Below are 111054 nucleotides of genomic sequence, written 5' to 3'. Positions count from 1 at the left end.
GAGGCGTGGCGGGCCACGGCGATCTGGCCTGCCATCTGGGCCAACTGCTGCTGAATGGCCTGATTCTTGCCGATCGGCCGGCCGAACTGCACGCGGTCAAGCGCGTATTGCACCGAGGTTTCGAGTGCGAACTCCGCAGCTCCGACGATCATGGCGGAGCGAGCCAGTGCGCCAAGGTAGCGGGCCGGCTGCGACACGAAAGGGAACGGGGCGTCGAACACGAACTCCGCTCGCGCCGCCTTGAGCACCACGGTGTCGCTGGGGAGCTTCGTCACATCGACGCGCTCCGCGACCTCACAGCCCGGCGCCTTGAGGTTCCAGACGCCCATGCGGCCGTCGGGCAAGCCGACCAGGATCAGGTCGCAGGCGCGGGCCCAAGGCACGCGGGCCAAAGTCCCATCGGCCACAACGTCGGCTTCCGAGCCGGAAAGCTGCAGGCCCGCGGCCGTCACCTCGTCTGCCAGTGCAATCGGAAGGCTTGTCTCGACTTCGTGCCCGCCCGCATTGATCAGGTAGTTCGCGATCACCGTCTCGGCCAGAGGAAGGGGCACGCGGTAATAGCCCAGTCCCCGGAACAGCGGGAGGGCATCGGTCCAGCTGACGCCGACGCCGCCCTGCGATTCTGGGGAAAGCAGATTCGCGAACCCGCTTTCGACGGCCAGATTCCACTGTTCGGGAAGACGGCCGGTTTTCTCGGCGTTGACGCAGTCCGCGATGTCCAGCGCCTTGGAAAAGAATCGGACAATGCTGTCCTCAATGATGGAGTCGCTCATCTCAGTCCCAAGCCTCGTGCAATGATTCCGCGCAGGATTTCCCGGGTCCCGCCGCGAAGGGAGAACGACGGTGCTGCGACCGTCAGATAGTCGATGGCCTCGACGAACTCGGGGTCGTCACGTCCTGCCTCGGTGAAGTAGTCGGACGCCAGCTGCGGGATGGATTGCTCCATCACCGCACCCTGATCCTTGACCAGCGATGCTTGCACGGCCGGGTCCTCGCCCCTGGCCATCATCAGAGCGATGCCCTGCGACATGCTGCGCAGAGCCAGGTACTTCGAGAACACGCGCCCGACGATCTCCGTCTGCGAATCCTGCTGCAGGTCGGCGACCTTGATCATCTGTTGATAGAGCTGGGTGCTGCTCAGAAAGCGCTCCGGCCCCGATCGCTCGTGCTTGAGTTCATTGAGCACCTGCGACCAGCCCTGGCCCTCGACGCCGATCAGGCATTCATCCGGCACGAACACACCATCGAGCACGACCTCGTTGAAGGTGTGCGTGCCCAACTGCGACTGGATGGGGCGCACCTCGATGCCTGGCAGTGTGATGTCCACCAGGAACTGCGACAGCCCCGCGTGGCGATCTTCGTTTTTTTCGCCGGTGCGGACCAGTGCGATCATGTACTCGCAGTCATGGGCGCGCGAGGTCCAGACCTTTCGTCCGGTGATTTCCCAGCCGCCCGCTACCTTCTTGGCTTTGGTGCGAATGGAGGCCAGGTCGGAGCCGGAGTCGGGCTCGCTCAGCCCTGCGCAGAAGCCCAGTTCGCCTTTGGCGATGAGCGGCACCAGCTTGGGCGCGAGCGTGTCAGGGGCGTAGCGGATAAGCAGTGGCCCGCTCTGGCGCTCCGAGATCCAGTGGTAGCCCACGGGCGCGCCCGCAGCAAGCAGCTCCTCGATGACGACGTAGCGCTCAAGCGGGCTGCGGCCTTGGCCGCCGAACTGCTTAGGCCAAGTCATCCCGAGCCAGCCGCGCGCGCCGAGCTTGCGGCTGAACTCGCGGTTGTTGTTCTGCCAGCTCTTGGCACGTTCGGCGATCGGAAATCCCGCCAGGGCACCGCGCAGGAACGCGCGCACCTCCTGGCGCAGAACCTCGCATTCGGGCGGCATCTCGCCCAGTCGAATTTGCATGGGGGTCATATTGTTGACACTCGTGAAGGGCCGGCCTCAGGCCAGCCAGTTGGTAATCTGCGAGGCGGTGGCCTCGCCGTCGGCCGCCCTCGGCGTCCGCGGGGGCACGCACGGTGTTCTGCTAAACCGAATCGCGGGAGACGGCTGGCATACGCCCGCTACATCACTGAAGGTTCTGCGCGCGACCAGTTGCGGGTCGTTGACCGCCTCGTCAAAGGAGAGCACCGGCTCGGCGCAGCATTCGCAGGTAGCGAACAGGGCGGCCCACGTGTCGCGTGACTGTTGGAGGAACCTAGAAGCCATCTCTTCGCGCAAGCGCGGCCAGTGCCGCCGGTCGAAGTGATCGTTTTCCGCCGTAAAGTCGATATCCAGCAGCCCCAGCAGGTTGTCGAAGAATCGACGCTCGACCGCGCCGACGGCGACGTACCGCCCGTCCGCACATCGGTACACGTCGTAGAACGGCGCGCCAGAGTCGAGGTAGTTGGTTCCGCGCTCGGCTTGCCAGTCGCCCGAGGCCCGCCGGCCGTGGATGGACATGGCGAGGTTGGAGACCGCATCGACCACCGAGACATCGACAACCTGGCCGCGCTTGGAGCGCCCGGCCTCAAGCAGCGCCGCCAAAATGCCAGCGACCGCGAACATGCCTCCACCGCCCATGTCCCCGACCAGGGTGACGGGAACGGCAGGTGGTTGCCCGCGCTGCCCTATCGCATCTAGCGCGCCGGTGCGCGCCAGGAAGTTGATGTCGTGTCCAACTCTGCCGGAAAGCGGTCCATCCTGGCCCCACCCCGTCACTCGGGCATAGACAAGCGCCGGATTGAGGCTGAAGCACTCTTGTGGGCCGAGGCCGATCTTCTCCATGACCCCGGGTCGGAACCCTTCGATCAATGCGTCCGCAGAGGCAAGCAATTCCTTGACACGTGCCATGTCCGTTGGGGCCTTGAGATCCAAGGCTGCTTCGTAGCGATTGCGCCGCAGGAAATTGAACTGCACGGCTCCCTTCGGAGCACCCAGTTGATGCTGCGTGGGACGGTCGATCCGAAGCACCTTGGCGCCCATGTCGGCGAGCAAGGTTGCAGCGAGCGCGCCAGGGCCCACGCCAGCGAACTCGACAACACGTATTCCATCCAGAGCCGGCATGTGCGGTTACTCGAACTTCAGGCCTGTTTCCGAGACGAGCTTTCGCCACCGCTTTATCTCGGCAACCTGGAACTTGCGCATCTCGTCCGGCCCGGAGAAGAACGAGGTATGCCCTTGGGCCGCGATGCGCTCCTTGACGACGTCCATGGTGCTGGCCTGTCGAAAGATCTCGACGATCCGGTCGCGAATCGGCCTGGGCGTGCCCGCGCGCACCGCAGCGGCGTTGTAGATGAGCGCCTCGTAGCCCTTCGGGCCGACCTCTTTCACCGTAGGAACCTCCGGCAGCTTAGGATGGCGCTTGTCACCGGTGAACATGAGGATGCGAACCCGCCCGCCATCGGCCAGCGGCAGCAGCGGATTGACGGCAGTGACGGCGTAGTCCACCTCGCCAGCGGCCACTGCCTTCGCGGCCTCGCCCGAGTCCTTGTAAGGAATGTTGGTGACCTTGATGCCGAGCAGTTGCGCGAGCCACTCGTTCCAGAGCGTGTACGTTGGCGTTCCGCCGCCGTGATTCAACGTGCCGGGGTTCTTCGCCGCGAACTGAACCAGCTCTTCGAACGTCTTGAACCTGGACGATGCGGGGACCGCGAGGGCCGCATAGCTGATTTCGAGCACCGAGATCGGCTCGAAGTCCTTCAGTGGATCGTAGGGAAGGTTCTTGCGAATTGCGGCGTTGGTGCTGAGCACCGTATTGCTGGCGAACAGGATCGAGTAGCCATCAGCCGGCTCGCCGAGAACCGCCCGCGCGCCAATAATGCCCTCGCCGCCACCGCGGTTCTCGACCACGACAGACTGACCGGCGATATCGCCAAATACCTTGGCGTAAGTGCGTGCGGTGATGTCACTCGAACTTCCGGCCCCGAAAGGGACATAGAACTTAACGGGTCTCGTGGGGTAGTTGCCCTGCGAGAACGCGACGTCGGGGAGCATCGTCGCGAGGCCTGCAGCGCCACACAGAAGTGCAGATCGGCGGGACATCAAAGAGCGGGTGGTGTACTTCATGGCATGGTCGCCGCATCTATGCGGCATGTCTCCTTCAGTTAGTCATTCTTTGGCAAGTAGGTATCGTTGTGCTCTCCCAGCGAGGGAGCCGGACTTCGCAGCGTCGCAGGCGTCTTGCTGTAGAGGACGGGATGGCGAACCTGGACAATGGGTCCGACGACCGGGTGATCGGAGGTCTCGAACAACCCCACGGCGGCAAGGTGCTCGTCGTCGAGAATCTCGTGCAGCGGATTGATCTTTCCGCTGGCAATATCGAGTTCGTCGCAGACTGCCTGCCATTGTTGGTTCGACATCGTTGGCCCCAAGCGCTCCAACAGGTCATTCAATGCACCGATATTGCGGCTGACGTCAGCCCGGGAGCGGATCGTTAATTTCTCGAACTCGCTCTGTTGCCCCAGCCGGCAAAGGATCGTCTCCCACTGCTTGGGGCCATAGGGCATGATGCAGAGTGCACCATCCTGCGTATGGATGACACGCCGGCCGCCCTCCAGCAGACGCTTGTACCCGGGAGGTTCGGCCCGATCCGGGTAAGTCAGACCGCCCATGTGCTCGACTAGGTTGAACGCGGTCATCGTCTCCAACATCGGGACCTCGATCTCCTGCGCGATGCCATGCTCCGAACGGCAGTGCAGTGCGGCCAACACGGCGTTGGCGGCCATCAAACCTGCGACCTTGTCGGCGATGACGGTCTTAACGTATGCCGGACCGCCGCTGCCGGAGTTGATGTCGACCAAGCCGCTCGCGGCTTGGATCACATCGTCAAAAGCAGGTCGTCCACCGTGCGGGCCGTTCGATCCATAGCCGGTAATCGAGCAGTAGATGATGCGCGGATTGACCTCAACGACAGTGGAGTACGAGAGACCCAGGCGCTCGATGGCTGCCATGCGCATGTTGTGGATGAAGACGTCGGCATCCTTCAACAAAAGCTTGAGCTTGCTTTTGCCCTCTTCCTGTTTCAAGTCAAGCTGAACTGATTTCTTATTTCGATTCGAAGCCAAGAAAATGTGGCCGAATCCAGGCGTGCGCAGAACGCCGTTCGAGCGCATCGCATCGCCCGTCGGACCTTCAATCTTCAGTACCTCGGCACCCAGATCCGCGAGGATCTGCGTCGTGTACGGGCCACTCAAAACAGTCGTCAGGTCGATCACCTTGAGACCATGCAAGGGGCCGTCGATCGGCGCATGAGTCATTGTTGTGTTCATGCGAAAAGTCTACTGACGTGCCCCGACCTGGAGAAGATGGATGTTTCAGAATACGAAACATCATCAGTAAGCGCTACTCGTATTCGCGGACTCGGGGAGCAATACTTTCTGCGCGAGAGAAACGTCGACGCAGCGCCCTTTGGTCGTGTGCGGAGCGAGCTAGAGCCGTTGGGAGCGCACCTATCAATGGGCTTTGAAACAGCAACGAGGCACCGATCTTCTCGGTGGCCAACAATGGCCTGGAAGCTGACCTGTTCGCCGCCGTGCCGAAACTCGTGCAGGCTTTGTGAAGCCGCCCGCAGGCGAGAAGGCATCGCGTGCCGACTGCCTTCTCTCATTCGCCTCGTTCCAGGCCACGCCCAGCGAACTGCTGTTCGACGTGTTCGAGGTACGGGACTCGTCCCCGCGTCCCAACATCGTTTGCTGCGGCGACCACGCACAGAGCAAAGAGCGCGCTGCCGCGCTTCTTGGGCAAATCGGGTCGACCCCGTGGATGTCGGCCCCCGGCGGATCGCCCGCCTTGCCAAGCCGTTCGGAATGCTCGCCACGGCGCTCGCCTATGGGCATGTGGAAGGGCCGAAGTGGGCCGATCACTTCAGCCGCTTGAAGTGACGCCGGGTGCGGCGCGCGGGGACAGCATGGCTGCACGGCACGCCAGCCCAGGTTCTTGAACTGTCTCATCGCATCGCTCCATGATTCCACAATGTTGAATTATTTGATTGATATATATGACTTTGTTTGTCATTGTGGGATTTGTCGGTAGAATAGACCCCAGCAGTTCAGCAGCCGGCGCTATGTCAGTGCTCGCAGCGGCTGGCTCCTACCACCCATCTACTTCGACAAAGGAACAGATATGGCACGCATCATCCTCATCACCGGCGCCAATCGTGGGATCGGCCGCGAACTCGCCAAGCAGCTCGCAGCAGACGGCGACACCGTGCTGCTCGGCGCCCGCAACTTCGAGGGCTCCACCCAGGCCGCCGCAGAAATCGGCAGCAACGCGCACGCGGTTCAGCTCGACGTGTCGAACCAAGCGAGCGTGGACGCGGCTGCGAAGAAGATCGAAGCCGACTTTGGTCGTCTCGACGTACTGGTGAACAACGTGGGCGGCGTCTTCGACTACGCGCAACAGGCATCCACGGCCGACCTCGCGGTCGTCCAACAGGCCCTGGAAACCAACCTCTTTAGCGCCGTGCGCGTCACGCAAGCGATGCTGCCGCTGCTGCGTAAGGCGCAGGGCGCGCGCGTCGTCAACGTCTCCAGCGAGAAGGGTTCGATCGCCAGCATGACCGCAGGCGTCCCCGCCTACGGAACGTCGAAAGCGGCGCTGAACGCCTATACCCGCAACCTCGCTTCGGAACTGGCCGATCAGGGCATCACCGTCAACGCCGCCTGCCCCGGCTGGACGGCCACCGACCTCGGCGGCGAAGGCGGACGTCCTGTTTCCGAGGGCGCGGCCAGCATCAAGTACGTCGTCAATCTGCCCGCCGATGCCGGCACCAGCGGCTTCTATCAGGACGGCAAGAGCCTGGCTTGGTAATGACACCTTGAACCGCCCCGCGATGGCGGGGCGGTTCGGCCGTGCCGAGGCGCACGCACCGATCGACCCATCACTACAGGTTTATCCATGAGTTCACTTGCCGGAAAAGTCGCCCTTGTCACCGGGGCATCCAAAGGCATCGGGGCCACCATCGCCAAGGATCTCGCTGTCGCAGGCGCGAGCGTTGCCGTCAACTACGCCTCCAGCAAAGCAGCCGCGGATCAGGTCGTGGCCGTCATCGTGGCCGCTGGCGGCAAGGCCGTCGCCGTGCAGGGCGACGTTTCCATGCCAGAAGCGATTGATCGAGTGATTGGGGAAACGGTCGCAGCTTTCGGGCGGCTCGACATTCTGGTCAACAACGCCGGGGTGTTCGAGTTCAAGCCCCTGGAGGCCATCACGCCCGAGCATTTCCACCACCAGTTCGACATCAACGTACTGGGCTTGCTGCTGACCACGCAAAAGGCCGTGCCCCATCTGGAGGCCGCAGGCGGCGGCAGCGTGGTCAACATCAGTTCTTCGATCAGCCATGCCCCCGAGCCATACGGCTCGGTTTACAGCGCCAGCAAGGCGGCGGTCGATGCCATCACCCGCTCGCTGGCGAAAGAGCTTGGCCCGCGTGGGATTCGCGTGAACTCCATCAATCCCGGCATGGTGGAAACCGAAGGCTCGCGCAGCCTGGCCTTGGGCAATTCCGAGGTGCAGGCATTCCAGGCCCAGGTTGCCGCTTCCACGCCGCTCGGGCGCATCGCCCAGCCACAGGACATTGGGCCGGTGGTGGTCTTTCTCGCGTCCAAGGATTCGGGCTGGATCACCGGCAAATCGCTGCTCGTTGACGGCGGGCACTTCTGAATTCGCGCCGCAACTCGGGCCGCGCACCAACTTCTATCAACACAATCAAGGACAAAACCATGAAAGCTGTAGGCTTCAAGCAAAACGGGCCGATCGACCGCGAAGACGCCCTCATCGACATTACGCTCCCGAAACCCATCCCCACGGACCACGATCTGCTCGTCGAAATCGCGGCCACCGCCGTCAACCCGATCGACTACGAAATCCGCCGCAATGCCATGCCAGCCGACGGCGAAGTTCGCGTGCTGGGCTGGGACGCCGTTGGCACGGTCGTCGAGAAGGGTTCGCTCGTCCAGAGCTTCGAGATCGGTGACAGGGTTTACTACTGCGGCGCCATCCGTCGGCAGGGGTCGAACGCCGAATACAACCTGGTCGATGCACGCATCGCGGCCCAGGCGCCCGCATCCCTGTCCAATTCCGAGGCGGCTGCGCTGCCGCTGACCTCGCTCACCGCATGGGAAATGCTGTTCGAGCGCCTGGACGTGATGCGCCCCGTCCCCGGAGCGGCCCAGGCCGTGGTCATCATCGGCGGTGCCGGTGGCGTCGGCTCGATGGCGATCCAACTGCTGCGCGCCCGTACCGACCTGACGGTGATTGCCACCGCATCGCGCCCGGAAACCAAGGAGTGGTGCGAAAGCCTTGGTGCACACCATGTGGTGGATCACAGCCAACCGCTGGCCCCGCAGATCGAAGCCTTGGGGCTGGGTGCGCCTGGCTTCGTCTTCGCCACGGCCGGCTCCATCGAGTACCGCGACGACATTGTGAAATTCATGTCGCCCCAAGGACGCTACGGCTACATCGACAACCCCAAGGTGTTCGACGCCAACCCCTTCAAGTGGAAGTGCATTTCGATCCACCTTGAAGCGGTTTTCATGCGCTCGCTGATGCAGACCGTGGACATGAGCGTGCAAGGCGACATCCTGCGCGAAATCGCCAAGCTGATCGAGGCCGGGAAGATTCGCACCACGCTGACCGACACCTTCGGAACGATCAACGCGGCCAACCTCAAGCGCGCGCACCAACTGCTGGAAAGCGGCAAGGCACGCGGAAAGATCGTCCTTGAGGGCTTCTGATCGTGGTGTGCTCGGCCCTTCGACGAACTGGCGCCCCACGGGACGCAATTGAAGTACACGATTGCTGCTCACGTGCTTCCAATCAGGCAATAAATCGAGCGAATTGATCTATCGCTTCGCTTGTCAGTGTTCGGATCATATCCGGAGCGGAATAGATCCTTTATACGGTCGCGTTTACCTCATCGACGGAGATACTGGCATGAATATTCACACTGCCAAGGCGATTCACGCAGGCATATTTACCCGCCGGCGCGCAACTCTGACTCTGGCTCTTGCAGCGTTCGCGGCTTTCGGCGCGGTTGCCACCTTCGCGCCCGTCGCCGTTGCGCAGGACGTGGCCGCTGCGAAGGCTGGCGTTTTCGCGGTCATTTACGAACGCGGTTCCGCCTATCAAGGTAGCAAGAGCATTGCTGAGCAATCCAACATCAAGGAACACATCGCGTACGGCCAAACCCTCGGGCACAAGTTTCTGGCCGGTGGATTGCTCGGCACACTCACCGAGGACAAGGTGCTGGGCATGGTTGTGTTCGAAGCTGAGAATATCGAAGCGGCGAAACAATGGGTGAACCAGGATCCAGGCGTGAAAAGTGGCGTGCTAAGCGCAAGCGTACGCCACTGGCAAGTCACCAGTATCAAAGCCTACCAAGGAAAATAGCTGCTTGGCTTGTCTGCCTATAGCTGTACGCGCCTAGGTCGTCACAGGCGTAGGTTACTGTTCTCCAAGATGCGCGTTTCGCTGGAACACCATGCCGCCTGGTCTGCGGCATGACATCTATCAGAGCATCAGAAGCTGCCTGGCGATCGCTTTGTCGCGCTGATCGAATGCGACCTGCGGCCAAAGTTTATATCTGCCAATTGCCCTTGCAATCAGGCAAGAAAATCAAGCGATTTGATCTGTCACTTCGCTCGTAGATTTCTGGAACATATGCAGCCTGAGGTCCGCATGGCTGTGACATAAGAGCGCCGCGGTGAACGCGTCGCTGCGCCGAAATCAATGTTTGAAAAGAGACACCACTACGATGATTTCTCGTGAAGACCGCCGCGAAGCTGAAAATCAGATTGCGCGTCTGATCCATACCTATTGCTACCGGCTCGATGCAGGTGACTTGGAAGCAGTGGCCGCGTTCTTCGACGATGCGGCCTGGCATATTTCCCCGACCGTGGCTTGCCACGGGGCTGCGGAAAAACTCGCGTGGCTACGCCAGAACGCTCCAGCGCACGAGGCCTATCTCGGTCCGCAGCACTTGATTGGCAACATCCTCATTGACGTGGCCGACAGCGGGCAGACGGCGGGCGGCATGTCGTATTTCATCGTGTCGCATCTGGCGGAAGGCTCGGCGGTTCAGTTGGCTGCGCGAGGACGCTACGAGGATCGCTTTGCTGTCCGCAACGGGCAATGGCATTTCGTGGAGCGGCACGTCCACATAGACGGCCGGTGAAGCCAATAAATCTTGAGCTCTATAGGAAATAAGTACACACATGGCTGAGGCATCTATCTCTCCGTCCGCGTCAGGCTCATCTACAACGGCGCACCTGCCGCTGGCCGTCTATGTTCTGACAGTAGGCACGTTTCTCATGGGAACGTCCGAGTTCATCGTCGCCGGCTTGTTGCCCGAGATCGCTGCCGACTACAACGTGTCGGTCGCTCAGGTAGGCATGGCGATTACGCTGTTTGCCATCGGAATGATCTTCGGCGCCCCAGCGGTGGCGTTGTTCACCTTGCGGATGCCGAAGCGGATCACACTGATGCTCTCCCTCGTCGTATTCGCGATAGGGCATTTGATTGCAGCGTTCACGACAGACTTCACGGTACTGCTTGTCAGTCGCGTGGTCAGCGCTGTTGCTACGAGTTCGTTCTGGACCGTCGCCGCTGTTGTTTCATCCAAGGCTGCGGGCTCCACTGCTAGTGGAAGGGCGTTAGGCATCGTGATCGGTGGCGGCATGCTTGCTAACGTCTTGGGCGTACCTCTCGGCTCGATCGCCGGGCAGATCGCTGGGTGGCGGGGTCCGTTTTGGGCACTCGCGATCATTGCCGTCGTCCTTGCCATCGCTATCATCAAACTCGTTCCCGCAGAGGTGCCGGGGCGGACGATCCCGCGAATCCGCGACGAATTCGAAGGACTGCGCTCGATTCGGCTATGGCTCTCGCTGCTGGGGTGTGTCACCGTCAACGCTGGCGCGCTCTCTGTCTACAGCTTTATCGCTCCTTTGCTGACCGAGCACACGGGTCTGGCAAGCCAGTTCATCCCCATCGCACTGGCCCTGTTCGGTGTGGCCTCGTTGATCGGGTCGATCTTCGGCGGCCGGATTGGCGACCGCCATCCGCACACGATGCCGATGTTCACTGCCGGCATCTCGGCGCTTGCCTCGGCAGGCCTGCTCGCATTTTCATCGATCCCCGCCGCAGCACTGATCATGTTCACGTTGCTAGGCTTGGTTGGTCTGGCAGCAAACCCGGTGCTTACCAGCCTGGCCGTCGGCTACGGCGGCAATTCCCCTACTCTGGCATCGTCGATGGTGGTGTCCTTCTTCAATGTGGGCACCGCCTTGGGCACTTGGATTACCGGCATGCTTATCGAAACGCAGCTTGGCGTGCTCGCCCCTCCGCTGGTGGGTGTCATTTTCGGCGTGCTCACATTCGTGCCGGTGGTGATAGTTGCCGTGCTGGAACGCCGCCGTCCGATTCTGCGCAACACGTTCATGGCTCCCGACGAAGTCATCTAAAGAGCATTCCTGTCTTTGGTGTCAGCGGCTGCCAGGCACCCACGTCGCGTCCCATATTGCTGTTGCTTCTGGTGATGTACGTTAGCATAATTCAGCATTATGGAATCAACGACATCGTCCGGCCGCATAATTCAGTCAGTACAGCGGGCCTTCGACCTGCTGGAGTGCATTGCCAGGCAACCGGAGGGCGTGCGATTGAGCGAACTCGCGGATGGCATCGGTCTTAACCGCAGCACTGCTCATAATCTGCTCGCATCCCTTGAAGAACTCGGATACATCACGCAGGACAAGAAGGGCGCGGCTTATCGCCTGACCGGAAAACTCATTGGACTCCTGCGGCCGGATGCAGAGGTCGAGTACGCGTTGCGCGCCCGCATTCGGCCCGTCCTGCAGGCCGTAAGCGCTGCATCCGGCGAGTCGGCGTTTTTAGGCTTGGTCAGCGGCAGCGACTACGTGTGCGTGGATGCCGTGCAGTCGGACAAGCCGCTGCACCTGGCCGTCAAACCCGGAGAGCGAACCGCGCTGCTCGGGCAGGCGCTCGGCCATGCGCTGCTGGCGGCCGACACCGACCTTGCTCATTCCATCCGTGGCCACGATCCTGCCGGATGGAAACACCATGCCAAGGAGATCGACGGAGCGCAGCGCAGAGGATTCGCACTCGACTTGGACAGCGAGAACGCGGGAATCTCTTGCGTCGCGGTCGCGGTCACTCCACGCGCCGCCATCGCCATAGCAGGGCCGACGAACCGCTTGCCGGAATTGCGTCTGATCGAGATCGCCCGGCAAATCCGTGAGGAACTGGACAAGGTGCGCCCGATGGGACAAGGCTGGTTCTAAGTCCGGCATACCCCACGGCCTGCCACAACCAAAGGCTAAGAGGCTCTGCCGTTGCGCTTGGTTGGGCTAGGCGGGTCCATTGCACGTAACGCCGCAATATCGCGTTTTGGCGGCGCTCCAAACAAGCGGCTGTACTCGCGGCTGAACTGCGAAGGGCTTTCGTAGCCCACCTTAAACGCGGCACTTGCACCATCCATGTGCTCATTCAGCATCAATCGTTTCGCCTCGTTCAATCGCAGCCACTTCTGGTATTGCAATGGACTCATCGCGGTCAGATGGCGAAAGTGATGATGAAAGGTCGGCGTGCTCATCTGCACGCGGGCAGCGAGCTCTTCAACGCTGAACGGTTCGGCATAGTGCAGTTTCAGCCAGTCGATGGCTTTTGCGATGCGATGACCTTGGCCGTCGATAGACACCACCTGACGCAAGAGAGAAGCCTGATCACTTGTCAGTAGCCGGTAGTGGATTTCGCGTTGGATGAGCGGCGCAAGCGCGGGGATCGCCTCGGGCTCTTCCAACAACGCTAAAAGGCGAGCAAGCGGTGCCAAGAGGCTCGGCGTAGCTTCGCCGATACCGAACCCTGTGCCATTGGGCCGATCGCGACGGGTCGGCAGATGACCTTGAGCGATCAACTCGGCCACGGTTCGCAAGTCGATTTTCAAAGTCAATCCAAGACACGGTCTATCCGGACTGGCGTCCATGACCTCGGAATGCGCGGGGACATCCAATGAAGTGAGCAGGAAACGAGAGGTGTTGTAGTGATAAGCCTCGCCGCCCACCCACATTCGTTTCTCTCCCTGGGCCACCAAGACGATGCTGGGCTCGACCATGCAAATGGACGGCGATGACGGCAAGTCGCGACGAAAGAAAGTAAGGCCACTGATCGGCGTTGCCACATCGCCCGTTGCAACGGTGGCGTAAGCGCCAATGGCCGTCGCCAGCGTTGCAACGATGGATTGGTGTTGAGCTGTCATTTGCGATTCGTTGCCATAGCTGTTGTGGGCCAGTCTACCGAATGGATGCCCTTCCTGCCACTTAAAACCATTGATATCCATACTAATAGGCAAGAAAACCAGCGAATTGCTCTATCGGTTGCATGGGGTGTAAGGCGAAGATGCCCTCTATCGCAAGAAAGAAGGAATCCCCATGCTGATTCAAGCCTATGGCGCCCATGCAGGTGACAAACCCTTGGAGCCGCTGCAAATAGACCGCCGCTCGCCTGGCGCGCACGACGTGCAGATCGACATTGCCTTTTGCGGTGTCTGCCATTCAGATCTGCACCAGGTGCGCGCTGAATGGGCAGGCACCCAGTTCCCCTGCGTGCCGGGCCACGAGATCGTCGGACGCGTGACGGCTGTCGGCGCGCATGTATCCGATTTCAGCATCGGCGATCTCGTTGGTGTCGGCTGCATCGTCGATAGCTGCAGGCATTGCAATGACTGTGACGCCGGTCTGGAAAATTACTGCGACGGACTGATCGGCACCTACAACTTCCCGACCCCGGACGCACCCGGTCATACCCTAGGGGGTTATTCGCAGCAAATCGTCGTCCATGAGCACTACGTGCTGCGTATCCGTCATTCCGAAGAACAACTGGCAGCAGTGGCCCCGCTGTTGTGCGCAGGTATCACCACGTATTCGCCGCTGCGTCACTGGAAGGCGGGGCCTGGCAAGAAGGTCGGCGTCGTGGGCATCGGTGGTCTGGGACACATGGGCATCAAGCTGGCTCATGCGATGGGCGCTCACGTCGTGGCAGTGACCACGTCCGAATCCAAACGCGAAGAAGCCAAAGCACTGGGTGCCAACGAGGTCGTGGTTTCCCGCAACGCAGATGAGATGGCCTCGCATGCCAAAAGTTTCGATCTGATCCTGAATACGGTGGCGGCGCCGCACGATCTCGATGCACTGCTGGTGCTACTCAAACGCGACGGCACGATGGTCCTGGTGGGCGCTCCGGCGACGCCGCATCCGTCGCCCAATGTGTTCAACCTGATCATGAAGCGTCGCTCCATCAGCGGCTCAATGATTGGCGGCATTCCGGAAACGCAGGAGATGCTGGATTTCTGTGCAAAGCACGGCATCGTCGCCGACATCGAAATGATCCGCGCCGATGAAATCAACAATGCCTACGAACGGATGTTGAAAGGAGACGTCAAGTACCGCTTCGTAATCGACAACGCCACACTTTCCGCCTGAATCTTCGGGCTAATTTCTGAGGACATATGTATGAGGAAGATCATTCTTATGCTGGCCATACTGGCCAGCTCATTCACCGCTATGGGGCAAGACATGTCCTATGGTGCGGACAACTTTTACAAGAGTGACAAGGTGACCGTCGAGAAAGTCACATTCAAAAATCAATACCAGATGGATATCGTGGCCAATCTGTTTGTGCCGAATGGTCTCGATCGCAGCAAGAAATATCCAGCCATTATCGTGGGCCATCCCAACGGCGCAGTGAAGGAACAAAGCGCGAATCTGTATGCGCAGAAGCTTGCCGAGCAAGGATTCGTGACATTGGCACCTGATCTGTCGTTCTGGGGCGAAAGTTCGGGTACGCGCAATGCGGTTTCGTCGGACATCTACACCGAAGTTTTCATGGCCTCGACGGATTTTATGGGCACGCGGTCATTCATCGACAGGAACCGGATCGGTATTCTGGGCATCTGCGGCAGCGGCGGCTATGCCATCAGTGCGGCCAAGATCGACCCTCGCTTGAAGGCGATCGCCACGGTCAGCATGTACGACATGGGTAGCGTAACCCGCAACGGCCTCAATTACTCTCAATCGCTTGAGCAGCGCAAGCAATTCATAGCCGCAGCCGCGGAACAGCGCTACGTGGAGTTCCTGGGCGGCAAGAAGAAGTATTCCGACGGCATGCTCGAAACGCTGCGCCCGGACGCTGGCGCGATCGAGCGCGAGTTCTTCGACTTCTATCGCACCAAGCGCGGCGCATACGTCCCGAAGGGTTCTTCGCTGTATCTCACGACCAATCGCCCGATCACCGCGGAAGTGAAGCAAATGAACTTCTACCCGTTCAACGACATCGAGACGATCTCACCCCGTCCGATGCTGTTTATCACGGGGTCCGAAGCGCACTCCCGAGAGTTCAGCGAAGACGCTTACAAGCTGGCTGGCCAACCCAAGGAGCTGGTCGTCATTCCGAACGCCGGGCATGTTGATCTCTACGATCGCACTGACCTTATTCCGTTCGCCAAGCTGACGGACTTTTTCCAGAAGAATCTGAAGTAAGCAGAGTCGCAACGGTCCGTAACGTCATCAGCCTTCGCGAGGCACCGTTTGCTGTGCCTCGCATTGCTCGCACCGATTGGAACGTTTTCGAGCGTGGCGGGCCTCTTTAAATGTTGCTCGCCGCGATGTTCACTCCTTATCGAGTCATTACTACATGAACAAATTTATCCTTGGCGCCGCTCTTTCATTGGTTTCCTTGGCCTCGCAGGCGCAGGAGTTCAAGCTCACAAGCAGCGATATCAAACATGGCGAGCAGGTGAAGAATGCCCATGTACAGAATGGTTCCGGCTGCTTTGGGGCGGACATCTCGCCAGCGCTTTCCTGGTCTGGAGAGCCGGAGTCAACCAAAAGCTTTGCTGTCACCATGTACGACCCCGATGCCCCGACAGGCAGTGGCTGGTGGCATTGGACGATCGTGAATATCCCCAAGGACGTTCACAGTCTGCCAGCGGACACGGGCAACAGGAATGGATCGAAGCTGCCTTCGGGAGCCGTACAGGGAAGAACGGATTTTGGCAACCCAGGTTATGGTGGTCCGTGCCCGCCGGTCGGGGACAAAACCCATCACTATCACTTCAAAGTTTGGGCTCTCAAGGTCGAACGATTGCCGATTGATGGTGAGTCGAGCGGCGCTGTGGTTGGCTACATGCTCAAAATGAACAGCGCTGCGACTGCGGAACTGGTTCCTACTTCAACACGATAGATCCGGCTTCTAAGTTTATGATTTTTCATCGGGACATAGCAGCAGCCTCGTCTAAAAATCATCGGCTCCTGTAACGCTGGTGGTACCCGTTCAACGATATCAAGACGACTTTAATTAGATCTACTCTGAGCATTAGGCAGCACAAAAAAAATGGAGGTGGTCGATGGAACTGCGCCATCTACGCTACTTCTTGGCGGTAGCCGAGGAACTCCACTTCGCCCGCGCCGCCGAGAAACTGCACATCGAGCAATCGCCGCTGTCGCGGGCCATCAAGGAGCTGGAAGAGGAGCTGGGCGTGGTGCTGCTGGCTCGCACTACGCGCAGCACGCGACTGACCCGCGCCGGCAAACTATTTTTGGAGCATGCACACCGCGTTCTTGCCGCCTTGGATCAAGCGCGGGACAGTGTGAAATCAGCAGCCAACGGATTTCATGGACAGTTGCGTATAGCTTTATCAGACGGCTTCACGCCATCGCGCTTGCCAGCTTTATTGGCGCTATGCCGCCAAGAGGAACCCGAGGTTGAGCTTCGCTTCTTTGAGGTGCCCCTGTCGCAGCAGCTCAAGGGGTTGCATGACGACCTGTACGACGTTGGGTTTGCGCAATCTGACGAGGTAGGCGACGGCATCGTTGCGCTGCCTGTCTGGAGCGATGTGCTCATGGTGGCGGTGCCGGCACGGCATCCATTGCTGACCCACAGGCGGATTCCGCTGGATGAACTGCTGCGCTATCCGCTGGTCTTGTGCGATCCGCAAGCCTGCGAAGGCCATGCCAAGTACGTTGATCGAGTGCTGCGCCGCTCCGACATGGAGCCTCTCATTGCCGAACGCAGCGCCTCTTGCGACCTCATGATGGCGCTTGTATCGGCTGGCTTCGCGCTTGGGCTGGCGGGTGCAGCGCACATCGCCGCCAGTCGTGAACAAGGCATAGTGGCACGGCCACTCGCATCGACTGTGCCGCCACTGACGACGTTCCTGCTGCGCCCCGAAGGTGAGCCATCCGATGTATTGGAGCGATTCATCGAGCGGGTGCAGTCGATGGACTCACCAGAATCCCCCAAGCCCATCGCGGGCCTCGATCCTGATCCTGATCCTGATCCTACGGAGGAACCTGCACCATGAAGAAGATCATTCCCTTCTTGCTGGTGGCCGCGTTGACTGCCTGCGGCCAGTCGGAAACGCCTCAGAAGGCCAGCACCTCCGAAGCGAATATTCCAACAGTAGAAGAACTGGCGTCCAACCCCGAACGGCTTAAAGAACTGCGCCAGCAATGCAAGACGGATCGCGCCAAGCTGGGCGATGTACTGTGCAACCGGGTGGCCGAGGCTACGCGCAAGCGGTTCTATGGCGACGGCGATACCCCCTACACCCCGCCGAAAGAGTCCCCCAAGTTCTGATCGTTGGTGGTTCGCTGCATCACCTTCAAGTTCCCGTTCTACACGCCGCAATGCGCCTGCGCTTGCGGCGTTTTTATTTGGCTCTCTACCGCACTCATTCTGTCTTTTTGCTCGACCTTTCTGCTTGAAACGGTCTTTGACCGGCACTGACCCGGCACCGATCCTGACGCCTGCGGCACGTCCTTGTGTCGCTTCTTCCATCAGGAATCAGCGCAGGAGAAATCGGAGGCCAGGTCATGCAAGGGACGAACGTGCTGTTCGGTCAGATCGCCGTGGTATTCGGCATCGTGATCACCGGCGTGTGGGGCGCCACACAATGGACAGCAGCCGCCCTCGGCTATCAGCTACGCCTTGGCTCGCCCTGGTTCGATTTTCTTGGCACGCCGATTTACCACCCGTGGAAGCTGTTCGAGTGGTGGTTCTTCTTCGATGCCTATGCGCCGCGCGTGTTCGACACCGGCGGCGCCATCGCGGGGGGCAGCGGCTTGCTGGCGGTGGTGGTCGCCATTGGCATGTCGATCTGGCGCTCGCGGCAATCGCGCCTCGTCACGACCTACGGCTCGGCCCGCTGGGCGAACGCGCAGGACATTCGCAAGGCGGGCCTCACACAGCCGGCCGGCGTGTTCCTTGGCAAGCACGACAGCCAGTACCTTCGACATGAAGGGCCAGAGCATGTCCTGACGTTCGCGCCCACGCGCTCGGGCAAGGGCGTGGGCCTGGTGGTGCCCACCTTGTTGAGCTGGCCCGCATCCGCCGTCATCCACGACATCAAGGGCGAGAACTGGAGCATCACGGCAGGCTGGCGCTCGCGCTTCTCGCATTGCCTGCTGTTCAACCCGACGGATGCGAGGTCGGCCGCATACAACCCGCTGCTTGAGGTACGGCGCGGCGCGCACGAAGTGCGTGACGTTCAGAACATCGCGGACATCCTGGTCGATCCCGAAGGCGCGCTGGAGAAGCGTAACCATTGGGAAAAGACCAGCCACGCGCTGCTGGTCGGCGCCATCCTGCACGTCCTCTACGCGGGCGAGGACAAGACGCTGCGCGGCGTCGCCAACTTCCTCTCCGACCCGGCCAGCCCTTTCGAGCTGACCTTGCACCGGATGATGACCACGCCACATTTGGGCGCGGAGCCTCATCCGGTGGTGGCGTCCGCAGCGCGCGAGGTGCTCAACAAATCGGACAACGAGCGCTCCGGTGTGTTGTCCACGGCCATGTCGTTCCTCGGCCTGTACCGCGACCCTACGGTGGCCGAAGTCACGTCGCGCTGCGACTGGCGCATCGCCGACCTGATCGCCGCCGAGCATCCGGTGTCGCTGTATCTGGTGGTGCCGCCTTCGGACATTTCGCGGACGAAGCCGCTCATTCGCCTGATCCTCAACCAGATCGGGCGGCGCCTCACGGAATCGCTTGACGGCTCCGACGGCATCGAGCGCCGCCACAAGCTGCTGCTGATGCTCGACGAGTTTCCGGCGCTGGGGCGCCTGGACTTCTTCGAGACGGCGCTGGCGTTCATGGCGGGCTACGGTATACGCAGCTTCCTGATTGCGCAGTCGCTCAACCAGATCGACAAGGCGTATGGGCAGAACCATTCGATTCTGGACAACTGCCATGTGCGCGTGACGTTTGCGACGAACGACGAACGCACGGCCAAACGGATCTCCGAGACGCTGGGCACAGCCACCGAGCTGCGCGCCCAGCGCAACTACGCGGGGCACCGGCTCGCGCCGTGGCTCGGGCACCTGATGGTGTCGCGCCAGGAAACGGCACGGCCGTTGCTGACACCTGGTGAAGTCATGCAGCTTCCGCCCGACGAGGCCGTGGTGATGGTCTCCAGCGTGGCGCCGATCAAGGCCAAGAAGCTGCGCTACTACTCGGACGCCAATTTCAAGCGCCGCGTGCTGCCGCCGCCCGCGCTGGCGGACGGCCAGTACGCCGACGCGGCGCCGCTGCGCCCCGACGACTGGAGCGGGCTGGCGATTCCGCCAACACCTGCCGCACCGGCCACCGCATCCGCTGATGACCTGGGGAGCTTGGCTGCCGACGACGGCGGCCCGCGCCGTCAGCCCGAACTCTCCGAAACCTTCACCTACGACCCAGAGCTGGCCGCGACTGCCGCCGACCTCGCGCTGCTCGATGACGACGACGACCTGCCGCCTCCCCTTCCTCGCCAGCTTGATCCGGCCATGCAGCGCACGGCCCGGCTGGCATCGCTGAACCCCAACGACGGAATCGAGCTATGAGCCACTACCGCCTGAACCTCTTTATCCAGCCCGAGCACGCCAAGCGGCTCGACGAGCTGGCCGCCAAGAAAGGCGTCTCAAAGTCCAGCATCGTCGCGGCGGCACTCGCATCCTGGCTGTCGCCCGACGCGGCCGACCAGCGCGAAGCGGCGATTGCCAAGCGGTTGGATCGCCTGTCGCGCCATGCCGAGCGCATGGAGCGCGACCAGAACATCGCCATCGAGACGCTGGCACTGTTTGTTCGCTACTACCTGACCGTGAGCACGCCAGTCCCCGAGGCGCACCAGGACGCGGCTCGCGCCCAGGGCAAAGCGCGCTTCGAGCAATTCATTGAACAGTTGGGCCGCCACCTGCTGCGGGGCCGGAGCCTGGTGCGCGACGTGGTGGAGGAACTGCATCCCGACCCAATGCGGATGGAAGACGCGGCGGCCGCCGCACAAACGCAGGAGCGTGCGTCATGAGCGCCGTTCCGCAGTCCATGAGCGCCACATCGTTCGATCGCCGCATCCAGATGCTGCGCACGGCGATGGGGCCGCTGATCGCCGCCGCGCTCGAAGACCCGGACGTGGTGGAAATCATGCTCAACCCGGATCGAACCTTGTGGATCGACCGGCTTTCATCGGGCCGCGCGCCGATGGGCGTGGAGCTGTCCGAAGCGGACGGCGAGCGAATCATCCGCCTCGTGGCCGCCCATGTCGGCGCGGAGGTGCATCGCGGCCAGCCGCTGCTGTCCGCCGAGCTGCCCGAAACCGGCGAACGCTTTGAGGGCATCTTGCCGCCCGCCGCACCAGGGCCGGCCTTCGCGCTGCGCAAGCGCGCCGTGGGCGTGATCCCGCTGTCGCGCTACATCGAAGACGGAATGATGACCGCCGAGCAGGCGGGCTTTCTGGTGCGTGCCGTGCGCGAGCGCCAGAACGTCCTGATCGCCGGAGCCACCAGTAGCGGCAAGACGACCTTGGCCAATGCGCTGCTGGCCGAAATCGCCGCCACGGGCGACCGCGTGCTGGTGCTCGAAGACACGGTGGAACTGCAATGCGCGGCCCGCGACCACGTGCCGCTGCGCACGCGGGCCGGCGTGGTGTCCATGACGGAGTTGGTGCGTTCGTCCATGCGCCTGCGCCCGGATCGCGTCGTCGTCGGCGAAGTGCGCGGCGCCGAAGCACTGGATCTCATCAAGGTGTGGGGCACGGGCCATCCTGGCGGCATCGCCACCATCCACGCCGGCTCCGCACTGGGCGCGCTGCTGCGCCTGGAGCAATTGATTCTCGAAGTGGCGGTGAACCCGCCCCGTGCGCTGATCGCCGAGGCGGTCAACGTGGTGATCCACATCGCCGGGCGCGGGCGCAAGCGCCACATTGAGAGCATCGCTCGCGTCGTCGGCTTCGACGGCGTGGGCTACCGGCTGGTGGATTGGGAGGCGGACGCGCTGGAAACGCCGTTTCCCGAGTTGCAGCCGATCCCGGATGCCGCACCTGCTGCGGCGACTTTCCTGTCCCCTGACCAACCTGGAGAACTGCCATGACGCAGATGACCATTCCTGCTTTCCGTTTTTCTGCAAATCCGGCTTTGCGCCTTGCACGGCTGCGCAGCCTGGCCCGCCCTGCGGGGCAAGGACTGCTGCTGGCCGCGCTGCTGCTGTTCCTCGCCGGAACGGCGCAGGCCGCTGGTTCCTCGATGCCTTGGGAAGGCCCGCTGCAATCCATCCTCGAATCCATCCAGGGGCCGGTCGCACGAATCGTCGCGGTCATCATCATCATCGCCACGGGCCTCGCACTGGCCTTCGGCGACACGTCGGGCGGCTTTCGCAAGCTGATCCAGATCGTGTTTGGCCTGTCCATCGCGTTCGCGGCTTCCAGCTTCTTCCTGTCGTTCTTCAGCTTCTCCGGCGGGGCTGTCGTATGAGCGGCCCGGATACCTTCGCGGCAGGGTTCGAGGTGCCTTTGCATCGCTCGCTGACCGAGCCGATTCTGTTGGGCGGTGCGCCGCGCACCGTGGCGATCGCCAACGGCACGCTGGCCGCCGCTGTCGGCCTGGGCCTGCAACTGTGGATTCCCGGCGTTGTGCTCTGGATCGTCGGCCATTCGCTGGCGGTCTGGGGGGCGCGTGTCGATCCGCAGTTCATGGCCGTGTTCGCTCGGCACATCAAGCACAAGCCACTTCTGGACGTGTGAGGTGATGCCATGCTGAACCTTGCCGAATACCGCCAACGACCCGCACTGCTGGCCGACCGGCTGCCGTGGGCCGGGCTGGTTGCGCCGGGCGTCGTCTTGAACAAGGACGGCAGTTTCCAGCGCACGGCCCGGTTTCGCGGGCCTGACCTCGACAGCGCCACGCAAGGCGAGCTGATCGCGACGTCGGCGCGCTTGAACAATGCGCTGCGCCGGCTTGGATCTGGCTGGGCCTTGTTCATTGAGGCGAAGCGCCGCACCGCTGCTGACTATCCCCACTCCGAATTCCCCGAGCCGTTGTCGTGGCTGGTGGAGGAAGAACGTCGGGCCACTTTCGAGGAAGGCGGCAACCATTTCGAGAGCGGCTATCACCTGACACTGCTTTACCTGCCGCTGGAGGAATCCCGCGCCCGTGCAGCCAAGATGCTCTACGAGAACACCACGACGAATGGTGTGGACTGGCGCGAGCGCCTGACGGCCTTCGTGGCGGAAACCGATCGCGTCTTTGACCTGCTCGACGGCGTGATGCCGGAAATCGCCTGGCTCGACGACAGCCAGACGCTGACTTACCTGCACGCGACCATCTCAACGAGGCGCTATTCGCTGGCGGTGCCCGAAGTGCCGTTCCACATCGACGCGCTGCTGACTGACTCCGCGCTGGTCGGTGGCCTCGCACCCATACTGGGCGAACAGCACCTGCGCGTGGTGTCGGTGCGGGGCTTTCCGACCTCGACCTGGCCGGGGATTCTGGACGACCTCAACCGCCTTGGATTTGCCTATCGCTGGTCAACCCGGTTCTTGTGTCTCGACAAATCCGAGGCGGAACGGGAATTGGGGCGCTTGCGCCGTCAGTGGTTCGCCAAGCGCAAGAACGTCATCGCCTTGCTGCGAGAAACCATCTTCCAGCAGGAATCCCCGCTGGTGGACACCGACGCCAGCAACAAATCGGCCGATGCGGATGCCGCATTGCAGGAGCTGGGCAGCGATCAGGTTGCCTTCGGCTACCTCACCGCCACGGTGACGGTGCTCGACGCCGATCCTGCGGTGGCCGACGAAAAGCTGCGCATGGTGGAGCGCGTCATCCAGGGCCGGGGCTTCGTGACGATCCCCGAGACCCTGAATGCGGTCGATGCGTGGCTGTCCTCGATTCCCGGCAACGCCTACGCCAACGTGCGCCAGCCCATCGTCTCGACGCTGAACCTGGCGCACATGATGCCGGTGTCCGCCGTGTGGGCCGGGCCGGAGAAGAACGACCATCTTGATGGCCCGCCGTTGATCGTCACGCGCACCGAGGGCGCCACGCCGTTCCGGCTGGTGACGCACATTGGCGACGTGGGCCACACGCTGGCGGCCGGGCCCACCGGCATGGGCAAGTCGGTGCTGCTCGCCACCTTGGCGATGCAGTTCCGGCGCTATCGCGGCTCACGCATCTTCGCGTTCGACATGGGACGCTCCATGCGCGCCACGATCCTTGGGCTGGGCGGCGAGCACTACGACCTGGGCACGGATGGAGAAATTGCCTTCCAGCCCTTGGCCCGCATCGACCGCGAGGGCTACCGTACCTGGGCGGCCGAATGGATCGAAGGCCGCTTGCGGCATGAGGGCGTGGCCGTTGGCCCCGACGAGAAGGCCGCCATCTGGTCGGCACTTGGCAGTCTCGCTGGCGCGCCCGTGGAGCAGCGCACGATGACGGGCTTGTCGGTGCTGCTGCAATCGAATGCGCTGCGCCAAGCACTGGCGCCCTATGTGCTCGGCGGCGCCCACGGCAAGCTGCTGGACGCGGATGTGGATCGCCTGGGTTTCGGTTCTGTGCAGTGCTTCGAGATGGAAGAGCTGATGCACAGCAAGGCCGCCGTCATGGCCGTGCTGCATTACCTCTTTGCGCGATTCGACGAGCGCTTCGACGGTGCGCCCACGCTGCTGATCCTCGATGAGGCGTGGCTGTTCCTCGATGACCCGGTGTTTGCGGCCCGCATCCGGCAGTGGCTCAAGACGCTGCGCAAGAAGAACGTCAGTGTCATCTTCGCCACGCAGAGTCTGGCCGACATCAAGGATTCGAGCATCGCGCCCGCGATCATCGAAAGCTGCGCGAGCCGCATCTTCTTGCCGAACCCGCAGGCCACCGAGCCGCAGATCAGGACGATCTACGAGGGCCTCGGCCTCAACAGGCGACAGATCGAGATCGTCGCCACCGCGCAGCCCAAGCGCGACTACTACTACCAATCCCGCCTCGGCAATCGCCTGTTCGACCTCGACCTGGGGCCGGCGACGCTGGCCTTCGCGGGCGCTTCCACGCCGCAAGACCAGCGCGACATCGACCGCGTGCTGCTGAATGCCGGCGTGCCCGGCTTCGCCGGCGCCTGGCTGCGCCATCGCGGACTCGGGTGGGCGGCCGACCTGCTGCCCTCGTTCCCCGGCCTTGCGCCGCGTGCCTCCCCTGTTCCCCCTCGTATCACTGACCAACCACAGGAGACCCTGCCATGAAGTCCTATACCCCCAAGCTCGCCGCGGTGACCGTCGCCTGCACGCTCGCCCTCGGCGCCGTGCAGCCGGCCCACGCCATCTTCGGCATCGGCGACACCGTGTTCGACGAGTTCAACTTCATGCAGAACATGATGACGGCGGCCAACACGCTGGAGCAGATCAGCAACCAGGTCGAGCAGCTTCAGAACGAGGCACAGATGCTGATGAACCAGGCGCGCAACCTGGCCAGCTTGCCGTCCAGCGTGGTGAATCGCTTGCGCAGCAATCTGGCGACCACCCAGCGGCTGATCGCCCAGGCCAAGGGCCTGGCCTATGACGTGGCGAACATGGACCGGGAGTTCGCGCGCCTGTACCCGGAGCAGTACGCCGCCACCGTCAGCGGCGACCAGATGTACCGCGATGCGCAGGAGCGTTGGAAGAACACGCTCAACGGCTTGCAGACCACGATGCAGATGCAAGCTCAGGCATCGCAGAACCTCCATGACGATGAAGGCGTGTTGGCCGATTTGGTGGGCAAGAGCCAATCCGCCGTCGGCGCGCTGCAAGCCATGCAGGCCACGAACCAACTGCTGGCCTTGCAGGCCAAGCAGTCCATCCAGACTCAGCGGCTCCAGATCACGCAAGACCGGGCCGCTTCGCTGGAGCTGGCGCGGCAGGCTGCGGCCACGGAGCGCGCCCGCGAGGTGCGGCGGCGTTTCCTGGGCGACGGCACGCCGTACACACCACAGTCCGTCAACTTCTACCGTGACTGACGGGAGGCCGCCATGCAATGCGTCCTCGTCCTGTCTGTTTCAGTGCTTGCTGCGCTGCGGGCCGCTTGTGGCGAGCGGCCAGCCGACAACCTCGCCGATGCCCTGGCCGCCGATCCCGTGCGGCTCAAGGCATTGCGCGCGCAATGCGCCGCCAATCCACAACAGGTCATGCAGGCCACGGGCGAGGACGCTTGCCGCGCCGCCGCCGAAGCCTTCCGGCGGCGCTTCTTCTCCGGCCAGACCGGGCCGGATGAATACCAGACGCTGGCCGACCTGCCACCGATTCCGCCGAGCTTCGATGAACCGGCCGATGGCGTAGCGCCAGCATCGCCCGCCGAACCGGAGGGCACGCCATGAATGACGTGACCATCATCGACCAGTTCCTCAACACCTTCGCCACCTACATCGACTCGGGTTTCGGGTTGCTGCGCGGTGAAGTGGCGTTCCTCACGGCCACGCTGATCGTCATCGACATGACGATCGCCGGGCTGTATTGGGCCATGAGCCACTCCACCGGCCAAGGCGAGGACGTGATCGCCAAGCTGCTGCGCAAAGTGCTCTATGTCGGTGCCTTCGCCTACATCCTCAACAACTTCAACTGGCTGGCCAGCATCGTGTTCCGCTCGTTTGCGGGGCTGGGCATTACGGCCACCGGCTCGGCCATCACGATGGAGAACTTTTTGCAGCCGGGCCGGCTGGCGAAAACCGGAATCGACGCCGGGGCGCCGATTCTGGAACAGATCGGCGAGATGGCGGGCTTTCCCGAGGTGTTCGCCAATCTCGATCCCATCGTGGTGCTGTTCCTCGCGTGGCTGGTCGTGGTGCTGTGCTTCTTCGTACTGGCGATCCAACTGTTCATCACGCTGATCGAGTTCAAGCTGACCACGCTCGCGGGGTTCGTGCTGGTGCCGTTCGCGCTTTGGAACAAGACGAGCTTTCTAGCGGAAAAGGTCTTGGGCAACGTGGTGGCATCCGGCGTCAAGGTGCTGGTCCTGGCCGTGATCGTCGGCATCGGCTCGGGCTTGTTCTCGCAGTTCCAAGTCCATCCCGCAGAGCCGAACATCGACCATGCGCTGGTCATCATGCTGGCCTCGCTCACGCTGCTGGCGCTGGGCATTTTCGGCCCTGGCATCGCCACGGGCCTCGTGTCCGGTGCGCCGCAGCTCGGCGCGGGCGCAATGGCCGGTGCCGCTGTCGGCGCAGCCGGGACGGCCGTTGCCGTCGGTGCTGCCGCGGCTGGCGTTGGTGGCGCGGTCATGGCCGGGGCGCGCATGGCACCAGCCGCCGCCAAGCTGGTCGGCAGCGGCGCGCGTGCTGCTGCCTCGACGGCCAGCAGCGCACGATCGGCATTCCAGGCGGGTTCCGCCGCCGCAGGCGGTGGCGCGAAGAGCGCAATGGCCGGCCTGGGCAACGTCGCCAAAACCGGCGCGCAGTCCGCCGGACGCGCGGCTGCATCCCGTGCTTCCGCTGCGGGGCAGCGGATGGCCGCTCCGTTCCGTGCTGGCTGGAACGGCCCAGCCGCTGACGAAGGTGCGGCCGCCGGTGGAGCCGGGGCATCCGGCCAGGCCGTCGCGGGCGATGTCACTTCCGGCGTAGCCAACGCACAGCCCGCCTGGGCCAAGCGGCTGCACCGCCGCCAGCAACTCACCCATGCCGCGACCACCGCCGCCCACGCACTGCGCGGGGGCGACGGCGGCGGCTCCGGCCAGGGGCCAAGCCTGCGCGGCTCCGACGATTGAAGCGATTCACAAGGAGAACTGACCATGCGATTCAGAAAACCGCAGGTGCGCTACGCCGACACGCCGCAGCCTGCCACGCCGTACCAAGCTGCTGGCCAGGTGTGGGACGACCGTATCGGCTCGCCCCGCGTGCAGGCGAAGAACTGGCGGCTGATGGCCTTCGGCTGCCTCACGCTCGCGCTGTTGACGGCCGGCGGTCTGGTGTGGCGCTCGGCGCAGTCCACCGTGACGCCCTATGTCATCGAGGTGGACAACGCGGGCCAGGTGCGCGCTGTCGGCGCGGCCGACACGCCGTACAAGCCCAGCGATGCGCAGGTGGCGTACCACCTGGGCCGCTTCATTGGCCTGGTGCGCTCGCTGTCCATAGACCCGATCGTCGTCCGTCAGAACTGGCTGGACGCCTACGACTACACGACCGACAAGGGCGCGGTCGTGCTCAACGACTACGCGCGCGTAAACGACCCGTTCGCGCGCATCGGCAAGGAGTCGGTGACGGTGCAGATCACCAGTGTGACCCGTGCCAGCGACACGTCTTTCAACGTGCGCTGGACGGAGCAGCGCTTCGTCAACGGCGCCGCCGCAGGCACTGAACGCTGGAACGCCGTGATTTCCATCGTGCAGCAGACCCCGCGCACCGAGCAGCGCCTGCGCAAGAACCCCCTGGGCATCTACGTCAACGGCCTGTCGTGGAGCCGCGAACTCGATTCTTCCGAAGGAGCCAAGCCATGAATGATCTTTTCCGTAAATCCGCTTTGCCGGTGATCTTGCTTGCGTTGGCGGGCTGCGCCACGCAGGGCAAACCGCCGCCGACCATCTCGCTCGATGAGCCGGTGCAGGCCCAGCCGCTGACCGAGCCACCCGCACCCGTGGAGGTGGTGTCCGTGCCGCAGGTGCTGCCGATGCCGGCGCAGATGAAACCCGTGCCGGATGCCAAGCCCGCCGCAGAACCTGCCGATGAAACCGTGCGCGTGTCCCGCGCCAATGCCGAAGCGCGCATTGCGCCCACGCGTGAAGGCTACGTCAACGCGATTCAGGTCTGGCCCTTCACTGATGGCGCGCTGTACCAGGTCTATGCGGCCGTGGGCCGCGTGACCGTGATCGCGCTCCAGCCGGGCGAGGAGCTGGTGACGGTGGCCGCCGGCGATACGGTGCGCTGGATCGTGGGCGACACGTCCAGCGGCAGCGGCGACGCGCTGCGCGTCAACGTGATGGTCAAGCCGATCCGCTCGGGCCTGAAGACCAATCTTGTCATCACGACCAGCCGCAGGACGTATCTGCTGGAACTGACCTCGACCGAGAAGACTTGGATGGCCTCCGTGTCCTGGGAGTACCCCAAGGACAAGATGTTGGCCCTGCAGCGCCAGGCGCAGGCGGCCAATGCCGCCGCGCCGGTCGATGCCGGCCTGTCGCTGGAGAAGATCCGTTTCCGCTACACGGTCAGCGGCAGCAATCCGCCGTGGAAGCCGCTGCGCGCTTTCGATGATGGCGAGAAGGTCTACATTCAGTTCCCGCCGGGCATCGCCCAGGGCGAACTGCCGCCGCTATTCGTGATCGGCGCACAGGGCGATGGGCAACTGGTGAACTATCGCTTCCGCTCGCCGTACTACATCGTGGATCGCCTGTTTGGCGCGGCCGAACTGCGGCTGGGCGGCGACAAGGGCGACGTGGTGCGGATCGAGCGCACGGATGGTGTCTCGGGTGGCACTCGGAGGAATTGACCATGAGCCAGGACGATTCCCCTGAATTTGCCACGTCTTCGGCGGGCAAGGTCGCGCCTGAGGCGGTGGGGCTGCGCGCGCAGCCGCGCCCGGTCACGCGCCTGAACCGGCGCACGCTGGCCATCCTCGTCGGCGGCCTGTCGGTCGCCGTGCTCGGGGCCACCATCTGGTCATTGCAGCCGCACCGGCGCGGCGCGGGCGATCAGACCGAGCTGTACAACGTGGATCGCGTCTCGAAGTCCGAAGGGCTGGATGGGCTTCCTTCGGATTACTCCAAGCTGTCGACCAAGGTGCCCGAGTTGGGGCCACCGCTGCCCGGCGACCTCGGCCCGGCGATTGTGAAATCGCAGCAGCCCGTGACGCCGACCTATGCGTCGCCGGGCCATGATCCCGAAGATGCGCGTCGCAAGGAGGCTGAGGCAGCGGCGGCATCGTCGGTTTTCTTCCGCTCTGGCACGCCCGGCAAGACCGCAGCGCCAGCGGCTGCGCAAACCGCTGCAGCTGGCTCCGCATCGGCCTTGGCGGGCTTCGATCCATTGGCCGCTGGGCCGGCCTCGACGGCGGCCCAGCCGACCGATCCGACCACGGTGCAGAACCGGCAGGAGCAGAAGGAAGCCTTCCTGAAAGGCGGTTCCACGGAAACCCGTAATTCCGGCCATCTCCAGACACCTGTCTCACCATACCAAGTGATGGCCGGAACGGTGATTGCGGCGGCGCTGGTGACAGGCATCAAGTCCGATCTGCCGGGCGACGTGATCGCCACGGTGACGGAGCCGGTCTATGACACGGCCACGGGCAAGTTCCTGCTGATCCCGCAGGGCTCGCGCATCCTGGGCAAGTACAACAGCCAGGTCAGCTTTGGACAGAGCCGGGTACAGATGGTGTGGAACCGGATCATCCTGCCCGATACGTCCTCACTGACGCTGGACAACCTTGTGGGCACCGATCCTGCGGGCTATGCCGGCGTGGAAGACGAGATCAACCGGCACTGGGGCAGCATTGTGGCTGGGGCGGCGCTGACGACGTTGCTGGGCATCGGGGCCGAGTTGGCCGCGCCGGAGAACCGGCAGGACGGCAACCGCATCATCATCGCTGGACGTGATGGCCTACAGGACAGCGTGAACCAGGTAGGCCAGGAGATGACGCGGCGCAACATGAACATCCAGCCGACGCTGACGGCGCGGCCAGGGCTGCCGGTGCGTGTCATCGTCAACCGCGATTTACAGCTTCGTTCTTACCAGCCCTTGTTCTATCAGCGCGAAGGTGCCCGATGAGCACGACCAGAAAATTGCGGCTTGGCCCGCTCCCGAAACTCGAATCCAGCAAGCTGACCTTCGCGTGTCCGGCCAGCTTGAAGGCGGACTTGGACCGCTATGCAATGCTTCACACGCAGGCGTATGGCGAGGCCGTGGATGCGATGACACTGATCCCGCATATGTTGGAAGCCTTCATGACGGGGGATCGGGGATTTCGCTCTCAATCGCACGTGCAACAGAAGCGGGCAGCGCGAGATACGACGTCACCGTGATGCGTAGATTGGATGGTGCCCTCCTCGCTTCGCCACAGCGAGTTGTACCAATTGCTGCCGCTAGTCACCATGGCTCCGTATGCACAGAGATCTACTGGGAGTCATCAATGCACGTTCGCATGGAACACGTCGCTGAACACGAGGAGCCGCAGGCGCACGCACCGTATCCCGGCACGGATGGCTATGACAACCTGCCCCAGTTTCCTGCAAAGTTTCCTTTGCCTTTCCGCCGTACCATCCGCCGTCACGAGTTGCACCAGATCGTGCCTCTGGCAGAGACGACGATCTACGAAATGGAACAGCGCGGCGAATTCCCGCGCCGCTTCCGCCTCACCGCCCGGTGCGTCGTCTGGGACTTGGCAGAAGTCGAAGCCTGGATCGAAGGCCGCAAGCAAGCCTCTCGATCAGCGAAGACCAGCACGTCGAGCGGACCGGACGTGAGGCTGCGCCGGCACCGCCCTGTTCGAGGATGACGTCACCATCAAATGGCTGCAGCGGCTACGCGGCATCCACCCGGACCAGTACCGCTCCCGGCAGCGCCTGTGCCATCTGCGCCGTGGCAAGTGTGACCGCAGCATCGCGGTCACTCGCCTTCCTGCTGAAAGCCAGGCCGACATGACCCGGCCGCCCCCAACCGACCGTGGCATCGGCGCAGTCGCTGTCCGCCAGCCGGCGAAGGACATCCTCCTGCGACCCCATGCCCGAGTCCAGTGCATAGACCAACGTGAAATCGTGAACCATCGCGGCAGCCTCCTTCGTCATCTGGCACCAGCGATCCGCGCCAGCGTTTCGTCAAGCTGCCGGCGATCAGTTGCACGCTTGGCGGCCGTGCGCTGCGCCAGGTTGTGAAGCTTGCGTCGCACACCCGGCAACTCGGCCGCATGGGCAAGTCCGATCAGATTGAAATCCGGCTTCTCATCCTCGACGGATTGCAGAAAGGCTCGCGACGGCCCATCCAACCAATGCGCTACGCGCGCCAACAGGCGCTCGCGGCTTTCCAGCAAGGCAGCCACGCTGATAGGCTCGGATGTCATGCCCTTGAAATGGGCCTCGAAGGTAGCCTCGAAATCCGTGGGCACACGTGGCGCTAGCATCTCCCAGGCCGGCTTGGGACTGCACGTCAGGTAGACGAGCAAAGTTCGCCAGAGACCCGCATCCGCGCGTTCATCCTCCAGCAGCAGGCCCACGTCGAAGAGATCGCGCGGATGCTGCCGCGACAGCGCCGCCGCCAGCTTGCCGGCATAGAGGTCGGCGAAATCCAGAACCTGCACCTCGGCGAAGCCGAACGCCTCCTCCACGCGTGGGCGCACGACCATGCTGCGCAACGGATGCACCGTGCCGCGCATGACCGGTGTTGTCTCGATCTGCACGCGCGCGCGGCCGCGACCGGCCACCAGCCGCGTGACCGCCCCGCCCTCGCTCGCCGAGGCCTGCACCTGCAGTTGCAAAGGCCGCGCACGCAGCTTGTCGGCCAGTTGTCCGAGCGCTTCGGCAATCAGCCTCGCATCCTCGGCATAGTCATGCACCGGCAGCCAAGCCAGATCGATGTCCACCGACAGGCGCGGCAGATCGTGCTCGAACAGATTGATGGCCGTGCCGCCTTTGAGCGCGAAGCGCGGCTCCTGCGCCAGCACCGGCAGGATCTCGACCAGCAGCCGCACGCGGTCCGTGTAGCGCTGATCCCAATGGTCAAGCCAGGTGCTCATCGAGGTCTCCCGGCAAGGTGATCTGGTAAGTGGGATGCAAGCGCCCGCCGGGCACGAGCGCGCGCTTGCCTCGGCCCAGGTCAACGCCTTCGAGCGACACATGCGCCAGCCATGCATGCCGATGGCGATCAGCCAGGGCCAGGAACAGCCGCGTGGCCTTGATGCTGCGGCAATGCCGCAATAGCAGGCCGACCCGCTGCGGCCGCAGCGTGGTCATGGCCTGCATGAGCGCATCGACCTCGTAGACCCCTGCGGCATCCGACACGCCATCGCACAGCTCCAGCATCGCCCGCTCGGGCGAGGAGCACACCAGGGGGTCGGTGCTGGGCCCGGCCCGGTACCAGGCCAGCCCCTGCGCCGACAGTGCCGCCTCGGACATGTCGTCCGTGAACGAGACGGCAGGCAGATCGAGCGGCCCCTTGCCCAGGTATTCGAAGCGCTGCGCCATGGACAGCTTGTCCACCCAGCCCGGCGGTCGGTTCGGCCCGTAGAGGGTCACCGTCCCGGCATCGCCCAGGCGCAGGTAGTGCTCGTGTCCCTGCAGGGTCAGCGCAAAACGCCCTCCGACGTGCAGCGACGAGCCCTCCCCGAGCTGCAGGCTGCGGACCATGCCCTCCCACTGCAATCGCCCTCCCTTGCGCAGGTAGACACCCCGCGCGGGCGACACCAGCCAACCGCTGGCGACATAGCGCGCGACCAGGCTGTTGGAATAGCCATGCGCCCGCAGCCAGCGGCTGGACACCAAGCGTGTATCGCCCAGTTCGGCCAGCAGATGGTTCAGTTTTCCTGAATTTTGAGCATCCATAGTGCTCAAAATAGCAGATTCATAAACCATCGCCAAGACCGGATGGTTTGAGATCAACGAAAACGAGTCACCTTGGGTGATCTTTTTCAGACAAAAACAAACCGTCCGCTGCCCAACGGCAACGAGCCCAGATGCAGTCATCATGCGGTCCCCACCTCACAAGGCCGCGCTGAGCACTGGCACCGGCACGTTCTCCGGCTGCAAGGTCGGGACATGGGTCCGCCCGTCAATCCAGGCATCAACCATGTCCGCCCACTCCTGCAGCATGTGGCGCCGCTGCTCGGCGTATTCGGCCTTGTTGTAGACCGAACGCGAGGTTCGCCCCTCCTCGTGGGCCAGGCACTTCTCGATCCAGTCGCCGTTGAAGCCCACTTCGTTGAGCAGTGTCGAGCCGGTACGGCGCAGGTCATGCACGGTGAAGGGCTCCAGCGGCAGAGCGGCCGCCTTGGCCCGCGCCACAATGAGCTGGGTCACCCGGTTCAGGGTCGCATGCGACATGCAACGGATCGGCTCGTAGCGCGAGGGCAGCACGAACTTCGAGCCAGCAGCGCAGGTGTGCAGCGCCACGAGGATGTCCAGGGCCTGGCGTGACAGGTAGATCACGTGCGGGTTGCGCCCCTTCATGCGCTGCTTCGGAATCGTCCAGGTCGCATTCTCGAAGTCGATCTCGCTCCAGGTGGCCTCGATCAATTCGCTCTTGCGCACCAGCGTCAGCAGGACCATGCGCAGCGCCAGGCGGATCGTCGGATAGGTCGCGATGGACTCCAGCTGATGGAACGCCAGGCGGATTTCCGCCGGCGACAGCGCCCGGTCTTTCGGCACGAAGGTCGCGATTGAGGCGGCCGCCACATCATTGGCCGGGTTGTCCACCTTCTCGCCGTGCAGGATGGCAAAGGCGTAGACCTGCTTCACGATATCGCGAACATGCACCGCGGTGGCGGGTGCCCCGCGCGCCTTCACCTTGCTGCACAAGGCCCGCAGGTCATCCGCAGTGATTTCGTTGAGCAGCCGGTTCTGGAACGCCGGCAGGATGTCGCGGTCCACGACGTGCTTGCGCATGGCGCGCGTGCTGTCGGCCATCCGAGCGTCCGCCAGCCACTTGAGGGCGACGTCGCCGAAGTTCTTGGCCGCCGTCAGCCGGCGCTTCTCGCGCTGCTTTTCCAGTGCCGGGGAGCGGCCAGCAGCGACGGCCTTCTTGGCGTCGAGCAGCTTTTCTCGGGCCAGCGCCAGCGAGATGCCACCAGCGCCATAGCGGCCGATGGTCAGGGTCTCACGGCGCCCGTTGAGACGGTAATCGTAGCGGAAGGTGACGGTACCGGCGGTCGATACCGTCACGTACATCCCATCCCGGTCAGAAGCCTTATAAGTCAATGACTTAGGCTTCAGGTTGCGCAGTGCTGTGTCGGTCAACATCGAGGTTTTACTCCTGTTTCGTGACGGCTTTTACCGTCAGGGGTCAGGAGACCCGTCGATGCCCGGAAAGCCGCATGAAACAAGCTTTCCAGGGGAGCGCTTTACCGTCAAAGACCGGTTTGGTCTCAATAGTAAACGGGAGGGTCTTAATCCGACCTCCGGTTCTTACCGTCAGTTCTACCGTCAACCCGTGTCGCTGGCCGGCGATAGCCACCGATAGCTGTCGTGACGTATTTCCTTTTAAATCAACACGTTACGGCGGTTTTTCGATAACTGGCGATAGTCCCCGAAGGACCTAAATTCACTCCCACTCAATCGTCGCCGGCGGCTTGCTCGACACGTCGTAAGTCACCCGGTTGATCCCCCGCACCTCGTTGATGATCCGCCCCGACACCTTCTTGAGCAGCGCATACGGCAGCTCGGCCCAGTCGGCGGTCATGAAGTCGCTGGTCTGCACGGCGCGCAGCGCGACGACGTAGTCGTAGGTGCGGCCGTCGCCCATCACGCCGACGCTCTTCACCGGCAGGAACACGGTGAAGGCCTGGCTCGTGAGGTCGTACCAGGTCTTGCCGGTCTCGGCGTCGGTGAAGTTGCGCAGTTCCTCGATGAAGATCGCATCGGCGCGGCGCAGCAGGTCGGCGTATTCCTTCTTCACTTCGCCGAGGATGCGCACGCCCAGGCCCGGGCCGGGGAACGGATGGCGGTAGACCATCTCGGGCGGCAGGCCGAGCGCGACGCCGAGTTCGCGCACCTCGTCCTTGAACAGGTCGCGCAGCGGCTCGAGCAGCTTCAGGCCGAGTTGCTCGGGGAGGCCGCCGACGTTGTGGTGGCTCTTGATGGTGACGGCCTTCTTGCTCTTGGCACCGCCGCTCTCGATGACGTCGGGGTAGATGGTGCCTTGCGCGAGGAAGGTGGCGCCCTTGTGGCCGCCGCCGCCGGCCTTGAGCTTGGCGGCTTCCTGCTTGAACACGGTGACGAACTCGCCGCCGATGATCTTGCGCTTGGCTTCGGGGTCGCTCACGCCGGCGAGCTTGCCGAGGAACAGCTCGCTCGCATCGACGCGGATGACCTTGGCGTGCAGCTTGCCCTCGAACATCTCCATGACCATGTCGCCTTCGTTGAGGCGCAGCAGGCCGTGGTCGACGAAGACGCAGGTGAGCTGGTCGCCGATGGCGCGGTGGATCAGCGCGGCGGCCACGCTCGAATCGACGCCACCCGAGAGGCCGAGGATGACCTCCTCGTCGCCCACCTGCTCGCGGATTTTCTGCACCGCCTCGGCGATGTGGTCGCGCATGACCCAGTCGGGCTTGGCCTCGCAGATGCCGAGCACGAAGCGCTCGAGGATGGCCTTGCCCTGCACGGTGTGGGTGACCTCGGGATGGAACTGCACGGCGTAGTAGCGGCGCGCCTCGTCGGCCATGCCGGCGATGGGGCAGCTGTCGGTGCTGGCCATGAGCTTGAAGCCCGGCGGCAGCTCGGTCACCTTGTCGCCGTGGCTCATCCACACGTTGAGCATGCCGTGGCCCTCGGGCGTGGCGAAGTCGGCGATCTCCTTGAGCAGCGCGGTGTGGCCATGGGCGCGCACGGCGGCGAAGCCGAATTCGCGCTTGTGGCCGCCCTCGACCTTGCCGCCGAGCTGGTGCGCCATGGTCTGCATGCCGTAGCAGATGCCGAGCACGGGAATGCCGAGGTCGAACACGGCCTGCGGGCACTTGTCGGTGGTCTCCTCGTACACGCTGGCATGGCTGCCCGAGAGGATCACGCCCTTGAGGTGGCCGTCGGCCGCGTACTCGCGCACCCACTCGTCGCTGACGTCGCAGGGATGCACTTCGCTGAGCACATGGGCCTCGCGCACGCGGCGCGCGATGAGCTGGGTGACCTGCGAGCCGAAATCGAGGATGAGGATCTTGTCGTGTTGCATGGGCTGGGACTCAGAGCGTTGAAATGTCGAACAGCCGGACGCCCGCTTGCGGCGCCGCCTGGATGAGTTGCTCGTCGAAGGTGGCGAGCGGAAGACCGAGCGAGCGCGCGAGCCAGAGATAGCCCGCGGCATAGAGCGACACGCCGGCATCGATGGCGACGGCGAGCACGGCCTTGTGCTGGGCCGGCGCGAGCTCGTGCAGCTCGACGCGATGTCGGATGGCATCGAGCACGCTCCACAGGCCCTCGACGGCCGAGGACGGAATGCGGCCGCTGCGCACGCCGTTGGCGATGACGTTGGCGCACTCCCACTGCCAGGCATTGGGCGCCTGCGGCTCGACCTCGTCGCGGCGGATGGCGGCGTAGAGCCTGCGCGTATGTTCGTTGGCGTGATCGGGCAGCAGCCAGGCGGCGGTGACCGAGGCGTCCATGACGAAGGCGGTCATGGCTGGCGGCCCTGGTTCAGCAGCGCGCCGGCCGAGGTGCCTGGAAGGATGGCGGCATGCAGCGCGTCGATCTGGCCCAGTTCGCGCGCGATCTGCTCGTCGGTGATGACCGGCTTGCGCCGCACCGGCAGCATGCGCACCACCTCCTTGCCGTGGCGGGTGATGCGCACCTCCTCGCCCTTCTCTACCGAGTCGATCAGGGCCGAGAAGTTGTTCTTGGCTTCAGCGATGCCGATGGATTGCATTGGGGCCAGAAAATTTGAATCTGGCCCGAATTCTAAACCTGATCTGGCCCGACTTTCAAGGTCTGGCCAGAATCAGGCTCAGCCGCCGCGTTACTCGGCGCGGTAGTTCGGCGCTTCCTTCGTGATCTGCACGTCGTGGACGTGGCTCTCGCGGATGCCGGCGGTGGTGATCTCGACGAACTCGGCCTTGTTCTTCATCTCTTCGATGGTGCCGCAGCCGCAGTAGCCCATGCTGGCGCGAACGCCGCCGGCCATCTGGTAGATGATCGAGACGATCGAGCCCTTGTAGGGCACGCGGCCCTCGATGCCCTCGGGCACGAGCTTGTCGGTGTTGGGGTTGCCGGTGGTCGATTCCTGGAAGTACCGGTCGGCACTGCCCTGCTGCATCGCGCCGATGGAGCCCATGCCGCGGTAGCTCTTGTAGCTGCGGCCCTGGTACAGCACGATCTCGCCGGGCGCCTCTTCGGTGCCGGCGAACATGCTGCCCATCATCACGGTGCTGGCGCCGGCCGCGATGGCCTTGGCGATGTCGCCCGAGTAGCGCACGCCGCCGTCGGAGATCAGCGGCACGCCCGTGCCCTGCAGCGCGGTGGCGACGCTGTCGACCGCCATGATCTGCGGCACACCCACGCCGGCCACGATGCGGGTGGTGCAGATCGAGCCCGGGCCGATGCCGACCTTGACCGCGTCGGCACCGGCCTCGGCCAGCGCGCGCGCGGCGTCGCCGGTGGCGATGTTGCCGCCGATTACGTCGATCTGCGGATAGTTCTGCTTGACCCAGCGCACGCGGTCGATCACGCCCTTGCTGTGGCCGTGCGCGGTGTCGACCACGATGGCGTCGACGCCGGCCTTGACCAGTGCCTCGACACGCTCCTCGGTGCCCTCGCCCACGCCGACCGCCGCGCCCACGCGCAGGCGGCCCGAGGGGTCGCGCGCGGCGTTGGGGAAGGTGGTCTGCTTGGTGATGTCCTTGACGGTGATCAGGCCCTTGAGCTCCCAGTCGCTGTTGATCACCAGCAGACGCTCGAGCTTGTGCTTGTTGAGCAGCGCCTTGGCCTCGGCCAGCGTGGTGCCGTCGGGCACGGTGATCAGCTTCTCGCGCTGCGTCATGATCTCGCTCACGGGCACGTCGTAGCGGCTCTCGAAGCGCAGGTCGCGCCCGGTCACGATGCCCACGACCTTGCCGGCGTCGACCACCGGGAAGCCCGAGATGCCGAGCTGGTCCGACAGCGCCATCACCTGCCGCACCGAGTGCGTCGGCGTGATCACCACCGGGTCGCGCAGCACGCCCGACTCGTAGCGCTTGACCTTGGCCACTTCGGCGGCCTGCTGCTGCGCGGTGAGGTTCTTGTGCACGATCCCGATGCCGCCTTCCTGCGCGATGGCGATCGCGAGGCGGGCTTCGGTCACGGTGTCCATCGCCGCCGAGACGAGCGGGATGTTCAGCGTGATGTTTCGGGAGAATTTGGTGGCGAGGGAGGTGTCCTTGGGCAGGACCTGGGAGAACGCTGGCACCAGCAACACATCGTCGAAGGTGAGCGCTTTGCCGAGAAGGCGCATGGGTGAGGCTCCAAAAGACGGATTGTAACGAGGCGGCGGGGTATGCTGCCGGGCTCGGCGCGGCTCGGCCCCGCGCGGTGCGGGCCTATCGCCCGGCCGTCGCATCCCGCGTCGCCATTTGCCCACTGCCCGCTGCCCGGTCTGCGGACCGCGGCGAAAACCAATCACTGCCTGTTGCAAAACGTAAGGCATCGCTAGACTTGCGCCCCATGAAGTTCCTGCTCAGCCTCCTGCTCGGATCGATCTGCCTGCTGCCCCTGGCCGCGGATGCCCAGTGGCAATGGATCGACAAAAACGGCAAGAAGGTCTTCAGCGACCAGCCGCCGCCGACCGACATTCCCGAGAAGAACATCGTGCGCCGCGCCGGCCCGCCGGCGCGCACCGGCTCGGGCGTGGCGGCGCCCGAGGGCACGGCCACCACCGACAAGCCGGCCGAAGCCCCGGCCCCGCCGAAGACACCGACGGTCGACAAGGACCTCGAGGAAAAGACGAAGAAGGCCGAGGCCGACGAGAAGGCCAAGCAGGCGGCCGAGGCCGCGAAGCTCGCCAAGGCCAAGGCCGAGAACTGCAGCCGCGCCCGCGAGAGCAAGGCCACCATGGACAGCGGCATGCGCATCGCGCGCGTCAACGCCAAGGGCGAGCGCGAGATCCTCGACGACAACCAGCGCGTGGCCGAGCAGCGCCGGCTGCAGTCGGTGATCGACAGCGACTGCAAGTAAGCCGCGCCGAGCGGCTCAGTACCCCGCCTTGCCGCCCTGGCGCCGGTTGGCGAACAACCCGGTGCCGCGCGCGCCCTGCCGCTGGAAACGCTCGCGCCGCGCCACCTTCGGATCGACCTCGAGCGCGCGGCACAGCTCGACGCGATCGCCGTCTTCGAGGGCATCGTCCCAGTCGGCGCTGCGGCCCCAGATGCCGGGCGTCATCGTCTCGCGCCAATCGAGCGCGGGAAAACGCTGCGCCAGGGTGCTGGCGCGGATCGCATCGTTCACGGTGGCGCCGGCGGCGAGGCGCAGCGGCTCCTCGAACACCTCGCGCGGCGCCGGCGAGCAGCTCAGGGTCACCTCGATCATCGGTGGCTCAAGACGCGCCGTAGACCTGCTCGGCGCGCTTGACGAAGGCCTCGACCAGGCTCGAGGCGATGGTGTCGAACACCGGGCCCACGAGGGCCTGCAGCGCGAAGTTGCTGAAGCCGTAGCTCAGGTGCAGCTCGACGCGGCAGGCGCGTTCGCCGCCCTCGCCCACCGGCACGAATTTCCAGTTGCCGTCGAGGTTGGAGAACGGCCCGTCGACCAGCTTGAGCTGCACCTCGCGGCCGGGCACGTGGGTGTTGCGCGTGGTGAAGCTCTGGTGCAGGCCCGCGAAGGCCAGGCCGACCTCGGCGGTCATGCCGGCCTCGTCCTGCTCGATGACGCGCGCCTTGTCGCACCAGGGCAGGAACTGGGGGTACTTCGCCACATCGGTGACCAGCGCGTACATCTCTTCGGCGCTGTACCAGATGAGAACGGACTTGTTGACTGTTTTCATTGAATCGGATCGAGAGACCGATTCATTGTAGGGAGCCTCCGTGGCTCCCTCCTCTCGCCGGACGAGAGCCCGCCACCTCAACCCGACCGCGACCAGGCCGTCATCAGCGTGTTCGAGGGCTGCGTCTCGTCGAGCAGCTTGCGCGCGGTTTCGACGCCGGCCACCGGCAGGCCCTTCGGATCGAGCAGTCCCACCTGCACCAGCACGCTGGCCTGGTCCCAGTAGATGTGCTCGTGGTAGAGCTTGTCGCCGCGGAACTTGACGATGGCCACCAGCGGAATCTCCACCGGCCTGCCCGTGGGCGCCACGCCGGGCAGCAGCCAGTCGATCTCGCAGGTGTGGGTGAAGCTAAACAGGATCTCGTCGACGATCTGCGTTGCGCCCACCGTGCGCGAGATCGGCACGAGCCGCGTGTCGGGCGGATTGCTGTTCACGAAATGGTGCTGGTAGAAGCGGCTCAGCATCGCATGCCCCACGCCGCCGGTCATGGTCGGGATGTGGTTGACGTAGGGCTCGGCCACCATGGTGGCCATGGTGTCGGCCACGTTGCGGGTAGCGAACTCGTACTCGCAGTGCTTGTCCCACAGCGCCGAGAAGTCGTAGTGCGGCCCCATCTCGCGGCGGAACGCGGCCACGCTGCGCTCGTGCGCCATCAGCGCCGAAGGCTTGTGATAGTGGTCGCCGCCCAGGCGTGCGAAGGCATGGTCGACGCCCGGATAGACGTAGAGCTCGCACCCGGACCGCGCTCCAAGCGTCTCGACGATGCGCGAGCGCGCCTCGGGCGGGCAGAAGCCATCGAGCTCGGGGATGTGCAGCACCAGCCGGCCCTGGATGCGGTCGGCCTCCTCGAGCCGCTGCTCGATGCCCACGCCGTAGTAGCCCACGCAGACGTCGGCATCGGTGCGGCAGGCCGCGAGGTAGGCGAGCTTGCCGCCCATGCAGAAGCCCAGCACGCCGGCCTTGCCCTGCTGCTCGGGCAGCGAGCGCAGCAGCGCCAGCGAAGCGGCCACGTCTTCCGTGCCCTTGTCCTCGTCGAAGCCCTTGTACAGCGCGAAGGCCTTCTGCCAGTCGTCGGGCGCATAGCCGAGCTCGACCTCGGGCTGCTGGCGCCAGAACAGGTCGGGCGCGAGCACCACGTAGCCTTCCTCCGCGTAGTAGTCGGCCACCTGCCGCATGGTGGCGTTGACGCCGAAGATCTCCTGCGCCAGCACGATGCCGGGGCCCTTGCCCGAGGCCGGGGTGGCGAGGTAGGCGCGGAAGCTGCCGCTGCCGTCGATGGCCGGCACCTGCAGCCAGCGGCCCTTCTGAGCTGTCATGTCTTTCTCCTTGTTCCGAATCTCTGGATCGTGGGGTGGTGCGGCCGGCGCTCAGGCCGGCACGCACTCGTCGCGCAGGGTGGTGAACTGGCCGCAGGCATAGAGCAGCGGCAGCCCCTGCGCATCGGTGATGCGCGCGGCCTTGACCTCGCCGATCAGCATCGCGTGGCTGTGCGCCACCATCATCTCGTCGACCACGCAGTCGAACACCGCGAGCGCGCCGCGCAGCACGGGCGCGCCGGTCACCAGCGTCTCCCAGTGCGCGGGATCGAAGCGCTCGCCGGCCTCGCCCTGGCGCGAGAAGGCCAGCGCCAGCGCCGACTGGTCGAGCGCGAGCAGGTTGACCGCCATGCGGCGGCTCTGCGCGATGGTGCGGAAGCTGCTGCCCTGCAAGTTGACGCAGGCCAGGATGCGCGCGGGCTCGGCCGAGAACGAGGTCACGGCCGTGGCCGTGAGGCCCACGGGCGTCTGCCCGTCGGTGCTCGTGACCACGGTCACGGCGCCGACCAGGCAGCGCATGGCGCGCCGGAAGTCGCCCGCGCCCACGTTGGGCTCGCAGCGCAGCGACTCGATGGCCCGGAACTCGCCGCGCATGGTCAGGCCGCCTCCGGTTGCGGCGCCAGCGAGCGCAGGTAGGCGCTGCTCGCGTCGGGCGTCATGAAGAACTCGGCGTAGTCGCGCGGATCGTTGAAGCCGTTGACGAAGCGCCGTGCCACGGCCGCGTTGCCCTGGGCCGCGCCCAGCACCTCGAGCACGTGCGGGGGCGGCGGCTGCAGCATCGCGTTGGTCCACTCGACGACGTGACGCGCATAGCGCCAGTAGCCGTCGAAGGCCGACTGCATGAAGTCCGCGTCGAAGGCGCCCTCGCCCTGCGCGAGGATGGCGCGCAGGTAGGCATCGGCGCACTTGGCGGCGTTGTTCGAACCCTGGCCGGTGATCGGGTCGTTGAGGCACACCACGTCGCCCATGCCGAGCACGGCGCGGCCCGAGGGCAGCCGCCCGACCGGCTTGCGCACCGTGGGCGCGAAGCGGCCGGCCAGGATGCCGTTGTCGTCGGTCAGGCGCACGTCGCGGCAACGCTCGGCCTCCCAGGGCGTGAAGGTGTCGAGGATCGACAGCGAGCGCTCGAGGTGCTGCGCGGGCGTCTTCACGTCGGACCAACAGTCCATCGGGCCGCCGGGCACGCCCTCGAACACCATGATCTCGCACGGCCCCGTCACGGTCAGCGCGGGGAACACGAAGTACTCGCCGACGCCGGGGATCAGGTTGAAGTTGACGGCCGAGTACTCGGGGCGCGGCGTCATGCCGTGCACATAGGTCAGGGCCAGCGCGCGCTGCGGCTTGTCGTAGGGCGAGCGCTGCGCGTCGCGCTCGAACATCTGCGCGATCTCGCCCTTGCCGGCGGCCACGATCACCAGGTCGTGCGACTGGGTCCAGCGCTCGAGGTCCTCGATGCCCGCGTCCTGGAACAGGATCTGCCCGCCGCGTTCCTCGAAGGTCTTCATCCAGGCCGGCACCTTCACGCGCTGGTCGACCGAGCGCGCGGGCGCGTCGAGGCGGTGCGACCAGCCGAGCAGCTTCTCGCCGGGCTTCTCGGGATGCGGCACGGCGAAGCCGATGCCCTCGACCGGCGGACAGCTGTCGGCCCACTGGTCGATGCCGAAGTCGCGCTCGATCTGCAGGCTGGCGTCGAACATGCACTGGCTCGACATCACGCGGCCGGTTGCGATGTCCTCGGCGCTGCGGTTCGAGACCACGGTCACCTCGTGGCCCTCGCGCTGGAGACCCAGCGCCAGTTGCAGGCCAGACTGGCCCGCGCCGACGATCATGAAGCGGCGCGGCTTGGCGCCCTGCGATGCGATGTTGCTCATGGGTATGCCTCGTTCGTGGGTGGGGTGATGAAAGGGATGCGCCGGCCGCCTTCAGGCCGCGAGCTTGGGAATGGCCGGTTCGCCCTGCTCCGGGCCCATGGCCGAGTAGCCGCCGTCCACGGCCCAGTCGGCGCCGGTGACGAACGAGGCCTTGTGCGAGCACAGGAAAGCCACCACGTGGCCGACCTCGACCGGGTCGCCGACGCGGCCGAGCATGTGGAAGGGCCGGGCCACCGCGTCGGTCTTGGCGCGGTTGCCGCCGGTGAGCTGGTCCATCACGGCCGACCAGGTCCAGCCCGGCGAGACGGAATTGACGCGCACGTTCATCGCCGCCAGGTCCAGCGCCATGTTGCGCGTGAGCTGCACCAGCGCGGCCTTGCTCACCGGATAGAGCCAGCGGCCGGTCTGGGCCACGCCCGAGGAGATCGAGGTGAAGTTGACGATGGCGCCGCCGCCCGCCGCCTGCATGAAGGGCAGCGTGGCGCGCGCCATCATCACGGCCGAGACCACGTTGACGTCGAGCGCGGTCTGCCATTCGCCGCGCGGCGAGGCCAGGCCGTTGTCGAGGTAGCTGCAGGCCAGGTTCACGAGCGCGTGGATGCGGCCCTCGGCATCGGCCGCCTGCTCGACGCAGGCCTGCACCGCGGCGTCGTCGGTGATGTCGGTGGCAATGAATTTCGCACCGATCTCGCGCGCCACCGCCTCGCCGCGCGCCACGTCGATGTCGGCCAGCACCACGCGTGCACCGGCATCGCGCAGGCAACGGGCCACGCCCGCACCGATGAGGGTCGCGCCACCGGTGACGAGCACCGTCCTGTCCTGCAAGTCCTTGTCGCTCATGCCTTTTCTCCTGGTTGGTCCCGTTGTCAATTGCTTGCAGTTACTTTAGATTTGAAGGATTCAGCCCCCAATCCGGATTGCGCAGCCGCTGTCCGCAAAACGCATTTATTCGCTGCCCCCACGCCGCCCCGCATGGAACACGCTGTCGCTGCATCGGCCTCGCTTCCCCTGTCGCGCTATGCCGTCATCGCCACGCCCGACCTCGACGAGGCGCGCGACGAGGTGGCGCGCATCTTCTGTCCGCACCGGCTGCACCTGGGCCACGGCAGCTCGCGTTTCGACGCGCGCCACCACGTCGCGCCGCTGGGCGACATCTCGCTGAACTACGTGCAGTACGGTGCCGAGGTCGAGATCGATCCCGGCTGCCTCGGCGACTTCTATCTGCTGCAGATCCCGCTCAGGGGCAACGCCCGCATCGAATGGGCCGGCCAGAGCTTCACCTCCGACGCGCACCGGGCCTCGCTGGCCTCGCCGAGCCAGCCGCTGCGCATGCGCTGGGGCGACGACACGCCGCACCTGATCGTGAAGATCGGCAAGGCGGTGGTGCAGCGCCACTGGGAATCGCTGTGCGGCGAGCCGGCCGGCGCGCGGCCGCTCGAATTCGAGCCCGAGATCGCGCTCGACGAGGGCGCGGGCGCGAGCGTGAAGCACCTGGTCGAGTTCCTCGCGCAGGAGCTCTCGTGCGGCCGCACGCCGCTGACCACGCCCTTCCTGGCCCAGGCCGAATCGGGCCTGATCCACACCCTGCTGGGCCAGTTGCCGCACAACCAGAGCGCGCGCCTGGGCGCCGAGCGCGGCGACGTCTCGCCGCGCGCGCTGCGCCGCGCCCGCGAGTACATCGAGGCGCACCTGCCCGATGCGCTCACGGTCGACGAGATCGCCTCGGCCAGCGGGCTGTGCGTGCGCAGCCTGCAGGTGGCGTTCCGCCAGCATGCGGGCCAGACGCCGATGGCCTACCTGCGCGAGCGGCGGCTGCTCGCGGTGCACGAGCGCCTGAGCGACCCGGGCGCCGACACCACCGTGACCTCGGTCGCGCTGCAGTTCGGCTTCGCCCACCTCGGGCGCTTCGCGCAGGACTACGCGCGCCGCTTCGGCGAATCGCCCCATCGCACGCTGCAGCGGCACCGCTGAAGGCACCCGCGGCCACTTTCATAGAATCCACGCCCTGTGCATGCCGGGCGGTTGTCCGGGCGCCATGCGCCCCCAAATGACAACGATGGCCACCAAGAAACAAGACACCTCCTCCCGCATCGCCGACAACAAGAAGGCGGCGTACAACTATTTCTTCGAGGAACGCTTCGAGGCCGGCATGGTGCTGGAAGGCTGGGAAGTGAAGGCGCTGCGCGAAGGCAAGGTGCAGCTCACCGACGGCTACGTGGTGATCCGCGACGGCGAGATGTTCGTGCTGGGCTGCCAGATCAACCCGCTCAAGAGCGCCTCGACCCACGTGACGCCCGACTCGGTGCGCACCAAGAAGCTGCTGCTGCACAAGGAAGAGATCCGCCGCCTGACCGGCAAGGTCGAGCAGAAGGGCTACACCCTTGTGCCGCTGAACCTGCACTGGAAAGCCGGCAAGGTGAAGTGCGAGATCGCGCTGGCCAAGGGCAAGGCCGAGCACGACAAGCGCGACACCATCAAGGACCGCGAAGGCAAGCGCGAGGTCGAGCGCGCGATGAAGAGCCGCAGTCGCTGAGTTCGCGTTTTTTTGCGCGGCCATGGAATAAACGCGGCGCCGCGGGCGTTCATGCAGGTGTCGCCGGATCGTCCGGCGCCACAACCAGGAGCTCTTCCATGCCGCTGACCTCGCGCCATCTTCCTTTCCTCGCCGCCACGCTGCTGGCCGCCTCCCTGCTCTCGCTGCCCGCCGCGGCCCAGCCCAAGGCGGCCGACGGCGCCCTGGTCGGCCCCAACGGCATGACCCTCTACACCTTCGACAAGGACACGGCCGGCAACGGCAAGTCGGTCTGCAACGGCCAGTGCGCCACCAACTGGCCGCCGTACATGGCGGCCGACGGCGACAAGGCCGCGGGCGACTTCAGCATCGTCACGCGCGACGACGGCAAGAAGCAGTGGGCCGCCAAGGGCTGGCCGCTGTACTACTGGATCAAGGACACCAAGCCCGGCGACAAGACCGGCGACGGCGTCAACGGCAGCTGGAAGACCGCCAAGCCCTGACCTCCGACCCGCCCGCCTTCCATGGACGCCCGCCAGCTCGCCCCGCTCATTCCCGGCCTGCGCCGCTATGCGCGCGCGCTGACCGGCAATGCCTGGGCGGCCGACGACCTGGTGCAGGACACGCTCGAGCGCGCCTGCAGCAAGTGGCGGCTGTGGGTGGCGGGCAGCGACCTGCGCGCCTGGCTGTTCGCGATCATGCACAACCTCTTCGCGAGCCAGGTGCGCCGCGCGCCGCCGCCGCATGCGGCCGTGCCGCTCGACGAACTGCCGCCCGAACAGCAGGGTGGCGTCGACCCCGGCCGCGACCACGGCGTGCGGCTCGACCTGCAACGCTGCCTGCTGCAGCTGCCGGAAGAGCAACGCGCCGTGCTGCTGCTGGTGACGCTCGAGGACCTGTCCTATGCCGAGGTCGCGAAAGTGCTCGGCATTCCGCTGGGCACCGTGATGTCGCGGCTGTCGCGCGCCCGCGTGCGGCTGCAGGAACTGCTCGACGGCGCGGCCGCATCCGGCACGGCGGCGGGCACACTGGCGGGCAGTGCGGCCCCGCGCCCCGGCCTGCGCCGCCTCAAGTAACGCCATGAACCGCCCCGCCCCGCCCCCTTCCGACGACGAACTGCATGCCTGGGTCGACGGCCGGCTCGCGCCCGAGCGCCGCGCCGCCGTCGAGGCCGCGCTGGCGGACGATCCGGCCCTCGCGGCGCGGGTCTCGCTCTGGCAGGCGCAGCGCGACACGCTGCGGCAGCTGCATGCCGAACTGCTCCACGAGCCCGTGCCGGCCCACCTGTCGGCCGTGCTCGAACGCGAGGCCGCGCCGCGCGACGGCTGGTGGCGCTGGGGCGGCATCGCGGCCGGCCTGCTGGTCGCCTTCGGCGCCGGCTGGCTCGGCAATGCCCAATGGAGCGCCAGCCAGCGGCCGGGCACCGCGCTGGCGCGCGCGCCGGCGGTGCGCGAGTTCGTCCATGCGGCCTCGCTCGCGCACCAGGTCTACACGCCCGAAAAACGCCATCCGGTCGAGGTGGCCGCGGCCGAGCAGCAGCACCTGGTGCAGTGGCTGTCGCGCCGGCTCGATCGGCCGCTCAAGGTGCCGGACTTCTCGACCCTGGGCTACACGCTGGTCGGCGGCCGGCTGCTGCCCGGCGAGAACGGCGCGCGGGCCCAGTTCATGTTCGAGGACGCGGCCGGCGAGCGCGTCACGCTCTATGTCGGCCAGCTCGATCCCAAGACCGCGGGCGGCCCGCCGGCCCCCGCGCCCGAGACCGCCTTCCGCTTCGCCGCCGAGGGCGCCGTACCCAGCTTCTACTGGGTCGACCAGGGATTCGGCTACGCGGTGGCCGGCCGGCTGCCGCGCGAAACGCTGATGAAACTGGCGACGCTGGCCTACCGGGATCTGTCTTGAGCGCGGCATACACTCGGCCGGTTCGCGCATGCATCCCCCCATTTCCATGTTCGCGATCACTCAACGAAGGAGAAACTGCATGAAATTGCTCAACGCCTCGATCCTCGCGGCCGCCCTGCTCGCCGGCTGCGGCAGCATGTCCAACCAGAGCGCCAGCGCGCCCGACACCCCGACGCGCACCGCCGACGGCGTGCTCGTCGGCCCGAACGGCATGACGCTCTACACCTTCACCAAGGATGCCGCCGGTTCGGGCACCTCGGCCTGCAACGGCCAGTGCGCGACCAACTGGCCGCCGCTGGGCGTGGCCGAAACCGCCAAGCCGATGGGTGGCTACACCATCATCATCCGCGAGGACGGCAAGCGCCAATGGGCCTACAAGGGCTGGCCGCTGTACTACTGGGCCAAGGATGCCAAGCCGGGCGACAAGACCGGCGACGGCTTCGCCAACGGCGCCTGGAAGCTCGCGCGTCCCTGAGACAGCGCCCGTCGCCCCGGGCTCGCGCCCGGGCGATCCACGCCAGGAAGGCGGCCCGCAGCGGCCGCCTTTTTCGTTTCCGGACCCGCCGCGCGCAGGCGGCAGAATGACCCGATGCCCCTGAACGCCAACCTCGACGCCTTCGCCGCCCTGCTGCCCCTGGGATTGATCACCGACGAGCAGCACGATGCCGTGCTGGCCCATCCCGGCTTCCCCACGCTCGCGCCGCTGCCGAGCCCGGCGCACGCGCTGGACTGGATGCAGCAGCAGGGGCTGATCGACCCCGTGGCATCGCACGTGCTGCGCATCCAGTTCGACCGGCGCGTCGAGCGCAACGCCCTCGACCGCGGCACGCGCGACGAGGCCGTGGCGGTCGCCGAACAGGCCGAGGCGCTGCACCGGCTCGGCGAGCGCGGCATCGTGCGCGAGGCCGTGCTCGCGCTGCATGCCCACGGCCGCATCGACGCCGATGCGCGCGACGAGGCACTGGAGCGCGTGCCGGTCGGCGGCGCCGAGCCCGACCCCGAGGCCACGCATGCCTGGCTCGACCCCGAGCCCTTCGAGGCGCTGGTCCTCCAGGGCCTGGTCGACGCGCCCCGGCTCGCCACCGCGCGCGCCCATCCCGAATACGCGAGCCTGCCCAGGCCGCCGACGCCGGCCCATGCCTATGCCTGGATGCGGCTGCGCGGGCTGCTGCCGGCCGAGAACGAGGACGAAGACGCGCTGGTCGAGCGCATCGTCGCGGCCCACGGCGAATCGGCGGCCGAGGATGCGGAGGACACGCTCGACGAATCCGAGGAACTGCTCGAGGCCGGCGCGCTCGGCCTCTCGCATGCGGTGGTGCAGGCGCTGCGCGACGACGGCCTGCTCGACGCCGAGGACCTCGAGGAGGCGCTGCCGTGGGTGCCGCTGGTGTCCGACAAGCGCGCCGACCCGGCCACCGCCCTCGCCTGGCTGGTGACCGACGGCTGGCTCGAGGAAGAGCGCTTCGAGGCCATCGCCGCGCGCGTGGAGGCCGAGCCGGCCTTCGTCGGCGCCGACGAGCGGCGACAGATCATCGCGCAGGCGCGCGAGCGCATCGCGGCCGAGACCGCGAGTTCGAAGGCCGCGACGCGCAAGCGCTCGACGGGGCTGCGCCCCCCGCGCTGGCTCGGCGTGCTCGCGGTGATCGCGATGGTCGGCGCGGCGGGCGCCTACCTGTGGCAGCTGAACGGCCTGCCGGCCTGCAACAGCGACCTGGCGCGGCGCGAGCTCGACGGCCTGGTATCGAGCACCAGCAACGACGAGCGGCTGCGTTCCGAGCCCGGCGTCGAGGCCCGCGTGAGCGCGCTGCGCGAGATCGGTTTTCTCAAGGCCGACAACGTGCGCGGCTGCCTGGCCACGCTGTCGCGCGACGGGAAGACCGAGGCCATCGGCTTCATCATCGGGTCCGACAGCGGCGGCACGGTGGTCCGCGGCGCCGAGGCGGCGATCGTCGAGGCGCGCTTCGGCGCGCTCGATGCCGAAGGCCGCCCGCAGCACAACGCCGAGCCGGTCGGCCGGCTGGCGCTCGCGGACGCGCTGCGCGAAGGCGTGGACAACCTGGAAGCGCGCATGCGGGCGCCCAAGACCCTGCAGGAACGCCTGCGCGCGCTGCGCGAAATGCCGCTCATGCCGATCGACCCGGACCCCAGGCTCGCGCTGACCGAGGTCGAACCCGCCGGCGCCTGCCAGGCCGGGGACGGGCAGCAGCAGGTCTGCCCGGTGGTGATGGTCTACGACGACCGCCGGCTCGGCGCCATCGGCGGCGTGCGCGCCAGCGGCGCCGCGTCGCTGCCGCTGCGCGCCGAGATCACGCTGGCGCCCGACGACATCGGCGTCTGGCGCGTGGATGGGGATTTCGATCGACGCTTCGCGATGGCGGTGGTCGAGGCACGGCTTCACAAACAGGGCGCGACCGATGCCGCCTTGGGCCCGCTCGAGCTGCCCGAGCCGCCACCGCCCCCGCCGCAGATCGTGCTGCCGAAGCTGCCGCCACCGAAGGTGGCGCGCTGAGCGCCGCGCCCGGCCTGGCCGGCCGGGGCGCGGCGACCGTCCTCAGACGGCCGATTCGCGGCTCGCGCGCTTGCGCTCGTGTTCCTTCAGGAAGCGCTTGCGCAGGCGCACGCTCTTGGGCGTGATCTCGACCAGCTCGTCGTCCTCGATGAACTCGACGCCGTACTCGAGCGTGAGGTCGATCGGCGGCGTGATCTTGATCGCGTCTTCCTTGCCCGAGACGCGGAAGTTCGTGAGCTGCTTGGTGCGGGTGGCGTTCACCACCAGGTCGTTGTCGCGGCTGTGGATGCCGACGATCATGCCTTCGTAGACCGGATCGTTCGCCTTCACGAACATGCGGCCGCGGTCGTCGAGCTTGCCGAGGGCGTAGGTGAAGATTTCACCGTCGTCCATCGAGATCAGCACGCCGTTCTTGCGGCTGCCGATCTCGCCCTTGTGCGGCTCGTAGCTGTCGAAGATGTTGCTGATCAGGCCCGAACCGCGCGTCAGGTTCAGGAATTCGTTGGTGAAGCCGATCAGGCCACGCGCCGGGATGCGGTACTCGAGGCGCACGCGGCCACGGCCGTCCGGCTCCATGTTGACCAGCTCGCCCTTGCGCTCGCCCAGGGCCTGCATCACGCCGCCCTGGTGCTGCTCTTCGATGTCGGCCGTCACCAGCTCGATCGGCTCGTGCTTCTCGCCGTTGACGTTGCGGAACACCACGCGCGGCTTCGAGACGGCCATCTCGTAGCCTTCGCGGCGCATGTTCTCCAGCAGGATGGTCAGGTGCAGTTCGCCGCGGCCCATGACCTCGAACACGCCTTCCTCGTCGGTCTCGTTCACGCGCAGCGCCACGTTGTGCTGCAGTTCCTTCTGCAGGCGGTCCCAGATCTGGCGGCTGGTGACGTACTTGCCTTCGCGGCCGGCCAGCGGGCTGGTGTTGACGCAGAAGTTCATGGTCAGCGTGGGCTCGTCGACCTTGAGCATCGGCAGCGGCGCCGGGTTCGCGGGGTCGGTCACCGTGACGCCGATGCCGATGTCGGCGATGCCGTTGATCAGCACGATCTCGCCCGGGCCGGCTTCGGTGGCCTGCACGCGGTCCAGGCCCTGGAAGGTCAGCACCTGGTTGATGCGGCCCTTGATGGACTGGCCGTCCGGGCCTTCCATCACCAGCACGTCCATCATCGGCTTCAGGGTACCCTGGCTGATGCGGCCCACGCCGATGCGGCCGACGAAGGTCGAGAAGTCGAGGGCCGAGATCTGCAGCTGCAGCGGCGCGGCCGGGTCGCCCTTCTGCGAGGGCACGTGCTTCAGGATGGTGTCGAACAGGGCCGACATGTCCGGGCCCCACTGCTCGCCGGGCGCACCCTCCTCGAGCGAGGACCAGCCGTTGATGCCCGAGGCGTAGACCACGGGGAAGTCGAGCTGCTCGTCGGTCGCGCCGAGCTTGTCGAACAGGTCGAAGGCGGCGTTGACCACCTTGTCGGGGTTGGCACCGGGCTTGTCGACCTTGTTCACCACCAGGATGGGCTTGAGGCCCAGGGCCAGCGCCTTCTTGGTCACGAAGCGCGTCTGCGGCATCGGGCCTTCCTGCGCATCGATCAGCAGCACCACGCCGTCGACCATCGACAGCGCGCGTTCCACTTCACCGCCGAAGTCCGCGTGGCCGGGGGTGTCGACGATGTTGATGTGCGTGCCCTGCCAGGTCACGGCGCAGTTCTTCGCCAGGATCGTGATGCCACGTTCCTTTTCGATCGCGTTGTTGTCCATCACCGTGTCGACGACCTTCTCGTGCTCGGCGAAGGTGCCCGATTGGCGCAGCAGCTGGTCGACCATCGTGGTCTTGCCATGGTCCACGTGGGCAATGATGGCGATATTGCGGATTTGCTTGGTCATGGTGTCGCTTCGGTCTGTGGTGCGTTCAAAAGAATTTGCTGGATTTCGATGGGGTTCAGCAAGCGCCCCGGGATCAGTTCATGGGCGGCCACGTGGGCCGTGCCGAGGAAGGCCGGGGGCGATTCGCCGAACACCGCGACCCGGGCCGCATCGGCCCACGGTCCGCGCCGACGCAGGCCGGACAGAAAGCGCCCTGCATCCTCGCTGCCCAGCGTGACGATCGTGTGGCCCTCGACCAGGCATTCGGCAGGCAACAACCGGGCCAGCCGCTCGTCCTCGTCCATGGCTTCCAGGGCCTCGAGCGTGATGCACTGGGCCGCCACGAAGCCGCCGGTGGCGGTGCGGCGCAGCGAGCTCAGGTGGGCGCCGCAGCCCAGCGCCTCGCCGATGTCCTCGCCCAGGGTGCGGATGTAGGTGCCCTTGCTGACCGAGGCCTCGATGCGGATGGCATCGGCCGCGGTCTGCGCGATCTTCAGCGCGTGGATGACGACGTCGCGCGGCGCGCGCTCGACCTCGATGCCCTCGCGCGCGTATTCGTAGAGTGCCTTGCCGTCCTTCTTGAGCGCGCTGTGCATCGGCGGCACCTGGCGGATCGGGCCGGTGAACAGGGCCTCGGCGCGCGCCAGGTCCTCGGCCGCGACCTGGACCGGGCGTTCGGCGATCACCTCGCCCTCGGCATCGCCGGTGGCGGTGCGGATGCCCAGCCGCGCGGTGGCGACGTAGGTCTTGTCGGCGTCGAGGTGCAGCTGGCTGAACTTGGTGGCGGCGCCGAAGCACAGCGGCAGCACGCCGGTGGCCAGCGGATCGAGCGTGCCGGTGTGGCCCGCCTTCTCGGCGCGCAGCAGCCACTTGGCCTTCTGCAAGGCCTGGTTGCTGGACAGTCCCAGTGGTTTGTCGAGCAGCAACACCCCATGCACAGGGCGCCGCTGCACCCTTGTGCGTGGCGCATTCATGGCTAGTCGTCTTTCGAACGCGAAGCGACGGCCTGCGCGATCAGCGCGTTCATGTCGGCGGCACGCTCGGTGGTGCGGTCGAACACGAAGTGCAGCGTGGGCACGGTGTGGATGTGCAGGCGCTTGAACAGGCCGTTGCGCAGGAAGCCCGCGGCCTGGTTGAGCGCTTCGGTGGTCTCGGCCACGTCGCCGGTGAGCAGGCTGAAGAAGACCTTCGCATGCGCATAGTCGGGCGTGACCTCGACCGCCTGCAACGTGACCATGCCCACGCGCGGGTCCTTCAACTCGCGCGCGATCAGCTCCGTCAGATCGCGCTGGATCTGATCGGCGACCTTGAAGGCGCGGTTGGGAGTAGCGGCTTTTCTTTTGGGCATGTCAGGAATGCGGGAGCGACATCGGATTCAGAACGCAGAAGCCGCGAAGACTGCGCAGAGGTCGCAGAAGCAGCAGAAGAAACCTCTTTCTTGCTTCTGCGACTTCTGCGAGACCTTCGCGACTTCTGCGTTCGGTTGTCCGTATTACAGGGTCCGCGCGATCTCCTTGATTTCGAAGAACTCGAGCTGATCGCCCTCTTTGATGTCGTTGTAGTTCTTGAGCTTGATACCGCACTCGAAGCCTTCGCGCACTTCGCGGACATCGTCCTTCATGCGCTTGAGCGAGTCGACTTCGCCGGTGTAGACCACCACGTTGTCGCGCAGCAGGCGGAAGTGCGAGCTGCGGGTGACATAGCCCGAGGTGACGTACGAGCCGGCCACGGTACCGATCTTCGAGGCCACGAACACCGTGCGGATCTCGGCCGAGCCGATGACTTCCTCGCGGCGCTCCGGCGCCAGCATGCCCGACATGGCGACCTTGATCTCGTCCACCGCGTCGTAAATGATGCTGTAGTAGTTCAGCTGGACACCATTGCCTTCGGCCAGCTTGCGCGCGCCGGCATCGGCACGCACGTTGAAGCCGATCACCACCGCCTTCGAGGCGATCGCGAGGTTGATGTCGCTTTCGCTGATACCGCCCACGCCCGCATACACCACCTGCACCTTGACCTCGTCGGTCGCGAGCTTGAGCAGCGATTGCGCGAGCGCTTCCTGCGAGCCCTGCACGTCGGCCTTGATGATGATGCGCAGCGTCTGCACCTCGCCCGCCGACAGGTCGGAGAACATGTTCTGCAGGTTCGCGGCCTGGGCCTTCGCCAGCTTGGTGTTGCGGAACTTGCCGGCACGGTAGGTCGCGATTTCGCGCGCACGGCGCTCGTCGCCCATCACCATGAACTCGTCGCCGGCCTGCGGCACTTCGGTCAGGCCCTGGATCTCGACCGGGATCGACGGACCGGCCGTCTTGGTCGGCTTGCCGTCCTCGTCGAGCATGGCGCGCACACGGCCATAGGTCGAGCCGGCCAGCACCACGTCGCCGGTCTTGAGCGTGCCGGACTGCACCAGCACGGTCGCGACCGGGCCGCGGCCCTTGTCGAGCTGGGCTTCGATCACCAGGCCCTTGGCGGCGGCATCCACCGGCGCCTTGAGTTCCAGCACTTCGGCCTGCAGCAGCACCTGCTCGAGCAGGTCGTCGATGCCCTGGCCGGTCTTGGCCGAGACGCCGACGAACGGAACGTCGCCGCCGTACTCTTCGGGCACCACCTCCTCGGCCACCAGTTCCTGCTTCACGCGGTCCAGGTTGGCATCGGGCTTGTCGATCTTGTTGATCGCGACCACGATCGGCACACCCGCCGCCTTCGCGTGCTTGATGGCTTCCTTGGTCTGGGGCATGACGCCGTCGTCGGCCGCCACCACCAGGATCACGATGTCGGTGGCCTGCGCACCGCGGGCACGCATGGCGGTGAACGCCTCGTGACCCGGGGTGTCGAGGAAGGACACCATGCCGCGTTCGGTTTCCACATGGTAGGCACCGATGTGCTGCGTGATGCCGCCGGCTTCGCCCGCGGCCACCTTGGCGCGGCGGATGTAGTCCAGCAGCGAGGTCTTGCCGTGGTCGACGTGGCCCATGACGGTCACGACCGGTGCGCGCGGCAGGGCTTCCGCCGTTTGCGCCGACACGTCCTCGTCGGTGAAGGCTTCGGGATCGTCGAGCGCGGCAACCACCGCGTTGTGACCCATTTCCTCCACCACGATCATCGCGGTGTCCTGGTCGAGCGCCTGGTTGATCGTGGCCATCTGGCCCAGCTTCATGAGCTGCTTGATCACCTCGGAGGCCTTGACCGACATCTTGTGCGCGAGCTCGGACACCGTGATGGTTTCCGGCACGTGCACCTCGATGATGCGGGCCTCGACCGGCGCCGCCGGTGCGTGCTGCTGGTCGTCGTGGCCACGGTCGTTGCCACGGCGCCCGCGCGGACCGCCGCGCCAGTTGCCACGGCCCACGCCGCCGCTCGCGTCGCCGCGGGTCTTGATTTCCTTCTTCTTGGCGGTGTCGCCGGCCCAGCTCGACGAGAGCTTGGCCGACTTCACTTCCTTGCCGGCGGCACCGCCGGCGGGCGCCGCCGTGGCGGCACCCGGCGCGGCCGGTGCCCCGGCGCGGGCCGCGGGCGCGGTCGGCTTGTGCAGCGTGCCCTTGACGCCACCGGCGGGCTTGACCTCGGCGGGCTTCTCGGCCTTGTGCGGCACCAGCACGCGGGCCGGCGCATTCATCATGGCGCGAATGGCTTCGGCCTCGGCCAGGGCCTTGCGACGGCGCTCGTCGAGGTCGCGCGCACGCGCGGCTTCCTCGTCGGCACGGGCCTTCGATTCGGCGGCGGCCTTGGCCTTCGCGTCTTCCTTGGCCTGCGTGGCGGCGGCCTGGGCCGTGGCCTTGGCCTCGGCGGCCTGCTTGGCGGCGGCGACCTGCGCCTCCGCGGCTTCCTTCAGCGCGGCGACTTCGGCCTCGGCCTTGGCGGCGCTGTTGGCGGAGCTGCGAACGACCGGCTTGGCCGCGTCGGCCTCGGTCTCGGCCTTCTTCTGGGCTTCCTGGCGAGCCGCCTGCGCGGCTTCCTGGCGTGCCTGCTCGGCCTGTTCGGCCTGTTCGGCGCGTTCCACCTTCTCGCGTTCGCGGGCTTCGGCTTCCTCGCGCTGGCGGCGCTTCTCGGCCAGCTCTTCTTCCTGGCGACGGATCAGCTCGGCCTGGCGGCGGGCTTCCTCCTCGCGACGGGCGAGTTCGGCTTCATCGATGCGCGGCGCGGCCGGCTCGGCCGGAGCGGCGACGGGCGCGGCAGCCACCGGCGCCGGGGCCTCGACGGCACCCGCGGGGCCTTCGTCGCGCTGGATGAAGGTGCGCTTCTTGCGCACCTCGACCTGGATCGTGCGGGCGCGGCCGGTGGCGTCCGCCTGCTTGATCTCGCTGGTCGACTTCTTGGTCAACGTGATCTTCTTGCGCTCGGGCTCGACGGTGCCGTGGCTGGCCTTCAGGAAACCGAGCAGGCGCTGCTTGTCCGACTCGGTCAGTGCGTCGCTGGCGGCCGCTTTGGGCACGCCGGCGCTGCGAAGCTGGTCGAGCAAGGTTTCGGGAGTCTTCTTGAGTTCATTCGCGAACTCGGCGACAGTGGTACTGGACATATTCGTTTCGTGCCTCCATGACCATCACTCTTGGCCGGCGAACCAGTGTTCGCGGGCCTTCAAGATGAGGGTTTTGGCGTCATCGGCGCTCAGGCCGGTGATCTCGGTGAGTTCATCGACCGCGAGGTCGGCCAGGTCGTCGCGGGTGTTCACCCCCGCCTCGGCCAGCTTCGGAATCAGGTCGGGATTCAGGCCTTCGAGGTCGCGCAGGTTCTGCGAGACGGTCTCGACGCCCTCCTCCTTGGCGATTTCCATGGTCAGCAGCGCATCCTTGGCACGCGAGCGCAGCTCGTTGACCGTGTCTTCGTCGAAGGCTTCGATCTCGAGCATCTCGGAGATCGGCACGTAGGCCACTTCCTCGAGGCTGGTGAAGCCCTCGGAGATCAGGATGTCCGCGATTTCCTCGTCGACGTCGAGCTTCTCCATGAACAGGCGGCGCGCGGCGTCGGTCTCGTTCGCCTGCTTCTGGGCCGACTCGTTGGCGTCCATGATGTTGATCTTCCAGCCGGTGAGCTCGGAAGCCAGACGCACGTTCTGGCCGCCACGGCCGATCGCGATCGCGAGGTTTTCCTCGTCGACCACCACGTCCATGGCGTGCTTCTCCTCGTCCACCACGATGGAGGACACGTTGGCCGGCGCCAGGGCGCCGATCACGAATTGGGCCGGATCCTCGCTCCACAGCACGATGTCCACGCGCTCGCCGGCGAGCTCGTTGGTCACGGCGTTGACGCGCGTGCCGCGCACGCCGACGCAGGTGCCGATCGGATCGACGCGCTTGTCGTGCGAGAGCACGGCGATCTTGGCGCGCGAACCGGGGTCGCGGGCGCAGCTCTTGATCTCGAGCAGGCCCTGTTCGATCTCGGGCACTTCCTGGCGGAACAGCTCGATCATGAACTCGGGGGCCGAGCGCGACAGGATGATCGGCGCGCCGCGCAGCGTCAGGTCGACCTCCATGATCATGGCGCGCACGCGGTCGCCGTTGCGCAGGTTTTCCTTGGCGATCATCTCGCTGCGGCGCAGGCGGCCTTCGACGCGGCCGGCCTCGACGATGATGTCGCCCTTGTCCAGGCGCTTGACGGTGCCCACGAAGATCTTGTCGCCGCGCGACATGAAGTCGTTGAGCAGCATCTCGCGCTCGGCGTCGCGGATCTTCTGCAGGATCACCTGCTTGGCGGCCATGGCGCCGATGCGGCCGATCGGCACCGAGTCCACCGCTTCCTCGATGTACTCGTCGACCTCGATGTCGGGCATCTCTTCCTTGGCTTCGAACAGCAGGATTTCCTGGTCGGGCTGCTGCAGGCCGGCTTCGTCGGGCACCACGTGCCAGCGGCGGAAGGTCTCGTAGTCGCCGCTGTCGCGGTCGACGGCGACGCGGATGTCCACCTCGCCCTGGTACAGCTTCTTGGTGGCCTGCGCCAGCGCGGACTCGACCGCGCCGAAGACGACGTCACGCTCGACGTTCTTCTCGCGCGAGATCGCATCCACCAACATCAACATTTCGCGATTCATGCCACCACTCCTCTAGTCAGTCCGGAACCTTTGTTCCGCCAATGTCCTGCGAGCCCTGACGGGCCCTGGGCTTGCGCCCCTTGAAATCCACGATGGGTGCCAGCCGCGCCTCGCGCAGCTCGTCCAGCACGAAGCCCAGCGCCTGCAACGGTGCCGGCGCGCGCTTCTTGCTGACCTTCTGACCCGGCTTGGGCTCCGGCTCGTCGCTCCAGACGATCTGCCAGCCCCGGGGGCCGTCGGACCCCTCAGCCTGTGCGGCCCGCTCGAGCGTGCCGCGAAACTTCTTGCGATTGGCCGACACCTGGCCGGCCGCCGCCTCGCCGATCGGCGCCTTCAGCGTGATGTCGATCACTTCGCCCTCGAAGCGCTCGAAATCCTTCTCGTGGCGCAGCGGACGGTCGATGCCCGGCGAGGACACCTCGAGCTGCTTGTAGTCGGCGCCATCGACCTCGAGCGCGAACTGGAGCTGTCGCGTGACCTTCTCGCAGTCCTCGACCGTGACGAAGGGCTCGGGCGTACCGGCGGCGAGAGCCTCCGATGTGGGGGCCGTCCACGGCAAATCAATCGTCACGCGCAGCAATCCTCCCGCCGAGCGTTCGATCTCGACCAGGTCGTAGCCGAGGCCGGCCACGGTTTGTTCCACTGTCTGCTGCAATGCCACGTGTTCGAAGGTGCCTTTTTTATTCAATCGACGATGTGCAATAACCCGCCCGCCAGGTACCGCGCCATCGATAAAAATCGCTTCGGCGAGAAATCGCGAGGAAACCGGAAATTGCTGCCACCCGGAATTCCACTCGATAACTCAATACCGGATGGACCATAAAAAAACGGGCGGTTGGTACCCGCCCGTTTGGTCGTGAGCCTCCAATTATATGCCACTTCTGTGATAAATGAAGGGGCACTTCTGCACGCGGACCACGCCCGTTCGCGGCTCAGGGCGTGGCGGCCCCTTCCCGAGCGGCGGCGACGCGCCTGGAGCGCGCCCAGACGGCCGCGAACAGCACCGATCCCAGCGCCAGCGCGGCCGCCGCGACCAGCAGCGGAATCTGGAACGAGCCGGTGCGCTGCGCCAGTGGCGCCGCGAACAGCGGGCCGATGATCTGACCCACGCCGTACGACGCGGTGGCGTAGCCGATCAGCCCGGCCGCCGCATTGCCACGCAACCGGCGCGCGTCGCGCACGGCGAACAGCGTGATGGCGGTGAACGGCATGCCCAGCAGCAGGCTGCCGAGGGCGAAACCGACCACGCTCGGCCAGGCCACGGACAGCACCACGCCGACCGCCTGCAGCGCATAGGCGATCGCCAGCAGCAGGCGGTTGTCCCAGTGCATGGGCGCGCGCGAGCCGATCAATGCGCCCGGAATGATCGCGGCGCCGAACAGCGGCCAGAAATAGTCGGGCCAGAACGAGCCCGGCAACGCCTGGCGCGCGATCACCGGCAGGAAGGTGGCGGTGATGATGTAGCCGAAGCCCGCCAGCCCGTAGAGCGCGACCAGCCAGATCGCGTCGGAACGCGCCGCGGCCGACTCCTGGGCGCTCGGCGCCGCGACGGGCGCGGGCGCCGCGCCGCCGGCCACGGCCTGCTCGCCGTCGTTGAACACGCGCCAGATCGCCGCGATCAGCACCAAGGCGAGCACGCCCAGGCCGATCCAGCCGGCTTCGGAGCCCCAGCGGCCGAGCGCCCCGCCCAGCAGCCCGGTCATCGCGATACCGACGCCCGGGCCGGTGTAGATCACGCCGCCGAGCGCCGGCGAACGCGTTTCGGCCAGCCGGCGCAGGCCCCAGCTCGAGGCGAACACGAACACCCAGGCGCTCATCACGCCGGCCGCCGCGCGCAGCACGCCCCAGGCGGCGAAGCTGTGCAACAAGCCCATGCCGACCAGCAGCGCCGCGGTGGCCAGCAGGCCGCCGCGCACCATGGTCTTGGCGCGCACGCCGATGGCCGCGCAGCTCACCGCGCCGACGAAATAGCCGAGGTAGTTGAGCGAGGCCAGCAGCCCGCCAGCCTCGAGCTCGAGCTTGCCCTCGTGCAACATGATCGGCAGCATCGGCGTGAAGGCGAAGCGCCCCAGCCCCATGGCCACCGCCAGCGTCACCATGCAGGCGAGCGCCGCCCGCCAGGCGCCGCGCCTGTCTTGTCCGATTTCCGACATCTTTTCGCGCAATGCTCGTTGTTGTAGGTCGCGTTTGCCGTCAGGCCAGCTGCGCGGCGGCCACCAGTTTCTGCGTGTAGGGGTGTTCGGGAGCGTCGAGCACCCGGTCGACCGGGCCCGACTCGAGGATCGCCCCGTCCTTCATGACGATGACCTGGTGCGCCATGGCGCGGATCACCTCCACGTCGTGCGTGATCAGCAGATAGCTCAATCCGCGCTCGCGCTGCAGCCGCTGCAGCAGCCCCAGCACCTGCTTCTGGATCGTGACGTCGAGCGCGCTGGTGGGCTCGTCGAGCACCAGCAGGCGCGGATCGACGATCAGCGCGCGCGCGATCGCCAGCCGCTGCCGCTGCCCGCCCGAGAACTCGTGCGGATAGCGGTCGAGCAGCGCCGGGAACTGCGCCTCGGTCAGCCCGACGTCGGCCAGCGCCTGCAGCGCCCGCGCGCGCCGGTCGGACGCCTTGAGTTCGGGCGCATGCACCAGCAGGCCCTCGCCGACGATCTGCTCGACGGTCATGCGCGGCGACAGCGAGGAGAACGGGTCCTGGAACACCACCTGCATCGCGCGCCGCAGCGCGAGATCGGACGCCTGGCCCTGCCCCCAGCCCTGCCCCTCGACCTTCAGCGCGCCCTGGAAGCGCAGCAGCCCCAGCGCGGCCAGCGCCAGGGTCGACTTGCCCGAGCCCGACTCGCCGACCACGCCCAGGGTTTCGCCGGGCGCGATGCGGAACTCGGCACCCTGCACGGCCACGAACTCGCCCTTGCCGAACCAGCCGGCGAAGCCGGGCCTGGGCACCGGATAGCTCACGCGCAGTCCCGTGGCCGAGAGGATCGGCGCCGCGTCGGGCCGCGCCGGCGCGGGGGTCACGTCGCGCGTGGGATGGCTGTCGATCAACTTGCGCGTGTAGGGGTGTTGCGGCGCCTCGAACACGTCCGCCACCGGGCCGTGCTCGACGATGCGGCCCTGCTCCATCACCGCGACGCGGTCGGCGAAATGGCGCACCAGGTTCAGGTCGTGGGTGATCAGCAGCACCGCCATGCCGTACTTGCGCTGTAAATCGGCCAGCAGCTCGAGGATCTGGGCCCGCACCGTCACGTCGAGCGCGGTGGTCGGCTCGTCGGCCAGCAGCAGGCGCGGCCGGCAGGCCAGTGCCATGGCGATCATGGCGCGCTGGCGCTGGCCGCCCGAGAGCTGGTGCGGCAGCGCGCGCGCGCGCCGCGCGGGCTCGGGAATGCCGGTGTCGGCCAGCAGTTGCACCGCGGCCTCCTGCGCGGCGCGTGCCGGCAGGCCCTCGTGCAGCTGCAGCACCTCGGCAATCTGGTCGCCCACGCTGTAGAGCGCATTGAGCGCGGTCATCGGCTCCTGGAAGATCATCGCGATCTCCTTGCCGCGGATGCCGCGCAGCTCGCGCTCGGGGATCGACAGCAGGTCGCGCCCGTCCTGCGCGCGCTCGGCATCGAACAGCCGCGCCGAACCCGAGAGCTCGGCGTTCTGCACCAGCCGCAGCAGCGACAGCGCGGTGACGGTCTTGCCCGAGCCCGATTCGCCCACCAGCGCGAACTTCTCGCCGGCCGCGATCCGGAAGTCGACGCCATGCACCACCGGCTTGCCGCCGAAGGCCACGCGCAGGCCGCGCACGTCGAGCAGCGGCGCGCCGGCCGCGAGGGAGGATTGGCCCGGCTTCACTTGTCGGTCTTCCGTGGATCGAGGGCGTCGCGCAGCGCGTCGCCCATGAAGGTCAGCAGCATCAGGGTGAAGACCAGCACGCCGAAGGTGGACATCGAGATCCACCAGGCGTCGATGTTCGCCTTGCCCTGGTTGAGCAGTTCGCCCAGCGAGGGCGTGCCCGGCGGCACGCCGAGCCCGAGGAAGTCGAGCGAGGTCAGCGCAAGGATGGCCGCGCTCATGCGGAACGGCAGGAAGGTGACGACCGGCACCATGCTGTTGGGCAGGATGTGGCGCCGCATGATCTGCAGGTTGCTCACGCCGAGCGCGCGCGCGGCGCGCACGTAGTCCATCTGGCGGTTGCGCAGGAACTCGGCGCGCACGTAATCGGCCAGCGACATCCAGCCGAACAGGCTCAGCAGCACGAGCAGCAGCAGCACGCTGGGCGTGAAGATGGCGCTGAAGATGATCAGCAGGTAGAGCTCGGGCATCGAACCCCAGATCTCGAGCAGCCGCTGCAGGAACAGGTCGGTCTTGCCCGCGAAGAAGCCCTGGATCGCGCCGATGGCGATGCCCAGCACCACGCCCACGGCCGTGAGCGCCAGCGCGAACAGCACGCTGACGCGGAAACCGTAGATCAGCTGCGCCAGCAGGTCGCGCCCGCGGTCGTCGGTGCCCAGCAGGTTCTCGCCCGAGGGCGCGGCCGGGTTGGGCTGCTTCGCGAAGTAATTGAGCGTGCGCGGGCCGTAGGGATTGGGCGCGTAGAGCGCCCAATTGGCGCCGGCCGTGATGCGGTCGCGGATGAAGGGATCGAGGTAGTCGGCCGGAGTCTCGAAGTCGCCGCCGAAGGTCTTCTCGGAGTAGTCGCGCAGCACCGGGAAGTAGGTCTGGCCCTCGTAGCGCACCACCAGCGGCTTGTCGGTGGACAGCAGCTCCGCGAACAGGCTCAGCACCACCAGCACGGAGAACAGGACCAGGCTCCAGAAGCCCAGCGGATTGCGGCGGAAGCGGCGCCAGGCGCGCCGGCCCGGGCTGTCCGACTTGGCCGGCGGATGCGGCGCGGCGGGAGTGGGCATCGATTCAGTCAAACTTCACCCTCGGATCGACCCAGACGTAGCAGAGATCGGAAATCAGCTTGGTCACCAGCCCGATCAGCGTGAACAGGTAGAGCGTGCCCAGCACCACCGGGTAGTCGCGCCGGATCACGCTCTCGTAGCTCAAGAGGCCCAGACCGTCGAGCGTGAACAGGGTCTCGATCAGCAGCGAGCCGGTGAAGAAGGCGCCGATGAAGGCGGCCGGAAAGCCCGTGATGATCGGGATCAGCGCGTTGCGGAACACGTGCTTCCAGAGCACCTGCCGCTCGGCGAGGCCCTTGGCCCGCGCGGTCAGCACGTACTGCTTGCGGATCTCCTCGAGGAAGGAGTTCTTGGTCAGCATCGCCGTCACGGCGAAGCTGCCGATCACCATCGCCGTGACCGGCAGCGCGATGTGCCAGAGGTAGTCGACGATGCGCGCGCCCCAGCTCAGGCTCTCCCAGTTCGGCGAGGTCAGGCCGCGCAGCGGGAACCACTGCAGTTGGCCGCCGAAGATCACCAGCAGCGCCACGCCGAGCACGAAGCCCGGGATGGCATAGCCGATCAGCACGATCAGCGTGGTGAGGAAGTCGAAGCGCGAGCCCGCGCGCACTGCCTTGGCCACGCCCAGCGGCACCGCGATCAGGTAGCTGATGAAGAAGGTCCACAGGCCCAGGCTGATCGAGACCGGCATCTTCTCCTTGACCAGTTCCCAGACGTCCTTGCGCTGGTAGAAGCTGGTGCCGAGGTCGAAGCGCGCGAAGGACTTGAGCATGGTCCACAGGCGCTCGTGGGCCGGCTTGTCGAAGCCGTAGAGCTTCTTGATCTCCTCGATGCGCTGCGGATCGAGGCCCTGGCGGCCGCGGTAGCCGGCGCCGCTGCTCGCGGCCCGCTCGCCGCCCGAATCGCGCCCCTGCAACTGCGCCACCATCTGCTCGACCGGACCGCCCGGCACGAACTGGATCACGCCGAAGGTGATGATCAGCACGCCCAGGAGCGTGGGGATCATCAGCAGCAGTCGCTTGAGGATGTAGCTGGCCATGCGGTTTGTCGTGCTCCGGATCTGTTCGGGTGCGGCTGGCGCTACTTGTTGGCCGGCGAGGCCCACCACGTCGCGAGGGCCCAGTCGCCGACATCGTAGTACGGCGGAACGGTCGGCGGCAGTACCACGCCGGCCGGCCGGTAGCCGACCAGGAAGGCGCTGCCGTAGTACATCGGGATCGAGTAGTAGCCGGCCGAGAGCACGCGGTCGAGCACGCGCAGGGCCGTGGTGAGCTCGGGGCGCGTGGTGGCCGACACCACCTTGCCGACGATGGCGTCGACCGCCGGATCGGCGATGCCCCAGTAGTTGGAAGAGCCCGGCGTCTCGGCCGACTTCGAACCGAACAGCTCGAACAGCTCGCCGCCCGGCGCGCTGTTGCCCGGCAGCCGCATCGAGGTCATGTCGAAGTCGTAGTTCTGCATGCGCTGCTGCGAGAGCGAGAAGTCGACGGTGCGAAAGCTCATCTCGATGCCCAGCTTCTTCAGCGCGGTCTGCAGCGGCGTCGCCACGCGGATCAGCGAGGGCTGGTCGTTGAGGAACTCGATCGTGAAGGCCTCGTTCTTCGCATTGCGCAGCGCGCCGTCGCGGTAGGTCCAGCCGGCCTCGGCCAAGAGCGCCCTCGCCTTGCGCAGGTTCTCGCGCAGGCTGCCGGGCGGATCGGTGCTCGCGGGCACCGGCGCGGGCCCGAACACCTCGGGCCGGAGCTTGGCGCGCAGCGGCTCCATCAGCGCCAGTTCGTCGGGCCCGGGCAGGCCTTCCGCGTGGAAGTCGCTGTTCGGGAAATAGCCCTGCACCCGCGTGTAGATGCCGTAGAACAGCTGGCGGTTGAGCCACTCGAAGTCCATCGCGAGGCCGATGGCCTGGCGCACGCGCACGTCCTTGAACTTGTCGCGGCGCGTGTTGAAGATGTAGCCCTGGAAGTCGCCGGGGTTGTGGTTCTCGAAGCCGCGCTTGACGATCTCGCCGCTGTCGAACTGCTTGCCCTTGTACTGGCGCGCCCAGTTGCGCGAGACGAACTCGCGCATGAAGTCGAACTCGCCGGCCTTCAGGCCCTCGAAGCGCGCGGTCTCGTCGAGATAGACCTTGTAGGCGATGCGGTCGAAATTGAACAGGCCCTTGCGCACCGGCAGGTCCGCGCCCCAGTAGTCGGCGCGGCGCACGTAGGTGATGTCGCGGCCCAGCCGGTCGCTCGCGGGCTTGTAGGGACCGGAGGCGATCGGCACCTCGGTCACGATCTGGTCGAAGGGCTTGCCGCCGCCCCATTGGCGGCTGAAGACGGCCATGCTGCCGACCACCAGCGGCAGCTCGCGGTTCGGGCTCGCGAAGTCGAAGCGCACCGTGCGTTCGCCGAGCGCGGTCGCCTTCTTGACCTCGGCATAGATGGTCTTGAACTGCGGCGCCGCGAGCGGGCCGATCAGGGTCTGGAACGAATGGACCACGTCGGCCGCCAGCACCGGCGAGCCGTCGTTGAAGCGGGCCTTGGGATTGAGCCTGAAGGTCACCGAGAGCCGGTCGGGCGCCACGTCGATGTCCTCGGCCAGCAGGCCGTAGACGGTGGTCGGCTCCTCGGAGTTGCCGGTCATCAGGCTCTCGAACATCAGCGCGCCGAGGCCCGAGGGCCCGGTACCCTTGAGCGTGAACGGGTTGAACTTGTCGAAATTGGTGGGCCGGGTCGGCGGCACCAGCCTGAATTCACCGCCCTTGGGCGCGTTCGGATTCACGTAGTCGAAGTGCGTGAAGCCCGGCGCGTACTTGATGTCGCCGAATTGCGCGTACGCATGGGCGGCCCACGAAGGGGCCGCCGAGAGCGCCAAACCGAACCAGAGCAGCCAACCTCGCATGCGAGAATTCTGCCCCGAGATTTTCACGAGGCAACTCCATGGGCTTTCTTTCCGGCAAAAAACTCCTGATCACCGGCGTGCTGAGCAACCGCTCCATCGCCTACGGCATCGCCAAGGCCTGCCATGAACAGGGTGCCGAGCTCGCCTTCAGCTATGTCGGCGAACGCTTCAAGGACCGCATCACCGAGTTCGCGGCCGACTTCGATTCCAAGCTGATCTTCGACTGCGACGTCGGCGACGACGCCCAGATCGAGAAGCTGTTCGCCGACCTGTCGCAGGCCTGGCCGAAGTTCGACGGCTTCGTGCACAGCATCGGCTTCGCGCCGCGCGAGGCGATCGCGGGCGACTTCCTCGAGGGCCTGTCGCGCGAGGGCTTCCGCATCGCGCACGACATCAGCGCCTACAGCTTCCCGGCGATGGCGAAGGCGGCCCAGCCCTATCTCAACGACCGGTCGGCCCTGCTCACGCTGACCTACCTGGGCGCCGAGCGCGCGCTGCCCAACTACAACACCATGGGCCTGGCCAAGGCCTCGCTCGAGGCCTCGGTGCGCTACACGGCGGCCTCGCTGGGCCCGAAGGGCGTGCGCGTCAACGGCATCAGCGCCGGTCCGATCAAGACGCTCGCGGCCAGCGGCATCAAGGGCTTCGGCAAGATGCTCGGCGCCGTCGCCGAGGCCTCGCCGATCCGGCGCAACGTGACGATCGAGGAAGTCGGCAACGTGGCGGCCTTCCTGCTGAGCGACCTCGCCAGCGGCGTGACGGCCGAGATCACCTACGTCGACGGCGGCTTCAGCAACGTCGTCGGCGGCATGGCCGAGTAAGCGGCCAAGCTGCTCACGGGCGCGGCCTCGCGCCCGTCGGACGGCGATGCGCGCCGGTCGCGCCGCGCTTGCCCCGCCATGGAACTTCGGCCACAAATGGGCATCCATCGGTCGTTTCCAGCTACTCATTTCATAGCACCCGTGCTCCATCGACGTTCCCTGCTGCTCGCCACCCTGGGCCTCGTGCTGGCCTTGCCCGCGCGCGCCGGTGCGCCGGCCCTGATGCTGGCCGAGGTCTACAAGCCGGGCATGTCGCTGGCCGACTACTGGGTCAGCGAGAAATACGACGGCGTGCGCGCGTACTGGGACGGGCGGCAGCTCCACACGCGCGGCGGCGAGCGCATCGTGGCGCCGGCCTGGTTCACCGCGACGCTGCCCAAGCAGCCGCTCGACGGCGAACTCTGGGCCGGCCGCGGACGCTTCGCGCATGCGGTGTCGACGGTGCGCAGCCAGGCGCCCAACGACGTCGCCTGGCACGAGATGAAGTTCATGGTGTTCGACCTGCCGGCCCAGGGCGGTGACTTCACGGCCCGCCTCGGCGTGCTGCGCAGGCTGCTGCCGATCACGGACGCGCCCTGGGTGGTCGCGGTGCCGCAGGAACGCGCGACCACGGCCGAGGCGCTGCAGGCGCTGCTCGACAAGACCGTGAAGATGGGCGGCGAAGGCCTGATGCTGCACCGCGGCGCCTCGCTCTACCGCGCCGAGCGCAACAACGACCTGCTCAAGGTCAAGACCCACGACGATGCCGAGGCCCGCGTGGTCGGCCACGTGCCCGGCAAGGGCAGGCATGCCCAGCGGCTCGGCGCGCTGCTGGTCGAGATGCCCGGCGGCCAGCGCTTCAAGCTGGGCACCGGCCTGAGCGATGCCGAGCGCGAGCATCCGCCCGCGATCGGCACCTGGGTCACCTACCGCTACAACGGGCTCACGGCCGGCGGGCTGCCGCGCTTCGCACGCTTCATGCGCGTGCGCGAGGACGGCTGAGCCGCCCTGCGCAGCCGTCTCCCCTCGCGCTTCGGCGCTCAGGCGCTCTTCCGCACGCAGTCGGCGTAGTAGCGCTTCTTGCCCGTCTCGTCGACACGCGCCACCAGACCGTGGATGTCGGTCTCGAAACCCGGGCACTGCGTGTTGAACTCGCGCGAGAACTTCAGGTAGTCGACGATCTTCTTGTTGAAGACCTCGCCCGGGATCAGGAGCGGAATGCCCGGCGGGTACGGCGTGATCAGGCTGGTGGTGATGCGGCCCTCGAGTTCGTCGATCTCCACGCGCTCGGTCTTGCGGTGCGCGATGTGCGCGAAGGCGTCGCTGGGCTTCATCGCGGGCGTGAGGTCGCTCAGGTACATCTCGGTCGTCAGGCGGGCCACGTCGTAGCGCGCGTAGAGCTGGTGGATGTGCTGGCACAGGTCGCGCAGGCCGAGGCGCTCGTAACCGGTGTGCTGCTGGCAGAACTCCGGCATGATCCGCCACATCGGCTGGTTGCGCGCGTAGTCGTCCTTGAACTGCTGCAGCGCCGTCAGCAGCGTGTTCCAGCGGCCCTTGGTGATGCCGATGGTGAACATGATGAAGAAGCTGTAGAGGCCGGTCTTCTCGACGATCACGCCGTGCTCGGCGAGGAACTTGGTCACCACGCTGGCGGGAATGCCGCTCTCGGCGAAGTTGCCCTCGAGGTCCAGGCCCGGCGTCACGATGGTCGACTTGATCGGGTCGAGCATGTTGAAGCCGTCGACCAGTTCGCCGAAGCCGTGCCAGTTGCGCGGCGACTTCTTCGAGCGGCTCTTGCCGTTCTTCTCGCCGTGCATGATCCAGTCGTCCGGCACGCCGATGCCCTCGTCCACGAGCTTCTCGGGACCCCAGACCTTGAACCACCACTCGTCCTTGCCGAACTCCTCCTCGACCTTGCGCATGGCGCGGCGGAAGTCGAGCGCCTCGAGGATGCTCTCCTCCACCAGCGCGGTGCCGCCGGGCGGCTCCATCATCGCGGCGGCCACGTCGCAGCTCGCGATGATCGCGTACTGCGGGCTGGTCGACGAGTGCATCAGGTAGGCCTCGTTGAACAGGTCGCGGTCGAGCTGGCGGTTCTGCGAGTCCTGCACCAGCACGTGGCTGGCCTGGCTGATGCCGGCCAGCAGCTTGTGCGTGGACTGGGTCGCGAACACCAGCGACTCCTTCGGCCGCACGCGGCGCTTGCCCATCGCGTGGTAGGAGCCGTAGAAGGGGTGGAAGGCGGCGTGCGGCAGCCAGGCCTCGTCGAAGTGCAGCGTGTCGACGTAGCCGTCGAGCGTGTTCTTGATGGTCTCGGTGTTGTAGATCACGCCGTCGTAGGTCGACTGCGTGAGCGTCATCACGCGCGGCTTGACCTTGTTGGCATCGACGTCCGCCAGCAGCGGATTGGCCTTGATCTTGGCCTTGATGGCCTCGGGCTCGAACTCGCTCTTGGGGATCGGGCCGATGATGCCGAAGTGGTTGCGCGTGGGCTTCATGAAGACGGGGATCGCGCCCGTCATGATGATCGCGTGCAGGATCGACTTGTGGCAGTTGCGGTCCACCACCACCACGTCGTCGGGCGCCACCGTGTGGTGCCACACCATCTTGTTGCTGGTGCTGGTGCCGTTGGTCACGAAGAAGCAGTGGTCGGCATTGAAGATGCGCGCCGCGTTGCGCTCGCTGGCCGCCACCGGGCCGGTGTGGTCGAGCAGCTGGCCCAGTTCCTCCACCGCGTTGCAGACGTCGGCGCGCAGCATGTTCTCGCCGAAGAACTGGTGGAACATCTGGCCCACCGGGCTCTTGAGGAAGGCGACGCCGCCCGAGTGGCCCGGGCAGTGCCACGAGTAGGAGCCGTCTTCCGCGTAGTCGATCAGCGCCTTGAAGAACGGCGGCTGCACGCTCTCGAGGTAGCTCTTGGCCTCGCGGATGATGTGGCGCGCCACGAATTCGGGGGTGTCCTCGAACATGTGGATGAAGCCGTGCAGCTCGCGCAGGATGTCGTTCGGGATGTGGCGCGAGGTCTTGGTCTCGCCGTAGATGTAGATCGGCACGTCGGCGTTCTTGCGCCGCACTTCGCCGATGAAATTGCGCAGGTTCAGCACCGCCGGATCGAGGTCGGGCCCGATCGAGAATTCCTCGTCGTCGATCGACAGGATGAAGGCGCTGGCACGGCTTTGCTGCTGAGCGAACTGGCTCAGGTCGCCGTAGCTCGTGACGCCCAGCACCTCGAAGCCTTCCGTCTCGATGGCCTGCGCGAGCGCGCGGATGCCGAGGCCCGAGGTGTTCTCGGAGCGGAAGTCCTCGTCGATGATGACGATGGGGAAGCGGAATTTCATGGGGCAGAGCTCCGGGACAGGCAATGAGGCGCGAAGTGTACGGAATTCAGATGAAGAATTCGCCCACGCGCGCAATGCCCGCCGAATGTCGCCGCGATGCGTCCCGCCACGCCGCGCCGGGAGCCCCCACAAAGTGCAGGCGAGTCCGGGCGCGCGGGAGCGCATGCCTCAGAATGGGGTCGCCTGAAACAAAACAAGGAAGGAGATGTCAATGGCGAATTCCACGATCTGGTGGTTGATCGCTGGCGCGGCAATCGTGGTCGAGCTCCTGTCCGGCACGATCTACCTGCTGCTGCTGGCCGGCGGATTCGCCGCCGCGGCGATCTCCGCCCACCTGGGCTTCGGCACCGTCACGCAGTTGCTGGTGGCCGCCGTCGTCGGCGTGGTCGCGGTGCTGGCCTGGTACTCGATCCAGCGCAAGCACCCGCCGCCCCCACCCACCGAAGCCAACCGCGACCTCAATCTCGACATCGGCGAGCGCGTGCAGGTCGAGGCCTGGAATCCCGACGGCACCGCCACCGTGCGCTACCGCGGCGCCCAGTGGACCGTCGTGCAGCGCGCGGGCCATGCGCCCTCCACCGGCGAGCACCGCGTGGTGGAGGTGGTCGGCAGCCGGCTGGTGGTCGACAAGATCTAGAACCCGAGAACGAAAGAGGAAAGGTACAGAAGCCATGGAATATTCGGTCCCCGTCATCATCCTGGTCATCGCGATCATCTTCATCAGCCAGTCGGTGAAGTTCGTGCCGCAGCAGAACGCCTGGGTGCGCGAGCGCCTGGGCAAGTACCACGGCACCATGACGCCCGGCCCCAACTTCCTGATCCCGTTCATCGACCGCGTGGCCTACAAGCACAGCCTGAAGGAGATCCCGCTCGACGTGCCGAGCCAGATCTGCATCACGCGCGACAACACGCAACTGCAGGTCGACGGCATCCTCTACTTCCAGGTCACCGACCCGATGCGCGCGAGCTACGGCTCGTCGAACTACATCGTGGCCGTGACCCAGCTCGCCCAGACCTCGCTGCGCAGCGTGATCGGCAAGCTGGAGCTCGACAAGACCTTCGAGGAGCGCGACGTCATCAATGCCCAGGTGGTCGCGGCCATCGACGAGGCGGCGCTCAACTGGGGCGTGAAGGTGCTGCGCTACGAGATCAAGGACCTGACGCCGCCGAAGGAAATCCTGCAGGCGATGCAGCGCCAGATAACGGCCGAACGCGAGAAGCGCGCGCTGATCGCGGCCTCCGAGGGCCGGCGCCAGGAGCAGATCAACATCGCCACCGGCGAACGCGAGGCCTTCATCGCGCGCTCCGAGGGCGAGAAGCAGGCCCAGATCAACAACGCCCAGGGCGAGGCGGCCGCGATCACCGCGGTGGCCACCGCGACGGCCGACGCCATCGAACGCGTGGCCGCCGCGATCCAGCAGCCGGGCGGCGAACAGGCGGTGCAGCTCAAGGTCGCCGAACGCGCGGTCGATGCCTACGGCAAGGTCGCGGCCGACTCCAAGACCACGCTGATCGTGCCGAGCAACATGACCGAGACCGCGGCGCTCATCGCCTCGGCCATGCGCATGGTGCAGGCCGGCAAGTCCTCGGGGCCGACGGCCTGAAGCTTTCCGGAAACGGCCCCGGCGACTGCTACAATCATGGGCTTCGGAGCGGTGGATGAGCGGTTTAAGTCGCACGCCTGGAAAGCGTGTGAGGGTTAATAGCCCTCCGCGGGTTCGAATCCCGCCTGCTCCGCCAGAGAGTCTTTGTTCGCAACCGTTCGCGAACATGCAGGAAGCCCGAGTTGCCATTGGCACTTGGGCTTTTTTGTGGGCGCCCGTTGCTCGCGCGCGACTGGCGTACGATCCGCAGGTTCTCAGTTCCCAGGAGGCGCCGCATGGCAGGACACCCCAGCACCAAGCCGCTCGGCAGCACGTCGCTCGACCGCACCCTCGAAAAGACCGAGCAGGTCGCCGCCGACGTGCAGAAGGCCTCCGACAACCTCGCGGTGGTCAACACCGTGCTCGAGCAGGAGCTGCCCGAGGAGGTACAGGTGGGCGACGTGGCGCTGGCCATCGCACACACCAGCCAGCTCGAGGAAAAGCTCGCGCAGTCGGCCGAGCAGCTCGCCGAGGTCAATGCCGCGCTCAGCGAGGAGATCGAGAAGCGCATCGAGGCCACGGCCCAGCGCGACGAGAGCGTGGCCCGCGCGAAGAAGCTCGAGCAGGCCGCCGGCACGGGCAAGAGCGCGAACGACTGACGCCGCGCGCTTGGGCGATGCCCGAGCCTCGGTCATCGCATGAAATAGGGACACGCCGCGTTTCTCCGTCTCCTTTCTCCTACGCGACAAGCTCGCGCGGCACGCTACGCTATTGGTTCTCACACCCTATCCGTGGCATGGCCCTCATCACGTTCCTCGTCGAGGACAACAAGACCATCAGGGACAACCTGGTTCCGGCACTCGAGGACCTCGTGAATGCCCAAGTCGTTGGCTTTGCCGAAACCGAATCCGAAGCGCTGGCATGGCTGCGCGACCATCCGGCCGAGTGGCAGCTGCTGATCGTCGACCTGTTCCTCAAGGAAGGCTCGGGCCTGGGCGTGCTCGCGGGCTGCAAGGAACGTCGTCCCGGCCAGCGCGCGGTGGTGCTGAGCAACTACGTGACGGCCGACATTCGCACGCGCTGCGAGACCCTCGGCGCCGACGCGGTCTTCGACAAGTCGCGCGACCTCGACGCCTTCATCGAGTACTGCAACACCGACCGCCCCTCGGGACTCGCGCCGCTCTGAAGCCACGGGCGCCCATCGCCCTCCTCTTCATTTTCTTGCGCCGTTTCGAACGCCCATGAAAAAAGGGCCCGAAGGCCCTTTCTCGTTGGAACGCGGATCGCAGCCGATCACCGAACCACGGCGATCTGCGTACGCTGGCCACCCTTGTAGGTGTAGAGCGTCAGCGCGCCGTTCTTGATGTCGCCCTTCTCGTCGAAGGCGATCGGGCCGGTCACGCCCTTGTACTGAATCTTGCCCACTTCGGGCAGGTACTTCTCGGGGTCGGACGAACCGGCCTTGACCATGGCTTCGGCCAGCACGTTGACCGCGTCGTAGACGTACGGTGCGTAGATCTGGACGTCGACACCGTTCTTGGCCTTGAACTTGGTCTTGAAGTCTTCCAGCGGCTGCTTGAAGTCGCCGTCCACGCCGCCGGCTTCGGCGCACACCACCATGTCTTCGCCGATGGCATCGCCAGCGAGCTTCGGCAGTTCGCCGGTGCACAGGCCGTCGCCGCCCATGAACTTGACGTTCAGGCCGAGCTGCTTGACCTGCTTGAGCATCGGGCCGCCGACGGCGTCCATGCCGCCGAAGAACAGCACGTCGGGCTTGGCCGACTTGAGCTTGGTCAGGATGGCGTTGAAGTCGGTCGACTTGTCGGTGGTGAATTCGTGGCCCACGATGGTGGCGCCGGCGGCCTTGGCCGACTTCTCGAATTCTTCGGCGACGCCCTGGCCGTAGGCCGTGCGGTCGTCGATCACGGCGATGTTCTTGCCCTTGAGCGTTTCGACCGCGTACTTGCCCAGCGTGCCGCCGAGTTGCGTGTCGTCGGCCACCACGCGGAAGGTGGTCTTGAAGCCCTGGCGGGTGTACTTGGGGTTCGTCGCCGACGGCGAGATCTGGGGGATGCCGGCGTCGCTGTAGAGCTTCGAGGCGGGGATCGTGGTGCCCGAGTTCAGGTGGCCGACCACGCCGTTGACCTTGCTGTCGACCAGCTTCTGGGCCACGGCCGTGCCTTGCTTGGGATCGCCTGCGTCGTCTTCGGCGACCAGTTCGAACTTGGCGACCTTGTCGCCGATCTTCAGACCCTTGGCATTCAGTTCCTCGATCGCCATCTTGGCGCCGAACTCGTTGTCCTTGCCGAGGTGGGCAATGGGACCGCTGGTCGGAGCCACGTGGCCGATCTTCACGACCAGTGCATCGGCGGGAGGTGCAGCGGGTGCCGGGGCGGCCGCGGTGGGCGCCGGGGCAGCAGCGGGTGCCGCAGCTTCTTCTTTCTTGCCGCAAGCCACCAGCGTGAGTGCAGCCAGAGCGACCGCAGTCCATTTCAATTGCATGAGAACCTCCAGAACATGGATGATGAGATTGAGAAACCGGTCGTGTGATCCGGGCGCTCCTGACCTCGCAAGTTCCGCGCCGCAGACCCGGGCCACCCTAACCCTCCAGCTTTGGCCCACCCGACCTGGCGCGCAGTTTAGCCGAAGCATCACCCCTCGAAAGTTGGCGTAGACCCTGGGTTTTCCGAGAGTTCGGCGGCCATCGCCTCGATCACCAGAGCGCGCAAAACGGCTTCGATTTCGCCGCGCAAACGCGGCACCATCGCATCGAGTTGCTGCTGCACGGCGGCCGCCACCGTGTCGCTCAAACGCTCCTCGAGCGAGAAGTCCACGCGCTGCAGAACGCGGTGCAGCAACTGCTCCTCGAGCCGCACGATGTCGGCCTCGGAACGCTGCACCGCGGGCGGCAGTGCGACGGCCTGGGCCGGGTCGGGCATGGCCGGCGCGGCGGCGTCCGGACCCGCGTTGTCCGTCAACGGCGAATGCGCCGCGACCGGCTCGGCGGGCAGGTCGAGCACCGTCGTCAGGGTGGGAACGAAACGCGGCGGCGTGCGGGTCGGACTGGCCATCAGGATGCGCTCCTCGCGAAGTCGTGCGGCTGGATCGTGTAGCCGCGGTCGGCATAGTGGCGCCAGCGCGCGCGGCCGATCTGGCGGTCGTCGGGTTCGTTGCTCACGATGTCGATCAGGCGCTCGTAGCGCTCGAAGCCCGCGGGCACCTGTGCCCCGAGATTGACCAGCAGTTCGCGGTGCGGCAGCGCCGCCGATTCCGCGCCCTCGTCGGCCAGGATCACGGGCGAGCGCGACAGCACGTGGGCCGGCGCGTCGGCTCGGCAATGCGCGACGAACTCGGTCGGCGCCAGTTGCCAGAGCCCGGCATCGACCGCGTCGAGCCATTGCGCCTCGCCGACCACCACCACGCGCATGCCGCGCGTGGCGACGGCCTTGCGCACGAGCCGGCAGGCGTAGCTGAGCTTGTCGGGCGCGTTGTAGTGAAAGCCGATCTCCGTCACTGCACCGAACGCGCCTTGCGGGCCGCCGCCTTGCTCTCGCCCTTGCCCTCGTTCTTGCGCTCCGCCCTGGCCTTCGCCTTGGCGCTGTCGGCGGCGGCCGCGCCGTCCTGCGCGCGGCGCGTCAGGTACGAGACCAGCAGGCCCACCGGCCGGCCCGTCGAGCCCTTGGCCGCGCCGCTCTTCCATGCGGTGCCGGCGATGTCCAGGTGCGCCCAGGCGAAGTCGGCCGTGAAGCGCTGCAGGAACTTGGCCGCGGTGATGGCACCGCCCGCGCGGCCGGCCACATTGGCCACGTCGGCGAAGTTGGTCTTCAGGCCCTCGGCATATTCGTCGTCGAGCGGCAGGCGCCAGCAACGGTCCTGCGAAGTCTCGCCGGCCGCCTCGAGCGCCGCGGCCAGCGCGTCGTCGCTCGAGAACAGGCCGCTGCGCACGCCGCCCAGGGCCACCACGCAGGCGCCCGTGAGCGTCGCGATGTCGATCACGGCGGCGGGGTCGAAGCGCTTGGCGTAGGTCAGCGCGTCGCAGAGGATCAGCCGGCCCTCGGCATCGGTGTTGAGGATCTCGATGGTCTGGCCGCTCATGCTGGTGACCACGTCGCCGGGCTTGATGGCGCGGCCGTCGTTCATGTTCTCGCACGAGGGGATCAGGCCGACCACGTTGATCGCGGGCTTGATGCCGGCGAGCGCGCGGAAGGTGCCGAGCACGCTCGCGGCGCCGCACATGTCGAACTTCATCTCGTCCATTTCGGCCGCCGGCTTGAGCGAGACGCCGCCGGTGTCGAAGGTGATGCCCTTGCCGACCAGCACCACGGGCGCCTGGTCCTTGGGCCCGCCCTGGTAGCGCAGCACGATGAAGCGCAGCGGCTCGGCCGAGCCCTGGGCCACGGCCGCAAAGGCGCCCATGCCGAGCTTGTCGACCTCCTTGGGACCGAGCACCTCGCACTTGATGCCGGGCAGCTTGCCCAGGCCCTTGGCGGCCTCGGCCAGCATCGTCGGCGTGGCATGGTTGGCGGGACGGTTGCCCCACTCCTTGGCGAACTCGATGCCCTCGACGGTGGCGCGCGCCTGCTCGAAGGCCGCGCCGACCGCGGCCGCGTCGGCCACGCCGACGATCAGCTGGCGGATGGTGCGCGGCTCGGCCTTGGACTTGGTGGCGGTGTAGACATAGCTGGCGTCGGCGGCCGCGGTCACGGCGCTCGCCACGGCCGCGGGCGCGGCGTCCTGGGCGAAGGCCAGCACCACGCGCTTGGGCGACTGGGCCTTGGCGGCGTTGACCGCGGCGATCACGCCGCTGCGCACCGAGGCCGGCTGGCCGTCGCCGATGGCCGCCAGCACCACGCGGTTGGCCGCCACGTCCTCGGGCCGGTACAGGGACAGCAGCTTGCCGGCCTTGTCGGGCAGGTCGCCGGCCTTGCGGGCGGCCGCGATCTGGACGGAAAGAGGGTCCTTGGACGCGAGCGGCGCGCTGCCCACGAGCACGATCAGGACGTCGGATTTTTCGGCCGCTGCGCGGGCGACGGTGAGGGTCTTGAGTTGAAAGTCCATAATCCTTTTTTTCCTCGAACGATGTTATTCCATTCTTCCCTACGCAAGGAGCTGTCCCGCAGCTTCGGAGCGACCCTCGTGGTCCTGGTCACCATCGTGATGACCATGATGCTCATCCGTACGCTCGGACTGGCCTCCAAGGGCAGCGTGAACCCGTCCGAAGTGTTCCTCGTCATGGCCTACACGGTGCTCGGCTACATGCCGACCATCCTGAGCCTGAGCCTGTTCATCGCCATCGTCGGCACCCTGTCGCGCATGTACCGCGACAGCGAGATGGTGATCTGGTTCTCCAGCGGCCGCGGGCTGTCCGACTTCGTCGAGCCGCTGTTCCGCTTCGCCTGGCCGGTGCTGCTGCTGATCGCCGCCATGGCGCTGATCGGCTGGCCCTGGGCCAACTCGCAGACCATGGGCATGCGCCAGCAGTACGAGCAGCGCGGCGACCTCGAGCGCGTCTCGCCCGGCGAATTCCGTGAATCGGCCGGCCGGCTGCGGGTGTTCTTCATCGACAAGGACTCCGCCGACAGCGCCACCGCCACCAACGTCTTCATCTGGTCGGTCGAGCGCAACCTGCAGATCACGACCTCGGCGCGCAGCGGCCGCATCGAGAACGTCGGCAATTCGCGCTACCTGATGCTGAGCAACGGCCAGCGCCTGGAGCGCCCGCTGCTGCCCAACGGCGCCCTGAAGATCAGCGAATTCGAGACCTACGGCACGCGTGCCGGCGGCAGCAGCGCGGGCTCCAGCGACGCCACGCCGCCGCGCGCTCGCACCACGCTGTCGCTGCTCGGCGACTTCAACACCAGCGCGGCGCGCGGCGAACTCGCCTGGCGCCTGGGCATGCTGCTGGCGGCCATCAACTTCGTGCTGCTGGCCCTGGCCGTCTCCAGCGTCAATCCGCGCGTGGGCCGCAGCGGCAACCTGCTGTTCGCGCTGTTCGCCTTCGTCATCTACTACAACCTGCTGAACCTGGGCCAGAGCTGGATCAGCTCGGGCCGCTACGGCATGGGCGGCTTCATGCTGCTGCTGCACGGCGGCGTGGCGCTGTTCGCCGTCTCCTGGCTGACGCTGCGCAACAACAACTGGACGCGCCGCAAGAACCGCGGCACGGGCGCCGCCCCGCCGCCGCCCTCCACCACCCGGCTGGAGCCCACGCCATGAGAACCATCCGCCGCCTGATCTACATCGAGGCGCTGAAGGCCGTGGCCTTCGTGACGCTCGGCTTCCTGAGCCTGTTCTTCTTCTTCGACTTCGTCGACGAGCTGCAGGCCGTGGGCCGTCCCGAGAGCCTGGCCTACGGGCCGGCGCAGGCGCTGCTCTACGTGACCTTGCTGCTGCCGAGCCACCTCTACGAACTGCTGCCGATCACCGTGCTGATCGGCTGCATCTTCGTGATGGCGCGGCTCGCGCAAAGCTCCGAATACACCATCCTGCGCACCAGCGGCCTCGGCCCCTGGCGCGCGCTGCGCACGCTGCTGGTGCTCGGCCTGGGCTTCGTGGTGCTGACCTTCGCGGTCGGCGACTACCTCGCGCCGGCCGCCGAGCGCGCCGCGCAGCTCGTGAAGTCGCGCTACCAGGGCACCTTCACCTTCGTGGGCAACACCGGCGCCTGGCTCAAGGAGCGGCAGGACAAGGCGTCCTACGCCGTCAACGTGCTGTCGATCTCGCGCAACGGCGCGCTCAAGACCGCGCGCATCTTCGAGTTCGACGACAAGGGCTACCTGCGCAAGCAGATGACCGCCGCCACCGCGCGCATCGAGCGCGGCTACTGGGTGCTGTCGGAGATCGAGCAGCAGGACTACGACACCCGCGCCGCCGAGGGCAAGGCGCACGTCGCCACCACAAAAATGGCCGAACTCAACTGGCCGACTTCGCTGACGGCCGAGATGGTGTCGGTGGCGCTGCTGCGGCCCGACCGCATGAGCACCATCGACCTGTTCGACTACATCCGCCACCTCGACGCCAACGGCCAGACCGCGCAGCGCTACGAGATCGAGTTCTGGCGCAAGGTGTTCTATCCGTTGTCCTGCCTGGTGATGGTGGTGCTCGCCCTGCCCTTCGCCTACCTGCACTTCCGCCAGGCCGGCATCACCACCTACGTGTTCGGCGGCGTGATGATCGGCATCAGCTTCTTCCTGCTGAACAACGTGTTCGGCTACCTTGGCAACCTCAGCAACTGGTCGCCCTGGATCACGGCGGCGGCGCCGGGGCTCATCTACTCGGTGATGTCGCTGGCGGCCTTCAGCTGGCTGGTGCTCAGGCGCTGATGGCCACGCCGACGGTGCAGGGCATCGTGCTGCTGGCGCACGGCTCGCGCGACCCGCGCTGGCGCGCGCCGATCGAGGCCGTGGCGGCACGAACGCAAGCGCTGTCGCCCGAGGCCCGGGTGCGCTGCGCCTACCTCGAGCTGGCCGCGCCCGACCTGCGCGGCGCGGTGGCCGCGCTGGCCGGCGAAGGCGCCAGCGCGATCCGCGTGGTGCCGCTGTTCCTCGGCATGGGCAAGCATGCGCGCGAGGACATCCCGCGCCAGCTCGACGCGCTGCGCGCCGAATGGCCCGCGCTGGCCTTCACGCTCGGCCCCACCGTGGGGGAATCGCCGCAGGTGATCGACCTGCTGGCCCGAATCGCGGTGGAAAACTGAACATCCGGACATTTCCATAGATTCCGAAGGCATAATAAATTCCGCAATAAGACGGAATTTGATATGAATCTGCACCAGTTCAAGTTTGTTCAGGAAGCCGTCCGGCGCAACCTGAACCTGACCGAGGCCGCCAAGGCGCTGCACACCTCACAGCCCGGGGTGTCGAAGGCGATCATCGAGCTCGAGGAGGAACTCGGCGTGGAAATCTTCGCGCGCCACGGCAAGCGCCTCAAGCGCGTGACCGAGCCGGGCCAGCACGTGATCGCGAGCATCGAGCTGATCATGCGCGAGGTCGGCAACCTCAAGCGCATCGGCGAGCAGTTCAGCGCGCAGGACAGCGGAACGCTGTCGATCGCCACCACCCACACGCAGGCGCGCTACGTGCTGCCGGTGCCGGTGGCCAAGCTGCGCGAGGCCTACCCCAAGGTCAACGTGAGCCTGCACCAGGGCTCGCCCGACCAGGTGGCACGCATGGTGATCGACGAGGTGGCCGAGATCGGCATCGCGACCGAATCGCTCGCCGACTACGCCGAGCTCGTGACCCTGCCCTGCTACGAGTGGCAGCACGTGCTGGTGCTGCCCAAGGAACACCCGCTGGCAACCAAGGAGCGCATCTCGCTCGAGGACCTGGCCTCCGAACCGATCATCACCTACCACCCCTCGTTCACCGGCCGCACGCGCATCGACCATGCCTTCGCGCAGAAGAAGCTCGCGCCACGCATCGCGCTCGAAGCCATCGACTCCGACGTGATCAAGACCTATGTGCGCCTCGGGCTCGGCGTGGGCATCGTGGCCGAGATGGCGGTGCGCGACGAATCGAACGCCGACCTCGTGGTGCGCCCGATGGGCCAGGTGTTCGGCCAGAACATCGCGCGCGTGGCCTTCAAGCGCAGCGCCTACCTGCGCAACTTCGTGTTCAAGTTCGCCGAGCTGCTGTCCGACCGGCTCGACCGCAACCTGATCGCCAAGGCCCTGAGCGGCCACCAGCAGGACTACGACCTCTGAGCAGCCCAAGCGCTCGCCCGACCTTCCTTCCACGCATCCCACCATGAGCACCGCCCCTTCTCCCCGCACGCCCGAGATCGCGACCAAGCTGCCCGCCGTCGGCACCACCATCTTCACCGTGATGTCCGCGCTCGCGGCCGAGAAGAACGCGGTCAACCTGGGCCAGGGCTTCCCCGATTTCCATTGCGATCCGCAATTGCTTGAGGACGTGACGGCCGCCATGGCCGCGGGCCACAACCAGTACCCGCCGATGCCGGGCATCCCCGCGCTGCGCGATGCCATCGCGGCCAAGATCGAGGCGCTCTACGGCCACCGCTACAGCGCCGCGGCCGAGATCACGGTGACCGCGGGCGCCACGCAGGCGATCATCACGGCCATCCTCGCGGTGGTGCGCGCGGGCGACGAGGTGATCGTGCTCGAGCCCTGCTACGACAGCTACGTGCCCAACATCGAGCTCGCGGGCGGCAGCGTGGTGCGCGTGCCGCTGGTGCCGGGCAGCTTCCGACCCGATTTCGACCGCATCGCCGCCGCTTTAAGCCCACGCACGCGCGCGATCATCATCAACACGCCGCACAACCCCAGCGCCACCGTGTGGACCGCGGCCGAGATGCGCCGGCTCGAGGAACTGCTCGCGCCCACCGAGGTGTTCGTGATCGCCGACGAGGTCTACGAGCACATGGTCTACGACGGCGCGCGCCACGAGAGCGTGGCGCGCTTCCCCGGGCTGGCGGCGCGCAGCTTCATCGTCAGCAGCTTCGGCAAGACCTACCACGTCACCGGCTGGAAGGTCGGCTTCGTGGCCGCGCCGGCGCCACTGATGGCCGAGTTCCGCAAGGTGCACCAGTTCAACGTGTTCACCGTCAACACGCCGATGCAGCACGCGCTGGCGCGCTACATGGCCAACCCCGCGCCCTACCTCGAGCTGCCTGCCTTCTACCAGCGCAAGCGCGACCTGTTCGCCGCCGGCCTCGCCAGGACCCGCTTCAAGCTGCTGCGCAGCGAAGGCAGCTACTTCCAGTGCGTCGACATCTCGGCGGTCAGCGATCTCTCCGAAGCCGACTTCTGCCTCTGGCTCACGCGCGAGATCGGCGTGGCCGCGATCCCGCTGTCGGCCTTCTACGGCGACGGCTTCGACCAGCGCGTGGTGCGCTTCTGCTTCGCCAAGAAGGACGAGACGCTGGTCGCCGCGCTCGAGCGGCTCGCCAAGCTCTGAGCCCATCGATCGGCGCCGGGCCACGGGACCGCACGCGATGAAGGCGCCACGGCTGCTCCTCGGCGCGCTCGCGCTGTCGTTCTTCGCCGCCGGCGCGGCCGACGCTTTCGTGCCGCTGCTGCCGGACCGGCAGTACTCGGCCGTCGACATGCTGCACATGCCGCTGATCACCGCGCTGTGCTACGCGTGGTGCCGTGCCGACCTGCTCGCGCGCGGCCAGGTGCCGCGCGGGCGCATCGCGCTGTTCGCGGGCCTGTTCCCGCTGCTGGGCGTGCCCGTGTTCTTCCTGCGCACGCGGCCCTGGCGGCAGGCGCTGCTCGGCCTGCTGCGCACCGTGGGCTTTCTCGCCTTCTGCCTGCTGCTCGCGAGCCTCGGCGGCCTGCTCGGCGACTTCGCCGCGGGCGCCTCGCACCGTGGCGGCTGAGGGAGGCACGCGCGCCATGGCGAATCCCCAGCTTCGCACCCTGCAGAAGGTCTTCGGCGGCGTCGGCGCGGCCCTGTTCGTGGTGGCGCTGCTCGTGGCGGCCCACACCCTCTACTTCATCCGCTCCGCGGTACACGCGCCCGGCGAGGTGATCGACCTGCTGCACGTGGAATCGGACGACGATGGCGACGGCACCTGGAAGCCGCGCGTGCGCTTCCGCACGGCCGCAGGCGAGACGATCGAGTTCGAGTCCTCGACCAGCAGCAACCCGCCCTCCTACGAAATCGGCGAAGCGGTGCAGGTGCTGCATGCGCCCGGCGATCCGCGCAACGCGCGCATCGACGGCTTCTTCTCGCTCTGGGGCATGTCCATCGTCTTCGGCGCCATCGGCACGGCCTTCCTGGTGGTCGTGCTGGTGCTCGCCATCGCCGCCGCGGCTACATCGGCGCAGCCCACCCGGCGCGGGCGCCGACGCCCACGGTAGGACAGTCCTGACCGGCGAAGGCGCGGCTCTCTTGCGCTGCGCGCACCCCGGGGTCACGAGCATCGAGGCTCGATAACAACGTCCCTGGAGAAAACATGTCGCTCTCGTTCATCCTGCTGATCGTCCTGATCCTTCTGCTGATCGGCGCGCTGCCGAGCTGGGGACACAGCCGTACCTGGGGCTACGGTCCCAGCGGCGGTCTTGGTCTCGTGCTCGTGATCGTGATCATCCTGGTGCTCATGGGCAGGATATGACGCGCGGGCGAGGCGACACGTCGCCTTGCCCTTCATGACGAGGCGAAGGCCTCTTCGGACGAAGCCCGCGGCAGCGGGCTTTTTCTTTGGAACGTCGAAAGGACCGTCAGGCCTGCAGCTGCGCCCAGGCCTTGTCGAGCCGCTTCACGCTCACCGGCTGCGGCGTGCGCAGTTCCTGCGCGAAGAAGCTCACGCGCAGCTCCTCGAGCAGCCAGCGGAACTCGAGCATGCGGTCGTCGACCACGCCCTTGCGCTCGGCCACCAGCCGCCAGTAGCGCTGCTCCTGCGGCCGCAGCTCGGCCAGCTTGGCGGTGTCGCGCGCCGGGTCGCCGCGCAGCTTGTCGAGCCGCAGCACGATGGCCTTGAGGTAGCGCGCGAAATGCTGCAGCTGCGTCCACGGCGCATCGGCGATGAAGCGCTTGCCGACCAGCTTCTGCAGCTGCTGCGCGGCGTCCTGCACCGACTCGGGCTGGATCTTCGTGTCCTTGATCTTGCGCGCGGCCGCGGCGTACTCCACGAGGATCGTCGCGGCCAGCCGCGCCACCTCGCTGGCGATCAGGGTCAGCCGGCCGCGCCCCTCGTCGAGCCGCCGCTTGAACGCGAACTCGTCGGCCGGCAGCGGCTCCTGCAGGAAGGCACGGTCGATCGCCACTTCGACGATCTGCGCGCGCAGCTCGTCGGCGGTGCCCAGCGGCATGTAGGCCACGGCCATCTTCTGCAGGTCGGGGATGTTCTTCTCGAGGTACTTGAGCGCGTCCTTGAGCTGCAGCGCGAACAGCCGTCGCAGGCCCGCGCGGTGCTTCGCGGCCGCGACCGCGGGTTCGTCGAAGACCTCGATCGTGACGGCATCGCCCTCGTCGCGCAGCGCGGGAAAGCCCACCAGCGACTGGGCGCCGCGGCGCACCTCCATCAGCTCGGGCAGTTCGCCGAAGCTCCAGGCGGTGTAGCGCTGGCCGGCCGGCAGCGCCGGCGTGGCGGGCGCGGCCGGCGCGGCCTCCTGGGCGCGGCGCGCGTCGGCGGGCGCCGCGGTCTTGGCGGGTTCGGCCGAGGCCTTCACGTTGAGTCCGGCCAGCGCCTGGAACGCACCGCGGGCCTTCGCGCCGAGCTCGGCCTTGAGCGCGCCGAGGTTGCGCCCCATGCCGAGCTGGCGGCCGTGCTCGTCGACCACGCGCAGGTTCATGAACAGGTGCGGCGCGAGCATGTCGAGCTTGAAGTCGGCGCGCTTCACGTCGATGCTGGTCATGTCGCGCACGCGCTTGAGCAGCACGTCGGTCAGCGAGCCCGTGCCGAACAGCTCGGGCGCCGACAGCGCCTCGGCCAGCTTCGCCGCCGACTCGGGCAGCGGCACCAGCCGCGAGCGCGGCCGCTGCGGCAGGCTCTTGAGCAGCGCCTGGATCTTGTCCTTGAGCATGCCCGTCACCAGCCATTCGCAGCGTTCCTCGCTGACCTGGTTGAGCACGAACAGCGGCACGCTGACCGTGAGGCCGTCCTTGGCATCGCCGGGTTCGTGCAGGTAGCTCGCGGCGCAGTCCACGCCGCCGAGCCGCAAGGTGGGCGGGAACGACTGGGTGGTGATGCCGGCCGCCTGGTGGCGCATCAGCTCGTCGCGCGTGAGGAACAGCAGGCGCGGCTGCTCCTTCGAGGCCTGCCGGTACCAGTTCTCGAAGGTCGTGCCGCTGGCCACGTCGGCCGGCAGCTGCGCGTCGTAGAAGGCGAAGATCAGCTCGTCGTCGACCAGCACGTCCTGCCGGCGCGACTTGTGCTCGAGGCCCTCGACCTCGCGCACCAGCTTGCGGTTGGCCGCGAGGAACGGAAAGCGGCTGTCCCATTGCCCGCCGACCAGCGCCTCGCGGATGAAGATCTCGCGCGCGGCGACCGGGTCGACGCGCGTGAAGTCGACGCGCCGGCCGCTGTAGACCACCAGGCCGTAGAGCGTGGCGCGCTCGAGCGCGGCCACCTGCGCGTTCTTCTTCTCCCAGTGCGGATCGAGCAGCTGCTTCTTCAGCAGATGGCCGCCCACCTGCTCGAGCCACTGCGGCTCGATGTTGGCGATGCCGCGGCCGAACAGCCGCGTGGTCTCGACCAGCTCGGCCGCCACGATCCAGCGCCCGGGCTTCTTCTTCAGGTGCGCGCCGGGGTGCTTGTAGAACTTGATGCCGCGCGCGCCGAGGTAGGCCTCGTCGTCCTCGAGCTTCCAGCCGATGTTGCCGAGCAGGCCCGCGAGCATCGACAGGTGCAGCGGCTCGTAGCCCGCGGGCTCGGCATTGATGCGCCACTTGTGCTCGGTGACCACCGTGAGCAGCTGCGAATGGATGTCACGCCATTCGCGCACGCGGCGCACGTTGATGAAGTTCTGGCGCAGCAACTGCTCGTACTGCCGGTTGCTGAGCTTGTGGCTGTCGCCATGGCCGCCGCGCGCATCGGCGATCCACTTCCACAGCCGCAGGTAGCCGCTGAACTCGCTCTTCTCGTCGTCGAACTTCGAATGCGCCTGGTCGGCCTGCTGCTGCGCTTCCATCGGCCGGTCGCGCACGTCCTGCACGCTGAGCGCCGAGGCGATCACCAGCACCTCCTCGAGCGCGCCGCGCGCACGGGCCTCGAGGATCATGCGGCCCACGCGCGGGTCCAGCGGCAGCTTCGCGAGCTCGGCGCCGGTGGCGGTCAGCTCGTTGGCATCGTCGACCGCGCCGAGCTCGTTGAGCAGCTGGTAGCCGTCGGCGATGGCGCGCGGCGACGGCGCCTCGAGGAAGGGAAAGCGCGACACGTCGCCCAGCCGCAGCGACTTCATGCGCAGGATCACGCCCGCGAGCGACGAGCGCAGGATCTCGGGATCGGTGAAGCGCGGCCGGCCCTCGAAGTCCTTCTCGTCGTAGAGGCGGATGCAGATGCCGTTGGCCACGCGGCCGCAGCGGCCCGCGCGCTGGTTGGCGGCGGCCTGGCTGATCGGCTCGACCAGCAGTTGCTCGACCTTGCTGCGGAAGCTGTAGCGCTTCACGCGCGCCGTGCCCGCGTCGATCACGTAGCGGATGCCCGGCACGGTGAGCGAGGTCTCGGCCACGTTGGTGGCCAGCACGATGCGCCGGCCGGTGTGGCCGTCGAAGATGCGGTCCTGCTCGGCCTGCGACAGCCGCGCGAACAGCGGCAGCACCTCGGCATTGCGGTAGAGCGGCTGGTGCGTCAGGTGCCGGCGCAGGTGGTCGGCCGCCTCGCGGATCTCGCGCTCGCCCGGCAGGAAGACCAGGATGTCGCCCGCATGGTGCGGATCGCGCCAGAGCTCGTCGACGCCGTCGGCGATGGCGTCGTTGAGGTCGTGGTCGCGCGATTCCTCGAAGGGCCGGTAGCGCTGCTCCACGGGGAAGGTGCGGCCCGACACGAACACCGTGGGCGCCGGTCCCTTGGCCGAGGCGAAGTGCTGGGCGAAGCGGTCGGCGTCAATGGTCGCCGAGGTCACGATCACCTTGAGGTCGGGCCGGCGCGGCAGGATCTCGCGCAGGTAGCCGAGCAGGAAGTCGATGTTCAGCGAGCGCTCGTGGGCCTCGTCGATGATGATGGTGTCGTAGGCCTTGAGCAGCGGATCGGTCTGCGTCTCGGCCAGCAGGATGCCGTCGGTCATCAGCTTGACCGAGGCATCGCGCGACAGGCGGTCCTGGAAGCGTACCTTGAAGCCGACCACCTCGCCCAGCGGCGTCTTGAGTTCCTCCGCGATGCGCTTGGCCACCGAGCTCGCGGCGATGCGGCGCGGCTGCGTGTGGCCGATCAGGCGGCCCTTGCCGGGCTCTGCATTGAGCTTGCCGCGGCCCAGCGCCAGCGCGATCTTAGGCAGTTGCGTGGTCTTGCCCGAGCCGGTCTCGCCGCAGACGATCACCACCTGGTGCGCCTGGATGGCGGCCATGATCTCGTCGCGCCGGGCCGAGACCGGCAGCGATTCGGGGAAGTCGATGCGAAGGGGGGAAGTCGTCGTGGTCGTCAAGGGAGGGGGTCGCAAGCGCAGGCGCCCGTGCTCTTCGGGCAAACCGTCGATTATCGGCGCGCACCACGGATGTTGCAGCGCTTCCACACCGCGGCGTAAATATTCTTTACGCACCGGCCGCGCGCCGCTACGATCGCGGCCATGACCACCATCCTTGTACCCCCCTCGCTGCGTTCACGCGCAGGCCACGTGATTGCACGTGGCGGGGTCAAGTCGACCCGCCCGGCCTGACGAAGCCCGCGCGCGCCGCGTTCCCTTCCCTCACGGAACGCCGCCGCCCGCACGCTTCGGAAGCGATCCGAAGCGCGCCGCCCTGATCCCTCCCAGTGCATCGCATGCAGCCCTCCCCGTTCGCGGGGAAGCGGCCGCGTTCCCGTCTCCCGACCATTCATCCGAAGAAGAAAAAGACCGCCATGTCCAACGACATCCATTCCGACCTGCATGCGACGCTGGCCCAGCGCTCGCGCCACCTGCAGGCCGTGGCCCAATCGCTGAAGACCGAGCTCTTCGGCATCGACGACATCATCGATCGCGTGATCGATTCGCTGCGCGCCTGGTACGTGCTGCCGCAGCTCATCGGCCGCCCGGTCGTCATCTGCCTGTGGGGCCTCACGGGCACCGGCAAGACGCAGCTGGTGCGCCGCCTGGCCCAGCACCTGGGCTTCTACGACCGCTTCATCGAAGTGCAGATGGACGGCTTCAGCCACGGCTCGGGCCACCGCAGTGCCGGCTCGATCTCGGCCATGCTGGCCGAGTCGGGCATCGCCGAGGGCGAGCGCGGCATCCTCGTGCTCGACGAGTTCCAGCGCTTTCGCACCGTCGACAAGCGCGGCAAGGAGACCAAGGTCGAGCGCTACCAGGACGTCTGGGCGCTGCTGTCCGACGGCCGCCTGCCGCCCTCGCTGTCGGTGCTCGGCGAGATCGAGTCCTCGCTGGCCTGGGCCGAGTACGACCAGGATCGCAAGAGCGCGGACGAAGACGATGAGGAAGACGACGAGAAGGACGGCAAGCCGCGCCGCAAGCGCCGGCTGCAGCTCTCGCCGTGGGAAGCGCAGGAGTTCAAGCGCTGCCTCAAGCTGCGCGAATCGCTGCTCGAGATCATGACCTGGAAGCCGGCCGAGATCCAGGAACGGCTGCGCGCCTTTCGCGCCTCGCAGCAGAGCTGGGAGAGCGACTACTCGAAGCTGCTGGTGTTCGTCTCGGGCAACCTCGACGAGATGTATGCCGAGACCGCCAGGCGGGTCGAGGACTGCGACACCGACGCCGACATCTTCCACGCGCTGACGAAGAAGCTCTCGCTGATCGACGTCAAGAAGGCGCTGGCCGAGCGCTTCAAGCCCGAGCAGATCGCGCGGCTCGGCAACGACCACGTGATCTACCCTTCGTTCGACCGCGCGACCTACGTGCGTCTGATCCTCTCGATCTGCGACCGCTACGTGGCCGAGATCCAGGAAAGCTCGGGCGTGCGCTTCGTGCTCGACGCCAGCGTCTACGAGCAGATCTACGCCAACGCGGTGTTCCCCGCGCAGGGCACGCGGCCGCTGTTCTCGTCGATCCACGCGATCCTCAGTGCGACCCTGGTCAACGCAGCGCTCTGGGCGCTCGAGCAGGGCGCCAACGGCGCCGAGCCGGTGTGGCTGATGCTCGACGCGGGCGACGGCGCGCAGGGTCAGGCGAGGATGGTGGCGCGCCATCGCCTCGCGCGGCGCGAGTTCCCGGTGGTGCTCGAGCTCAACCGGATCAAGCAGCGCGCCAATGCCGACTTCCGCGCGCTGCTGGCGGTGCACGAGGCCGGCCACGGGCTGGTCTATGCGCTGCTGTTCGGCCGCGCGCCGCAGGAGATCCGCATCAACGTGGCCTCGTTCGAGGGCGGCTACAACAGCTACGTGAAGCGCAAGGCCTGGTCGAAGCAGAACACGCTCGACAGCATCTGCGTGAGCCTGGCCGGCCGCGCGGCCGAGCGGCTGGTGTTCGGCGACGCCGGTGCCACCACGGGCGCCGAGCAGGATCTGGCGCAGGCCACCGCGACCGCGGCGCGCCACGTGCGGCACCACGGCTTCGGCAGCCGCTGGAGCCGCACCGACGTGACGACCGACGCCAACGACAACCTCAACACCGACGTGGCGGCCACCAACCCGGAGATCGAGCAGATCCTGGCGCGCGAGCACATCCGCGCGCTCGAGCTGATCGAGTCGCACGCGACGGCCTTCCTCGCGGTGGTCGATGCACTGATGGCGCGAGGCTCGATCGCGCCGGCCGAACTCGCCGGGCTGCTCGGCCTGCCGTTGGCCGCGGCGGGACCGGCGGCCGCGCCGGAGCCCGAGCCGCTGGAGGCCTACGCCACGCAGCTCGCGTCGTTCAAGGCCCGCGGCACGCCGCCGGCCGGGGCCGCCGCGCGGCTGCTGCGCGCCCTGGCCTGATGCGCTGCACCAAAACGCGTCCAAGAATGCACAATCACGCCCCATGTCGACCGTCTTCAATTTCACCTTCGTGCCCTGGTTCCGCTCCGTCGCGCCCTACATCCACACGCACCGTGGCAAGACCTTCGTGGTCGGGCTCGCGGGCGAGGCGATCGCGGCCGGCAAGCTCCAGAGCATCGCGCAGGACCTGGCCCTGATCCAGAGCATGGGCGTGAAGATCGTGCTGGTGCACGGCTTCCGCCCGCAGGTCAACGAGCAGCTCGCCGCCAAGGGCCACGAGGCCAAGTACTCGCACGGCATCCGCATCACCGACGCGGTGGCGCTCGACTCGGCGCAGGAAGCCGCGGGCCAGCTGCGCTACGAGATCGAGGCCGCGTTCAGCCAGGGGCTGCCGAACACGCCGATGGCGGGCTCGACGGTGCGCGTGATCTCGGGCAACTTCATCACCGCGCGGCCCGTGGGCGTGGTCGACGGCGTGGACTTCAAGCATTCGGGGCTGGTGCGCAAGGTCGACTCCACCAGCATCCGCCGCACGCTCGATTTCGGCGCCATGGTGCTGATCTCGCCGTTCGGCTTCTCGCCCACCGGCGAGGCCTTCAACCTCACGATGGAGGACGTGGCCACCAGCGTGGCGATCGCGCTGCAGGCCGACAAGCTGATCTTCCTGACCGAGATTCCCGGCATCCGCATGGACAGCGAGCTGCCCGAGAGCGAGGACAACCCGATCGACACCGAGCTGCCGCTGGACGCCGCCGAGAAGCTGCTGGCCTCGCTGCCGCCGCCGCAGAAGCCGACCGACACCGCCTTCTACCTGCAGCACTGCGTGAAGGCCTGCAAGGCCGGCGTGGAGCGCAACCACATCCTGCCGTTCGCGCTCGACGGCTCGCTGCTGCTCGAGGTCTACGTGCACGACGGCGTGGGCACCATGGTGATCGACGAGAAGCTCGAGAGCCTGCGCGAGGCGACCGTGGACGACATCGGCGGCATCCTGCAACTGATCGAGCCCTTCGAGCGCGACGGCACGCTGGTCAAGCGCGACCGCACCGAGATCGAGCGCGACATCCACCAGTACACGGTGGTCGAGCACGACGGCGTGATCTTCGGCTGCGCCGCGCTCTATCCCTATCCCGAGGCCAAGACCGCCGAGATGGCCGCGCTCACCGTCTCGCCGCAGTCGCAGGCCCAGGGCGACGGCGAACGCATCCTCAAGCACATCGAGCACCGCGCCAAGGCCATGGGCATCGAGAGCCTGTTCGTGCTCACCACCCGCACCATGCACTGGTTCCTCAAGCGCGGCTTCCAGCAGGTCAACCCCGACTGGCTGCCCGAGGCGCGCAAGCGCAAGTACAACTGGGACCGCAAGAGCCAGGTGCTGGTGAAGAAGATCTGAACCCTTCCATCGATTCCGCGCGCGAGAAACCATGACGCTCACCACCGCCTTGCTGTTCTCCATCGTGGCCCTGGCGGCCATCGCCACGCCCGGCCCCACCGTGCTGCTGGCGCTGAGCAACGGCTCGCGCCGCGGCGTGCGCGGCGCGCTGCCGGGCATGTTCGGCGCGATGCTGTCGGACTTCGTGCTGGTGGGCGCGGTGGCGCTGGGCCTGGGCGCGCTGCTCGCGGCCTCGGAATTCTGGTTCTCGATGCTCAAGTGGGTGGGCGCGGCCTACCTCGCCTGGCTCGGCATCCGCATGCTGCGCTCGAAGGGCGGCAGCTTCGAACGGCCCGCCGAGGGCGCGGCCGCCGCGCCTGGCAGCGGCCGGCAGGTCTTCCTCAAGTCCTTCCTGGTGGCGGTGACCAATCCCAAGGGCTATCTGTTCTGCTCGGCCCTGCTGCCGCAGTTCATCGATCCCGCCGCGTCGCAGGGCATGCAGTACGCAATCATCGCGGTGCTGTTCGCGGGCCTCGACATGGCCGTGATGCTGGTCTATGCCTTCGTCGGCGCCAAGGCGATGCAGCTGCTGACCGCGCGCGCCGCGCGCTGGATCGACCGCACCTGCGGCGCGATGCTGCTGGCGCTGGCCGGCTCGCTGGCCTTCTACCGCCGCGCCACGCCCTGAGCCCGCGCCGGGGCGGCGGCGGTCCGTGTCGCCGATAATCGCGCCCCATGAATCCCCTGCTTTCCAGGCTCCAGCCCTACCCCTTCGAACGGCTGAAGCAGCTGTTCGCCGGCGTCACGCCGAACCCCGACCTGAAGCCCATCAGCCTCGGCATCGGCGAACCCAAGCACGCGACCCCCGAATTCATCAAGGAAGCCCTGAGCGCCGGCCTCGGCGCGCTGGCCGCCTACCCCGCCACCGCCGGCGACCTGAAGCTGCGCACCTCGTTCACCGACTGGCTGCGCACCCGCTATGGCCTGGCGCTCGACCCGGCCACCCAGGTGCTGCCGGTCAACGGCTCGCGCGAGGCGCTGTTCTCGCTGGCCCAGACCGTGATCGACCCCAGCGACACGGCCCATCCGCCGGTGGTGATCTCGCCCAACCCGTTCTACCAGATCTACGAGGGCGCGGCCTTCCTCTCGGGCGCCGAGCCCTACTACGCGCCCAGCGTGCCCGCGCGCAACTTCGCGGTCGACTGGGACAGCGTGCCCGAGGCGATCTGGCAGCGCACCCAGCTGGTCTTCGTCTGCTCGCCCGGCAACCCCACGGGCGCCGTGATGCCGCTGGACGAATGGCGCAAGCTGTTCGAGCTCTCGGAGCGCCACGGTTTCGTGATCGCCGCCGACGAGTGCTACAGCGAGATCTACTTCCGCGACGAGCCGCCGCTCGGCGGGCTGGAGGCGGCGGCCAGGCTTGGCCGCGGCGACTTCAAGAACCTGGTCGCGCTGACCTCGCTGTCCAAGCGCAGCAACGTGCCGGGCCTGCGCAGCGGCTTCGTCGCGGGCGACGCCGAGATACTCAAGAAATTCCTGCTCTACCGCACCTACCACGGCAGCGCCATGAGCGGCGTCGTGGCCGCGGCCAGCATCGCCGCCTGGGGCGACGAGGAACACGTGGTGCGCAACCGCGAGATGTACCGCGCCAAGTTCGCGGCCGTCACGCCGCTGCTCGAGCCGGTGCTCGACGTGCGCCTGCCCGACGCCAGCTTCTACCTCTGGGCCGGCGTGCCCGAAGTGTGGGCCGGCGACGACGAAGGCTTCGCCCGCGCCCTTCACGCTCAATACAATGTCACGGTTTTGCCGGGGAGCTATCTGGCACGCGACACGCACGGCCCGCAGGGCGGCGCCCCCGTCAACCCGGGCAAGGGCCGCATCCGCATGGCACTGGTGGCCGAGACCGCCGAGTGCGTCGAGGCGGCCGAACGCATCGTGCGCTTCGTGCAGGGCGGCCGCTGATCCTGCCTCTCCCCGCCCCCCATTTTTCGCTTCTTCATCCGAGAGTCCTCATGACCCAGCAACTGCAACAAATCATCGACGCCGCGTGGGAAGACCGCGCCAACATCTCCGCCAGCGCCTCCTCGGCCGAAGTGCGCGATGCCGTCGAGCACGTGATCGTCGAACTCAACAACGGCAAGCTGCGCGTGGCCACGCGCGAGGGCGTGGGCCAGTGGACGGTGCACCAGTGGATCAAGAAGGCCGTGCTGCTGTCGTTCCGCCTCAAGGACAACGAGCAGATCCAGGCCGGCTCGCTCGGCTTCTACGACAAGGTGCCGACCAAGTTCTCGCACCTGTCGGCCAGCGAGCTCAAGGACTCGGGCGTGCGCATCGTGCCGCCGGCCGTGGCCCGCCGCGGCAGCTTCATCGCCAAGGGCGCGATCCTGATGCCCTCGTACGTGAACATCGGCGCCTACGTGGGCGAAGGCACCATGGTCGACACCTGGGCCACCGTGGGCTCGTGCGCGCAGGTCGGCGCCAACGTGCACCTGTCGGGCGGCGTGGGCCTGGGCGGCGTGCTCGAACCCCTGCAGGCCAACCCGACCATCATCGAGGACAACTGCTTCATCGGCGCGCGCTCCGAAGTGGTCGAAGGCGTGATCGTGGAAGAGAACTCGGTACTCGGCATGGGCGTGTACATCGGCCAGAGCACGCCGATCTTCAACCGCGACACCGGCGAAATCTCGTACGGCCGCGTGCCCAGCGGCAGCGTGGTGATCAGCGGCAACCTGCCCAAGAAGACCAAGTCGGGCCAGGACTACAGCACCTATGCCGCGATCATCGTGAAGACGGTCGACGCGCAGACGCGCTCGAAGACCAGCCTCAACGACCTGCTGCGCGACTGATCGAAAGATCGATCCGGGCGGCCCGAGGGGGCCGCTTTTTTTCCGTTCCACCAGAGCGCCACGACGGCACCGCCGAACGACCGAGGAGAAGGAGAGCGACGATGAACATGATGGAGCGAATTCTTCGGCTGATGGCCGAGCGCAAGGCCTCCGACATCTACCTGTCGGCGCACTCCCCGGTGCAGATCCGCATCAACGGCGTGTGCGTGCCGGTCAATGCGCAGGTGCTGCCGCCGGCCGCGCCGCTCGCGCTGCTGGCCGAGGTGGTGCCGCCCGCGCGCATCCAGGAGCTCGAGGCCAACGGCGAGCTCAACATGGCGGTGGCGATCGAGGGCGCGGGCAACTTCCGCATCAGCGCGATGCGCCAGCGCGGCACCTATGCGGTGGTGGTGCGGCACATCGCCTCGGTCATCCCGGGCTTCGACGAGCTCAACCTGCCCGACATCCTCAAGACGCTCATCATGGAAAAGCGCGGGCTGATCCTGATGGTGGGCGCCACCGGTGCCGGCAAGACCACCACGCTGGCCTCGATGCTCGACTACCGCAACGAGCACGCCAGCGGCCACATCCTCACGGTCGAGGAGCCGATCGAGTTCACCTACACCAACAAGCGCTCGCTGGTGAACCAGCGCGAGGTGGGCAGCGACACGCAGTCGCTGCAGACGGCGCTGAAGAACGCGCTGCGCCAGGCGCCCGACGTGATCCAGATCGGCGAGATCCGCGACCGCGAGACCATGACCGCGGCCATCGCCTATGCGCAGTCGGGCCACCTGTGCGTGGCCACGCTGCATGCCAACAACAGCTACCGCGCGCTCAACCGCGTGCTGAGCTTCTTCCCGGTCGAGGTGCGCCCCACGCTGCTGGGCGACCTGGGCTCGGCGCTGCGCGCCATCGTCTCGCAGCGGCTGCTGCGCACGCCCCAGGGCGCGCGCGTGCCCGCGCTCGAGGTCATGCTCAACACCGCGCTGGTGGCCGAGCTGATCGAGAAGGGCGACTTCTCGGGCGTCAAGGAGGCGATGGAGAAATCCATGGCCGAAGGCTCGCAGACCTTCGAGGAAGACATCGCGCGCCTCGTGATCGAGGAGCGCATCACCCGCGAGGAAGGGCTGGCCCATGCCGATTCGCCCACCAACCTCATGTGGCGCCTGCAGAACCGCCAGGCGCCCAAGCCCCAGGCCGACGAGCGGCACCTGACCGACCAGCTCGACGAGCCCACCTTCACCGACATCACGCTCGACGTGAAATTCTGAGAACCGCCCACCCGATGTCCCGCACGCTCCAGCTCGCCGAACAACTGATCTCGCGCCCTTCCGTCACCCCCGACGACGCGGGCTGCCAACAGATCCTGGGCGAGCGGCTCGCGCGGCTGGGCTTCACGCTCGAGACCATCGAGAGCGGTCCGGCGGACTTCCGGGTCACCAACCTGTGGGCGGTGCGCCGTCCGGCCGACGCCTCGGCCGACACGAAAACGCTGGTGTTCGCGGGCCACACCGACGTGGTGCCCACCGGCCCCGTCGAGCAGTGGACCAGCCACCCGTTCACGCCCACGCACCGCGACGGCAAGCTCTACGGCCGCGGCGCCTGCGACATGAAGACCTCGGTGGCCGCCTTCGTGGTCTCGATCGAGGAATTCCTGCAGGCCGTGCCCGATCCGCGCCTGACGCTGGCGCTGCTGCTCACGAGCGACGAGGAAGGCCCGGGCGTCGACGGCACCGTGGTCGTGTGCAATGCACTGGCCGCGCGCGGCGAGAAGCTCGACTACTGCATCGTCGGCGAGCCCACGGCCGTCGAGCGCTGCGGCGACATGATCAAGAACGGCCGCCGCGGCACCATGAGCGGCAAGCTCACGGTCAAGGGCGTGCAGGGCCACATCGCCTACCCGCACCTCGCGAAGAACCCGGTGCATGCGGTGGCGCCCGCGCTGGCCGAGCTGGTCGCGATCAACGCGGCCGGCGGCTGGGACGCCGGCAATGCCTGGTTCCAGCCCACGAGCTGGCAGATCAGCAACTTCCACGCGGGCACCGGCGCGAGCAACGTGATCCCGGGCAGCGCGGTGATCGACTTCAATTTCCGCTTCTCGACCGAGTCCACCCCCGAGTCGCTGCAGCAGCGCGTGCAGGCCGTGCTCGACGCGCATGGCGTCGACTGCACGCTGGCCTGGACCGTCGGCGGCCTGCCCTTCCTGACCACGCCGGGCGAACTGGTCGCGGCCGTGCAGGGCGCGATCCGCGACGAGACCGGCATCGAGACCGAGCTGTCGACCAGCGGCGGCACCAGCGACGCGCGCTTCATCGCCAAGGTCTGCCCGCAGGTGGTCGAGCTCGGCCCGGTGAATGCCAGCATCCACAAGATCGACGAGCACATCGACGTGGCCGAGATCGAGACGCTGAAGAACATCTACCTGCGCACCCTGAAGCAGCTCGACGCTGCCCTCGCGGCATGAAGACCGTCATCGCGCTGATCGAAGCCGGTGCCGAGCAACTGGAACAGGCCGGCGTGGCCTTCGGCCATGGCACGGCCAACGCCTTCGACGAAGCGGCCTGGCTGGTGCTGTGGCGCCTGAAGCTGCCGCTCGACGAACTCGACGCCGTGGCCGACACGCCGGTGGCGCCGGCCGACGCGGCCAAGGTCGAGGCGCTGATCGCCGAGCGCATCGCGAGCCGCAAGCCCGCCGCCTACCTCACCAAGGAAGCCTGGCTGCAGGGCGTGTCCTTCTACGTCGACGAGCGCGCCATCGTGCCGCGCAGCTTCATCGCCGAGCTGATCGCCGACGGCTCCATCGACTACTGGCTCGGCGAGCACACGCAGCGCGTGCTCGACCTGTGCACCGGCAACGGCAGCCTCGCGGTGCTCGCGGCGCTGACCTATCCCGAGGTGAGGGTGGACGCGGCCGACCTGTCGGTGGCGGCGCTCGAGGTGGCGGCGATCAACGTCACGCGCCACGCGCTCGATGCGCGCGTGACGCTGATCGAATCCGACGGCCTCGCGGCCACGCCCGGCCCCTACGACCTGGTGCTGTGCAACCCGCCCTACGTCAACAGCGACAGCATGGCCGCCCTGCCCGCCGAATACCGCGCCGAGCCCGAGCTGGCACTGGCCGGCGGCGCCGACGGCATGGATTTCGTGCGCCGGCTGTTCGCCGACGCGCCCGCGCGCATGAGCGAGCACGCGGTGCTGGTGCTGGAGATCGGCAACGAGCGCGAGCACTTCGAGGCGGCGTTTCCGCAGCTCGAGGTGGTGTGGCTCGAAACCTCGGCCGGTGACGACCAGGTGCTGCTGGTCACGCGCGATGCGCTGTTGAAAGCGGGCTGACCGGACGCGAAGAACGCGAAGATTTCGCGAAGGACGCGAAAGAAACCAGGAAATCTCTTTTTTGCGTCCTTCGCGAAATCTTCGCGTCCTCTGCGTCCGGTACCCGTATTCCGCCCCCCTTTCGGCCCAACTCGGATAATCCGGGGTTGGGCTCCATTTCATGATCACTCTCAAGAACGTCATTCTTCGCCGCAGCGCCAAGGTCCTGCTCGACGGCGCCACCGTCACCCTCAACCCCGGCGAGAAAGTCGGCCTGGTGGGCCGCAACGGCGCGGGCAAGTCCACGCTGTTCGCGCTGCTCAACGGCACCCTGCACGAGGATGGCGGCGATTTCTCCGTGCCCAAGCAGTGGCGCATGGCGCAGGTCGCGCAGAACATGCCCGAGACCGAGGAGTCGGCCACCGACTTCGTGGTGGGCGGCGACACCCGCCTGGTCGAGCTGCGCGAGGCGCTCGCGCTGGCCGAGGCCGCGCACGCGACCGATCCCGACGATGCCGACGCCGGCATGGCGCTCGCGCATGCCTACACCGACCTGGCCGATGCCGGCGAGCACGACGCCGTGCCGCGCGCGCAGGCGCTGATCCTGGGCCTGGGCTTCAAGGCGCACGAGCTCGACGCGCCGGTCAACAGCTTCTCGGGCGGCTGGCGAATGCGGCTGCAGCTCGCGCGCGCCCTCATGTGCCCGAGCGACCTGCTGCTGCTCGACGAACCCACCAACCACCTGGACCTCGACGCCCTGGTCTGGCTCGAAGCCTGGCTGCAGCGCTACGCGGGCACCATGATCGTCATCAGCCACGACCGCGAGTTCCTCGACGCCGTGACCGACGTGACCCTGCACATCGCCAACGCCCAGCTCACGCGCTACGGCGGCAACTACAGCAAGTTCGAGGACATGCGCGCACTGCAGATGGAGCAGCAACAGCAGGCCTTCGTCAAGCAGCAGGACAAGATCGCCCACCTGCAGAAGTTCATCGACCGCTTCAAGGCCAAGGCCAGCAAGGCCAAGCAGGCCCAGAGCCGCGTGAAGGCGCTCGAGCGCATGGAGCGCGTGGCGCCGCTGCTGGCCGAGGCCGACTTCAGCTTCGAGTTCAAGGAGCCGGGCAACATCCCGAACCCGATGCTGTCGATCAGCAACGCGAGCTTCGGCTACGAGATCGAGAACGAGGAACCCAAGACCATCCTGCGCGGCGTCAACCGCTCGGTGCTCGCGGGCCAGCGCATCGGCATCCTGGGCGCCAACGGCCAGGGCAAGTCGACGCTGGTGAAGACCATCGCGCGCGAGATGGGCGCGCTGGCCGGCCAGGTCACCGAGGGCAAGGGCCTGAACATCGGCTACTTCGCGCAGCAGGAACTCGACGTGCTGCACCCCGAGAGCAACCCGCTCGAGCACATGGTGCGCATGGCGCGCGAACTCGGCAGCAGCGTGAAGGAAGCCACTGGCGAACAGGCGCTGCGCGGCTACCTCGGCAGCTTCAACTTCAGCGGCGACATGGTGAAGCAGCCCGTGGGCACCATGAGCGGCGGCGAGAAGGCGCGGCTGGTGCTCGCGATGATGGTCTGGCAGCGGCCCAACCTGCTGCTGCTCGACGAACCCACCAACCACCTGGACCTCGCCACGCGCGAGGCCCTGGCCGTGGCGCTCAACGAGTTCGAGGGCACGCTGATGCTCGTGAGCCACGACCGCGCGCTACTGCGCTCGGTCTGCGACGAGTTCTGGCTCGTGGGCCGCGGCGTGGTCGGCGATTTCGACGGCGACCTCGACGACTACCAGCGCTACCTGCTCGACGAGGCCAAGCGGCTGCGCGAGGAAGCCAAGGTGGCGAACGCAGCCGCCGCCGCGCCGGTGGCCGCGCCCGCCCCCGTGGCGCCGCCGGCCGCGTCGCGCAAGCAGGACGCCCAGGAGCGCCAGCAGCGCAGCGAGCAGGCCAAGCCGCTGAAGCGCGAGCTCTCGAAGATCGACGAGCGCATGGCCGCGGCCGGCAGCGAGCGCACCGCGCTCGAGGCCCGGCTGGCCGAGCCGCTGCCGCCGGCCGAGATCGCCGAGGCCGGCAAGCGGCTCAAGGCGCTCAACGACGAGATCGGCCAGCTCGAGGAACGCTGGCTCGCGCTGTCGGACCAGCTGGAAGCCCTGAGCGCGTGACGGGCCTGAAACGCCTGTAACGCTTGCAGGCCTTGAACCACCGCCCGGCCGGACCATCTATCGGAAGATCCCCATCCATCCGACGACCACCCGGGAGGTGCATCGCATGCCATCCGCCATCGAACTGGCCCAGGGCGACGAGAAGCTGATCGCCGCCATCCACCGCAGCCGGCGCCTGCTCGGCCGCAAGGCCCTGATGGCCGCGGCCGCCAGCGCGGTGCCGCTGCCGGGCGTGGACTGGATGGCCGATGCTGCCCTGCTCTCGCGGCTGGTGCCGCAGATCAGCGCTGAATTCGGGCTCTCGGTGACCCAGATCGACCGCCTCGGCACGCACCAGCGCGAACGCGTGCAGAAGGCCGCCACCACCGTCGGCGCGCTGCTGGTCGGCCGGCTGGTCACGCGCGAGCTGCTGATCAAGCTCGCGCGCCATGCCGGCATGCGGCTCACGGCCAAGCAGGCCACCAAGTACGTGCCGATCGCCGGCCAGGTGGTGTCGGCCGCGCTCGGCTATGCCGCGCTGCGTGCCCTGGGCGAACAGCACATCAAGGATTGCGTGCGCGTGCGCACCGTGCTCGCGCTGCCGCCCGCCGAAGCGCCCGCGTCCGCCTGAGCGTTTCGCGATCGGGCGCGGCCAGCGCCAGCGCCGCGCCGAGGGCCAGGCCGAAACCGCCGAGACCGAGGGCCAGCATGTTGCCGGCCTGCCAGCCGGCACAGATCACCGCCGCCGACACCAGCAGCAACAGGATGCGCAGCTTGCCCTCGAAGCCCTGGCGCGGCATGGCCTGTCCGGCGCATCGATCAGTCGCGGTGCATCGCGGGCCAAGGCAGCGGGCCCCGCGGAAAGGGGCGCAGCACCACCGGGGGCAACGCGGGCCGGCGACGGGACGAGGCGCCGGCCCCGGCCGGCGTGGACGCCGGTGCGGGAGCAGAAGCCGCAGGTGCCGATCCCGGTGCGGCGGGCTCGGCCGGCGCGGCGCGCGTCGAAGGTCGGCCCCTGGGCGCCCGCGGCGCCACCGGCCCTTCCTTGAGCTGCTGTTCGTAGGCGGCGCGCAGCGCGTCGTAGGTGCGCAGCATCACGTCGCGGTCGCCGTAGCGACCGATCTTGCTGATGGTGGGTTGCGGAATGCCGGTCCGTTTCTGGATCTGCTTCTGCGTAAGTCCCATGGCGCGAAGCGCCAGTACGAGCTCTTGTGGCTTCATGGCTGACTCCCTTTCGCCCATTCTAGAGTTGAGAGTGAATATTCCCTCACGCTTAAATTCGCGCCCATGGAAGATCCCCTCGCGGCACGGGCGCTGGCGGCTCGCAAATTCGCCAAACTGACACAGCGGCAGGCCGAGGAGCACTCAGGCGTGCGGCAATCCGACATCTCGAAGATCGAGCGTGGGGAAACGGTACGGCCCTCGGGTCTGGTGCAGCTCGCGCGCGCCTACCGCTGCGATCCGATCTGGCTGGTCACCGGCGAGGGCCGCGCCCCCTGGGAGGAAGCCGCGCTGCCGCGCTCGAGCGACATCACGGGCGAGCGCGACGGCCCCTACCGCGTGACGCGCGTGCCGCCGCCGATCCCGTTCTACCGCCCCGGCACGCCCGGCACCGTGCCGTTGATCACCTGGGAGCAGGCCGCCACCTGGACCGGCCCGACCATCCCCGAACCGCCACCGCCGGCCCCGCCGCCGCTGCCACTGAACGTGCGCGAGCTGCGCAAGGGCAAGCTGCCGCCCGCGCCGCCGCCGCAACCGGTGCCCGCCGAGATGTGGATTCCCTGCGTGAGCCGCCACAGCGAGCTGGCCTATGCGGTTCGCGTGCGCGGCGACAGCATGACCGCGCCCAGCGGCCACCTCAAGAGCTATCCGGTCGACGCGATCATCTTCGTCGACCCGCAGCGCGTGCAGCCCATGGATGGCGAACGCATCGTCGCCAGGCTCGACGCCAGCGGCGAGGTCACCTTCAAGGCCTTCAAGCAGGAGGACGGCCGGCGCTGGCTGCAGCCGCTCAATCCCGCGCACGAGCCGATCCGGCTCGCGTTCACCGTGCTGGGCACGGTCATCGGCAAATGGGAAGACGAGGACTGAACCGGGCGCCGTCGCCACGAAGAATGAGCCCAGAATGAGCGCGCGCCTCAAAGGGCCAAACGGCGCGTACGGTCAGGTTGCATGCAGGTTCGGAGCGCACATTAAGGGCTCTCCCTGTGACCTGTACCTCTGATCCTCCCTCCTCCGCAGGTCACCTTCCAGCCCGCCTCGTGCGGGCTGTTTTTTTTGTGGCGCGACCCGATGCGAAATGCCAGGGCGCATCGCCCTACGCGCATGCGCGCCGCGTCGCCGCATACTCGGCGCATGAACGCAGCTTCCGACCGCGTGCGGCGCGTCTACCTCGCCGGCCCCGATGTCTTCCGCGCCGATGCCACCGAACGCCTGCAGCGCCTGGTCGAGGCCTGCGCGGCGCGCGGCTTCGAGGCGCTGCCGCCGGCCGAGGACGCGAGCGGCCCGGCCACGCCGCCGGCCGAGGTGGCGCAGGCGATCTACGACACCAACATGGCGCTCTTGCGCCGCGCCTCGGGCGTGATCGCGGACCTGTCGCCGTTCCGCGGCACCGAGCCCGATTCGGGCACGGTGTTCGAGGTCGGCGTGGCGATCGCGCTGGGCCTGCCGGTGGTGGGCTACGGCATTCCCGAGGGCAGCTACGCGGCACGCGTCGAAGCCGCGTTGCCCACGCGGCGCGATGCGAACGGCACGCTGCGCGACGCGAACGGCATGGCGGTCGAGGGCTTCGAGCTGCCGCTCAACCTGATGCTGGCCTGCTCGATCCGCATCGCGCGCACGGCCGAGGAAGCGCTCGAGCTGCTGCGCGAGCGGCTGGGCTGACTCAGCGCCCGCCCGCGGCGGTCGTGATCATGCGCTCCATCAGCGCGAGCAGCGGCTGCTCCATCATCGGCAGCACCAGCGCGATGCCGGCCAGGCCCGCGGTCAGCGTGACCGGGAAGCCGATGGCGTAGATGTTCATCTGCGGCGCCACGCGCGAGACGATGCCCAGCGTGAAGTTGACGAACAGCAGGAGCCCGATCATCGGCAGCGCGATCCACATCGCGCTCGCGAACAGGTCGGTGCCCAGCTCGTGCATGCGCGTGCGCGCCAGCGCCTGCAGCAGGCTGCCGCCGACCGGGAAGGCCTCGAAGCTGCGGATCACCGCCATCAGCACCGTGAGGTGGCCGTTGATCACCACGAAGAACAGCACCGCGATGTTGCCGAAGAAGCGCGACACGGCGCTGGTCTGGCCGCTGCTCACGGGGTCGAAGAAGGAGGCGAAGTTCAGCCCCATCTGCAGCCCGACCAGCTCGCCCGCGAACTCGACCGCCGCGAACACCATGCGCACCGAGAAGCCGATCGCCATGCCGATGCCCACCTGCTGCACCAGCGTGCCGAGCATCGCGGCATCGTTGAGGCCGATCATCGGCGGCGTGTCCAGCGTGGCCTGCGCGCACAGCGCGACCATGAAGGCCAGCCCGATGCGCGCGCGCACCGGAAAGGCACGCGAGGAGAAGACCGGCGCGGTGGTGAACACGCCCAGCACGCGCAGGAAGGGCCACAGCACGGGCGTGACCCAGGCCATGAGCTGGGCTTCGGTGAAGGTCAGCACGGCAACGGAAGAAGGCGCGCTACAGCACCATCTGCGGAATCGACTCGATCACGCGGCGGATGTAGTCGACCAGCGTGGCGAGCATCCACGGCCCGGCCAGCGCGAACACCGCCACGGCCGCCACCAGCTTGGGCACGAAGGCCAGCGTGGCCTCGTTGATCTGCGTGATGGCCTGGAAGATGCTCACGACCAGGCCCACGACCAGCACCACCAGCAGCACGGGCAGCGACACGGTCAGGAGCATGACCAGCGCCTCCTGCCCCATGGTCAGGACCATCTGCGCGTTCATGTGGCGAAGCTCGCGGCGAGCGAGCCGATCAGGAGGTTCCAGCCGTCCGCGAGCACGAACAGCATGAGCTTGAACGGCAGCGCGACCAGCACCGGCGACAGCATCATCATGCCGAGCGACATCAGCACGCTCGAGACCACGATGTCGATCACCAGGAACGGGATGAAGATCATGAAGCCGATCTGGAACGCCGACTTGAGCTCGCTGGTGGCGAAGGCCGGGATCAGCACGCGCATCGGCGCGGTCTCGGCCTTCACGTCGGCCGGCAGCTTGGCCAGCCGCGCGAACAGCGCGAAGTCGCTCTGGCGCGTCTGCTTGAGCATGAACTGGCGCATCGGCGTCTCGGCGCGCTTCAAGGCCTCCTCGAAGCCGATGGCATTGGTGCTGTAGGGCTTGTAGGCCTCGTCGTAGACGCGGTCCAGCGTGGGGCCCATCACGAACACCGTGAGGAACAGCGACAGGCCGATGATCACCTGGTTGGGCGGCGCCGATTGCGTGCCCAGCGCCTGGCGCAGCAGCGACAGCACGATCACGATGCGCGTGAAGCCGGTCATCATCAGCACGATGGCCGGCAGGAACGACAGCGCGGTGAAGAACAGCAAGGTCTGCACCGGCACCGAGAAGCTGGTGCCGCCGCTGCCCGAGCCCACCAGCAGCGGCAGCTGGCCGCCGGCCTCCTGCGCGAAGGCGAATGCGGGCGCGAGCAGCGCGGCGGCCGCGAGGGCCTTAGCGCGGCAGTTGCGCATGCGGCACCTCGGAAGACGCGGCCGGCAGCGTGTGCAGGCAGGTGATCGACTGGCCCGTCACGCCCAGCACCAGCCAGGTCCGCGCGCCCTCGGGGCCGACCTCGACCGTCACCACGCGCTGCTGCGGCCCGACCGCCACCGCCGACAGCAGGCGCGAGGCGGAACCGCCCGCGCCGGCCGCACCGAGCCCGCGGCGCTGCTGCAGGCGGCGCAGCACGAACGGCACGGCGCAGATCAGGCCGATGAAGACGACGATGGTGAGCAGGCTCTGCGTCATGGAGAAGAACGGAAGGAAGGCCGCCTCAGACCCGGTTGAGCCGGCGCAGCCGCTCGGCCGGCGCGACCACGTCGGTCAGCCGGATGCCGAACTTGTTGTTGACCACCACCACCTCGCCCTGGGCGACCAGGTAGCCGTTGACCAGCACGTCCATCGGCTCGCTCGCGAGCGTGTCGAGCTCCACGATCGAGCCCTGGCCCAGCTGCAGGATCTGCTTGATCGGCACCTTCTTGCGGCCCAGCTCCACCGAGAGCTGCACCGGGATGTCGAGCACGCGCTGGATGTCCTGCAGCGGCGCCGCGCCCGCAGCGGCGGCGCCCGCGGGCACTTCCTCGAGCGCCTCGGCCCAGCCGCCGGCGGCGTTGTCGGGGGTGGCTTGATCAGTGGACATGTGAACCTCCAAGCCAGTGCGGGTCGTCGCCGCGCAGGCATTCGTCGATGCGCAAGGCGTAGCGCGCGTTGTGGGTGCCGTAGTGGCAGATGAAGACGGGAGCGCCCTCGACCGAGGCCACCAGCTGCGGCAGGCGGTCGAACTGGATGAAGTCGCCGGGCTTCATGCTCATGAGCTGCGCCACCGTGACCTCGGGATGGGCCAGCTCGGCCACCAGCGTGACCTCGGCGGCCTGGATCTCGCGCGTGAGCATGGTCACCCAGCGCCGGTCCTCGGCCATCTCGCGCGCCTGCTGCGCGCCGTAGAGCACCGAGCGGATCGGCTCCAGCGAGGCGTAAGGCAGGCAGACGTGGATGTGGCCCGTGACGCCCGCCACGCTGACCTTGATCAGGTTGACCAGCACCGTGTCGCCGGGCGCGGCCACGTCGACGAACTGCACGTGCGTCTCGGAGCGGTCGGGCACCAGCTTGAGCGGATACACGTCCTGCCAGGCGGTGTTGTAGGCCTGGCAGATCGCGCCGAGCGCGCGCTGGATCACGCGTTGCTCGGTCGGCGAGAAGTCGCGGCCCTCGATCGGCGCATGCACCGTGCCCGAGCCGCCGTACAGCGCATCGACCAGCGCCGAGATCAGCGTGGACTCGCAGACCACCAGCGCGCGGCCGCGCAGCGGCGGCATCGCCACGATGTTGAAGTTGGACGGCAGCGGCAAGGCACCGAGGAAATCGGAGAAGCGCAGCAGCTGCACCGGCTCGATGGCGATGTCGGCGCTGCGGCTCACGAGCTGGAACAGGCCCTGGCGCAGGTTGCGCGCGAAGCGGTCGTGCACCACGTCGAGCGTGGGCATGGGACGGCGCACCAGCCGCTCCTCGCCGGCCGTGATGTCGTAGTCGCGCGCGGCCGCGTCGGCCATGCGCTCGGCGCTGTCGGTGGAGGCCGCCGCCTCGGGCGCGGCCTCGGTGTCCTGTTCGCTGCTGCTCATGGGCGCGTCGGGCTCACTGCACGATGAAGCTGGAGAACAGCACGCCGCGCACCGGGCCGTTCGCGCGCGGCTTCCTGCGGCGCGGCGCCTCGTCGTCGTCGCCGCGTGCCGACTCGGGGTTGAGCACGCGCGTCACCTCGAGCATCACGTCCTCGGCCAGCTTCTCCTTGCCGTCGCGCTTGAGCAGTTCCTCGGAGGTGCGCTGCGACACCAGCATCAGCATCTTGCTGCGCACCACGGGCATCAGCGTCTTCAGGCGCGCGGCGGTCTTCTCGTCCTTCACGTCGAGCGTCATGCCGATCTGCGCCACGCGCTCGCCGCCCGGGTCGGCCAGGTTCACGATCAGGTTCTCGAGCGCCAGGTAGGTGGCATCGGCATGCTTGGCCTCGGGCTCGGGTTCCGCATCGGCGGCGGCGGCCGGTGCCGCGGCGCCGTTCTTGTTGAGGAAGAACCAGGTGCCGCCCGCGGCGGCGCCGCCGGCCAGCAGCACGGCGACGACGATGCCGAGCATGAGCTTCATCCTGCCCTTGGGCGGCGGCGCGGCATTGGCCATGGCGGGGTCGGCGGCTTTGGCGGACACGGTGGATTTCCTTGGGGGCACGGACGGCGGCCATCGCCATCCTCGTGCGGTCGATTATTCGATCGCGAGGGCCGCGGGAAGGGGCGGAAAAAAGGGGGGAAAACCGCTCAGACGTACAGATCGAGCGCACGCCCCGCCGGCAGCGGCGCACGCACGACCGCCGGCGCGGGCGCCGAGGCGGAGGCCGCACCGAGCCGCGCGACCCCGCGCACCACGCCACGCGCATCGGGCCGCCCTTCGCCCTCGCCGCGCTGCTGCGTGCCCGCGGACTGCGCATCCACGGTCACGCCCGACAGCAGCAGCCCCTCCTGCCCGAACAGGTCCTTGAGCTGCGCCGCGGCCTGGCCCAGCATCTGGCGCACCTCGGGCTGGTCGCTGCTGAACGCGATCTGCGCCTCGTTGCCCTGCACCTGCACGCTGAACGACACGGTCTGGCCCGGCGCGAGCTCGAGCGAGACATCGGCGCCCTGCGACTTCTGCGCCAGCCACCAGCTGACCTGCTCGGTCATGCGGTCGGCGAGCACGGCACCGCCGGCCGAGGCGGCGGCGGAGGCCGCATCGACGGGCACCATCCAGGCCGACGATGCCGGGGCGGAGGAGGACGTGCCCACGGTCGCGCTGCCGGGATCGGCGAGCGTGCCGGTGGCGCTGCCGCGCTCGGTGCTTTTCTCGGCGCGGCGCGGCGCGGCCACGGTGGCGACGGTTTCCGTCACCGCGGCCTGGATCGTTCGCGCCTGCGCGGACAACGAGGCGGCGGCGAGTTCCTCCTTCGGCGGCAGGGGCTGCGACGGCGCGGTGCGTGGCGGCGCGGCCGCGGCATCGGCCGCCGCCAGGTTCGCCAGGCGCTGCGCCGTGCCGCGCACGGTCGCCGTTGCATTCGGCTTGGCGGCGGGCGCGGCGGGCACATCGGCAGCGGCCTCCTGCGTGGTGCCAGGCGTCGTCGGCAACGCGGGCCTGCCCTTGGCGGGCCTCGGCCCCGCTCCGGCGCCGTCCACGGCATCGACAGCGACCTCGGCCGTGGCGACGTGCACGTCCCCCGCCTTGCCCTCGCCGCTCACGAAGGCGCCCTGCGCCAGCAGCATCCAGGGCTCGACGGCCGGCTGCGTGGTTGCGGGCACGGGCGCGCCGGCAAGCGCCTCGTCGGCCTTCTCGTCGTCTTTCGCCGCACCCGCGGCGGGTGTCTTCGCGGGCCTCGAAGCGCCCTCCTCGCCGGCCGCTTCCGCCGCCTCCGAGGCCTGTGATTCATTCGCGCCCTCGAGCGCCCGGTCGAAGGCATCGGCCGCGCCGCCTGGCCCGCGCGCTGCCGGCGCACGCGCGGGCAGCAAGGGATCGACGCTCGTGCGCGCGACTTCGACGCTCATCGCCATTCCTCCGACCGTTCGCCGTGCCTCCGATGCTGCAAGGCCGCCTGCTCGTCCGTCTGTTTCTGCGCGCGCCGGTCGGCCTGCAGCTGCAGCTCGCGCTCGCGCGCCTGCACGAGTTGGCGCAGGCTCTCGAGCCGCGCCTCGGCCTCGCGCACCGGCACGGCCGCGCGCTCCACGCCCTGGCCGAGCTCGCGCACGATGCCGGTCTGCAGCGCGATCGCGTGATCGAGCCGCTCCATGAACTGGTAGTGGTGGCGCATCAGCTCGGGCGTGCAGCTGAGCGAGCGCGTGGCCCAGCGCGCGGTGCATTCCTGCGCGTAGCTCTCGAGCTGGTCGAGCTGAACCTGGGCCGCGAGCCACTTCTGGCGCGCCTGCCCGAGCACCTGCACCGCGGCGTCACGCCGGTCGCGCGCCATGTCGGCGGCTATCTCTAGGCCGCTCATGGCTGCCGTCCCTCGAGCACGTCGGCCATGCCGCCGAGGCTGACATCGAAAGGCGCGCTCTCGTGCATGCGCTGCTGCAGGAACGCGGTCATCGCGGGCTGCAGCCGGATCGCCTGGTCGAGCGCCGGGTCGCTGCCCGCGGCATAGGCGCCCACGCGCACCAGGTCGCGGCTCTTGCGGTAGCGCGAATAGATGGCGCGGAAGTGGCGCGCGCATTCGAGGTGGCCGGCCGAGGCCACGTTGTGCATCACGCGCGAGGCCGACTGCTCGATGTCGATGGCCGGGAAATGCGCCTCCTCGGCCAGCGCGCGCGACAGCACGATGTGGCCGTCGAGGATGGCGCGCGCGGCGTCGGCGATCGGGTCCTGCTGGTCGTCGCCCTCCGACAGCACGGTGTAGAAGGCGGTGATCGAGCCCACGCCGTTGAGGCCGTTGCCGCTGCGCTCCACCAGCCGCGGCAGCTTGGCGAAGCACGAGGGCGGATAGCCCTTGGTGGCCGGCGCCTCGCCGATCGCCAGCGCGATCTCGCGCTGCGCCATCGCATAGCGCGTGAGCGAGTCCATCAGCAGCAGCACGTGCAGCCCCTGGTCGCGGAAATGCTCGGCCACAGCGGTGGCATAGCTCGCGCCCTGCATGCGCAAGAGCGGCGGCGAATCGGCCGGCGCGGCCACCACCACCGAGCGCGCGCGGCCCTCGGGGCCGAGGATGTCCTCGATGAATTCCTTCACCTCGCGGCCGCGTTCGCCGATCAGGCCGACCACGATCACGTCGGCCGCGGTGTAGCGCGCCATCATCCCGAGCAGCACGCTCTTGCCCACGCCCGAGCCGGCGAACAGGCCGATGCGCTGGCCGCGCCCGACGGTCAGCAAGGCATTGATCGCGCGCACGCCGGTATCGAGCGGCTCGCGCACCGGGTCGCGGTCCATCGCGTTGATCGGCGCGCGTTCCAGCGGCTCGGCGCTGACCTCGGTCAGCGGGCCCAGGTCGTCGAGCACATGGCCCTGCGGGTCGACCACGCGGCCCAGCAGGCCGTCGCCCAGCGGCAGGCGCAGCGCGCCCACGCGCGGCGCGATGCCGGGATCGGCCTCGCCGAGCCGCGGCACCGGCACATAGGGCGCGGCGGGCACCACGCTGGCGCCGCTCGACAGGCCCTGCACCTCGCCGGCCGGCATCAGGAAGGCGCGGTCGTTCGAGAAACCGACCACCTCGGCCAGCACTGCGGGCTGGCTGCCCATGCGCACCAGGCACTGCGAGCCCACGGGCGCGCGGATGCCCGAGGCCTCGAGCACCAGGCCGGTGAGCCGGGTCAGCGTGCCGCGCGCCTCGAGGCCGGCGTCGTGCGCCAGCCGCGCCTGCGCGTCGGCCATGAACTGACGCCAGTCGAGCGGGTCAGCCAGCCGCATCCGGGTCCTTCGGCGCCGCGTCGTCCTGCCACGGCATCGCCAGGCCCAGCGCCGCGACCGCGCGCGACCAGCGCGTGGCCACGCCGCCGTCGATGACGGTGCCGGCCGACTCGACCAGGCAGTCGCCGGGGGCGATGCCAGCGTCGGCCACCACGCTCACGGGCTGGCCTTCGAACTCGGCGCGCAGCGCGACGCCCATCATCTCGAAATCGGTGGGCGACAGCCGCACGGCGCTGGCCTTGCCATCGACCGCGAGCATGGCGAGCGCCTCGCGCACCACCGGCTCGAGCACGGTCGGCCGGGTCGCGATCTCCTGGCGCAGCACCTGGCGCGCGAGCGCGCAGGCGATCTCGAGCGTGCCGCGCGCGAGCTCCTGCTGCACCTCGGCCAGTTGCGCCTCGGCGCTTGCGAGCAAGGCGGCCACGCGCTGCGCGGCCTCCAGGCCCTCGTTGGCCTGGTAGGCCTCCATCTGTTCGCGCGCCTCGGCCTGCGCGGCGGCGCGGCCGGCCGCATAGCCTTCGTCGCGGCCCTGCTGGCGCGCCTCCTCGATCGCCTCGGGATCGACCACGCCGCCGAGCACGTTGCCCTCGGCACCGACGGCGGCGAACTGCCAGCGCGCGAAGCGCGCGACGTCCTCGCCGCGGATGAAGGCACCGCGGCTCACGCCCGGACCTCCGTCGTTTCAGCAACCGTCATGCGTGCGCCCATCAGACGAACCCGCCATCGCCACCGCCCAGCATGATCTGGCCTTCGTCGGCGAGCCGGCGCAGCGCCTTGAGGATTTCCTTCTGCTGCGCCTCGACCTCCGACAGCCGCAGCGGCCCGCGCGCCTCGAGGTCCTCGCGCAGCGCCTCGGCCGCGCGCGAGGACATGTTCGAGAGGAACTTGTCGCGCAGCGGCGGCGCCGCGCCCTTGAGCGCGACGATCAGCGTCTCGGACGCGATCTCCTTCATCACCAGCTGCAGCGACTTGTCGTCGAGCTTCATCACGTCGTCGAAGACGAAGGTCAGGTCGGCGATCTGCTGCGCCAGCTCGGCATCGTGGTTGCGGATCGCCGCGATGGCCTGCGCATCGGCACCGCTGCCCAGCAGGTTGATCATGCCGGCGGCCGTGCGCGGTCCGCCCAGCGAAGGCTTGCGCACCTTGGCACCGCCCGAGAGCACGCGGAACATCACCTCGTTGAGGTCTTCGAGCGCGGCCGGCTGGATGCCCTCGAGCGTGGCGACGCGCAGCAGCACCTCGGCGCGCTGCAGGTCGGGCAGCTGCAGCAGGATCGCCGAGGCGTGCTCGGGCTCCAGGTGCACCAGGATCGCGGCCACGATCTGCGGATGCTCGAGCTTGAGCACCTCGGCCACCGAGGGCGCGTCCATCCACTTGAGGTTCTCGATGCCGCTGAGGTCGGCGGTCTGCAGGATGCGGTCGACCAGGATCGAGGCCTTCTCCTCGCCGAGCGCGTGGCGCATCACCGAGCGCACGTAGTCGCCCGTGTCGGCCGCGAACAGGCTCTGGCCCGCGGTGGCGGTGATGAAGCGGTCCGCCACCTCGCCGAGGCGCTCGCGCGACACCGCGCGGGTCTTGGCGATGGTCTCGCCGATCTTCTGCACTTCGCGCGGCGACAGGTGCCGCAGCACCTCGCCGGCTTCCTGTTCGCCGAGCGACATCAGGAGGATCGCCGCGTCGTTGAGTCCCTGTTCGTCCATCTGTCTGGTTTCCGCTCAGCCGTGGACCCAGGTCTTGACGATGTTCGCCACCGCCACCGGGTTCTGCCGCGCCATCTGGCGCGCGCCCTCCAGGCGCATCTGCTCGGGCACCTGTTCCTGCGGCGAGGGCACGGCCACCGCCTCGGGCGCGCCGAGCGCGGGCCGCTCGGGCGTGTCGGCCACCATCGCGTTGAGCTGGCTGCCGGTGGGGGGTCCGCCGAGCGCCGGCGTGATGCTGCCGGGCAGCGGCTTGGCCGCGGCCATGGCCTTGAGGCCGGGGCGCACCATGCCCAGGAGCACGATCGCGCCGATCAGCACCAGCCCCACGGGCCAGGCGAAGCTGCGCGCCAGCTCGAGCGTTTCGGGGCGCTTCCACAGCGGCAGTTCGACCTGCACCGGCGCGTCGACCAGGAACGGCGTGTTCATCAGGTTCACCGAGTCGCCGCGTTCCTTGTTGAAGCCGATGCTCTCGCGCACCAGCGCCGTCATCTGCTCGACCTGCTGCGCCGACAGCGCGGTCGGCACCACCTTGCCCGCGGCATCGGCCACGCCCTGGTAGTTGACGACCACCGCCGCGCTGAGCCGGCGGATCTGGCCGGTGGCGCTGCGCACGGTCTTCACGGTCTTGTCGACCTCGTAGTTGATGGTGGACTCGCGCTTGCCCGGCGGGCGCTGCGCCGCGGCTCCCGCGGCCGCCGCACCGGCCGGCGCGAGCGCCGCGGCCGGGCCGTTGACCGGCGCCGACGAGGCCCCGGGCGGCTGGTT

Annotated in this window: 112 protein-coding genes and 1 tRNA gene (1 of these 113 only partly in view); 61 read left to right on the top strand and 52 right to left on the bottom strand. The window is 67.3% G+C overall.

Annotation, left to right across the window (positions count from 1 at the left end; genetic code table 11):
• The 5 genes in view from ACODT0_RS10955 to ACODT0_RS10935 are tightly spaced (at most 38 nt apart) and all read right to left on the bottom strand, a layout consistent with a single transcriptional unit that may run on beyond the window.
• On the bottom strand, positions 1–773 hold the 5' portion of the coding sequence (locus tag ACODT0_RS10955) for an acyl-CoA dehydrogenase family protein (protein ID WP_489041254.1). The gene continues 331 nt to the left of window position 1, outside the view; only the first 773 of its 1104 coding nucleotides appear in the window; the start codon lies at positions 771–773; its stop codon lies beyond the left edge, outside the window.
• Positions 770–1909 carry an acyl-CoA dehydrogenase family protein gene (locus ACODT0_RS10950; protein WP_489041253.1) on the bottom strand — a complete coding sequence of 380 codons (1140 nt, stop codon included), beginning with the start codon at positions 1907–1909 and terminating at the stop codon, positions 770–772. Before ACODT0_RS10950 ends, ACODT0_RS10955 begins: the two co-directional genes overlap by 4 nt.
• A 27-nt stretch (positions 1910–1936) precedes the next feature.
• Positions 1937–3040 carry a CaiB/BaiF CoA transferase family protein gene (locus tag ACODT0_RS10945; protein ID WP_489041252.1) on the bottom strand — a complete coding sequence of 368 codons (1104 nt, stop codon included), beginning with the start codon at positions 3038–3040 and terminating at the stop codon, positions 1937–1939.
• A 6-nt stretch (positions 3041–3046) separates the two neighbouring features.
• A complete protein-coding gene (locus ACODT0_RS10940; protein ID WP_489041251.1) occupies positions 3047–4042 on the bottom strand; it encodes a Bug family tripartite tricarboxylate transporter substrate binding protein in 996 nt (331 codons plus the stop codon).
• Positions 4043–4080: 38 nt separating this feature from the next.
• Positions 4081–5244 (bottom strand): CaiB/BaiF CoA transferase family protein, encoded by a 1164-nt coding sequence (locus ACODT0_RS10935; protein WP_489041250.1) that lies wholly within the window; start codon positions 5242–5244, stop codon positions 4081–4083.
• Between the two features lie 853 nt (positions 5245–6097).
• On the opposite strand from ACODT0_RS10935, the gene ACODT0_RS10930 reads away from it, so the two are divergent.
• From ACODT0_RS10930 to ACODT0_RS10900, 7 genes are all read left to right on the top strand, one after another.
• The gene (locus tag ACODT0_RS10930) at positions 6098–6784 is read left to right on the top strand and encodes an SDR family NAD(P)-dependent oxidoreductase (protein WP_489041249.1); all 687 of its coding nucleotides are present in this window, start codon (positions 6098–6100) and stop codon (positions 6782–6784) included.
• Positions 6785–6871: 87 nt separating this feature from the next.
• Positions 6872–7633, top strand: a complete 762-nt coding sequence (locus ACODT0_RS10925) for an SDR family NAD(P)-dependent oxidoreductase (RefSeq protein WP_489041248.1) — start codon at positions 6872–6874, stop codon at positions 7631–7633.
• A gap of 59 nt (positions 7634–7692) precedes the next feature.
• Positions 7693–8706 (top strand): zinc-binding alcohol dehydrogenase family protein, encoded by a 1014-nt coding sequence (locus tag ACODT0_RS10920; protein WP_489041247.1) that lies wholly within the window; start codon positions 7693–7695, stop codon positions 8704–8706.
• 199 nt (positions 8707–8905) lie between these two features.
• A complete protein-coding gene (locus ACODT0_RS10915) occupies positions 8906–9361 on the top strand; it encodes a YciI family protein (protein WP_489041246.1) in 456 nt (151 codons plus the stop codon).
• 313 nt (positions 9362–9674) lie between these two features.
• Entirely contained in the window at positions 9675–10145 is a 471-nt protein-coding gene (locus ACODT0_RS10910) for a nuclear transport factor 2 family protein (protein WP_489041245.1), read from the top strand.
• A gap of 40 nt (positions 10146–10185) precedes the next feature.
• Positions 10186–11430 (top strand): MFS transporter, encoded by a 1245-nt coding sequence (locus ACODT0_RS10905; RefSeq protein ID WP_489041244.1) that lies wholly within the window; start codon positions 10186–10188, stop codon positions 11428–11430.
• Positions 11431–11529: 99 nt separating this feature from the next.
• Positions 11530–12267, top strand: a complete 738-nt coding sequence (locus ACODT0_RS10900) for an IclR family transcriptional regulator (RefSeq protein WP_489041243.1) — start codon at positions 11530–11532, stop codon at positions 12265–12267.
• Between the two features lie 35 nt (positions 12268–12302).
• On the opposite strand, the gene ACODT0_RS10895 is transcribed toward ACODT0_RS10900, so the two are convergent.
• Positions 12303–13241, bottom strand: a complete 939-nt coding sequence (locus ACODT0_RS10895; protein ID WP_489041242.1) for an AraC family transcriptional regulator — start codon at positions 13239–13241, stop codon at positions 12303–12305.
• Positions 13242–13413: 172 nt separating this feature from the next.
• On the opposite strand from ACODT0_RS10895, the gene ACODT0_RS10890 reads away from it, so the two are divergent.
• The 19 genes from ACODT0_RS10890 (at position 13414) to ACODT0_RS10800 (ending at position 30722) form a co-directional block, all read left to right on the top strand.
• Complete coding sequence (locus tag ACODT0_RS10890; protein WP_489041241.1) at positions 13414–14463, top strand: NAD(P)-dependent alcohol dehydrogenase; 1050 nt, start codon at positions 13414–13416, stop codon at positions 14461–14463.
• A 30-nt stretch (positions 14464–14493) separates the two neighbouring features.
• Entirely contained in the window at positions 14494–15519 is a 1026-nt protein-coding gene (locus ACODT0_RS10885) for an alpha/beta hydrolase (RefSeq protein ID WP_489041240.1), read from the top strand.
• A gap of 154 nt (positions 15520–15673) precedes the next feature.
• The gene (locus ACODT0_RS10880; protein WP_489041239.1) at positions 15674–16222 is read left to right on the top strand and encodes a kinase inhibitor; all 549 of its coding nucleotides are present in this window, start codon (positions 15674–15676) and stop codon (positions 16220–16222) included.
• Positions 16223–16385: 163 nt separating this feature from the next.
• On the top strand, positions 16386–17342 hold the full coding sequence (locus ACODT0_RS10875) for a LysR family transcriptional regulator (protein ID WP_489041238.1): 957 nt from the start codon (positions 16386–16388) through the stop codon (positions 17340–17342).
• Positions 17339–17617: an EexN family lipoprotein gene (locus ACODT0_RS10870; RefSeq protein ID WP_293189506.1), complete on the top strand. Its 279-nt coding sequence runs from the start codon at positions 17339–17341 to the stop codon at positions 17615–17617. The genes ACODT0_RS10875 and ACODT0_RS10870 overlap by 4 nt, the downstream gene beginning before the upstream one ends.
• Positions 17618–17853: 236 nt before the next feature.
• The gene (locus ACODT0_RS10865; protein ID WP_489041237.1) at positions 17854–19860 is read left to right on the top strand and encodes a conjugal transfer protein TraG; all 2007 of its coding nucleotides are present in this window, start codon (positions 17854–17856) and stop codon (positions 19858–19860) included.
• A complete protein-coding gene (locus tag ACODT0_RS10860) occupies positions 19857–20321 on the top strand; it encodes a CopG family transcriptional regulator (RefSeq protein ID WP_293189502.1) in 465 nt (154 codons plus the stop codon). The genes ACODT0_RS10865 and ACODT0_RS10860 overlap by 4 nt, the downstream gene beginning before the upstream one ends.
• On the top strand, positions 20318–21382 hold the full coding sequence (gene trbB, locus ACODT0_RS10855; RefSeq protein WP_489041236.1) for a P-type conjugative transfer ATPase TrbB: 1065 nt from the start codon (positions 20318–20320) through the stop codon (positions 21380–21382). Before ACODT0_RS10860 ends, trbB begins: the two co-directional genes overlap by 4 nt.
• Positions 21379–21762 (top strand): TrbC/VirB2 family type IV secretion system protein, encoded by a 384-nt coding sequence (locus ACODT0_RS10850; protein WP_033453502.1) that lies wholly within the window; start codon positions 21379–21381, stop codon positions 21760–21762. The genes trbB and ACODT0_RS10850 overlap by 4 nt, the downstream gene beginning before the upstream one ends.
• Complete coding sequence (locus ACODT0_RS10845; RefSeq protein ID WP_489041235.1) at positions 21759–22031, top strand: VirB3 family type IV secretion system protein; 273 nt, start codon at positions 21759–21761, stop codon at positions 22029–22031. The genes ACODT0_RS10850 and ACODT0_RS10845 overlap by 4 nt, the downstream gene beginning before the upstream one ends.
• Positions 22032–22040: 9 nt before the next feature.
• Positions 22041–24512 carry a conjugal transfer protein TrbE gene (gene trbE, locus ACODT0_RS10840; protein WP_489041234.1) on the top strand — a complete coding sequence of 824 codons (2472 nt, stop codon included), beginning with the start codon at positions 22041–22043 and terminating at the stop codon, positions 24510–24512.
• Entirely contained in the window at positions 24509–25264 is a 756-nt protein-coding gene (trbJ, locus tag ACODT0_RS10835) for a P-type conjugative transfer protein TrbJ (protein ID WP_489041233.1), read from the top strand. Before trbE ends, trbJ begins: the two co-directional genes overlap by 4 nt.
• Positions 25265–25276: 12 nt before the next feature.
• Entirely contained in the window at positions 25277–25621 is a 345-nt protein-coding gene (locus ACODT0_RS10830; protein WP_489041232.1) for a hypothetical protein, read from the top strand.
• Positions 25618–27003 carry a P-type conjugative transfer protein TrbL gene (trbL, locus tag ACODT0_RS10825; protein WP_489041231.1) on the top strand — a complete coding sequence of 462 codons (1386 nt, stop codon included), beginning with the start codon at positions 25618–25620 and terminating at the stop codon, positions 27001–27003. The genes ACODT0_RS10830 and trbL overlap by 4 nt, the downstream gene beginning before the upstream one ends.
• Positions 27004–27027: 24 nt before the next feature.
• On the top strand, positions 27028–27732 hold the full coding sequence (gene trbF / locus ACODT0_RS10820; protein WP_489041230.1) for a conjugal transfer protein TrbF: 705 nt from the start codon (positions 27028–27030) through the stop codon (positions 27730–27732).
• Positions 27729–28721, top strand: a complete 993-nt coding sequence (trbG, locus tag ACODT0_RS10815) for a P-type conjugative transfer protein TrbG (protein ID WP_489041229.1) — start codon at positions 27729–27731, stop codon at positions 28719–28721. The genes trbF and trbG overlap by 4 nt, the downstream gene beginning before the upstream one ends.
• A 2-nt stretch (positions 28722–28723) precedes the next feature.
• The gene (locus tag ACODT0_RS10810; RefSeq protein WP_489041228.1) at positions 28724–29995 is read left to right on the top strand and encodes a TraB/TrbI/VirB10 family type IV secretion system protein; all 1272 of its coding nucleotides are present in this window, start codon (positions 28724–28726) and stop codon (positions 29993–29995) included.
• Positions 29992–30249, top strand: a complete 258-nt coding sequence (locus ACODT0_RS10805; protein WP_293189469.1) for a DUF2274 domain-containing protein — start codon at positions 29992–29994, stop codon at positions 30247–30249. Before ACODT0_RS10810 ends, ACODT0_RS10805 begins: the two co-directional genes overlap by 4 nt.
• Before the next feature lie 119 nt (positions 30250–30368).
• The gene (locus ACODT0_RS10800) at positions 30369–30722 is read left to right on the top strand and encodes a helix-turn-helix transcriptional regulator (protein ID WP_489041227.1); all 354 of its coding nucleotides are present in this window, start codon (positions 30369–30371) and stop codon (positions 30720–30722) included.
• A gap of 25 nt (positions 30723–30747) precedes the next feature.
• On the opposite strand, the gene ACODT0_RS10795 is transcribed toward ACODT0_RS10800, so the two are convergent.
• The 8 genes from ACODT0_RS10795 to guaB all read right to left on the bottom strand — a co-directional run bounded on the left by ACODT0_RS10795 (position 30748) and on the right by guaB (position 38344).
• On the bottom strand, positions 30748–30990 hold the full coding sequence (locus tag ACODT0_RS10795) for a transcriptional regulator (protein WP_489041226.1): 243 nt from the start codon (positions 30988–30990) through the stop codon (positions 30748–30750).
• Positions 30991–31007: 17 nt separating this feature from the next.
• The gene (locus ACODT0_RS10790) at positions 31008–31955 is read right to left on the bottom strand and encodes a nucleotidyl transferase AbiEii/AbiGii toxin family protein (protein ID WP_489041225.1); all 948 of its coding nucleotides are present in this window, start codon (positions 31953–31955) and stop codon (positions 31008–31010) included.
• Positions 31939–32760: a type IV toxin-antitoxin system AbiEi family antitoxin domain-containing protein gene (locus ACODT0_RS10785; protein WP_489041342.1), complete on the bottom strand. Its 822-nt coding sequence runs from the start codon at positions 32758–32760 to the stop codon at positions 31939–31941. The genes ACODT0_RS10790 and ACODT0_RS10785 overlap by 17 nt, the downstream gene beginning before the upstream one ends.
• A gap of 156 nt (positions 32761–32916) precedes the next feature.
• Positions 32917–34173, bottom strand: a complete 1257-nt coding sequence (locus ACODT0_RS10780) for a tyrosine-type recombinase/integrase (protein WP_489041224.1) — start codon at positions 34171–34173, stop codon at positions 32917–32919.
• 301 nt (positions 34174–34474) lie between these two features.
• Positions 34475–36094, bottom strand: a complete 1620-nt coding sequence (gene guaA / locus ACODT0_RS10775; protein ID WP_057591695.1) for a glutamine-hydrolyzing GMP synthase — start codon at positions 36092–36094, stop codon at positions 34475–34477.
• Positions 36095–36104: 10 nt separating this feature from the next.
• On the bottom strand, positions 36105–36539 hold the full coding sequence (locus ACODT0_RS10770) for a type II toxin-antitoxin system VapC family toxin (RefSeq protein WP_057591696.1): 435 nt from the start codon (positions 36537–36539) through the stop codon (positions 36105–36107).
• Positions 36536–36784 carry a type II toxin-antitoxin system Phd/YefM family antitoxin gene (locus tag ACODT0_RS10765; RefSeq protein WP_057591697.1) on the bottom strand — a complete coding sequence of 83 codons (249 nt, stop codon included), beginning with the start codon at positions 36782–36784 and terminating at the stop codon, positions 36536–36538. Before ACODT0_RS10765 ends, ACODT0_RS10770 begins: the two co-directional genes overlap by 4 nt.
• A gap of 90 nt (positions 36785–36874) precedes the next feature.
• A complete protein-coding gene (gene guaB, locus ACODT0_RS10760; protein WP_261205829.1) occupies positions 36875–38344 on the bottom strand; it encodes an IMP dehydrogenase in 1470 nt (489 codons plus the stop codon).
• Positions 38345–38553: 209 nt separating this feature from the next.
• On the opposite strand from guaB, the gene ACODT0_RS10755 reads away from it, so the two are divergent.
• Entirely contained in the window at positions 38554–39063 is a 510-nt protein-coding gene (locus tag ACODT0_RS10755) for a DUF4124 domain-containing protein (RefSeq protein WP_057591699.1), read from the top strand.
• A gap of 15 nt (positions 39064–39078) precedes the next feature.
• On the opposite strand, the gene ACODT0_RS10750 is transcribed toward ACODT0_RS10755, so the two are convergent.
• The 6 genes from ACODT0_RS10750 to ACODT0_RS10725 form a co-directional block, all read right to left on the bottom strand.
• Positions 39079–39414 (bottom strand): RnfH family protein, encoded by a 336-nt coding sequence (locus ACODT0_RS10750; RefSeq protein WP_261205831.1) that lies wholly within the window; start codon positions 39412–39414, stop codon positions 39079–39081.
• A gap of 7 nt (positions 39415–39421) precedes the next feature.
• Entirely contained in the window at positions 39422–39868 is a 447-nt protein-coding gene (locus ACODT0_RS10745) for a type II toxin-antitoxin system RatA family toxin (protein WP_057591701.1), read from the bottom strand.
• 77 nt (positions 39869–39945) lie between these two features.
• Entirely contained in the window at positions 39946–41184 is a 1239-nt protein-coding gene (locus ACODT0_RS10740; RefSeq protein ID WP_489041223.1) for a dienelactone hydrolase family protein, read from the bottom strand.
• Between the two features lie 51 nt (positions 41185–41235).
• Positions 41236–41778 (bottom strand): flavin reductase family protein, encoded by a 543-nt coding sequence (locus ACODT0_RS10735; protein ID WP_057591703.1) that lies wholly within the window; start codon positions 41776–41778, stop codon positions 41236–41238.
• Between the two features lie 2 nt (positions 41779–41780).
• Complete coding sequence (locus ACODT0_RS10730) at positions 41781–43055, bottom strand: styrene monooxygenase/indole monooxygenase family protein (RefSeq protein ID WP_489041222.1); 1275 nt, start codon at positions 43053–43055, stop codon at positions 41781–41783.
• A gap of 51 nt (positions 43056–43106) precedes the next feature.
• Positions 43107–43895: an SDR family oxidoreductase gene (locus tag ACODT0_RS10725; RefSeq protein WP_489041221.1), complete on the bottom strand. Its 789-nt coding sequence runs from the start codon at positions 43893–43895 to the stop codon at positions 43107–43109.
• Between the two features lie 132 nt (positions 43896–44027).
• Here ACODT0_RS10725 and ACODT0_RS10720 point away from each other — a divergent pair, with 132 nt between their 5' ends.
• The 7 genes from ACODT0_RS10720 (at position 44028) to ACODT0_RS10690 (ending at position 49975) form a co-directional block, all read left to right on the top strand.
• The gene (locus tag ACODT0_RS10720; protein WP_489041220.1) at positions 44028–45026 is read left to right on the top strand and encodes an AraC family transcriptional regulator; all 999 of its coding nucleotides are present in this window, start codon (positions 44028–44030) and stop codon (positions 45024–45026) included.
• Positions 45027–45111: 85 nt separating this feature from the next.
• Positions 45112–45588, top strand: a complete 477-nt coding sequence (gene smpB, locus ACODT0_RS10715) for an SsrA-binding protein SmpB (RefSeq protein WP_057591776.1) — start codon at positions 45112–45114, stop codon at positions 45586–45588.
• A 98-nt stretch (positions 45589–45686) separates the two neighbouring features.
• Positions 45687–46070 carry a COG4315 family predicted lipoprotein gene (locus ACODT0_RS10710; protein ID WP_296732031.1) on the top strand — a complete coding sequence of 128 codons (384 nt, stop codon included), beginning with the start codon at positions 45687–45689 and terminating at the stop codon, positions 46068–46070.
• 21 nt (positions 46071–46091) lie between these two features.
• The gene (locus ACODT0_RS10705; RefSeq protein WP_489041219.1) at positions 46092–46643 is read left to right on the top strand and encodes a sigma-70 family RNA polymerase sigma factor; all 552 of its coding nucleotides are present in this window, start codon (positions 46092–46094) and stop codon (positions 46641–46643) included.
• A 4-nt stretch (positions 46644–46647) separates the two neighbouring features.
• Complete coding sequence (locus ACODT0_RS10700; RefSeq protein ID WP_296732026.1) at positions 46648–47466, top strand: anti-sigma factor family protein; 819 nt, start codon at positions 46648–46650, stop codon at positions 47464–47466.
• 79 nt (positions 47467–47545) lie between these two features.
• The gene (locus tag ACODT0_RS10695; protein WP_489041218.1) at positions 47546–47941 is read left to right on the top strand and encodes a COG4315 family predicted lipoprotein; all 396 of its coding nucleotides are present in this window, start codon (positions 47546–47548) and stop codon (positions 47939–47941) included.
• A 114-nt stretch (positions 47942–48055) separates the two neighbouring features.
• Positions 48056–49975 (top strand): hypothetical protein, encoded by a 1920-nt coding sequence (locus tag ACODT0_RS10690; protein ID WP_489041217.1) that lies wholly within the window; start codon positions 48056–48058, stop codon positions 49973–49975.
• A 42-nt stretch (positions 49976–50017) separates the two neighbouring features.
• Here the strand turns inward: ACODT0_RS10690 and typA are convergent, their stop codons facing one another.
• The 11 genes from typA to ACODT0_RS10635 form a co-directional block, all read right to left on the bottom strand.
• The gene (gene typA / locus ACODT0_RS10685; RefSeq protein ID WP_261205840.1) at positions 50018–51850 is read right to left on the bottom strand and encodes a translational GTPase TypA; all 1833 of its coding nucleotides are present in this window, start codon (positions 51848–51850) and stop codon (positions 50018–50020) included.
• Positions 51847–52803, bottom strand: coding sequence for a tRNA pseudouridine(55) synthase TruB (gene truB / locus ACODT0_RS10680; RefSeq protein WP_489041216.1), 957 nt, complete (start codon positions 52801–52803; stop codon positions 51847–51849). The genes typA and truB overlap by 4 nt, the downstream gene beginning before the upstream one ends.
• A gap of 2 nt (positions 52804–52805) precedes the next feature.
• The gene (gene rbfA, locus ACODT0_RS10675) at positions 52806–53177 is read right to left on the bottom strand and encodes a 30S ribosome-binding factor RbfA (protein WP_057591714.1); all 372 of its coding nucleotides are present in this window, start codon (positions 53175–53177) and stop codon (positions 52806–52808) included.
• 144 nt (positions 53178–53321) lie between these two features.
• A complete protein-coding gene (gene infB, locus ACODT0_RS10670) occupies positions 53322–56345 on the bottom strand; it encodes a translation initiation factor IF-2 (RefSeq protein ID WP_489041215.1) in 3024 nt (1007 codons plus the stop codon).
• Positions 56346–56369: 24 nt separating this feature from the next.
• Positions 56370–57854 (bottom strand): transcription termination factor NusA, encoded by a 1485-nt coding sequence (gene nusA, locus ACODT0_RS10665; RefSeq protein WP_057591716.1) that lies wholly within the window; start codon positions 57852–57854, stop codon positions 56370–56372.
• 16 nt (positions 57855–57870) lie between these two features.
• Entirely contained in the window at positions 57871–58515 is a 645-nt protein-coding gene (rimP, locus tag ACODT0_RS10660) for a ribosome maturation factor RimP (RefSeq protein ID WP_489041214.1), read from the bottom strand.
• Between the two features lie 271 nt (positions 58516–58786).
• Positions 58787–60007 carry a YbfB/YjiJ family MFS transporter gene (locus tag ACODT0_RS10655; protein WP_057591718.1) on the bottom strand — a complete coding sequence of 407 codons (1221 nt, stop codon included), beginning with the start codon at positions 60005–60007 and terminating at the stop codon, positions 58787–58789.
• A 40-nt stretch (positions 60008–60047) separates the two neighbouring features.
• Positions 60048–61694, bottom strand: a complete 1647-nt coding sequence (locus tag ACODT0_RS10650; protein ID WP_057591719.1) for an ABC transporter ATP-binding protein — start codon at positions 61692–61694, stop codon at positions 60048–60050.
• Positions 61691–62749, bottom strand: coding sequence for an ABC transporter permease (locus tag ACODT0_RS10645; RefSeq protein ID WP_489041213.1), 1059 nt, complete (start codon positions 62747–62749; stop codon positions 61691–61693). Before ACODT0_RS10645 ends, ACODT0_RS10650 begins: the two co-directional genes overlap by 4 nt.
• 4 nt (positions 62750–62753) lie before the next feature.
• Complete coding sequence (locus ACODT0_RS10640; RefSeq protein WP_057591721.1) at positions 62754–63788, bottom strand: microcin C ABC transporter permease YejB; 1035 nt, start codon at positions 63786–63788, stop codon at positions 62754–62756.
• A 41-nt stretch (positions 63789–63829) separates the two neighbouring features.
• The gene (locus ACODT0_RS10635) at positions 63830–65629 is read right to left on the bottom strand and encodes an extracellular solute-binding protein (protein ID WP_057591722.1); all 1800 of its coding nucleotides are present in this window, start codon (positions 65627–65629) and stop codon (positions 63830–63832) included.
• A 38-nt stretch (positions 65630–65667) separates the two neighbouring features.
• On the opposite strand from ACODT0_RS10635, the gene fabI reads away from it, so the two are divergent.
• Positions 65668–66450, top strand: coding sequence for an enoyl-ACP reductase FabI (gene fabI, locus ACODT0_RS10630; protein WP_057591723.1), 783 nt, complete (start codon positions 65668–65670; stop codon positions 66448–66450).
• 141 nt (positions 66451–66591) lie between these two features.
• On the top strand, positions 66592–67431 hold the full coding sequence (locus ACODT0_RS10625; protein ID WP_489041212.1) for a DNA ligase: 840 nt from the start codon (positions 66592–66594) through the stop codon (positions 67429–67431).
• Between the two features lie 38 nt (positions 67432–67469).
• On the opposite strand, the gene ACODT0_RS10620 is transcribed toward ACODT0_RS10625, so the two are convergent.
• Positions 67470–69767 carry an arginine/lysine/ornithine decarboxylase gene (locus ACODT0_RS10620; protein WP_057591725.1) on the bottom strand — a complete coding sequence of 766 codons (2298 nt, stop codon included), beginning with the start codon at positions 69765–69767 and terminating at the stop codon, positions 67470–67472.
• Between the two features lie 211 nt (positions 69768–69978).
• On the opposite strand from ACODT0_RS10620, the gene ACODT0_RS10615 reads away from it, so the two are divergent.
• The 5 genes from ACODT0_RS10615 (at position 69979) to ACODT0_RS10595 (ending at position 72536) form a co-directional block, all read left to right on the top strand.
• A complete protein-coding gene (locus tag ACODT0_RS10615) occupies positions 69979–70404 on the top strand; it encodes an NfeD family protein (protein ID WP_489041211.1) in 426 nt (141 codons plus the stop codon).
• Between the two features lie 34 nt (positions 70405–70438).
• A complete protein-coding gene (locus tag ACODT0_RS10610) occupies positions 70439–71371 on the top strand; it encodes an SPFH domain-containing protein (protein WP_057591727.1) in 933 nt (310 codons plus the stop codon).
• A 45-nt stretch (positions 71372–71416) separates the two neighbouring features.
• A tRNA-Ser gene (locus tag ACODT0_RS10605) sits at positions 71417–71507 on the top strand.
• Between the two features lie 139 nt (positions 71508–71646).
• Entirely contained in the window at positions 71647–72009 is a 363-nt protein-coding gene (locus tag ACODT0_RS10600; protein WP_057591728.1) for a hypothetical protein, read from the top strand.
• 137 nt (positions 72010–72146) lie between these two features.
• On the top strand, positions 72147–72536 hold the full coding sequence (locus tag ACODT0_RS10595) for a response regulator (protein WP_057591729.1): 390 nt from the start codon (positions 72147–72149) through the stop codon (positions 72534–72536).
• A gap of 107 nt (positions 72537–72643) precedes the next feature.
• Here the strand turns inward: ACODT0_RS10595 and ACODT0_RS10590 are convergent, their stop codons facing one another.
• The 4 genes from ACODT0_RS10590 to ACODT0_RS10575 form a co-directional block, all read right to left on the bottom strand.
• Entirely contained in the window at positions 72644–73852 is a 1209-nt protein-coding gene (locus ACODT0_RS10590) for a branched-chain amino acid ABC transporter substrate-binding protein (protein ID WP_057591730.1), read from the bottom strand.
• 149 nt (positions 73853–74001) lie between these two features.
• Entirely contained in the window at positions 74002–74421 is a 420-nt protein-coding gene (locus ACODT0_RS10585) for a hypothetical protein (protein ID WP_489041210.1), read from the bottom strand.
• Entirely contained in the window at positions 74421–74864 is a 444-nt protein-coding gene (locus ACODT0_RS10580) for a DNA polymerase III subunit chi (RefSeq protein ID WP_057591732.1), read from the bottom strand. Before ACODT0_RS10580 ends, ACODT0_RS10585 begins: the two co-directional genes overlap by 1 nt.
• Positions 74861–76408, bottom strand: coding sequence for a leucyl aminopeptidase (locus tag ACODT0_RS10575; protein WP_261205849.1), 1548 nt, complete (start codon positions 76406–76408; stop codon positions 74861–74863). The genes ACODT0_RS10580 and ACODT0_RS10575 overlap by 4 nt, the downstream gene beginning before the upstream one ends.
• 21 nt (positions 76409–76429) lie before the next feature.
• Here ACODT0_RS10575 and lptF point away from each other — a divergent pair, with 21 nt between their 5' ends.
• From lptF to ACODT0_RS10535, 8 genes are all read left to right on the top strand, one after another.
• Complete coding sequence (gene lptF / locus ACODT0_RS10570) at positions 76430–77566, top strand: LPS export ABC transporter permease LptF (protein ID WP_057591734.1); 1137 nt, start codon at positions 76430–76432, stop codon at positions 77564–77566.
• Positions 77563–78672 (top strand): LPS export ABC transporter permease LptG, encoded by a 1110-nt coding sequence (lptG, locus tag ACODT0_RS10565; protein WP_057591735.1) that lies wholly within the window; start codon positions 77563–77565, stop codon positions 78670–78672. The genes lptF and lptG overlap by 4 nt, the downstream gene beginning before the upstream one ends.
• Positions 78672–79046, top strand: a complete 375-nt coding sequence (locus tag ACODT0_RS10560) for a sirohydrochlorin chelatase (protein ID WP_489041209.1) — start codon at positions 78672–78674, stop codon at positions 79044–79046. The genes lptG and ACODT0_RS10560 overlap by 1 nt, the downstream gene beginning before the upstream one ends.
• A gap of 63 nt (positions 79047–79109) precedes the next feature.
• Positions 79110–80051, top strand: coding sequence for a CysB family HTH-type transcriptional regulator (locus ACODT0_RS10555; RefSeq protein ID WP_057591737.1), 942 nt, complete (start codon positions 79110–79112; stop codon positions 80049–80051).
• Positions 80052–80094: 43 nt separating this feature from the next.
• Entirely contained in the window at positions 80095–81264 is a 1170-nt protein-coding gene (locus ACODT0_RS10550; RefSeq protein ID WP_489041208.1) for a pyridoxal phosphate-dependent aminotransferase, read from the top strand.
• 37 nt (positions 81265–81301) lie between these two features.
• Entirely contained in the window at positions 81302–81688 is a 387-nt protein-coding gene (locus ACODT0_RS10545; protein ID WP_489041207.1) for a rard protein, read from the top strand.
• 16 nt (positions 81689–81704) lie between these two features.
• The gene (locus ACODT0_RS10540; RefSeq protein WP_489041206.1) at positions 81705–82172 is read left to right on the top strand and encodes a DUF3592 domain-containing protein; all 468 of its coding nucleotides are present in this window, start codon (positions 81705–81707) and stop codon (positions 82170–82172) included.
• A gap of 95 nt (positions 82173–82267) precedes the next feature.
• Complete coding sequence (locus ACODT0_RS10535; protein ID WP_082321553.1) at positions 82268–82426, top strand: DUF3309 family protein; 159 nt, start codon at positions 82268–82270, stop codon at positions 82424–82426.
• A gap of 106 nt (positions 82427–82532) precedes the next feature.
• Here the strand turns inward: ACODT0_RS10535 and hrpA are convergent, their stop codons facing one another.
• Positions 82533–86318 (bottom strand): ATP-dependent RNA helicase HrpA, encoded by a 3786-nt coding sequence (gene hrpA / locus ACODT0_RS10530; RefSeq protein WP_412179544.1) that lies wholly within the window; start codon positions 86316–86318, stop codon positions 82533–82535.
• 491 nt (positions 86319–86809) lie between these two features.
• Between hrpA and ACODT0_RS10525 the strand changes: the two genes are divergently transcribed.
• The 10 genes from ACODT0_RS10525 to ACODT0_RS10480 all read left to right on the top strand — a co-directional run bounded on the left by ACODT0_RS10525 (position 86810) and on the right by ACODT0_RS10480 (position 99093).
• Positions 86810–88816, top strand: coding sequence for an AAA family ATPase (locus tag ACODT0_RS10525; protein WP_489041205.1), 2007 nt, complete (start codon positions 86810–86812; stop codon positions 88814–88816).
• Between the two features lie 43 nt (positions 88817–88859).
• Positions 88860–90206 (top strand): amino-acid N-acetyltransferase, encoded by a 1347-nt coding sequence (gene argA, locus ACODT0_RS10520; RefSeq protein ID WP_057591743.1) that lies wholly within the window; start codon positions 88860–88862, stop codon positions 90204–90206.
• 31 nt (positions 90207–90237) lie between these two features.
• Positions 90238–90873, top strand: coding sequence for a LysE family translocator (locus tag ACODT0_RS10515; protein WP_057591744.1), 636 nt, complete (start codon positions 90238–90240; stop codon positions 90871–90873).
• Between the two features lie 47 nt (positions 90874–90920).
• Entirely contained in the window at positions 90921–92147 is a 1227-nt protein-coding gene (gene dapC / locus ACODT0_RS10510; RefSeq protein WP_261205857.1) for a succinyldiaminopimelate transaminase, read from the top strand.
• A gap of 50 nt (positions 92148–92197) precedes the next feature.
• Positions 92198–93031 carry a 2,3,4,5-tetrahydropyridine-2,6-dicarboxylate N-succinyltransferase gene (dapD, locus tag ACODT0_RS10505; RefSeq protein WP_057591746.1) on the top strand — a complete coding sequence of 278 codons (834 nt, stop codon included), beginning with the start codon at positions 92198–92200 and terminating at the stop codon, positions 93029–93031.
• A 101-nt stretch (positions 93032–93132) separates the two neighbouring features.
• Complete coding sequence (locus tag ACODT0_RS10500) at positions 93133–94281, top strand: PilT/PilU family type 4a pilus ATPase (protein ID WP_261205858.1); 1149 nt, start codon at positions 93133–93135, stop codon at positions 94279–94281.
• A 14-nt stretch (positions 94282–94295) separates the two neighbouring features.
• Positions 94296–95474: a succinyl-diaminopimelate desuccinylase gene (gene dapE / locus ACODT0_RS10495; protein WP_489041204.1), complete on the top strand. Its 1179-nt coding sequence runs from the start codon at positions 94296–94298 to the stop codon at positions 95472–95474.
• Complete coding sequence (gene prmB / locus ACODT0_RS10490) at positions 95471–96343, top strand: 50S ribosomal protein L3 N(5)-glutamine methyltransferase (RefSeq protein ID WP_057591749.1); 873 nt, start codon at positions 95471–95473, stop codon at positions 96341–96343. The genes dapE and prmB overlap by 4 nt, the downstream gene beginning before the upstream one ends.
• Positions 96344–96503: 160 nt before the next feature.
• Positions 96504–98483, top strand: coding sequence for an ABC-F family ATP-binding cassette domain-containing protein (locus ACODT0_RS10485; RefSeq protein WP_057591750.1), 1980 nt, complete (start codon positions 96504–96506; stop codon positions 98481–98483).
• A 106-nt stretch (positions 98484–98589) separates the two neighbouring features.
• Positions 98590–99093 (top strand): hypothetical protein, encoded by a 504-nt coding sequence (locus ACODT0_RS10480; RefSeq protein WP_057591751.1) that lies wholly within the window; start codon positions 98590–98592, stop codon positions 99091–99093.
• Here the strand turns inward: ACODT0_RS10480 and ACODT0_RS10475 are convergent.
• On the bottom strand, positions 99026–99262 hold the full coding sequence (locus ACODT0_RS10475) for a hypothetical protein (RefSeq protein WP_489041203.1): 237 nt from the start codon (positions 99260–99262) through the stop codon (positions 99026–99028). The genes ACODT0_RS10480 and ACODT0_RS10475 overlap by 68 nt on opposite strands.
• A gap of 19 nt (positions 99263–99281) precedes the next feature.
• A complete protein-coding gene (locus tag ACODT0_RS10470; RefSeq protein ID WP_489041202.1) occupies positions 99282–99683 on the bottom strand; it encodes a helix-turn-helix domain-containing protein in 402 nt (133 codons plus the stop codon).
• Positions 99684–99749: 66 nt separating this feature from the next.
• On the opposite strand from ACODT0_RS10470, the gene ACODT0_RS10465 reads away from it, so the two are divergent.
• Positions 99750–100553: a helix-turn-helix domain-containing protein gene (locus ACODT0_RS10465; protein ID WP_082321551.1), complete on the top strand. Its 804-nt coding sequence runs from the start codon at positions 99750–99752 to the stop codon at positions 100551–100553.
• Positions 100554–100817: 264 nt separating this feature from the next.
• On the top strand, positions 100818–101345 hold the full coding sequence (locus tag ACODT0_RS10460) for a nucleoside 2-deoxyribosyltransferase (protein ID WP_261205863.1): 528 nt from the start codon (positions 100818–100820) through the stop codon (positions 101343–101345).
• Between the two features lies 1 nt (position 101346).
• On the opposite strand, the gene fliR is transcribed toward ACODT0_RS10460, so the two are convergent.
• The 13 genes from fliR to ACODT0_RS10395 form a co-directional block, all read right to left on the bottom strand.
• A complete protein-coding gene (fliR, locus tag ACODT0_RS10455) occupies positions 101347–102117 on the bottom strand; it encodes a flagellar biosynthetic protein FliR (RefSeq protein WP_057591753.1) in 771 nt (256 codons plus the stop codon).
• Positions 102118–102136: 19 nt separating this feature from the next.
• On the bottom strand, positions 102137–102406 hold the full coding sequence (gene fliQ / locus ACODT0_RS10450) for a flagellar biosynthesis protein FliQ (RefSeq protein ID WP_057591754.1): 270 nt from the start codon (positions 102404–102406) through the stop codon (positions 102137–102139).
• A complete protein-coding gene (gene fliP / locus ACODT0_RS10445) occupies positions 102403–103152 on the bottom strand; it encodes a flagellar type III secretion system pore protein FliP (protein ID WP_489041201.1) in 750 nt (249 codons plus the stop codon). Before fliP ends, fliQ begins: the two co-directional genes overlap by 4 nt.
• The gene (locus ACODT0_RS10440; RefSeq protein ID WP_057591756.1) at positions 103133–103429 is read right to left on the bottom strand and encodes a FliO/MopB family protein; all 297 of its coding nucleotides are present in this window, start codon (positions 103427–103429) and stop codon (positions 103133–103135) included. Before ACODT0_RS10440 ends, fliP begins: the two co-directional genes overlap by 20 nt.
• 25 nt (positions 103430–103454) lie before the next feature.
• Positions 103455–103820, bottom strand: coding sequence for a flagellar motor switch protein FliN (gene fliN / locus ACODT0_RS10435; RefSeq protein ID WP_057591757.1), 366 nt, complete (start codon positions 103818–103820; stop codon positions 103455–103457).
• The gene (gene fliM, locus ACODT0_RS10430) at positions 103810–104799 is read right to left on the bottom strand and encodes a flagellar motor switch protein FliM (RefSeq protein WP_057591758.1); all 990 of its coding nucleotides are present in this window, start codon (positions 104797–104799) and stop codon (positions 103810–103812) included. Before fliM ends, fliN begins: the two co-directional genes overlap by 11 nt.
• A 13-nt stretch (positions 104800–104812) precedes the next feature.
• Entirely contained in the window at positions 104813–105379 is a 567-nt protein-coding gene (locus ACODT0_RS10425; protein WP_057607213.1) for a flagellar basal body-associated FliL family protein, read from the bottom strand.
• Between the two features lie 107 nt (positions 105380–105486).
• Positions 105487–106740, bottom strand: a complete 1254-nt coding sequence (locus ACODT0_RS10420) for a flagellar hook-length control protein FliK (RefSeq protein ID WP_489041200.1) — start codon at positions 106738–106740, stop codon at positions 105487–105489.
• Positions 106737–107186 (bottom strand): flagellar export protein FliJ, encoded by a 450-nt coding sequence (fliJ, locus tag ACODT0_RS10415; protein ID WP_489041199.1) that lies wholly within the window; start codon positions 107184–107186, stop codon positions 106737–106739. Before fliJ ends, ACODT0_RS10420 begins: the two co-directional genes overlap by 4 nt.
• The gene (gene fliI / locus ACODT0_RS10410) at positions 107183–108589 is read right to left on the bottom strand and encodes a flagellar protein export ATPase FliI (RefSeq protein WP_057591762.1); all 1407 of its coding nucleotides are present in this window, start codon (positions 108587–108589) and stop codon (positions 107183–107185) included. Before fliI ends, fliJ begins: the two co-directional genes overlap by 4 nt.
• Complete coding sequence (locus ACODT0_RS10405) at positions 108576–109253, bottom strand: FliH/SctL family protein (RefSeq protein WP_489041198.1); 678 nt, start codon at positions 109251–109253, stop codon at positions 108576–108578. The genes fliI and ACODT0_RS10405 overlap by 14 nt, the downstream gene beginning before the upstream one ends.
• A gap of 43 nt (positions 109254–109296) precedes the next feature.
• The gene (gene fliG / locus ACODT0_RS10400) at positions 109297–110289 is read right to left on the bottom strand and encodes a flagellar motor switch protein FliG (protein ID WP_057591764.1); all 993 of its coding nucleotides are present in this window, start codon (positions 110287–110289) and stop codon (positions 109297–109299) included.
• A 15-nt stretch (positions 110290–110304) separates the two neighbouring features.
• A partial coding sequence (locus ACODT0_RS10395) for a flagellar M-ring protein FliF C-terminal domain-containing protein (protein ID WP_489041197.1) occupies positions 110305–111054 on the bottom strand: 750 nt, incomplete at its 5' end.

The organism is Variovorax sp. FG153, from assembly GCF_057809595.1.
Note: the sequence above shows the minus strand (reverse complement) of the source record. Positions and strands in the feature narration are given on the sequence as shown.

Bases quoted from the DNA above. Each gene is read 5' to 3' on its own strand.
- ACODT0_RS10950 (WP_489041253.1), bottom strand. From the start codon at position 1,909: ATGACCCCCATGCAAATTCGACTGGGCGAGATGCCGCCCGAATGCGAG.
- ACODT0_RS10945 (WP_489041252.1), bottom strand. From the start codon at position 3,040: ATGCCGGCTCTGGATGGAATACGTGTTGTCGAGTTCGCTGGCGTGGGC.
- ACODT0_RS10940 (WP_489041251.1), bottom strand. From the start codon at position 4,042: ATGAAGTACACCACCCGCTCTTTGATGTCCCGCCGATCTGCACTTCTG.
- ACODT0_RS10935 (WP_489041250.1), bottom strand. From the start codon at position 5,244: ATGAACACAACAATGACTCATGCGCCGATCGACGGCCCCTTGCATGGT.
- ACODT0_RS10930 (WP_489041249.1), top strand. From the start codon at position 6,098: ATGGCACGCATCATCCTCATCACCGGCGCCAATCGTGGGATCGGCCGC.
- ACODT0_RS10925 (WP_489041248.1), top strand. From the start codon at position 6,872: ATGAGTTCACTTGCCGGAAAAGTCGCCCTTGTCACCGGGGCATCCAAA.
- ACODT0_RS10920 (WP_489041247.1), top strand. From the start codon at position 7,693: ATGAAAGCTGTAGGCTTCAAGCAAAACGGGCCGATCGACCGCGAAGAC.
- ACODT0_RS10915 (WP_489041246.1), top strand. From the start codon at position 8,906: ATGAATATTCACACTGCCAAGGCGATTCACGCAGGCATATTTACCCGC.
- ACODT0_RS10905 (WP_489041244.1), top strand. From the start codon at position 10,186: ATGGCTGAGGCATCTATCTCTCCGTCCGCGTCAGGCTCATCTACAACG.
- ACODT0_RS10900 (WP_489041243.1), top strand. From the start codon at position 11,530: ATGGAATCAACGACATCGTCCGGCCGCATAATTCAGTCAGTACAGCGG.
- ACODT0_RS10895 (WP_489041242.1), bottom strand. From the start codon at position 13,241: ATGACAGCTCAACACCAATCCATCGTTGCAACGCTGGCGACGGCCATT.
- ACODT0_RS10890 (WP_489041241.1), top strand. From the start codon at position 13,414: ATGCTGATTCAAGCCTATGGCGCCCATGCAGGTGACAAACCCTTGGAG.
- ACODT0_RS10885 (WP_489041240.1), top strand. From the start codon at position 14,494: ATGAGGAAGATCATTCTTATGCTGGCCATACTGGCCAGCTCATTCACC.
- ACODT0_RS10880 (WP_489041239.1), top strand. From the start codon at position 15,674: ATGAACAAATTTATCCTTGGCGCCGCTCTTTCATTGGTTTCCTTGGCC.
- ACODT0_RS10875 (WP_489041238.1), top strand. From the start codon at position 16,386: ATGGAACTGCGCCATCTACGCTACTTCTTGGCGGTAGCCGAGGAACTC.
- ACODT0_RS10870 (WP_293189506.1), top strand. From the start codon at position 17,339: ATGAAGAAGATCATTCCCTTCTTGCTGGTGGCCGCGTTGACTGCCTGC.
- ACODT0_RS10865 (WP_489041237.1), top strand. From the start codon at position 17,854: ATGCAAGGGACGAACGTGCTGTTCGGTCAGATCGCCGTGGTATTCGGC.
- ACODT0_RS10860 (WP_293189502.1), top strand. From the start codon at position 19,857: ATGAGCCACTACCGCCTGAACCTCTTTATCCAGCCCGAGCACGCCAAG.
- trbB (WP_489041236.1), top strand. From the start codon at position 20,318: ATGAGCGCCGTTCCGCAGTCCATGAGCGCCACATCGTTCGATCGCCGC.
- ACODT0_RS10850 (WP_033453502.1), top strand. From the start codon at position 21,379: ATGACGCAGATGACCATTCCTGCTTTCCGTTTTTCTGCAAATCCGGCT.
- ACODT0_RS10845 (WP_489041235.1), top strand. From the start codon at position 21,759: ATGAGCGGCCCGGATACCTTCGCGGCAGGGTTCGAGGTGCCTTTGCAT.
- trbE (WP_489041234.1), top strand. From the start codon at position 22,041: ATGCTGAACCTTGCCGAATACCGCCAACGACCCGCACTGCTGGCCGAC.
- trbJ (WP_489041233.1), top strand. From the start codon at position 24,509: ATGAAGTCCTATACCCCCAAGCTCGCCGCGGTGACCGTCGCCTGCACG.
- ACODT0_RS10830 (WP_489041232.1), top strand. From the start codon at position 25,277: ATGCAATGCGTCCTCGTCCTGTCTGTTTCAGTGCTTGCTGCGCTGCGG.
- trbL (WP_489041231.1), top strand. From the start codon at position 25,618: ATGAATGACGTGACCATCATCGACCAGTTCCTCAACACCTTCGCCACC.
- trbF (WP_489041230.1), top strand. From the start codon at position 27,028: ATGCGATTCAGAAAACCGCAGGTGCGCTACGCCGACACGCCGCAGCCT.
- trbG (WP_489041229.1), top strand. From the start codon at position 27,729: ATGAATGATCTTTTCCGTAAATCCGCTTTGCCGGTGATCTTGCTTGCG.
- ACODT0_RS10810 (WP_489041228.1), top strand. From the start codon at position 28,724: ATGAGCCAGGACGATTCCCCTGAATTTGCCACGTCTTCGGCGGGCAAG.
- ACODT0_RS10805 (WP_293189469.1), top strand. From the start codon at position 29,992: ATGAGCACGACCAGAAAATTGCGGCTTGGCCCGCTCCCGAAACTCGAA.
- ACODT0_RS10800 (WP_489041227.1), top strand. From the start codon at position 30,369: ATGGAACACGTCGCTGAACACGAGGAGCCGCAGGCGCACGCACCGTAT.
- ACODT0_RS10795 (WP_489041226.1), bottom strand. From the start codon at position 30,990: ATGGTTCACGATTTCACGTTGGTCTATGCACTGGACTCGGGCATGGGG.
- ACODT0_RS10790 (WP_489041225.1), bottom strand. From the start codon at position 31,955: ATGAGCACCTGGCTTGACCATTGGGATCAGCGCTACACGGACCGCGTG.
- ACODT0_RS10785 (WP_489041342.1), bottom strand. From the start codon at position 32,760: ATGGATGCTCAAAATTCAGGAAAACTGAACCATCTGCTGGCCGAACTG.
- ACODT0_RS10780 (WP_489041224.1), bottom strand. From the start codon at position 34,173: ATGTTGACCGACACAGCACTGCGCAACCTGAAGCCTAAGTCATTGACT.
- guaA (WP_057591695.1), bottom strand. From the start codon at position 36,094: ATGCAACACGACAAGATCCTCATCCTCGATTTCGGCTCGCAGGTCACC.
- ACODT0_RS10770 (WP_057591696.1), bottom strand. From the start codon at position 36,539: ATGACCGCCTTCGTCATGGACGCCTCGGTCACCGCCGCCTGGCTGCTG.
- ACODT0_RS10765 (WP_057591697.1), bottom strand. From the start codon at position 36,784: ATGCAATCCATCGGCATCGCTGAAGCCAAGAACAACTTCTCGGCCCTG.
- guaB (WP_261205829.1), bottom strand. From the start codon at position 38,344: ATGCGCCTTCTCGGCAAAGCGCTCACCTTCGACGATGTGTTGCTGGTG.
- ACODT0_RS10755 (WP_057591699.1), top strand. From the start codon at position 38,554: ATGAAGTTCCTGCTCAGCCTCCTGCTCGGATCGATCTGCCTGCTGCCC.
- ACODT0_RS10750 (WP_261205831.1), bottom strand. From the start codon at position 39,414: ATGATCGAGGTGACCCTGAGCTGCTCGCCGGCGCCGCGCGAGGTGTTC.
- ACODT0_RS10745 (WP_057591701.1), bottom strand. From the start codon at position 39,868: ATGAAAACAGTCAACAAGTCCGTTCTCATCTGGTACAGCGCCGAAGAG.
- ACODT0_RS10740 (WP_489041223.1), bottom strand. From the start codon at position 41,184: ATGACAGCTCAGAAGGGCCGCTGGCTGCAGGTGCCGGCCATCGACGGC.
- ACODT0_RS10735 (WP_057591703.1), bottom strand. From the start codon at position 41,778: ATGCGCGGCGAGTTCCGGGCCATCGAGTCGCTGCGCTGCGAGCCCAAC.
- ACODT0_RS10730 (WP_489041222.1), bottom strand. From the start codon at position 43,055: ATGAGCAACATCGCATCGCAGGGCGCCAAGCCGCGCCGCTTCATGATC.
- ACODT0_RS10725 (WP_489041221.1), bottom strand. From the start codon at position 43,895: ATGAGCGACAAGGACTTGCAGGACAGGACGGTGCTCGTCACCGGTGGC.
- ACODT0_RS10720 (WP_489041220.1), top strand. From the start codon at position 44,028: ATGGAACACGCTGTCGCTGCATCGGCCTCGCTTCCCCTGTCGCGCTAT.
- smpB (WP_057591776.1), top strand. From the start codon at position 45,112: ATGGCCACCAAGAAACAAGACACCTCCTCCCGCATCGCCGACAACAAG.
- ACODT0_RS10710 (WP_296732031.1), top strand. From the start codon at position 45,687: ATGCCGCTGACCTCGCGCCATCTTCCTTTCCTCGCCGCCACGCTGCTG.
- ACODT0_RS10705 (WP_489041219.1), top strand. From the start codon at position 46,092: ATGGACGCCCGCCAGCTCGCCCCGCTCATTCCCGGCCTGCGCCGCTAT.
- ACODT0_RS10700 (WP_296732026.1), top strand. From the start codon at position 46,648: ATGAACCGCCCCGCCCCGCCCCCTTCCGACGACGAACTGCATGCCTGG.
- ACODT0_RS10695 (WP_489041218.1), top strand. From the start codon at position 47,546: ATGAAATTGCTCAACGCCTCGATCCTCGCGGCCGCCCTGCTCGCCGGC.
- ACODT0_RS10690 (WP_489041217.1), top strand. From the start codon at position 48,056: ATGCCCCTGAACGCCAACCTCGACGCCTTCGCCGCCCTGCTGCCCCTG.
- typA (WP_261205840.1), bottom strand. From the start codon at position 51,850: ATGACCAAGCAAATCCGCAATATCGCCATCATTGCCCACGTGGACCAT.
- truB (WP_489041216.1), bottom strand. From the start codon at position 52,803: ATGAATGCGCCACGCACAAGGGTGCAGCGGCGCCCTGTGCATGGGGTG.
- rbfA (WP_057591714.1), bottom strand. From the start codon at position 53,177: ATGCCCAAAAGAAAAGCCGCTACTCCCAACCGCGCCTTCAAGGTCGCC.
- infB (WP_489041215.1), bottom strand. From the start codon at position 56,345: ATGTCCAGTACCACTGTCGCCGAGTTCGCGAATGAACTCAAGAAGACT.
- nusA (WP_057591716.1), bottom strand. From the start codon at position 57,854: ATGAATCGCGAAATGTTGATGTTGGTGGATGCGATCTCGCGCGAGAAG.
- ACODT0_RS10655 (WP_057591718.1), bottom strand. From the start codon at position 60,007: ATGTCGGAAATCGGACAAGACAGGCGCGGCGCCTGGCGGGCGGCGCTC.
- ACODT0_RS10645 (WP_489041213.1), bottom strand. From the start codon at position 62,749: ATGCCCACTCCCGCCGCGCCGCATCCGCCGGCCAAGTCGGACAGCCCG.
- ACODT0_RS10640 (WP_057591721.1), bottom strand. From the start codon at position 63,788: ATGGCCAGCTACATCCTCAAGCGACTGCTGCTGATGATCCCCACGCTC.
- ACODT0_RS10635 (WP_057591722.1), bottom strand. From the start codon at position 65,629: ATGCGAGGTTGGCTGCTCTGGTTCGGTTTGGCGCTCTCGGCGGCCCCT.
- fabI (WP_057591723.1), top strand. From the start codon at position 65,668: ATGGGCTTTCTTTCCGGCAAAAAACTCCTGATCACCGGCGTGCTGAGC.
- ACODT0_RS10620 (WP_057591725.1), bottom strand. From the start codon at position 69,767: ATGAAATTCCGCTTCCCCATCGTCATCATCGACGAGGACTTCCGCTCC.
- ACODT0_RS10615 (WP_489041211.1), top strand. From the start codon at position 69,979: ATGGCGAATTCCACGATCTGGTGGTTGATCGCTGGCGCGGCAATCGTG.
- ACODT0_RS10610 (WP_057591727.1), top strand. From the start codon at position 70,439: ATGGAATATTCGGTCCCCGTCATCATCCTGGTCATCGCGATCATCTTC.
- ACODT0_RS10600 (WP_057591728.1), top strand. From the start codon at position 71,647: ATGGCAGGACACCCCAGCACCAAGCCGCTCGGCAGCACGTCGCTCGAC.
- ACODT0_RS10595 (WP_057591729.1), top strand. From the start codon at position 72,147: ATGGCCCTCATCACGTTCCTCGTCGAGGACAACAAGACCATCAGGGAC.
- ACODT0_RS10590 (WP_057591730.1), bottom strand. From the start codon at position 73,852: ATGCAATTGAAATGGACTGCGGTCGCTCTGGCTGCACTCACGCTGGTG.
- ACODT0_RS10585 (WP_489041210.1), bottom strand. From the start codon at position 74,421: ATGGCCAGTCCGACCCGCACGCCGCCGCGTTTCGTTCCCACCCTGACG.
- ACODT0_RS10575 (WP_261205849.1), bottom strand. From the start codon at position 76,408: ATGGACTTTCAACTCAAGACCCTCACCGTCGCCCGCGCAGCGGCCGAA.
- lptF (WP_057591734.1), top strand. From the start codon at position 76,430: ATGTTATTCCATTCTTCCCTACGCAAGGAGCTGTCCCGCAGCTTCGGA.
- lptG (WP_057591735.1), top strand. From the start codon at position 77,563: ATGAGAACCATCCGCCGCCTGATCTACATCGAGGCGCTGAAGGCCGTG.
- ACODT0_RS10560 (WP_489041209.1), top strand. From the start codon at position 78,672: ATGGCCACGCCGACGGTGCAGGGCATCGTGCTGCTGGCGCACGGCTCG.
- ACODT0_RS10555 (WP_057591737.1), top strand. From the start codon at position 79,110: ATGAATCTGCACCAGTTCAAGTTTGTTCAGGAAGCCGTCCGGCGCAAC.
- ACODT0_RS10550 (WP_489041208.1), top strand. From the start codon at position 80,095: ATGAGCACCGCCCCTTCTCCCCGCACGCCCGAGATCGCGACCAAGCTG.
- ACODT0_RS10545 (WP_489041207.1), top strand. From the start codon at position 81,302: ATGAAGGCGCCACGGCTGCTCCTCGGCGCGCTCGCGCTGTCGTTCTTC.
- ACODT0_RS10540 (WP_489041206.1), top strand. From the start codon at position 81,705: ATGGCGAATCCCCAGCTTCGCACCCTGCAGAAGGTCTTCGGCGGCGTC.
- ACODT0_RS10535 (WP_082321553.1), top strand. From the start codon at position 82,268: ATGTCGCTCTCGTTCATCCTGCTGATCGTCCTGATCCTTCTGCTGATC.
- hrpA (WP_412179544.1), bottom strand. From the start codon at position 86,318: ATGGCCGCCATCCAGGCGCACCAGGTGGTGATCGTCTGCGGCGAGACC.
- ACODT0_RS10525 (WP_489041205.1), top strand. From the start codon at position 86,810: ATGTCCAACGACATCCATTCCGACCTGCATGCGACGCTGGCCCAGCGC.
- argA (WP_057591743.1), top strand. From the start codon at position 88,860: ATGTCGACCGTCTTCAATTTCACCTTCGTGCCCTGGTTCCGCTCCGTC.
- ACODT0_RS10515 (WP_057591744.1), top strand. From the start codon at position 90,238: ATGACGCTCACCACCGCCTTGCTGTTCTCCATCGTGGCCCTGGCGGCC.
- dapC (WP_261205857.1), top strand. From the start codon at position 90,921: ATGAATCCCCTGCTTTCCAGGCTCCAGCCCTACCCCTTCGAACGGCTG.
- dapD (WP_057591746.1), top strand. From the start codon at position 92,198: ATGACCCAGCAACTGCAACAAATCATCGACGCCGCGTGGGAAGACCGC.
- ACODT0_RS10500 (WP_261205858.1), top strand. From the start codon at position 93,133: ATGAACATGATGGAGCGAATTCTTCGGCTGATGGCCGAGCGCAAGGCC.
- dapE (WP_489041204.1), top strand. From the start codon at position 94,296: ATGTCCCGCACGCTCCAGCTCGCCGAACAACTGATCTCGCGCCCTTCC.
- prmB (WP_057591749.1), top strand. From the start codon at position 95,471: ATGAAGACCGTCATCGCGCTGATCGAAGCCGGTGCCGAGCAACTGGAA.
- ACODT0_RS10485 (WP_057591750.1), top strand. From the start codon at position 96,504: ATGATCACTCTCAAGAACGTCATTCTTCGCCGCAGCGCCAAGGTCCTG.
- ACODT0_RS10480 (WP_057591751.1), top strand. From the start codon at position 98,590: ATGCCATCCGCCATCGAACTGGCCCAGGGCGACGAGAAGCTGATCGCC.
- ACODT0_RS10475 (WP_489041203.1), bottom strand. From the start codon at position 99,262: ATGCCGCGCCAGGGCTTCGAGGGCAAGCTGCGCATCCTGTTGCTGCTG.
- ACODT0_RS10470 (WP_489041202.1), bottom strand. From the start codon at position 99,683: ATGAAGCCACAAGAGCTCGTACTGGCGCTTCGCGCCATGGGACTTACG.
- ACODT0_RS10465 (WP_082321551.1), top strand. From the start codon at position 99,750: ATGGAAGATCCCCTCGCGGCACGGGCGCTGGCGGCTCGCAAATTCGCC.
- ACODT0_RS10460 (WP_261205863.1), top strand. From the start codon at position 100,818: ATGAACGCAGCTTCCGACCGCGTGCGGCGCGTCTACCTCGCCGGCCCC.
- fliQ (WP_057591754.1), bottom strand. From the start codon at position 102,406: ATGAACGCGCAGATGGTCCTGACCATGGGGCAGGAGGCGCTGGTCATG.
- fliP (WP_489041201.1), bottom strand. From the start codon at position 103,152: ATGCGCAACTGCCGCGCTAAGGCCCTCGCGGCCGCCGCGCTGCTCGCG.
- ACODT0_RS10440 (WP_057591756.1), bottom strand. From the start codon at position 103,429: ATGACGCAGAGCCTGCTCACCATCGTCGTCTTCATCGGCCTGATCTGC.
- fliN (WP_057591757.1), bottom strand. From the start codon at position 103,820: ATGTCCACTGATCAAGCCACCCCCGACAACGCCGCCGGCGGCTGGGCC.
- fliM (WP_057591758.1), bottom strand. From the start codon at position 104,799: ATGAGCAGCAGCGAACAGGACACCGAGGCCGCGCCCGAGGCGGCGGCC.
- ACODT0_RS10420 (WP_489041200.1), bottom strand. From the start codon at position 106,740: ATGAGCGTCGAAGTCGCGCGCACGAGCGTCGATCCCTTGCTGCCCGCG.
- fliJ (WP_489041199.1), bottom strand. From the start codon at position 107,186: ATGAGCGGCCTAGAGATAGCCGCCGACATGGCGCGCGACCGGCGTGAC.
- fliI (WP_057591762.1), bottom strand. From the start codon at position 108,589: ATGCGGCTGGCTGACCCGCTCGACTGGCGTCAGTTCATGGCCGACGCG.
- fliG (WP_057591764.1), bottom strand. From the start codon at position 110,289: ATGGACGAACAGGGACTCAACGACGCGGCGATCCTCCTGATGTCGCTC.